This is a genomic window from Arenimonas soli (genome assembly GCF_014643775.1).
Lineage (GTDB): Bacteria > Pseudomonadota > Gammaproteobacteria > Xanthomonadales > Xanthomonadaceae > Arenimonas > Arenimonas soli.
The window spans coordinates 1,395,912-1,511,254 of record NZ_BMKC01000001.1 but is presented as its reverse complement, the minus strand read 5'-3'; the positions used below and the strand labels follow the sequence as shown (position 1 = coordinate 1,511,254).

The window sequence follows — 115,343 nt, the reverse complement described above, 5'->3', positions numbered from 1 at the left end:
AGGTGGACACGCTGCTCGACGGACTGGAGTGATCTGAGGACATGGCACACCATTCCCACTATTCCGAAGGCTACGGCCCGGTCGGCCCGGCCCCGCAGGAGCACAACGTCGTCTACACGACGCTGCACTTCGACAAGCCCTGGTCCTACGAGAACTACCTCAAGACCGGCGGTTATTCCGCCTGGCGCAAGATCCTGGCTGAAAAGATGGATCCTGCCGCCGTCATCGAGATGGTCAAGCAGTCGGGCCTTCGCGGCCGCGGCGGCGCGGGTTTCCCGACCGGCCTGAAGTGGAGCTTCATGCCGCGCCAGGCGCCCGGCCAGAAGTACATCCTGTGCAATTCCGACGAGTCCGAGCCGGGCACCTGCAAGGACCGCGACATCCTGCGCTACAACCCGCATTCGGTGATCGAGGGCATGGCCATCGCCTGCTACGCCACCGGCTGCACCGTGGGCTACAACTACCTGCGCGGCGAGTTCCACCACGAGCCCTTCGAACACTTCGAATCGGCCCTGAAGGAAGCCTATGCCAACGGCTGGCTGGGCAAGGACATCCAGGGTTCGGGCGTGGACGTGGACATCCACGGCGCGCTCGGCGCCGGTGCCTACATCTGCGGCGAAGAGACCGCGATGATGGAGTCGCTGGAAGGCAAGAAGGGCCAGCCGCGCTACAAGCCGCCGTTCCCGGCCAACTTCGGCCTGTTCGGCAAGCCCACCACCATCAACAACACCGAAACCTACGCGTCCGTGCCGGCGATCATTCGCAACGGCGCCGAATGGTTCCTCAACCTCGGCAAGCCCAACAACGGCGGCCCGAAGGTGTTTTCGGTGTCGGGCCACGTCAACAACCCGGGCAACTTCGAAATCCGCCTGGGCACGCCCTTCAGCGAACTGCTGGAGATGGCCGGTGGCGTGAAGGGCGGCCGCAAGCTCAAGGCCGTCATCCCCGGCGGCAGCTCGATGCCGGTGCTGCCGGCGGAAATCATGATGGGCTGCACGATGGACTACGACTCGATCCAGAAGGCCGGTTCGGGCCTGGGCTCGGGCGCGGTCATCGTGATGGACGAAACCACCTGCATGGTCCGCGCCTGCCAGCGCATCGCGCGGTTCTACTACGCCGAATCCTGCGGCCAGTGCACCCCCTGCCGCGAAGGCACCGGCTGGATGTACCGCATGCTGACCCGCATCGCCGAAGGCAAGGCGGTGCTTGAAGACCTGGACATGCTCAAGGCCGCCGCCGGCCAGATCGAAGGCCACACCATCTGCGCCTTCGGCGAAGCCGCCGCCTGGCCGGTGCAGGGTTTCCTGCGCCACTACTGGCACGAGTTCGAATACGCCATCGTCAACAAGCGTTTCTACGTCGACGACCTGGCCAAGGGCCAGCTCGCCACCACGGAGCAGGCCGCATGAGCGCCCAGCCGACCAACACCACCGCGCCGGACCTGGTGAACATCGAGATCGACGGCAAGCCGATGCAGGCGCCGAAGGGCTCGATGATCATCCACGCCGCCGACAAGGCCGGCGTCGCGATCCCGCGCTTTTGCTACCACGAGAAGCTGCCGATCGCCGCCAACTGCCGCATGTGCCTGGTGGACGTGGAAAAGATGCCCAAGCCCGCGCCGGCCTGCGCCACGCCGGTGATGGAAGGCATGAAGGTCACCACCCAGACCAAGCGCGCGCTCGACGCGCAGCGCAACGTCATGGAGTTCCTGCTCATCAACCACCCGCTGGACTGCCCGATCTGCGACCAGGGCGGCGAGTGCGAACTGCAGGACCTGGCCATGGGCTACGGCCGCTCGGTGTCGCGTTTCGTCGAGCGCAAGCGCGTTGTCCCGGACGAAGACCTGGGCTCGCTGGTCGCCACCGACATGACCCGCTGCATCCAGTGCACCCGCTGCATCCGCTTCACCGCGGACGTCGCCGGCACCTTCGAACTGGGCGGCATGTACCGCGGCGAACGCCTGCAGATCGGCACCTACGACGGCAAGCCGCTGATGACCGAACTCTCGGGCAACGTCATCGACGTCTGCCCGGTCGGCGCGCTCACCAACAAGGTGTTCCGCTTCCGCGCCCGTGCCTGGGAGCTGATCGCCCGTGAATCGGTGGGTTACCACGACGCGCTGGGTTCGAACCTGTTCTTGCACACCCGCCGCGGCGAAGTGCTGCGCACCGTGCCGCGCGACAACGAGGCGGTGAACGAGTGCTGGCTGTCCGACCGCGACCGCTATTCGCACGAAGGCCTGTATTCCGCCGACCGCGCCACCCGCCCGATGCTGCGCGAAGGCGATGCCTGGCGCGAAGCGTCCTGGGAGGAAGCCCTGGCCCTGGCGGCCAAGCTGCTCAAGGAAGCCGGTCAGTCGCTGGGCGTGCTGGCGCACCCGGCCACCACCAACGAAGAGGGCGCCCAGCTGGCGGCCCTGGCCCAGGGCCTGGGCACCGCCCACGCCGACCATCGTCTGAAGGCGCTGGACTTCGCCGACGCCGCCTTCGCCGAACCCTTCCAGCTGCCGGCCGCCGAACTCGAGCTGGCCGATACCGTGCTGCTGGTCGGCTGCAACCTGCGCCACGAACTGCCGCTGCTGCACCAGCGCCTGCACAAGGCCGGCAAGCGCGGCGCCAAGGTGTTTTGCATCAACCCGGTGGACTTCGAGTCCACCTTCCCGGTGGCGGGCAAGCGCATCGTGGCGCCGTCCGCGCTGCCCGGCGCACTGGCCGCGGTCGCCAAGGCCGCCGGCGCCGCGCTGCCGGCCGGCATCCAGGGCGACGACCATGAAGGCGCCAAGGCCATCGCCGAAGCGCTGGCCAAGGGGAACAAGGCCGTCATCGTGCTCGGCGAGATGGCCGAAAACCACGCCCAGGCCTCCTGGCTGCGCGCCGCCGCGCGCGCCCTGGCAGCGGCCTCGGGCGCCAGCCTCAACCGCATCCCGCAGGGCGCCAACGCCATCGGCCTGGCCCGCCACGGCCTGCGTCCGGGGCAGGGTGGCCTCGATGCCGGTGCCATGCTGGCCAAGCCGCTGCCGGCCTACCTGCTGTACGGCGTCGAGCCGCAGTACGACTTCGCCCACGGCGCCCGGGCGCTCAAGGCGCTGGCCGGCGCCAAGGTCGTGGCCTTCTCGGCCTATGCCAGCGAAGACCTGAAGAAGCTGGCCCAGGTGATCCTGCCGATCGGCCTGCTGCCGGAAATCGACGGCAGCCTGAGCAACCTCGATGGCACCGACCAGCGGACCCTGGCCGGCGGCAAGCTTCCGGGCGAAGCGCGTCCGGGCTGGCGTGCGCTGCGCGCCCTGGGCGGCCAGCTGGGCCTGCCCGGCTTCGACTACACCGACCTGCACGGCCTGCGCGCCGGCCTGTCGCCGCAGGCGCCGGCCGCCGGCGAGGGCCTGGCCGAGGCCGCCAAGCCGGACGAAACGGGCCTCGAACGCATCACCAGCACGCCGATCTACCGCGGCGACGCGGTGCTTCGCCGCGCGGTCGCGCTCAACGCGCACCCGCTGACGGTGGGCGCGCGCGTCGTGCTCAACCCCGAGGACGCGCTGGCGCGCGGCCTGTCCGACGGCGCCATGGCCAAGCTGGGCGACGGCAACGGCAACGCCGTGCTGCCGGTTCAGGTCAGCAAGCGCGTCGCCCGGGGTGCCGCCTGGATCGAATCCGACTACGAGGCCACGGCGCCGATCGCGCCGGCGGCGCGGCTCGCCGTGGCGGGGGCCTGAGCATGTTCGATCCGATGCGCGAGTTCTTCCTTTCCTTCGGCGACCTGGGCCTGGTGGTCTGGACCCTGGTGAAGATCCTGGCGATCACGCTGCCGGTGGTCGTGGGCGTGGCCTTCTACACCCTGGCCGAACGCAAGGTCATCGGCTGGATGCACGTGCGCCACGGGCCGCAGTTCATCGGCGGCTTCATGGGCATCGGCTTCATCCAGGCCTTCGCCGACGTGTTCAAGATGCTGTTCAAGGAGCTGGTGGTCCCGACCAACGCCAGCGGCTTCCTGTACCGGCTGGCGCCGCTGCTGGCGCTGGCGCCGGCGCTGGCGGCCTGGGCGGTCATCCCCTTCGACGACGGCGTGGTGCTGGCCAACGTCAACGCCGGCCTGCTGGTGCTGCTGGCGCTCACCTCGATGGGCGTGTACGGCATCATCATCGGCGGCTGGGCCTCGAACTCGAAGTACGCCGTGCTGGGCGCGCTGCGCTCGGCGGCGCAGGTCATCAGCTACGAAATCGCCATGGGCTTCGCCCTGGTCGGCGTGCTGGTGGCCGCGGGCACGATGAACCTCAGCGAGATCGTCATGGCCCAGGCGGGCAATGCCGGCCTGTTCGAGTGGTTCTGGTTCCCGCTGTTCCCGCTGTTCGTCATCTACTTCATCTCCGGCGTGGCCGAAACCAACCGCGCGCCCTTCGACGTCGCCGAGGGCGAGTCGGAAATCGTCGCCGGCTTCCACGTCGAATACTCCGGGTCGGCCTTCGCCATCTTCTTCCTGGCCGAATACGCCAACATGATGCTGGTGGCCTTCCTGACCGCCGTGCTGTTCCTGGGTGGCTGGCTGTCGCCGTTCCCGGCGTCCTGGGGTTTGCTGGGCGAGCCGGGCTGGTGGTGGCTGGTCCTGAAGTTCCTGTTCTTCGCCTTCTGCTTCCTGTGGTTCCGCGCCACCTTCCCGCGCTATCGCTATGACCAGATCATGCGCCTGGGCTGGAAGGTGTTCATCCCGATCACCATCGTGTGGATCTTCGTGACGGCCATCATGGCCTACAATGAATGGTTCACCCTGGGCGCCTGAGGAAGCCATGAACCGCATCGCAAACTACCTCAAGAGCCTCATGCTGCTGGAGCTGCTTTCCGGCATGAAGCTGACGCTGGGCTACATGTTCAAGCCCAAGTACACGCTCAACTACCCGTTCGAGAAGACGCCGCAGTCGGTTCGCTTCCGCGGCCTGCATGCGCTGCGCCGCTACCCGAACGGCGAAGAGCGCTGCATCGCCTGCAAGCTGTGCGAGGCGGTGTGCCCGGCGCTGGCGATCACCATCGACTCCGAGCAGCGTGCCGACGGCTCGCGCCGGACCACCCGCTACGACATCGACCTGTTCAAGTGCATCTACTGCGGTTTCTGCGAAGAAAGCTGCCCGGTGGACTCGATCGTCGAAACCCACGTGCACGAGTACCACTTCGAGAAGCGCGGCGAGAACATCGTCAACAAGGTCCAGCTGCTGGCCCTGGGCGACCGCCTCGAGGACGAGATCGCCGAACGTCGCGCCGCCGACGCGGCCTTCCGGTGAGGGCAGGGGACAAAGGACAGACATGACTTACGAACTCGCCGCCTTCTACGTCTTCGCCGCGGTCGCCGTACTGGCGGCCCTGGGCGTCATCCTGGCCCGCAACCCGGTGCACGCGGTGCTGAGCCTGGTGCTGACCTTCTTCTCGGTCGCCTGCCTGTGGCTGCTGCTGCAGGCCGAATTCCTGGGCGTCGTGCTGGTGCTGGTCTACATCGGCGCGGTGATGGTGCTGTTCCTGTTCGTGGTGATGATGCTCGACATCAACACCACGCCGCTGCGTGAAGGTTACGTGCGCTACCTGCCGCTGACCGGCGCCGTGGTGGTGGTGATGGCCGCCGAGATGGTGATGCTGATCGGCCTGCAGCGCTTCGACGTGGGCCTGTCGGCCACCGATCCGGCGGCCGCGGCCGGCAAGACCAACCTGCAGTGGATCGGCGAAACCCTGTTCAGCAAGTACATTCTGCCGTTCGAGACCGCCGCGGTGATCCTCACCGTGGCCTTGATCGTCGCGGTGATGCTGACCCTGCGCCGCCGCCCGGGGACCAAGCACCAGGATCCTGCCCGCCAGGTCGCCGTGCGCCGCGAGGACCGCGTGCGCCTGGTCAAGGTGGCGTCCGAACCCCGCCAGGAGGGCAACCCGTGATCAGCCTCGGCCACTACCTCGCGCTTGCCGCGGTGCTGTTCTGCATCTCGGTCGCCGGCATCTTCATCAACCGCAAGAACGTCATCGTGCTGCTGATGTGCATCGAACTGATGCTGCTGGCGGTGAACATCAACTTCGTGGCCTTCTCGCGCTTCCTGGGCGACGTCGACGGCCAGATCTTCGTGTTCTTCATTCTTACCGTGGCGGCTTCCGAGGCCGCCATCGGCCTGGCCATCCTGGTGACGCTGTTCCGCAACCGGCGGACCATCAATGTCGCCGAACTCGATTCGCTGAAGGGTTGATCGCGCGATGATTTCAATGAACATCCTGCTGGTCATCGCCCTCGCGCCCCTGCTGGGCTCGGTCATCGCCGGCCTGTTCGGCAAGCAGGTGGGCCGCGCCGGCGCGCACTGGGTCACCATCCTGGGCGTGGCGGTCAGCTGCGCGCTGTCGCTGCACGTGCTCTGGCAGTTCCTGGGCATGGACGCGGCGCCGTTCAACCAGAACGTCTACACCTTCTTCGAGGTGGGCGGGTATTCGGCCCACGTCGGCTTCATGGTCGACACGCTCACCGCCATGATGATGGTGGTGGTCACCTTCGTGTCGCTGCTGGTGCACATCTACACCATCGGCTACATGGAGGAAGACCCGGGCTACCAGCGCTTCTTCAGCTACATCTCGCTGTTCACCTTCAGCATGCTGATGCTGGTGATGAGCAACAACTTCCTGCAGCTGTTCTTCGGCTGGGAAGCAGTGGGCCTGGTGTCCTACCTGCTGATCGGCTTCTGGTACAAGCGCCCGACCGCCATCTTCGCCAACCTCAAGGCCTTCCTGGTCAACAGGGTCGGCGACTTCGGCTTCCTGCTCGGCATCGCCGGCGTCCTGGCCTGGGTCGGCACGCTCGACTACGCGACCGTCTTCGCGCACGCCTACAACAGCGAACTGCAGGGGACCTTCACCCTGTGGTCGGGCAAGATCGGCATGGGTGGCTGGAGCTACGACGTGCTTTCGGGCCCCGTCCAGGTCGAGATCATCACCTTCATCTGCATCTGCCTGTTCATCGGCGCCATGGGCAAGTCGGCGCAGGTGCCGCTGCACGTGTGGCTGCCGGACTCGATGGAAGGCCCGACCCCGATCTCGGCGCTCATCCACGCCGCGACCATGGTCACCGCCGGCATCTTCATGGTGGCGCGCATGTCGCCGCTGTTCGAGCAGAGCGAAACCGCGCTGGCCTTCGTGCTGTTCATCGGCGCCACCACGGCCTTCTTCACCGGCCTGATCGGCATCGTGCAGAACGACATCAAGCGCGTGGTCGCGTACTCCACGCTGTCGCAGCTTGGTTACATGACCGTGGCGCTCGGCGTTTCGGCCTATTCGGCCGCGGTGTTCCACCTGATGACCCACGCCTTCTTCAAGGCGCTGCTGTTCCTGGCGGCGGGCTCGGTGATCATCGGCATGCACCACGAGCAGGACATGCGCAAGATGGGCGGCCTGAAGAAGTACATGCCCATCACCTACTGGACCAGCCTGATCGGCACGCTGGCGCTGGTCGGCACGCCCTTCCTGTCGGGCTATTTCTCCAAGGACACCATCATCGTCGCCGCGCAGCAGGCGGCGGCGCAGGGTGGCTGGGTGCAGCAGTACGGCTATTACGCGGTGCTGCTGGGCGTGTTCGTCACGGCCTTCTACAGCTTCCGCCTGCTGTACATGACCTTCCACGGCAAGGAACGCTTCCGCGAGGTCGCCCACCACGAGCCGGACGCGGAAGTGCACGCCGATGCGCACCACGACGAAGACGCCGATGCCCACCATGGCCACCATGGCCCGGTCGAGCCGCACGAGTCGCCGTGGGTGGTCACCGTGCCGCTGGTCCTGCTGGCGATCCCGTCCATCTTCATCGGCTTCTTCACGGTCGGCCCGATGCTGTTCGGCGACTTCTTCCGCGGCGCGATCGAGGTCATGCCGGCGCACGACACGGTCGCGCGGGCGGGCGAGGTGCTGTGGCACGGCGACAAGGGCTGGTTCTGGGCAGCGGTCGGCTTCGGCACCCACTTCTACGCCAGCATCGTGTTCTGGCTGGCCTTCGCGGGTTTCGCCCTGGCCACCTACATCTACCTGTTCAATACGGCCCTGGCCGACCGCTTCGCGAAGCTGTTCGCGCCGGTCGTGCGCCTGCTCGAGAACAAGTACGGCTTCGACGACCTTTGGATCAAGGGCTTTGCCGGCGGCGGCATCAAGCTGGGCAAGTTCTCCTGGAAGCGCGGCGACGCCGGCCTCATCGACGGCCTGCTGGTGAACGGGACGGCCACCCTGGTCGACCGCGTCGGCGGACTGCTGCGCCACCTGCAGACCGGTCGCCTCTACAACTATGCCTTCGCCATGATCATTGGCCTCATCGTCCTGCTGGCGGTGCTGGTCAAGATGACCGGCGCCTGAGACTGACAAGGAAGACCCGATGCAATCCTCCTGGCCCCTGCTGAGCGTCCTGGTCTGGCTGCCGATCCTCGGCGGCATCCTGACGCTGGCCTTCGGCGACGCCCGCCAGACCCAGGGCAAATGGTTCGCGCTGCTGGTCGCGGTCGCCACCCTGGTCCTGAGCGTGTTCCTTTTCGCCGGCCACGACGGCAGTTCGGCCGCGATGCGTTTCGTCGAGGACCGCAGCTGGATCCCCAACTTCGACATCCGCTACCACCTGGGCGTGGACGGCCTGTCGATTGCGCTGATCGCGCTGACCACCCTGACCACGGCCCTGGTGCTGGTGGGTGCCTGGGGTTCGGTGGAGCGCCGGGCGCACCAATATTTCGCCGCCTTCCTGATCCTCGAGGGCATGATGATCGGCGTCTTCTGCGCGCTCGACGCCATCCTGTTCTACGTGTTCTTCGAGGCCATGCTGATCCCGATGTTCATCATCATCGGTGTCTGGGGTGGCCCGCGGCGCGTGTACGCCTCGATCAAGTTCTTCCTGTACACCTTCCTGGGCTCGGTGTTCATGCTGGTCGGCCTGGTGTACCTGTACATCGTCTCGGGCGAACGCCTCGAGGGTGGCGCCAGTTTCCAGCTGGCCGACCTGTACCAGCTCAAGCTGACCGCCCAGGAACAGATGTGGCTGTTCTTCGCCTTCCTGGCCGCTTTCGCGGTGAAGGTGCCGATGTTCCCGGTGCATACCTGGTTGCCCGACGCCCACGTCGAGGCGCCCACCGGAGGTTCGGTCATCCTGGCGGCGATCATGCTCAAGATCGGCGGCTACGGCTTCCTGCGCTTCACCCTGCCGATCGTGCCTGACGCGGGGCAGGAGTGGGCCTGGCTGGTCATCGCGCTTTCGCTCGCGGCGGTGATCTACATCGGCCTGGTGGCGCTGGTGCAGGAGGACATGAAGAAGCTGATCGCCTACTCGTCGATCGCGCACATGGGCTTCGTCACCCTGGGCACCTTCATCGCCTTCGCGCTGGTGCGCGAGCTGGGCAATACCGATGCCGCCCAGCTGGGCGTGCAGGGCGCGATGGTGCAGATGATCTCGCACGGCTTCATATCCGGCGCCATGTTCTCGTGCGTGGGCGTGGTCTACGACCGCATGCACAGCCGCATGATCCGCGACTACGGCGGCGTGGTGAACACCATGCCCTGGTTCGCGGCCTTCTTCGTGTTCTTCGCGATGGCCAATGCCGGCCTGCCGGGCACCTCGGGCTTCGTCGGCGAATTCATGGTCATCCTGGCCGCGTTCCAGTACAACGCCTGGGTCGCCTTCGGCGCCGGCTTCACGCTGATCCTCGGCGCGGCCTACACCCTGTGGATGGTCAAGCGCGTGGTCTTCGGCGACGTCGCCAACCACCATGTCGCCGAACTGACCGACATCAATGGCCGCGAAGTCCTGGTGCTGGGCGTGTTCGCCCTGGGCACCCTGGCGCTGGGCGTGTACCCCAAGCCGCTGACCGACCTCATGGAAGCACCGATCGCGCAGCTGCTGACCCAGCTCGCCGCCACCAAGCTGTAAGGAAGCCCCGATGGCCCTGCCGATGCCCACACTTGCCGACCTCCAGCCCCTGGGGCCGGAGATCTTCGTCTGCGGCGCAGCCTTCGCCCTGCTGATGATCGACCTGTTCCTCTCGGATGCACGCCGAGGCCTCACGCATTTCCTGGCCCTTTTCATCCTGGCCGCCGCCGCGGTGCTGACCGCGCGCGAACTGGGCGCCGAAACCACCTGGGGCTTCGCCAACCTGTTCGTGCGCGACACCATCGGCGACGTGCTCAAGATCACCATCTACCTGGTGGCGGCCGCGTCCTTCGTCTACGCCAAGCCCTACCTGCAGGACCGGGGCCTGTTCAAGGGCGAGTTCTACGTGCTGGGCCTGTTCTCGGTGCTGGGCATGATGCTGATGGTGTCGGCCGGCAGCATGCTGGTGCTGTACCTGGGCCTGGAACTGCTGGCGCTGAGCTCCTACGGCCTGGTCGCGATGGACCGCGACAACCCGCGCTGCTCGGAAGCGGCGATGAAGTATTTCGTGCTTGGCTCGCTGGCCTCGGGCCTGCTGCTGTACGGCATGTCCATGGTCTATGGCGCCACCGGCAGCCTGCAGCTGGGTGAAATCCACGCCGCGGCGGCGTCCACCGGCGACCGCACGCTGCTGCTGTTCGGCGTGGTGTTCATGCTGGTCGGCATCGCCTTCAAGTTCGGTGCCGCGCCCTTCCACATGTGGCTGCCCGACACCTACCACGGCGCCCCGACCGCGATCACGCTGTTCATCGGTTCGGCGCCCAAGCTGGCGGCCTTCGGCATGGCCTACCGCCTGCTCGAGGACGGCGTCGGCCCGCTCGACGCGCAGTGGCAGGACATGGTCGCCTGGCTGGCGGCGCTGTCGCTGGTGGTGGGCAACCTGGTGGCGCTGGTGCAGACCAACCTCAAGCGCATGCTGGCGTATTCGACCATTTCGCACGTGGGCTTCCTGTTCATGGGCCTGGCCCACGGCGGGCCGCTGGGCCATGGCGCGGCGATGTTCTACGCCATTTCCTATGCGCTGATGTCGGCGGCCGCCTTCGGCGCCATCATCCTGCTGTCGCGCAAGGGCCACGAAGCCGAGGAGATCGCCGACTTCCGCGGCCTGTGGTCGCGCAATCCGTTCCAGGCGCTGCTGGTGATGTTCGTCATGGCCTCGCTGGCCGGCGTGCCGCCTTTCCTTGGCTTCTGGGCCAAGCTGGAAGTGCTGATGGCGGCACTGGACGCGGGCCTGCTGTGGCTGGCCATCGTCGGCATCGTGTGCGCGGTGATCGGCGCCTTCTACTACCTGCGGGTGATGAAGGCGATGTTCTTCGACGAGCCCGAAGGCGAGGGCCCCAGGCTGCATGCCGACAGCCACCTGCGGGTGCTGTTCGCGGTCAATGCGATCGCCCTGCTGGCGCTGGGCCTTTTCGCCGACACCATCCTGCATTGGGTGGGTCGGGCGTTCCCGGTCTGAGGCCTGGCTGAGCGGCAGACAAACGCCGGGCTTGCGCCGCGAAAGCCTAGCCCCCTATAATGCGCGCTCACTGCTGCGGGGTGGAGCAGTCTGGCAGCTCGTCGGGCTCATAACCCGAAGGTCGCAGGTTCAAATCCTGCCCCCGCTACCAGTTTCTGGCGATGGTTTCCGAAAGGGCTTCATCGATCAGGCTTTTTCCCCGGGTTGGCTGCCAGGCCGATCCCGGGGATACCGGAACCTGGATGTACCGGAAAAGGGCCTCACGGCCCTTTTTTGTTTTTGAAATTTGATGAACGCGAACGAGGCGCGGGACCGACGAATGACCGGAAAGGCGACCGAAATCAGCAATCTGCTTGCACCCACCGTCGAAGGACTGGGTCTTGAGCTGCTGGGCGTTGAATTCGCGCCGACCGGCAACAGCGCGCTGCTGCGCCTGTACATCGACGCGCCCGGCCGCCACGTCGCCATCGAGGACTGCGAGGCCGTAAGCCGGGAGATCTCGGCCGTGCTCGACCTCGAGGACCCGATCACCTCGCAGTACACGCTCGAAGTGTCTTCGCCCGGCATCGACCGCCCGCTGTTCACGCCGGCGCAGTTCGCCCGCTTCATCGGCGAGCAGGCCAAGCTGAACCTGCGGCTGCCCGTCGACGGCCGGCGGCGCTTCCAGGCCCGCATCGAGCGCGTGGACGGCAACAGCATCGTGCTGGTTTTCGACGGCCGCGAAATGGTCGTTGCCCACGAAAACATCGAAAAAGCGCGCCTGGTCCCCGACCTGGTCGCCCTGGGCCTGGCGGCCCAGCCCAAACCCACCGGTCCGCGCGGCAAGCGCAAGGCCGGCAATGAATCCGATAACCCCTGAGGCGTCCGACGCCTTTCACGGAGCTGGAAGAGATGAGCAAGGAACTGTTGCTGGTGATGGAAGCGGTAGCCAATGAAAAGGGCGTGCCGCGTGGCGTGATCGTCGAGGCCATGGAGGCCGCGCTGGCTTCCGCCGCGAAGAAGCGCTACCACGAGCAGGACGTCGCCATGCGTGTCGCCATCAACCCGACCGACGGCAGCTACGAAACCTTCCGCCGCTGGGAAGTGGTGGCCGACGACGTGGTCATGGAGTCGCCCGACCGCCAGATCCGCCTGATGGACGCCATCGACGAGAAGGAAGGCGCCGAGGTCGGCGACTTCGTCGAAGAGCAGGTCGAAAACGCCGAATTCGGTCGCATCGCCGCCCAGGCCGCCAAGCAGGTCATCGTGCAGCGCGTGCGCGAAGCCGAGCGTGCGCAGGTGGTCGACGCCTGGAAGGACCGCGTCGGCGAACTGATCAATGGCATCGTCAAGCGCGTCGAGCGTGGCAACGTCTACGTGGACCTGGGCGGCAATGCCGAAGCCCTGATCCCGAAGGACAAGGCCATCCCGCGCGACGTGCTGCGGCCGGGCGACCGCGTGCGCGGCTACCTGCTGGACGTGCGCTCCGAGGCCCGTGGCCCGCAGCTGTTCATCAGCCGCACCGCGCCGGAATTCATGATCGAGCTGTTCAAGCTCGAGGTGCCGGAAGTCGGCCAGGGCCTGGTCGAGATCAAGGCCGCGGCCCGTGACCCGGGCGACCGCGCCAAGATCGCCGTGCTGGCCCACGACCACCGCACCGATCCGATCGGCGCCTGCATCGGCATGCGCGGTTCGCGCGTGCAGGCGGTCAGCAACGAGCTCAACGGCGAGCGCATCGACATCGTGCTGTGGTCGGACAACCCGGCGCAGTTCGTCATCAACGCCATGGCCCCGGCCGAAGTGCAGTCGATCATCGTCGACGAAGAAAAGCGCTCGATGGATCTGGCCGTGGCCGAGGACAAGCTTGCCCAGGCGATCGGCAAGGGCGGCCAGAACGTGCGCCTGGCCAGCCGCCTCAGCGGCTGGCAGCTCAACGTCATGACCCAGGACCAGGTGACCGCCAAGTCCGAGTCCGAACAGGCGGCCGCGCGCCAGCTGTTCATGGACAAGCTCGAAGTCGACGAGGAAATCGCCGGCATCCTGGTCACCGAGGGCTTCAGCACGGTCGAGGAAATCGCCTACGTGCCGGCCGGCGAACTGCTGGCGGTGGAAGGCTTCGACGAGGACATCGTCGAGGAGCTGCGCGCCCGTGCCCGCGACGCCCTGCTCACCGAGGCCCTGCTGGTCGAAGAGGACATCGAAGACCACAAGCCGGCCGATGACCTGCTTTCGCTCGACGGCATGGACGAGGCCACCGCCTACGCCCTGGCCGCGCGCGGCGTGGTCACCCGCGACGACCTGGCCGAGCTGGCCACGGACGAGATCACCGACATCGAGGACATGGACGAGGAACGTGCCGGCAAGCTGATCATGGCTGCCCGTGCGCACTGGTTCGAATAAGACCGCTGCACTCCGTTAGCCCCGAGAGTCACCATTGCGCGCCTTGCGCGCAGGAAACGAAGGAATCGCCACCAAATGTCTGAAGTCACCGTTGGTTCACTGGCCAAAGTGCTGGGAATGCCCGTCGAGAAGCTGCTCGAGCAGCTCGCCGGCGCAGGCATGTCCTTCAGCGGGCCGGATCAGGTGGTCAGCAGCACCGAGAAGATGAAGCTGCTTGGCTTCCTGCGCCGCACGCACGGTAAGGAAGACAAGCCGGCCGAAGGCGCCGCGCCGCGCAAGATCACCCTGCAGCGGCGAAAGCAGGAAGAGCTGACCGTCAGCGCCGGCAAGTCCAAGTCCACCGTCACCGTCGAGGTCCGCCAGAAGCGCACCTACGTCAAGCGCGACGAAGTGGACGCGGTGCCGGTCACCGACGAGCGCGCCGAAGCCCTGCGCAAGCTCGAGGAGTCCAAGGCCCGCAACGACGCCGAGATCGCCGCGATCGCCGAGGCCGACCGCAAGCGCCTGGCCGAACGCGAGGCCGACGAGGCCGCGCGCCGCAGCGAGGAGGCCGCCAAGGTCGCCGCCGCGGAAGAGGCCAAAGCCCCGCCGGCCAGCGAAGAACCGGCCGCGCCGGTCGCGCCCGAAGTCGCGCCGCTGGCGCCTGGCGCCATCGTCATCCACGAGCGCAAGCCGCGCCCGAAGCCGGCCGCGCCACCGCCGCCGAGCCCGAAGCCGGCCGCGCCCGCGGGCAAGGCCGCCGGCAAGAACAAGGCCGTGCGCGGTTCGCACGCCATGGTCGACAACGAGGGCGATGGTGGCCAGGCCACGCGCTTCGCCGCCGGCCAGCTGCATCTTTCCGAATCCGAGCGTGCCCGCCGCGGCGCCGCCGGCAACCGCAAGAAGTCCCGTGCCCGCGGCCCCGAGCCGTCGCGCAGCGGCGGCGGCCAGCACGGCTTCTCCCGCCCGACCGCGCCGATCGTGCGCGAGGTCTTCATCGGTGATTCCATCGCCGTGACCGACCTGGCCCAGAAGCTGGCCATGAAGGGCGGCGAAGTGGTGCGGGCGCTGTTCAAGATGGGCGTGATGGCCACCATCAACCAGGTGCTCGACCACGACACCGCGGTGCTGGTGGTCGAAGAGCTTGGCCACCGCGCCAGCAAGTCCGAGGAAGACAACGCCGAGACCACGCTGGTCGCGGCGCTGCAGGAGGAAGTGCAGGGCGAGAAGCAGACGCGCCCGCCGGTGGTCACGATCATGGGCCACGTCGACCACGGCAAGACCTCGCTGCTCGACTACATCCGCCGCACCAAGGTGGCCACCGGCGAAGCCGGCGGCATCACCCAGCACATCGGCGCCTACCACGTGGAAACCGAAAAGGGCGTCATCAGCTTCCTCGACACCCCGGGCCACTCGGCCTTCACGTCCATGCGCGCCCGCGGCGCCAAGCTCACCGACATCGTGGTGCTGGTGGTCGCGGCCGACGACGGCGTGATGCCGCAGACCGTCGAGGCCGTGCAGCATGCCCGCGCCGCCAACGTGCCGCTGCTGATCGCGGTCAACAAGATCGACAAGCCCGAAGCCAACCCGGACAACGTCAAGCAGGGCCTGGTCAAGCTGGAAGTCGTGCCCGAGGAATGGGGCGGCGACGTGCAGTTCGTCAACGTCTCGGCCAAGACCGGCGAAGGCGTGGACGCGCTGCTCGAGGCGATTTCGCTGCAGGCCGAGGTCATGGAACTGACGGCGGTATACGACGCCCGCGCCACCGGCGTGGTCATCGAGTCGGCGCTCGACAAGGGCCGCGGCCCGGTCGCGACGGTGCTGGTGCAGCAGGGCACCCTGAAGAAGGGCGACTACCTGGTCTGCGGCACCCATTACGGCCGCGTGCGCGCGCTGTTCGACGAAGCCGGCAAGCAGGTCGATTCGGCGCAGCCGTCGATCCCGGTGCAGGTGCTGGGCCTGTCGGGCGTGCCCGACGCCGGCGACGACTTCGTGGTCGTGGCCGACGAGCGCCTGGCCAAGGAAGTGGCCCAGGAGCGTGACGCCAAGCGCCGCGAATCGCGCCTGGTCGCCGCCGCCGGCAGCCGCATGGAAGACATCATGGCCCAGATGGGCCAGGACAAGGACCAGGCCACCCTGAACCTGCTGGTGAAGGCCGACGTGCAGGGTTCCGTGGAAGCGCTGCGCCAGGCCCTGGTGGCGCTGTCGAACGAGATGATCAAGATCAACGTGATCAGCTCGGGCGTCGGCGGCATCACCGAGTCCGACGCCACGCTGGCCGCGACCTCCAAGGCCGTGATCATCGGCTTCAACGTGCGCGCCGACGCCAGCGCCCGCAAGGTCATCGAGACCAGCGGCCTGGACCTGCGCTACTTCTCGATCATCTACGACGTCATCGACCAGGTGAAGCAGGTGGCTTCCGGCCTGCTGGGCATGGAGATCCGCGAAGAAATCATCGGCATCGCCGAGGTCCGGGACGTGTTCCGCAGCTCCAAGTTCGGCGCGGTCGCCGGTTCCCTGGTGGTCGAAGGCGTGGTCAAGAAGAGCAAGCCCATCCGCGTGCTGCGCAACAGCGTGGTGGTCTTCGAGGGCGAACTCGAGTCGCTGCGCCGCTTCAAGGACAACGTCGAAGAGGTCAAGTCGGGCGTGGAGTGCGGCATCGCGGTCAAGGCCTACAACGATGTCCAGCCGGGTGACCAGATCGAGTGCTTCGAACGCATCGAGGTGCAGCGCACCCTGTAAGGGAGGCACCAGCCATGGCGACCAAGAGCTTCCATCGTACCGACCGGGTTTCGGCGCAGCTGCGCCGCGACCTGGGCCAGATCGTGCACCAGGCGGTCCGTGAATTCGGGCTGCCGTCGGTGTCGGTTTCCGACGTCGAGGTGACCCGCGACCTGGCCCACGCCAAGGTCTTCGTCACCGCGCTGCTGGCCGACCAGGGCCCGGCGGCCGTGTCGGCGCTCAAGGAACTGGCGCCCGAGCTGCGCCATCGCCTGGCCCAGGCCGTGCGCATGCGCCACGTGCCCGAGCTGCACTTCCACTACGACGATTCGGTGGACAAGGGCGAGCGCATCGAACAGCTGCTGCGCGAGAATCCCGTCCCGCCCGCCGAAGACTGAAGGCCCGTCGGATGGGCCGCACCGTGTTCCGGCCGCTCGACGGCCTGCTTTTGCTCGACAAGCCCGCCGGCCTGAGCTCGAACCAGGCCCTTCAGCGTGCCCGGCTGCTGTTCCGCGCCGAGAAGGGCGGCCACACCGGTGCGCTCGACCCCCTGGCCACCGGCCTGCTGCCCCTGTGTTTCGGCGAGGCGACCAAGATCGCCGGCCTGCTGCTCGGCGGCCGCAAGGCCTACGAAGCCGGGGTGGCGCTGGGCCGCACCACCGACACCGACGACGCCGATGGCGAAGTCCTGCGCGAACGCCCGGTGCCGGCGCTCGACCGCGCCCGCGTGGAAGCGGCCCTGGCCCCGCTGACCGGGCGGATCCGCCAGCGCCCGCCGATCTATTCCGCGCTCAAGCAGGGCGGTGAACCCCTTTACCTGAAGGCCCGGCGCGGCGAAGCCATCGAGGTGCCCGAACGCGAGGTCGACGTGGAGGCCATCGAGTTGCTGGAACTCGATGGCGCCAGGCTTCGCCTGGCCGTGACCTGCGGCTCCGGCACCTACATCCGCAGCCTGGCCCGCGACCTGGGCGAAGCCCTGGGCTGCGGCGCCCATGTCACCGCGCTGCGGCGCACCTGGGTCGAACCCTTCCTGCAGCCCCGCATGTTCACCCTCGAGGCGCTTGAGGCGGTGGCCGCCGGGGGCGGCGAAGCGGCGCTCGACGCCCTGCTGCTGCCGGTGGAGGCGGGGCTGGTCCACTTCGAGGCCGTGCACGTGGACGCCGACCAGGCCCGGCGGCTGGGCCACGGCCAGCCGGTGCCCGTCGCAGGCGAGGTTGCGACACACCTGAACCTGCTGGGCCCGGACGGCCGGTCACTTGGCCTGGGCCGGCGCGACGAGGCGGGCCAGGTCTGGCCCAGGCGCCTGTTTCGCTGGGCCAGCGCCTGCTGAACCCGCGGCCCCGGCCCCCGGCCCGGGACCCCCTTCACAAATTCCGCCTTGTCCGGCCAGCCCTTGTCCGTTAAACTTTTGCGGCTTCACCGATGCCATTTTCAGGCAAATCCCCAACCGGCGGGCCATCGCGGTGCGTCGCCAAGAGCGACGTTCCTGCAGGCTGCGCATCACAAAGAGAAAACACAATGTCCATTGATTCCGCCAAGGTCATCGAAGAGTTCAAGCGCACCCCGAACGACACCGGTTCGCCGGAAGTCCAGGTCGCGCTGCTCTCCGCCCGCATCGACATGCTGTCCGACCACTTCAAGGCCCACAAGCAGGACCACCACTCCCGCCGCGGCCTGCTCAAGATGGTCAACCAGCGCCGCAGCCTGCTCGGCTACCTCAAGAAGAAGGACGTCGCGCGCTACCAGACGCTGATCGAGCGCTTGGGCCTGCGCCGCTAAAACCAGTTTCAAACCACACGGCGCAGAAATGCGCCGTGTGCATTTTCGGGGAACGGAAAGATCCGGGGTCGGAAATGCAACAACCGCGGGGCAGGGTGCCTCGTGGGGATGAATCCAGAGACAAAGGAAGCGATAAACGTGGCGAAAGTAACCAAGACGTTCCAGTACGGTCAGCACGAAGTCACCCTCGAGACGGGCGAAGTCGCCCGCCAGGCGGGTGGTTCGGTCATCGTCAAGTTCGGCGACACGGTCGTGCTGGTGACGGCGGTTGGCAACAAGAATGCGCGCGAAGGCATGGACTTCTTCCCGCTCACCGTCGACTACATCGAGAAGTTCTACGCCGGTGGCCGCATCCCGGGTGGTTTCTTCAAGCGCGAAGGCCGCCAGACCGAGCGCGAGACCCTGGTCTCCCGCCTGATCGACCGTCCCATCCGCCCGCTGTTCCCGGAACACTTCCGCAACGAAGTGCAGGTCATCGCCACCGTGATGTCGATGAACCCGGAAGTGCACGGCGACATCCCGGCCCTGATCGGCGCCTCCGCCGCGCTGGCGCTGTCGGGCATCCCGTTCGCGGGCCCGATCGGCGCCGCCAAGGTCGGTTACGCCGACGGCAAGTACCTGCTGAACCCGACCATCACCGAGCTCAAGACCTCGGACCTGGAACTGGTGGTCGCCGGTACCGCCAACGCCGTGCTGATGGTCGAGTCCGAAGCCAAGGAACTGAGCGAAGACGTGATGCTGGGCGCCGTGATGTTCGGCCACCAGCAGATGCAGGTCGCCATCAACGCCATCAACGAGCTGGTCGCCGAAGTCGGCGTCAAGCATTGGGACTGGAAGGCGCCGGAAAAGGCGCAGGCCCCGATCGACGCCGTCAAGGCCGCCATCGGCAACCGCCTCGAGGCCGCTTTCCAGGTGCGCGACAAGCTCGAGCGCAAGGAAGCCATCTCGGCCGTCAAGAAGGACGTGCTCGAATCGCTCAAGCCGCAGGCCGAGGCCAACGGCTGGAACCTGGCCGACCTGGCCAAGGAGTTCGGCGAATTCGAATACAGCACCATGCGTGAGTCGGTGCTCAAGACCAAGGTCCGCATCGACGGTCGTGCGCTCGACACCGTGCGCCCGATCTCGGTGCGCACCGGCGTGCTGCCGCGCACCCATGGTTCGGCGCTGTTCACCCGCGGCGAAACCCAGGCCATCGTGGTCGCCACCCTGGGCACCGCCCGCGACGGCCAGATCATCGACGCGGTCGAAGGCGAGTCCAAGGACCACTTCCTGTTCCACTACAACTTCCCGCCGTACTCGGTGGGTGAAGCCGGCCGCATGATGGGCCCGAAGCGTCGCGAGATCGGCCACGGCCGCCTTGCCCGCCGCGGCGTCCAGGCCGTGATGCCGTCCATGGAATCGTTCCCGTACACCATCCGCGTGGTGTCCGAGATCACCGAATCCAACGGTTCCTCGTCGATGGCCTCGGTCTGCGGTTCCTCGCTGGCCCTGATGGACGCCGGCGTGCCGATCAAGGCGCCGGTGGCCGGTATCGCCATGGGCCTGGTCAAGGAAGGCGCCGACTACGTCGTGCTGTCCGACATCCTGGGTGACGAAGACCACCTGGGCGACATGGACTTCAAGGTGGCCGGTACCGAAGGCGGTATCTCGGCGCTGCAGATGGACATCAAGATCGACGGCATCACCGAAGAGATCATGAAGGTCGCGCTGGGCCAGGCCAAGGCCGGTCGCCTGCACATCCTGGGCGAAATGAACAAGGCCATCACCGCGCCGCGTTCGGAGCTGTCCGAGTACGCGCCGCGCCTGCTGACCATCAAGATCCACCCGGACAAGATCCGCGAAGTGATCGGCAAGGGCGGTGCCACCATCCAGGGCATCACCAAGGAAACCGGCACCCAGATCGACATCCAGGACGACGGCACGATCGTCATCGCCTCGGTGAATGCTGCAGCCGCCCAGGCCGCGAAGGCGCGCATCGAGCAGATCACCTCGGACGTCGAGCCGGGCCGCATCTACGAAGGCAAGGTCGCCAAGATCATGGACTTCGGTGCGTTCGTCACCATCGCCCCGGGCAAGGACGGCCTGGTGCACGTGTCGCAGATCTCCAACGAGCGCGTCGAGAAGGTTTCCGACAAGCTCAAGGAAGGCGACCTGGTCAAGGTGAAGGTGCTGGAAGTGGACAAGCAGGGCCGCATCCGCCTGTCCATCAAGGCCATCGAGGAAGGCGAGGGCTAAGCCCCGCCAGCCATCGGAAGCTGAACGGAAAAGCGGGCTTCGGCCCGCTTTTTCATTGTGGGGGCAGACGGCTTTGACATGCGGGCCGCGGTTGCTAGATTGCTTCATCCCCCGGCACGGAATGACCATGGCCAATACAGGTTCACAAGAGCTGGCGCAGTTCGTGCGCGATGCCCTGGCCAGCGGCCAGGACCGCGAGTCGATCGCCAGTGCGCTGGCCGCGGCAGGCTGGCCGGATGCCCTGGTGGCGGATGCACTGGCGGCCTATGCCGACGTGCCGTTCCCGGTCCCCGTACCCCGGCCGCGACCCTACCTGTCGGCGCGCGAGGCGTTCCTTTACCTGACGCTGTTCGCCACGCTCTACATTTCCGCCTTCCAGCTCGGCAGCCTGCTGTTCGACCTGATCAACCGTGCCTGGCCGGATCCGGCCGACCCGGCCTGGCAGGTCGCGCGCCAGGCAACATCGATGCGGTGGGCGATGGCATCGATCGTGGTGGCGTTCCCGGTTTACCTGTTCCTGGCCCACCACCTGTCGCAGGCGATGGCGCGCAGCCCCGGAAAACGCCTGTCGGCGGTGCGGCGCTGGCTGACCTACCTGACGCTTTTCATCGCCGCCTGCGTGCTGGTGGGCGACCTGATCACCCTGGTGCACGCCCTGCTGTCGGGAGAACTCACGCTGCGCTTCGCGCTCAAGGTGGGCGTGGTGGCGATGATCACCGGCGGCATCTTCGGCTGGTACCTGTGGGACCTGCGCAACGAGGAGAGGGAATCGTGAGCGCCGGCAGGGGGCTGGCACTGGCCGCCATCGTGGTGGTGGTCGCGGCGCTGGCCCTGGGGCTGTGGGCCTCGGGTTCGCCGGGCACGCAGCGCGAGTTTCGCCTGGACGAACGACGCGTGACCGACCTGCAGGGCATCGTGGCCGCCATTGGTCGTCACTACGAGGTCCATCGCGCTCTTCCGCCCAACCTGGGCGCCCTGGCGGAGGCTCCCGGAAGCCGCCTGTCCACCAGCGATCCGGTTACTGGCACAGCCTACGATTATGAAATCGTGGACGCGCGGCGCTACCGCGTCTGCGCCAGCTTCGCCCACGACACCGCCGAGGAAACCATCCGGATGGCCGCGCCCTGGTGGCACGGCGCGGGACGGCATTGTTTCGAACAGCGCGTGGGCGAGGACCCGGAAGAATGAAAAGACATTTCTCGATGATCCGCGACTTCCATCTGGCCGACTGGTTCACCCTGGCCAACGCCTTCTGCGGCACGGGCGCGATCTTCGCGGCCATGCGTTTCCTGCAGGACGGCCGCGTCGGCGACCTGCTGTGGGGCATGGCGCTGGTGCCGCTGGCCTTCGTGTTCGACGCGCTCGACGGCTGGGTGGCGCGCCAGCGCCACGGCGCGTCGCTGCTGGGCCGCGAACTCGATTCGCTGTCGGACGTGATTTCCTTCGGCGTGGCGCCGGCGGCGCTGGCCTATGCCTGCGGCATGCAGGGTGGCTGGGATTGGCTGGTGCTGTCGTATTTCGTCGGCTGCGGGGTTAGCCGGCTGGCGCGTTTCAACGTCACCGCCGAAGCACTGTCGGAAGGCGCCGCCAAGGTGCGCTTCTTCGAGGGCACGCCCATCCCCACCAGCGTGGTGCTGGTCGGACTGATGGCCGTCGCCGCCTGGCAGGGCGAAATCGGCGACAACCTGTGGTTCGGCCGCCTCGACCTGGGCTGGCAGCTGCATCCGCTGGTGCTGCTATTCGCGGTGTCGGGTTCGCTGATGATCAGCAAGACGGTGCGCATCCCGAAGCCGTGAACCGGGGGGCTTCAGCCGAGCAGCTGGATCGCGATCAGCGGCGTCAGGTTGAAAACGATGATCAGCAGCTTGTACACCGCCATCGCGCCATAGTGGATGGCATCGAAGAGTTCGTCGGAAAGTCGGAACCAGCGTCGGTGCAGGCGGCGGATAGGTTCGCGGAACCAGGCCATCGCGCCCAGCCAGACCAGCAGGATCGCGTAGTTGATCGCAAGCGACCAGAGCAGCAGCTCGGTGATCGAATCGGAGGTCATGGGCCTTCTCCGGTGGGATGTGGCCGGTCCAGAATAGACCAGGCATCCGGCTTAGGTGGGATTAATGCGGGGCGGTGGACACTCGGTACCCCATCGAGGAGTACTGCCATGTCACGCGCCCCTTCGCTCTTGCACTGGACGGCAGCCGCCCTGCTCGTGACGACCACCGCGGCGGCGCATACGCCGCCGGTGCCGCAGGACGACACTCAGGACCCGCCGGGGGAGACCGCCTCGGCGTCGATGGACGAACCCGCTATCCCGACCGATGCGCTGCTTGCCTCGCCCGATGGGCGCAATGACCTGCGTGTACAGGTCTTGCTGGACCGGGCGCGGTTTTCGCCCGGTGAAATCGACGGCGTCGCCGGCTCCAACCAGGCCGGGGCGCTGCGTGCGTTCCAGCGCCAGCAGGGCCTGGATCCCACCGGCGAGGCCGACGAAGACACCTGGCTGGCGCTCGAGGCCAATGCTTCGCCCACCCTGGTGGACGTGGTGTTGAGCGAAGAAGACGTCGCCGGCCCTTTCGTGGAAATCCCCTCGGACATGATGGCCAAGGCGGCGCTTGCTTCCATGGGTTTCACCGGTGCCGTCGAAAAGCTGGGCGAACGGTTCCACGCCAGCCCGGCGCTGCTGCGCGAACTCAATCCGCAGGCCCGGTTCGAAGCCGGTGAATCCATCCAGGTGCCCAACGTCGAGCACGACCTGGAGCTTCCGGCGGCGTCCACCGTCGTGGTCGACGAATCCGACGGGGCCCTGTGGCTGCTCGACGCCCAGGACGCGGTGATCGCCTGGTTCCCGGCGACGTCGGGCAGCGAAAACGACCCGCTGCCGATCGGCGACTGGACGATCAACGGCGTGGCCCATGACCCGGTGTTCAACTACGATCCGAGCCTGTTCCATGCCGCGGATCCGGCGCACGAAAAGGCGACGCTCCAGCCCGGTCCGAACAATCCGGTGGGCGTGGCCTGGATCGACTTGAGCAAGCCGCATTACGGCATCCATGGCACCCCGGAGCCCGCGAACATCAGCAAGACGCAATCCAATGGCTGCATCCGTCTGACCAACTGGGACGTCGTGCGCGTGGCCGGGGCAGTTTCGCCCGGCACGGCCGTGCGGCTGCAGGAGTAGCGCACGATGCGGGCAGGCCTGGTGTTCCTGGCGGGACTGTTGGTGGGAGGCCTGGCGGTGGCCTGGCTGGTGGCCGAGGTGCCGCCGGAAGCACCACCGTCCGGCGGCGTCGCCGAGGCGCCTGCCGCCCCGGCCGCACCCACGGCGTCGGCACCCGGCGTGCTGCCGCCACCGACGGCCGGGCCGGCGCGCGAGCCCGACCCTCGCCGCCTCCGCGAGGAGAACATCGAAGGCACGCTGGAAGTGGCGATCGACGAAGCCGTCGAAGAGGCCATCGAAAAAAGCCCGTCCCCTACCGTGGGCAACGACGCGACCACCAGCGCCGCGGCCCCGGCGCGGGAAACGCCCTTGCTGCCGCCCCTGCGCATCCCGGTCGAAGGCATCGCGGCAGCGGACCTGTTCGACAGTTTCGCCGATGCGCGTGGCCAGGATCGGGTGCACGACGCCCTGGACATCATGGCGCCGGAAGGCACGCCGGTGCTTGCCGCCGCCGACGGGCCGGTCGTCAAACTGTTCGACTCCGTGCCGGGCGGCCTGACCCTCTACCAGTTCGACGAGGCCGGCCAGGTGGCGTTTTACTACGCGCACCTGCAGCGCTACGCCGAGGGCGTGCAAGAGGGCAAACAGCTGCATCAGGGCGACGTCCTGGGCTACGTGGGCCATACCGGAAACGCCAACCCGGCCGCCCCCCACCTGCATTTCGCCATCTTCGTGCTCGGGCCGGAAAAGCGCTGGTGGCAGGGCGAGGCGATCAATCCCTATCCGCTGCTTGTGAAAGCCCCGCAATAGCCCGGCGCAGCGGACCCGACCCGAAACCGGTTTGACGCTGGTTTTACCGGCCCGGTGCATCGTTCCCTCCGACCGCCATCAGGGCGGGGAAAATCGGAGCACGAACATGTGGAAGAGCATTCGTTGGACGGCCGGGACGGTGGCGGGACTGTTGTTGGTGGTGACGCTGGCGGGCTGGGCCTACGTCGAAAGCCTTGACCTGGCGTCCGAGCCGCGGGGCAATCGGGTCGCCACGGCAAGCGACCTGGCCTTCGTCCGCGACGGCGTCCGTCATCGGCGAGGGCGCGTGCTGGCCGTGCTGAGCAGCACGGCCAGCTTTGACCAGGAGCGGCGCAAAGGCGGCTACGAGCTCACCGAGATCTCGCGAGCCTACTGGGTGTTCACGGCCAACGGCTATGAGGTGGACCTGGCCAGCCCCCAGGGGGGGACGCCACCGCAAACGCTGGATGATGGCCTGGTCGATGCGGACTACGCCTTTCTCAACGATCCGGCCGCCCAGGCCAAACTGGCCGATACGATACCGCTGGCCGATGTGGATCCTTCGCGGTACGACGCGGTCTATTTCGTCGGGGGCAAGGGAGCGATGTTCGATTTTCCCGGCGATCCCGACATTGCGCGGATCGTTCGCGACATCGAACCACGCGGCGTGATCGGCGCCGTCTGTCACGGGCCCGCGGCGTTGCTGGACATTGAACTGGCTGATGGCCGCACGCTGCTGCGGGGGCGGCGAGTGACGGGATTCACCAATGCGGAAGAACTGTTCCTCATCGAGCAGGCCCGGGATGTCTTTCCGTTCCTGTTGCAGGATGCGCTGGCACGACAATCCACGGGATTCGTGGAAGGTCCCATTTACCTGGACAACACCGTGGTGGATGGCCGCCTCGTCACCGGGCAGAACCCTTGGTCGACGTGGACGGTCGCCGAAGCGATGGTGCGTGCCCTGGGACATGATCCGGTGGCCCGCGATCCCACCAGCGAAGAAGTCAGCGTCGGTTTGCTGGCGACCTACTACGCACAGGGCCTGGACCGGGCGTTGGCGAGCAAGCAGGCCGGCCCAAGGGCAAGCAAGCACCTGCTTCTGATGCATGCCCTCGTTGCCGCCATGCAGTGGCGCCTGCGCGACGCCTGGCAGCTCCAGCAGCTTGCCCGGAATTAGGCGATCATCGGTACCCACAGTGGAGGGACGCCAGGTGACGGCGGGGTCGATCCGTGTATTGCTCGTCGAAGATGATCTGGATGTGGCCGCCGGCATCGGCGACTACCTGGAGGCCAACGGGCTGCGCGTTGACTACGCCGCGAATGCCTTCGAAGCCCGGGCGCAGGTCGCCAGGGCGTGTTTCGACGTGCTGGTACTGGACGTCAACCTGCCGGGTCAGGATGGCATCGGCCTGTGCCGCGACCTCAAGCAGGCGCAAGGGCTGGGCACGCCTGCCATCTTCCTCACCGCCCGCGGGGCGCTGCAGGACAAGCTTGAGGGTTTCGCGGCCGGTGCGATCGACTACATGGTCAAGCCCTTCGCGCCGGTGGAGCTGCTGGTGCGGATTCGCGCCATCTGCGCGCGCGTGGCGAGCCAGTCCCCCGTTTGTGTGGACGTAGCGGGATATACCCTCGACCTGCACAGCGGCCTGCTGAGCCATGCTGGCCGGAGCCTGCAGCTGCACTCCGCGGGCCTGGCCATCCTGGGAAGGCTGATGCAGGCCCATCCGCGCAGCGTCAGCAAGCAGGCGCTGCGCGAGGACCTGTGGGGCGATCAGTCGCCCCAGAGCGATCCCCTGCGTGCCCACGTCTACCAGTTGCGCCAGGCGATGCTCGAGCGTTTCGGCGAGGCTCCGATCAGCACGGTGCGTGGCATCGGCTACCGCTTCGGTGCAGAACCATGAGCGGTAAACGGAACCTGAGCCAGGTGCTGGCCCGGCAGTGGATCGCTTTCGCCCTGGTGCTGGCGGCAGGCTTTTCGGCAATGACGCTGCTACTGCTGTTCGTGCTCGAGGACGGGTTCATCGATGACCGGCTTGGCAACGTCGCCGGCGGTATCGTCGATCTGGAATCGGCGCGATTGCCCGACCGCTTCGAACTGCATGCACGGGAGCATGCGCCAGCCGAGCTCCGGCAAGCCATGCACGGTCGCCGACCGGGGGGCATCAGGGAATTCCGGCTGGCCGATGATCGCTACGTGCACGTGCTGGCCGGTCGTAGCCCGGCCGGCGAGGACTACCTGCTGGTGTACGACGTCAGCAACCAGCTGCGGGTAAACCAGGCCCTGGCGCGCGCCTGGCCCTGGCTGGTGGTGATGGCGGTGGCGCTGGCACTGGTCGCCTGGCTGCTTTCGCGCTGGCTCGTATCGCGCATTTCCCGGCGGGCGCGTGGGTTGATCGAGCATATCGGCGGCAGCCCGGACCCCGGGACGCTGAAGTCGCTCGCGGCGACGGAAGAGATCGCCGAGTTCAGCCAGCTGGCGCACCTGGCGGCCGAATCCTGGGGTGCGCGCCTGCAGGCATTGGCGCTGGAGCGCGAAACGCTGGCGTTCCTCGGCCATGAACTGCGCACGCCGCTGCAGTCCGCGCGCACCAGCCTGGCCCTGCTCAAGGACGATCCCCACGACCAGCGGGCGTGGAACCGGCTGCAGCGTGCGCATGACCGGTTGCTGCGGGCGAGCCACAGCGTCCTGTGGCTGGCGAGCGACATCGAACCTCCCGTGGACGCTCGCTGCGCCGTCGGCCCCCTGTTGGCCGGCCTGGCCGAAGAATTCGGCCCGCTTGCCGACACCCGCCGGCAAACCCTGGCCGTGCAGGCTACGCCCGGGCTGGAGTGGGCGCTGCCGGAGGACATCGCCGAGACGGTGGTGGCCAACGGATTGCTCAATGCCATCCAGCACGGGGGCGCCGGGACCATCTCGATCGACGCGACGCCGGACGGGCTGCAGATGCACAACCCGCTGCCGGTCGATGCGGGACCCGCGGGTTTCGGGCTGGGCCTGCCGCTGGCGGAGCGGCTGCTGGCCCGGTTCGGATGGACACTCTCGCGCACGGAGGCCGAAGGTCAGGTCGAGCTCCGCCTTGCGCCTAGACCCAGCCGGTCGCGTAGAACACGCCGATGATGAAGAACACCGCCAGCGTCTTGATGATCGTGATCGCGAAGATGTCCTTGTAGGCCTGGCGGTGGGTCAGGCCGGTGACCGCCAGCAGGGTGATCACCGCGCCGTTGTGGGGCAGGGTGTCCATGCCGCCGCTGGCCATCGAGGCCACGCGGTGCAGCACCTCCATCGGGATGCCGGCGGCGTTGGCGTTGGCGATGAAGGTGTCCGACATGGCCGCAAGCGCGATGGACATGCCGCCCGAGGCCGAGCCGGTGATGCCGGCCAGCGCGGTGACGGTGATCGCTTCGTTGATCAGCGGGTCGGGGATCGTTCCTAGCGCGCCGGCCACCACCAGGAAGCCGGGCAGGGCCGCGATGACGGCGCCGAAGCCGTATTCCGACGCCGTGTTCATGGACGCAAGCAAGGCGCCGCCGATGGCCGGCTGGGTGCTCTCGGCGAAGTGCGTGCTCACCGCCTTCCAGGCCAGCACCACCACCGCCAGGATGCCGGTCAGCAGGGCGGCCTCGACCGCCCAGATGGCCGCCACCCGCGACACTTCCTGCACCACCGGCGCGGCATTGCCGATCACCGACGGTTCGAAACTGTGGCTTTCCCCGTAGTACCGCGGAATCAGCATCGTGTAGACCTTGTTGCTCACGCCCACCAGCACCAGTGGCAGCAGCGCGATCCAGGGGTTGGCGAGTTTGTCGCCGGCGTAAGGCGCCGGTTCGTTCTTAAGTTCGGTGCCATAACCTTCGCCGGCGCGCTGGGCCACGCGCCGGCGCCATTCCAGGTAGCTCATGCCCAGCGCCAGGATGAACAGGCCGCCCAGCGTGCCCAGCACCGGCGCCGCCCAGGTGTCGGTGCCGAAAAAGCCGGTGGGGATGATGTTCTGGATCTGCGGCGTGCCTGGCAGGGCGTCCATGGTGAAGGTGAAGGCGCCCAGGGCGATCGTTCCCGGGATCAGGCGCTTGGGGATGTCGGCCTGGCGGAACAGTTCGGCGGCGAAGGGATACACCGCGAACACCACCACGAACAGCGACACGCCGCCGTAGGTGAGGATGGCGCAGACCGCGACGATCGAGAGGATGGCGCGCTCGGGCCCGAACAGGCGGATCGTGGCCGCCACGATGGACTTGGAAAAGCCCGAGACCTCGATCAGCTTGCCGAAGATGGCGCCCAGCAGGAACACCGGGAAATAGAGCTTGAGGAAGCCGACCATCTTGTCCATGAACAGCCCGGTGAACATCGGCGCCACCAGGGATGGGTCGGTCAGCAGCACCGCGCCCAGGGCCGCGACCGGTGCGAACAGGATGACGCTGTAGCCGCGGTAGGCCACGAACATCAGGAAACACAGCGCCGCCAGCACGATAAGGAAGGACATGGCCAGGAACCCCGGAAAACACAGGGCTCGAGTGTCCGCAGGCGCGGCGCCGGCGACCACTTGTACCAAGGTACAGGTGCCGCTGCGGTGGCCCGGTCGTAGTCTGCCGTGCAACCGGCCAACCGGCCGCCCGCCACGTTAGTTCGAGGGGAACCCATGAAGCGCAAGCAACTGAGCCTGGCCATCGGCCTCACCCTGTCCCTGGTTGCCCTGCAGGCGACGGCGCAGGACGCGCCGGCCGCCGACGCGGCCCAGGACGAAGCCCTGGCGACCCTCGACGTGCTGGAAGTGACCGCGCGCCGCCGCACCGAGTCCATCCAGGACGTACCGGTGGCCGTGAGCGCCTTCAGCGAAGACGCCATGCGCAACCTGCAGGCGACCAGCATCGACGGCCTGCAGGGCGCCGTGCCGAACATGAACATCGTGCAGGGCCGCGGTTCCTCCAACTCGGTGAACGTCTTCATCCGCGGCATCGGCCAGCCCGACGCGCTGCAGACCTTCGACCCGGGCGTGGGCATGTACGTGGACGACGTCTACTACTCACGCATCAACGGGGCGCTGTTCTCGCTGTTCGACGTCAGCCAGGTCGAGGTGCTGCGCGGCCCGCAGGGCACGCTTTACGGCAAGAACAGCACCGGCGGCGCGGTGAAGATCACCACCCGCAATCCCTTCGACGACCAGGGCGGTTCGGTCGAGCTGACCGCGGGCGACTACGGTCGCGCCGAAGGTCGCGTGTACGCCGCCGGCCAGCTCAGCGACACCCTGGCCGTGAGCCTGGCGGCCGCGAAGATCACCCGCGACGGTTACGTCACCGACCCGTCCACGGGCCAGGAATACAACGACGAGGACACCACCGCCGCCCGCGTGAAGTTCGCCTTCCGCCCCAGCGACACCTTCAGCGGCACGCTGTCGGTGGACTACACCCGCCAGGACAACGCCCTGACCCTGGGCCAGCCGGTGGCGCCGCTCTACGGCGTGGACCTTGCGCTTGGCATCGTGCTCTACCGCCTGCCGACCCCGGGCGAATACAACTTCCAGACCCGCACCTCGTTCGCGCCCGACCGGGGCCAGAAGATGACCCACCGCGGCGCTTCGCTGGGCCTGGAATGGGTGCTGGGCGACCGCTGGACCGCCAAGTCGATCACCTCCTTCCGCAAGCTCGACACCGCCTCCTTCATCGACATCGACGCCTCCGAGTTCGAGCTCGGCGACGTGTTCGTGGGCGTGGACCAGCGCCAGGCCAGCCAGGAACTGCAGCTGCAGTACGACAACGGCGACGACCTGCAGGCGATCTTCGGCCTTTATTACATGGACGAACAGGTGCCGTCGCACCAGGAAGCCTACGCCCACGACTTCCTGCTGTTCGCCGGTACGCCGATCAGCTTCCTGCGCACCATCGACGACGACCTGTCGAACAAGTCGGTGGCCGGCTTCGCGCACTTCAACTGGGAGTTCACGCCCAGCTGGACCCTGGCCGCGGGCCTGCGCTACACCAAGGACAGCAAGAAGTATTTCCGCACCACGTCCACCTTCTCGAACATCCTGGGCAACGCCGATCCGGCGCTGGCCTTCAACATCTCCGGCAACTGGACCGCGTTCACCCCGAGCGTGAGCCTGCAGAAGGAATTCAGCGAGCAGGTGATGGGCTACGTGTCGGCCAACCGCGGCTACAAGGCCGGTGGTTTCAACGGCCGCGCCAACGCCGCCACCGAGATCAGCGCCTTCGAGCCCGAATACGTCTGGACCTACGAGGCCGGCGTCAAGATGCAGTCGGACGACCGCCGCCTTACGGGCCGCATCGCCGCCTTCCACAGTCAGTACAAGGATTTCCAGGCCCGCGTTTCCGAGATCATCAACCCCAGCGACCCGGTGCCCAACTTCGCCTTCCCGGTGCTCAACGCGGCCGAGCTGGCCATCAACGGCATCGAGTTCGAAGGCATGGCGCGCCTGGGCGACAACACCCTGCTGTCCACCCAGCTTGGCTGGATGGACGCGAGCTACGAGGAGTTCAACGACCCGCGCGTGGCGGTGAACCCGGCGCTTGCCGGCCTGCACGAGCACGTGCCGTTCTCCCCGGAGTTCACCGGCCGGGTCGCCCTGCAGCACAGCTTCGAGCTGGCCAACGGCAGCCTGCTGACCTTCGGCGGCGACGTGTCCTACCGCTCGGAAACCTGGCTGAGCGTGGACAACGCCCCGGGCCTGAGCCAGGGCGCGTACACGCTGGCCGGCCTGTTCGGCGTCTGGGATTCGGCCGACGCCCGCTGGCAGCTGCGCGCCGGCGTGCGCAACCTCACCGACGAGGTCTACAAGGTCGACGGCCAGGAATTCTCGTCCATCGGCGGCATCCAGACGGCCTACTTCGGCGCGCCGCGCAACTACTACGCGTCGCTTCGCTACAACTTCTGAGTGATGGCAGTGTTTCCCCGGGAATTTTCCCAACGGGTCGCGCAAGCGGCCCGTGTTTTTGTGCCCCTGGCGCTGCTGGCCGGCTGCAGCGCCCAACCCCCGCCGCCGCTGCCCGCGATCACGGTCGATCCCGACCGGGTCGCGGTCGCCGGCTTGTCGTCCGGCGCGATCATGGCGAGCCAGGCGCATTTCGCCTGGTCGGATCGACTGCGTGGCGCGGCGCTGGTCGCCGGCCCGCCCTATGGCTGCGCCGGGGGATCGCTGGAAACGGCGCTTGGGCCCTGCATCGAAGCCAGCCCCTACCTGCCTGATGCGTCGCGCCTGGCCGGGCGCGTGCGCGAACGCGCCGCCGCCGGCCAACTGGCGCCGCTGGCCGGCCTGGCCGGCGACGTGGTCTACGTGCTGCACGGGCGCGATGACGCCATCGTGGCGCCGGCGCTGGCCGATTCGGTGGCTGGTGTTTACCAAGCCCTGTCCGACGAAGCGGGCGGCCTGCGCGTGGAGAAGGACACCGACCGCGCCTTCCCGCACCTGCTGCCGACCCTCGACAGCGGCGTCGACTGCAGCCTGGGCGGCGAACCCTGGCTCGGCCGCTGCGATTTCGACGCTGCCGGCGCGATGATGGCCCGGCTGTTCGGCGAGCCCGGCAAGGCCGCACCTGCCGAAGCCGCGGGTGAGCTGCACCGCTTCGACCAGGCCCCGTTCGCGCCGGCCGGCCTTGACCCGAGCATGGCCGAGGCGGGCTACCTCTACCTGCCACCGGACTGCGCGGCGGGCGCCGCCTGCGGCGTGCTGGTGGCCTTCCATGGCTGCCAGCAGAACGCCGACAAGGTCGGCGAAAGTTTCGTGCGCGACGCCGGCTTCAACCGCTGGGCCGACGTGCACCGCGTGGCCGTGCTGTATCCTCAGGTGCGATCGAGCTACCTGCCGCTGAATCCGAAGGCATGCTGGGACTGGTGGGGTTACACGGGCGAGGCCTACGACACCCGCGACGGCGCGCAGCTGCGCTGGCTGGCCGCGGCATTGGCCGCCCTGGGCGCCCCGATGCCGTGAGGCAGGCGCGGTCGTGCTGACCGACTCGCTGGTCATCGGTGCCGGCCTGCTGTGGCTGGGCCTGTTGTTCGGCACCGCGCTGCTGGCCGAGCGCCGACCGGGACTGCTGGCGAAACAATGGCCAGCGGTCTACAGCCTGTCGCTGGCGGTGTACTGCACGTCCTGGACCTTCTACGGCACGGTCACCCAGGCCCAGCGTTCGGGCTGGGCGATCCCGCCGACCTTCCTGGGCACGATCCTGCTGTACCTGCTGGGCTTTGGCTTCCTGCTCAAGCTGCTGCGCCTCGCGCGCGAACACAACTCGACCTCGCTGGCCGACCTTATCGCCACCCGCCTGGGCCGGAGCTCCTGGCTGGCGGCGGCGGTCACCTTCGTGGCGGTGATGGGCATCGTTCCTTACATCGCGCTGCAGCTCAAGGCGGTGGCGATGAGCTACGGCCTGCTCACGCGTGCGTCCGAACTGGCGCCGCCGCCCTGGCAGGACAGCGCGCTTTACGTGGCGCTGGCGATGGGCCTGTTCGCGATGCTGTTCGGTACTCGCCGGGTGTCCGCCGCGGAACACAACCGCGGCCTGGTGCTGGCGATGGCAGTGGAGTCGTTGCTGAAGCTTGGCGCGATGCTGGCGCTGGGCGCCTTCGTGGTGTTCGGCCTGGACCTGCCCGACGTGGACGTGCCGCCGCCGCCGGCCGACGGCGCCAGCGGTTTCCCGGCGCTGGTGCTGCTGGGGGCGTTGGCGATGTTCACACTGCCGCACCAGTTCCACGTCGGCATCGTCGAGTGCCGGCAGGAGCGCGAACTGCGCACGGCACGCTGGCTGTTCCCGCTGTACATGCTGCTGATCGCGCTGCCGATCCTGCCGCTGGCACGCGCGGGCGATGCGCTGCTGGCGCCGATCGGCGTGCCTTCGGACCTGTACGTGCTGGCGCTGCCGCTGGCCGAGGGCCATGAGGCCCTGGCCCTGCTGGCCTTCCTGGGCGGGCTCAGCGCGGCCACCGGCATGGTGATCCTGGCCACGCTGGCGCTGAGCGTGATGATCGGCAACCACTGGCTGGCGCCGCTGCTGGTGCGCGGCCGGTGGTCGGGCGGCGCCGGCGAAGGCGCCGACCTGCGCGGCGCCGTGCTAACCCAGCGGCGTATCGGCATCCTGGCCGTGGTGCTGCTGGCCTGGGGCTACAGCCGGCTGATCGCCGGGTCGGACGCACTGGCCGACATCGGCGCCTTGTCGTTTTCGGCGCTGGCGACGCTGGCACCGGCCGTGGCCTTCGCCGTCTGGCGGCCGCAGACGCCGGCACGCGCCGTGCTGGCCGGCCTGGGCGTGGCGGTGGCGCTGTGGTGCTGGGTGCTGCTGGTGCCGGCACTGGCGGACGCCGGTGGCCCGTCGCCGGCCTGGCTGCAGGGCGGCCCCTTCAGCTGGACCTGGCTGGCGCCGGAACAGATGTTCGGCCTGGGCGACTGGAGCCGCATCGGTCGCGCGACGCTGCTCAGCCTGGCCGCGGGCGCGCTGGTGCCGTGGATGCTGGCATCGCGCCTGGACGTGGCCTCGCCCGATCGCGGCGGCGCGCTGTCGCGCGAGGCACTGCGCGAGGTCGCGGTGCGCTTCCTGCCGGTGGCGCGCGTGGACGCGGTGCTGGCCGGCGCGGCGGCCGGGCAGGCGGTGCCGGGGGAACTGCAGCAGCGCATCGAACGCGAACTGGCGGCGGTGCTGGGCGCCGCCTCGGCGCGGCTGCTGCTCGATGCGGCCAGGCGCGCCCAGGGCACCGACCTGGACACCGTGGCCACCATCGTCGGCGAAGCCTCGCAGGCGCTGCGCTTCAACCAGCGCGTGCTGGAAGCGGCGCTGGAGAACATGAGCCAGGGTATTTCGGTGGTCGATTCCGAGCTGCGCCTGGTCGCCTGGAACCGGCGCTATGCCGAGCTGTTCGACTACCCGGGGCCGCTGCTGCAGGTGGGCGTGCCGGTCGCCGAACTGGTGGCGCACAACGTGGGCCGCGGCCTGGCTGGCGGCGGTCCGCCCGAACGCGAGGTCGCCAAGCGCCTGCGGCACATGCGCGCGGGCACGCCCTACGTCGCCGAGCGCCGTTTCGGCGACGTGGTCGTCGAGATCCGCGGCAACCCGATGCCCGGCGGTGGGTTCGTGGCGACCTTCACCGACGTCACCGATTTCCGGCGCAGCGAGGCCGAACTCAAGTCGGTCGCCGAGACCCTGGAACAGCGCGTGGTCGAACGCACCGCGCAGCTGGCCGGTGCCAAGGCCGAGGCCGAACGGGCGAACCGCGGCAAGTCGCGCTTCCTGGCCGCGGTCAGCCACGACCTGGCGCAGCCCTTGAACGCGGCGCACCTGTTCGTGCACGCGCTGGCGCCGCGGCTCGAACATGGCCCGCACCGCGAAGCGCTGGCGAACATCGACGGCGCCCTGGTTTCCGCCGAAGGCCTGCTGGCCGGCCTGCTCGACATCTCGCGGCTCGATGCCGGCGGCATGGAGCCCAAGCCGCAGGCCTTCGCCATCGACGACCTGCTGGGCCACCTGGCCGCCGAATTCGGTGTATTGGCCGAACAGAAGGGCCTGGTGCTGGACCGGGTACCGACCGGCGCCTGGGTCTTCACCGACCCGCAGCTGCTTCGCCGCGTGCTGCAGAACTTCCTGGGCAATGCCGTGCGCTACACCGCGCGCGGCCGCATCCTGATCGGCTGCCGGCGTCGCGGCGACGCCCTGGCCATCGAGGTCTGGGACACCGGCCCGGGCATCGCGGAAGGCGACCAGAAGCTGATCTTCGAAGAGTTCCGCCGCCTCGACAAAGGCGGGCAGGGCCTGGGCATCGGCCTGGCCATCGCCGAACGGGTGGCGCGCCTGCTCGGGCTGCCGCTGAGGCTGCGTTCCTGGCCGGGGCGGGGCACGGTGTTTTCCATCGAGGTGCCGCGCGCGACGCCGGCGCCGGCCGATGCGGTTGCGACCCCGGAAGCCACGCCGGAACCGCCGCGCAGCCGCGTACTGGTGGTCGACAACGACCCGGACGTGCTGCGCGGCATGCAGGCCCTGCTGGGCGGATGGGGCTGCGACGTGCTGGCGGCGCGCGACGGCGACGAAGCGGCGGCGCGCGTGGCCGAAGCCGGCGTGCCCGACCTGCTGCTGCTCGATTTCCACCTCGACGGCGGCCAGACCGGCCTGATGCTGCGCGAACACCTGGCCTCCCTGATGCCGGAGCGTCCCTGCGTGGTGATCACCGCCGACCACGGACCCGAGGTACGCGACGCCATTGCCGCCGCCGGCTGCCAGCTGCTGCACAAGCCGCTCAAGCCGCTGGCCTTGAAGTCGATGATGTCGCGCCTGCTGGGCCCGACCAACCTGTAGGAGCGCCTTGTGGGAGGGACTTCAGTCCCGAAAGCATCGGGACTGAAGTCCCTCCCACAGGAGTGATCAGGGCATATGGCCCAGGTTTTCCGGAGTCAACGGCGCCAGCTTGCCGTCGCTGAAGCTGCGCGGTGTCGTGCGGATATTGGCATCGCCCGGCAGCGCCTTGCCCGCGGCCAGGTGCATCCAGGCGGCGTCCAGCGCACGGTAGCCGTAGGGCATCATCGGCACATAGCGGCTGCCCAGCACCGGCAGCCCGAGGAAGGCGTCGAAATGCTGGGCGTTTTCTATGCGCCAGTAGCGCAGGTCGGCGCCCTGTGCCTTGGCCCAGCGCGCGTAGGCGCCACCGCTGAAGGGCTCGGGCACGAGACCGTCGTCGGCGCCGTGCAGCACGATCATCGGCAGCTGCTTGCGCGGCGGCGCGGCGCGGGTCTGTTCGATGCCGGCGCGCACCTCGCTCCCTGCTTCGGTCCACAGTGCGCGCAGGCACAGGTTGCCACCGAGGGTGGGGTCGGCAGTGGTGGTCAGTTCGCCCACCAGGTTCACGCCCGCGCCCGGCGGGATGCCGCTGGCGTCAGGCCACCAGGCGGCACGTTCGGCCGGCGTCGGTGCGCGCGGCTGGCCATCGGGGCCCAGGGCGGCGAAAGAAAAGCCGCAGGGCATGTCGGCCGGGCCGGTGCGCGCATAAGCCGAGGCGTAGGTGGCATTCACCGCGCGCCAAAGGTCGAAATTGCTGCTGATCACGCCGGCGGCGATGCCGGCATCGGTCCAGCCGCCGTCGAGCAGGTGCTGGCGCGCCTGTTCGGCCTGGACCAGCGGGTCCTTGGCCTCCAGCAGGCCGCGGGCCTTGAGCATGCCGCAGCGCGCCATGCCGGCGACTGACTTTTCACCCTTGGCGCGTGCCAGCACGACGTTGTCGAAGGCCGCGGCATTGAGTGCGCAGGGCATCCACAGCGCGGCGTCGGTCGAATAGTCGTAAAGCGCACGGCCGCCGTCCCCGGGCAGCACGTTGGGCGATATCGCCACGACCGCATCGATGCCGGTGTCCGGCAACTCCGCGGCGCGCAGCACGGCGCCGCCGCCGTTGGAAACACCCACGGCGATCATGCGTGTGTTCGCGAAGGTCCAGGGGCCGTCGTCGGGATGCGCCAGCGACAGCACCTGCAGCGAGAAGCGCGCGGCCTGGGCCACGTGCCGGCCCCAGTCGGCCTCGGGGTTGTCGCCCGAATGCGCGTGTTTGACCGCGATCGGCGCAACGCCATCGCCGGCCGCGCGTGCCGGCACCTTGAACTCCACGGCTTGGCCCGCCTGTGCGAGCTGGCCGTCGAGCGCAAAACCGCGGCCGTCGGCCGTGTCCACGTAGCCGGTGCCGGCGCCCTTGTCGGTGTAGGCCACTGCACAGCCGCGCGGCAGGCCCCAGGCGCCGGCCAGGGCGATGGCGCCGTAGATGCCGCGCGAACCGGAAGAGGCGGTCACCACGATGCAGCGAGCGTCGGAATCGAAGTCGTCGGGCAGTTGCACCATCACCCGGTGCGGCTGCTTTCGGCCGGGCAGCGTCACCAGCGCTTGGTACTCACGGCCCGTCACCGGCGCCAGCGAGCCATAAAACTCGCCGTAACCGCCGCCGGGGGCCAGGTCGGCGATGCCGCGCCAGTTGGTCCAGACCGCGCGCCGGCGAAGTTCGGTCGGCGTCGGCGCGGCCGGGTCCGCGAAAGCCGGCGGCGTCGGGTTGCGCAGCCCGGCGGCGCCCAGGCCGGCCGTCAGCAGATCGTCGCCGTCGCGGTAGGTCCGCAGGTCGATGCCCGCATCGAGGTCCATCGGCGAGGGGCCACCACCGGTGCTGGTGCAGGCGGACAGGGCCAGCGCGAGACCGGCCAGTGGAAGCGAGCGGAGCAGGCGGAGGTTTTTCATGGCCAGACCTTAACAAGGGGGTCCCGGGCCGGCATCGTACCTTGGTACGACGCGCCGCCGCGGGCGCGCTGCTAGGGTGGCCAAAGGCTTTACTGGCAAGGGATTTCCATGGGCGAACGTTTCCTTCAGGGCCGCACGGCCCTGGTCACCGGCTCCACCTCGGGCATCGGCCTGGCGATCGCGCAGGCGCTGGGCGGGGCGGGTGCGCGCGTGGCGCTCAATGGCCTGGGCAGTCACGAGCAGATCGAAGCCGCGGTGGCCTCGGTCTGCCAGGCCGGCGCGCCCGACGCGAGCTTCCTGGACGCCGACCTCGCCGACGCCCACGCCGTCGAGACGATGATGCAAGCGCTGTCGGACTGGGGCCCCGCCGACATCGTGGTCAACTGCGCCGGCGTGCAGCACACGGCGCCGATCGGTGAGATGCCCGCGGCGACCTGGGACAAGCTGATCGCGATCAACCTCAGTGCCGCCTTCCACACCATGCGCCTGGCCCTGCCGGGCATGGTCGGGCGTGGCTTCGGCCGCGTGCTCAACATCGCCTCGGTGCATGGCCTGGTGGCGTCGGTGAACAAATCGCCGTACGTCGCCAGCAAGTTCGGCCTGGTCGGCCTGAGCAAGGTCGCCGCGCTGGAAGTCGCCGGCGCCGGCAGCCGCGACAGCGGCGGCGTCACCGTCAACTGCGTCTGCCCGGGCTGGGTGGAAACGCCGCTGATCGAACCGCAGATCGCCTCGCGCGCCGAAGCCAGCGGCGGCGACCGCGACGCCGGCATCCGTGCGCTGCTGGCCGAAAAGCAGCCCAGCGGCCGCATGTCCCTGCCTGCCGACATCGCCGCAACGGTGCTGTTCCTGTGCCGGCGCGAAGCGCACAACATCACCGGCGCCGCGATCCCCGTCGACGGCGGCTGGACCTCGCAATAGTCCCGCCCACGCCGGGCACCGGGGATAGAATCGACGCGTGACCCGCCTGCTGATCGCCGACGACCATCCGCTCTACCGACTGGCCCTGACCCAGGCGGTGCGCGGCGTGCTGCCGGATGCGCAAATCCACGAAGCCGAGGATCTGCCGGGCGTGCAGGCCGCGCTCGCCGCGTTCCCCGACATCGACCTGGTGCTGCTGGACCTGCACATGCCCGGCAGCCACGGGCTGGTCGGCCTGGCCTCGCTGCGCGCCGAACACCCCGGCGTGGCCGTAGCGATGATCTCGGCGCATGAAGACCCGGCGACCATCCGTCGGGCGCTGGCCTACGGCGCCGCTGGTTACCTGACCAAACGTGCCGACCTGGCCGAGCTGCAGGCGGGCCTGCGCGCGGTGCTCGACTGCGAACAGTGGCTGCCGCCGGCACTGCGCGAGGCGGTGGCCAACGCGCCACCGGAACCGGGCGACCGCGAAACCGCCGCCAAACTCGCGACGCTCAGCCCTCAGCAGTTCAAGGTGCTCACGCGCGTCGCCGAAGGCCGCCTCAACAAGCAGATCGCCGACGAGCTGGGTATCCAGGAACGCACGGTGAAAGCGCACATGAGCGCCATCTTCGAAAAACTCGGCGTGCGCAACCGCACCCAGGCCGGCGTGCTGCTGGGCAGCCTGTCGCTGGCCGATCCCGCCCGCGAAGCCTGATCAGTACCAGTAGGGGATACGCCAGATCGGCGGCGAGTCGTCGTTGCCCGGCTTGGACTCGGGCTGCGGCTGCAGCGCCACCACCAGCTCGTGCCGGCCACGCGACTGGCCGGCCAGCGGGATCATGTAGACCAGCCCGCGCAGGTCGCGCGTGGCGTCGCTGTAGAGCTCGGGCGCCTGCGCCAGCGGCTGGCCGTCAAGCGTCACCGCGAAACCTTCGGCGATGCAGGCCAGCGTGGCCTGGCTGCGCTGCTGCCGGCCGGCGAAGCCAGGCGGCAGGTCCATGGGCTCCGGACAGGCGTCGAGCATTTGCTGGTGCAGTTGGGGAACGAAGGGCACCACCAGCGGCAGGTAGCCCCCCTGCGCCTGCAGGTCCGGGATGTACGGCAGGCGTGGGGACTGCGCGGGCTCGTGCTGGTTGGCGTAGTGCACGTGGCGAACGCTGTTGGCCTGGTTGGCTTCGAGCAGGGGGAAGCGGCCGTACTGCCCCCAGCCCAGGTCGTCCTTCAGGACCGCCACGGCCGTGATGCTGGCAAGGGTCGCGGCGGCTATCAGGCCGCCGACGATCCAGTTGCCGCGACGGTCGCCAACGCTGGTGGTGTAGAGCGTCACCAGCGTGGACGACTCCCGGCCGACCCCGGCCCACGAATAGACCGCCAGGACCGCCTCCATGCCCCGGCGCAGCCAGTGGCCCCGTGGCAGGCGGTCGCCGAAGCGCCGGTCGACCCCCATGACCAGCAGCCAGGGCACCAGCAGCAGGAGCAAGGTGCCCGAGACCCACCTGCCGGCGTGTTCGGCGGTGCCGGTGATGGCGGCCACGACCAGCACCCCCAGCATCAGCAGCGAGCCCAGCACCGTGATCGTCACCATCATCCGGGCCAGGCCGATGCCCAGGCCGAACACGATGGTGGCCTGGTTGTCGGCCTGCTCGATCTGGACCGGCATGGGCTTCCAGCGGGCCATGGTCCAGTCGCGGATGACGGGGCCGTCGCGCATCTTTTCCGTTTTCAGCCCGCCCGGGAACACCGAATCCATGCCGACCAGCGCAACCCAGTAGGCACGCAGCAGCAGGTGCAGCACGAAGGCGACCGTAAGCACGACGACGCCGCACATCAGGTACACCAGCGACACGTCGGCGACTTGCCGCCAGAAGTCGGACAGGCGCGGCGAGACATGGCTGGCCCAGCCCGGCAGCCAGGTCGCCAGCTGCACCAGCGCGAACACCGTGGCGCCCGACAGCAGCAGCTCGACTTCCCAGGTCGGCGTGGTGCGGCGGGGCAGGGTGAGCCGGGTGCCGGGATCGGATTCGGGTGTGGACATGGCCAGGGCAGTAAAAAGGAGCGCTTAGCCTGTCAGACGCCCTGCGGGCCGACAAGGTGACAGTGCTAGCATCCCGCCGCCGGGCGCGTGGCCCGCGAGGGAGTGCGAGGCATGTGGTTTTCACGGCTGGGACGCAGCCTGGCCTGGCTGCTTGGCGCGGCCTGGGCCAGCCCGATGAGCCTGGCGGCGATGGTCGCCGGCCTGCTGGCGTTGCCGTTCGGCGCGAAGCCGCGGGTTTCCGACGGTGCGCTGGTGTTCGAACGGTTTCCCTGGGGCCCGGGCGGGGCCCTGGCCCTGGGCAACGTGGTGCTGCATACGGGCCCGAGCCTGGAAACGACGGTTCGCACCTACGCGGCGGTGGCGACCGGCCAGGCCGGGCCGCGGGTGCGCCTGGGCGACCATGAACGCGCCCACGTCTACCAGGCGATGGTGCTGGGGCCGCTGTTCCTGCCGATTTACCTGGCCTGCGGCGGCATCAGCCACAAAAACCGCTTCGAACAGGCCGCCGACCGGTATGCCCTGACCGGCCGCGGCTGGTGGCCCTGGCCCCGGCCGGCGGCCGTTTGACCGGGCGCAAACCCCTCCGGGCGGGCGCTGTTAAACTGGCTTCACGTCCACATCACCCGGTGCCGCCATGCAGGCCCTCGACTTTCCCGGCTGCGACCAACTGCTCGCGATGATCGACCGCGCGGTGTCCAGCGACTGCCAGCACCAGACCACCGACTGCATCCGCAATGGCCTGGCCGAGCTGATCCGCACCCGCGCGGTGACGCTGCCGGCCTGCGTGCACGAGCCGGTGACCGACCACTACGCCCGCCGCGAGCTCTACCGCTGCGAAAAGTCCGGCTACAGCGTCGTCGCCATGACCTGGGGCCCGGGCCAGGGCACGCCCGTGCACGACCACTCCGGCGTCTGGTGCGTCGAAGGCGTCTGGCAGGGCCAGCTGGAGATCACCCAGTACGCCCTGCGCGAACAGGACGGCGACCGCGTGCTTTTCGAAGCCGTGGGGACCCAGATCGCCGGCGTCGGTTCGGCCGGCAGCCTGATCCCGCCGCACGAGTACCACGCCATCCGCAATCCCAGCGCCGACGCGGTGGCGATTTCGCTGCACATCTACAAGCAGGCCCTGACCTGCTGTTCGATGTTCCAGCCCGAAGCCGATGGCTGGTACCGCAAGGCGCCGCGCCAGCTGGGCCTGGACGAAGCGGCCTAGGCCGGCGTCGCTGGGCTATAATCGCGCCGCCCACGTGCCGGTGTGGCGGAATGGTAGACGCGGGGGACTCAAAATCCCTTGCCAGCGATGGCGTGTAGGTTCGAGTCCTATCACCGGTACCAAGAGCGGGCGCAGGCGCAGCAAGGTCCGGCGCCGATCAGACCGAAGGCGTGGAGCCATCCACGCCTTTTTTCTTTTCTAGAGCTTACCGAGGAACCCGCCGATCGCGGGCCCGAAGCGCTCGATGTCGACCAGGAAGGCGTCGTGGCCCTGCGGGGATTCCAGGGCCATGAATTCGGAATCAGCGCCGCCGGCGCGCAGGCCGTCGGCGACCTGCTCCTGCTGCTGCAGCGGGAACAGGATGTCGGTGTGCACGCCGATCGCCAGCGCACGTTCCAGGCGGATACCCGCCAGCGCCTTCATGACGTCGCCGCCGCCGTATTCGGCCGCGTCGAACCAGTCCATCGAGCGGCTCAGGTACAGGTAGCAGTTCGGGTCGAAGGTGCGCACGAAGCGGCGCGCGTGGCCCTCGAGGTAACGTTCGACCTCGAATTCCAGGCCGAAGGGGTCGTCTTCCCGGCATTCGCTGTCCAGGCGCACGCGGCCGAAGCGGCCGTCCCATTCCATCGCCGACCGGTAGGTCACCACGCCCAGCTTGCGGGCGATGCGCATGCCGTTTTCGGGGTAGGCGTGGTCGTCGTAGTGGCCCTGGTTCCAGTTCGGGTCCAGGCGGATGGCTTCGCGCTGCAACGAACGGATGGCGATCGAGAAGGGCAGGGCGCGGGCGCTGCCGGACACATTGACGTGTGAACGCGCGATGCCGGGGAATTGCAGCAGCAGCGCCAGCGCGCTCATGCCGCCCATGGAGTTGCCGATGACGCTGGCCAGGCAGTCGATGCCCAGCGCCTGCAGCAGGTGGCGGGCGGCGCGCGCGCCGTCCTCGATCGACAGGTCCGGGAAATCCAACCGGTAGGGCTGGCCGGTGCCGGGGTTGACCGAGGCCGCGCCGGTGCTGCCCTTGCAGCTGCCCAGCGGGTTGACGCAAACGACGAACCAGCGGTCCGTGTCGATCGGCTTGCCCGGGCCCAGCATGGCTTCCCACCAGCCCGGCTCCGGGTTGCCCGCGTTCGCCGCGGCGTGGGCGTTGGGCGACAGCCCCGGCAGGATCAGGATGGCGTTGTCGCGGGCGGGGGAGAGTTCGCCCCAGGTTTCGTAGGCCAGCATCGCGCCTTCAAGCGCGCCGCCGCGCTTGAAGGGGAAGGGGCCGGGTAGTTCGACGAAACGGGTGGACGGCGGGATCGATTCGCTCATTGCACCACTTTAGCAATCACCAGCGTCGCATTGGCTCCGTCGGCCACGTCCAGTTCCAGGGCTTCGGCTTCCAGGTCGCCGGGGCTGGCGCCAGCGTCGCCGGAGCGCGAGACCCGCGCCATCAGCAACACGCGGTCCTGGCCGGAGAGTTTTTGCGCCGGCATCAGGCCGTCGGCATCCGACAGCGACACCGTGACCGGAAAACCCTCGGCCGGCAGGCGCTTGACCGCCACCGGCAGGCCGCCTTCGAGCGTGCGCGCGAACACGTACAGGGTGGCGTTCGGCGGCAGTTGCCCGGCCAGGGCCGGATCAAGCGCCACCGTGACCGCCAGGCCGGGCCCGGCCGCGGCTTCCGGCGCCGGTTCCAGCGGCGGCAGGCCGGCCTGTTCGCGCGCCGTGTCCAGCTGCGGGCGCAGGGCCTTTGCGGTGTTGGCGTCGACCAGCGGCAGCAGGCTGCCCCAGGTGGCGGCGGCGTCGGCGGGGCGGCCGGCCTGCAGCTGCTGGGCGCCCAGGTAGAACAGCGCGCGCTGGTGGTCCGGGCGCAGCTGCACGGCGCGTTCAAGCAAGGCCACGGCGTCGGCCGGGAAGCGGCCGTCGGGCGCGGCGCGCATGCGGGCATCGGCCAGTTCGACCATCAGGTCGGGTTCTTCGGGCAGCAGGGCCTGGGCCTTGCCGAAGGCGTCGGCCGCACCGGGCCAGTTGCCCCGGGCGGCATGGCTGCGGCCCAGCAGCACCCAGCCTTCGACGCTGCCCGGTTCGTCGGCCAGGCGGCGTTCGAGCTGCACGATGGCTTCTTCGAGCGTCTCCGGGGCCTTGACCTGGGCCGGGTCGAGCGCATCGGGCGAGCCCAGCAGGGCGTAGAGCCCGGCGGTGCCCACGCCCAGGGCCAGGGCCAGGGCCAGCGCGCTGCGGCGGGCACCGGTCCAGAGCGGACGCAGCGCGAAGGCCACCAGCACCAGCACGACGGCCAGGGAGGCCAGCACGAAAACCGTCATCGTCACCACTCCTGCCCGTCGTCGGGGCTCGTTTCCGCGGGGGCCTGGCGCGAGCGGCGCTTCACCACCACGACCACCACGACGGCGCCGCCCAGCAGCAGCGCGGCGGGGCCGAACCACAGCAGCCAGGTGGCCGGGCGCACCGGGGGATCGTAGAGCACGAATTCGCTGTACCGCGCGACAAGATAATCCTTGATCTCGTCGTCGGACTTGCCTTCGCGCATCAGTTCCAGCACCTGCAGGCGCAGGTCCTGGGCGATCTGGGCATTGGAGTCGGCCAGCGACTGGTTCTGGCACATCACGCAGCGCAGCTCGGCCGACAGGTCGCGGAAGCGGGCCTCTTCGGCGGCGTCGCGGAACTCGATGGGCTCGAAGGCGGCGGCGCCCAGCGAAAGCACCAGCAGCAGGCCGAGCAGCCAGGCCCTCATTCCAGCGACTCCAGCACGGGCAGCAGCTGTGCCTGCACCACCTCGGGCGTCAGCGGTCCGACGAACTTCCAGCGGATGAAGCCTTCGGCATCGACCAGGAAGGATTCGGGCGCGCCGTAGATGCCCCAGTCGAGGGCGGCGCGGCCTTCGACGTCGGCGATCACCAGGGCGTAGGGATTGCCGAACTGCTGCAGCCAGCGGCGCGCGTCGTCGGATTCGTCCTTGTAGTCGTAGCCGATCACGCGCAGGCGGCCGGATTCGGCCAGGTCGGTGATCACCGGGTGTTCGTCGCGGCAGGCCGGGCACCAGCTGCCCCAGACGTTTAGCAGGTAGGGTTCGCCCAGCAGGTCGTCGCGGGTGATGATCCGTTCGGGTTCGTCGAGCACCGGCAGCGCGAAATCGGGCGCCATCTTGCCGATCAGCGGCGAGGGGATCGCGCTGGTGTCCTTGCCCGAGTTCATCATCACGCCCACGCCCAGCAGCAGGGCCAGCGCGGCGAAGGCCAGCAGCGGCAGCAGTCGGTTCATCATGCGGGCGCTCCTGGCGTGGCGGGGCGGCGGAAGCGGCGGTCCAGGACCACCACGAAACCACCGGCGGCCATGAACAGCGAACCCAGCCAGATCAGCCGGATCCAGGGTTTGACGTAAAGGCGCAGTGCCCAGCCGCCGCTCTGGTCCAACGGTTCGCCCAGCGCGACGTACAGGTCGCGGTGCAGGCCGCCGTGCAGCGCGGCTTCGGTCATCACCTGGCCGCCGGCGGCGTAGGCGCGCTTTTCCGGGTGCATGACCGCGATCTCGCGGCCATCGCGCGACACCACCACGGTGCCGCGGTCGGCGAGGTAGTTCGGGCCCTGGTGCTTTTCCACGCCTTCGAAAGCAAAGTCGTAGCCGCGCAGTTCGAACACCTGGCCCGGTCGCGCGGCGACGTCACGTTCGATGCTGGTCGATTCGGTGATGAAGACGCCGGCCACGAAGATGCCGATGCCGGCGTGCGCCAGCAGCATGCCGGTCATTTCGGCGGTGAAGCGTGCGCCCTTGCTGGTCGAACGCAGGCGTTGCCAGACGAAGCGCGCCGTGCCGGCAAGGATCCAGACCGCGCCGAGCAGGCCGACGGCGGTTTTGGTGGTGCCGTAGGGCCAGGTGAAAAACACGACGACGCCAACCACCACCGCCAGCACCGCCCACGGCGCCAGCCAGCGCACCGGCTGCGAAAGGTCTTCGCGCTGCCAGCGCATCAGCGGGCCGAAGGGCACCAGCGCCACGAGCGGCGCCATCAGCAGGATGAACAGCAGGCCGAAGTAGGGCGGACCCACCGAAATCTTGCCCAGGTCCAGCGCCTCGGCCAGCAGCGGATACAGCGTGCCGAGCAGGATCATCGCCGCGGCCGCGGTCAGCAGCAGGTTGTTGGCCAGCAGGAAGGTTTCGCGCGAGGACGCGGCGAAGGGTTTGCCGGTCTCGAGTTTCGGCGCACGCAGCGCATAAAGCAGCAGCGAACCGCCGATCACGATGACCAGGAAGGCCAGGATGAACATGCCGCGCTCCGGGTCCGAGGCGAAGGCATGCACGCTGGTCAGCACGCCCGAGCGCACCAGGAAGGTGCCCAGCAGCGACAGCGAAAACGCCGCGATCGCCAGCAGCAGGGTCCAGCCGCGGAAGCTGCCGCGTTTTTCGGTGACCGCCTGCGAGTGCAGCAGCGCGGCGCCAACCAGCCAGGGCATGAAGCTGGCGTTTTCGACCGGGTCCCAGAACCACCAGCCACCCCAGCCCAGTTCGTAATAGGCCCAGAAGCTGCCCAGCGCGATGCCCAGGGTCAGGAAGGCCCAGGCGACGTTGGTCCAGGGCCGGCTCCAGCGCACCCACTGCGCATCCACCTTGCCGTCGATCAGCGCGGCCACCGCGAAGGCGAACGCCACCGCGAAGCCGACGTAGCCCATGTACAGCAGGGGCGGGTGGAAGATCATGCCCGGGTCCTGCAGCAGCGGGTTCATGTCGCGGCCTTCCACGGCGCCCGGCAGCAGGCGTTCGAACGGATTGGACGTGAACAGGGTGAAGGCAAGGAAACCCAGCGCCACCATGCCCATCACCGCCAGCACGCGCGCCACCACCGGGGCCGGCAGGCGGCGCGAAAAACGCGCGACCAGGGCGGTCCAGAACACCAGGAACAGCAGCCACAGCAGCAGCGAGCCTTCGTGTGCGCTCCACACCGCCGTGTATTGGTAGATGCGCGGAAGCAGCGAGTTCGAGTTCTGGGCCACGTAGGCCACCGAGAAGTCGTGCACCAGGAAGGCCCAGGTCAGCAGGGCGTAGGAAACGGCCACCGCCGCCAGCAGCGCGTAGGCCAGCGGACGCGCCGTGGCCATCCAGGCCGCATGGCCGCGGTGGGCACCCAGCAGCGGCACCACCGACAGCGCCAGCGACAGCATCAGCGCCAGCGCCAGGCTGACCAGGCCAAGTTCGGGCAGCACCTAGTAGCCTCCCGGCGCGGCGTCGTCGGCCTTCTTGTCGTCGACCTTGTGCTTTTCGTGGGCCTTGCCCATGGCTTCGGCGACTTCGCGCGGCATGTACTGTTCGTCGTGCTTGGCCAGCACCTGGGTGGCATGGAATTCGTCGCCGACCCGGCGACCAGTGGCGATGACCGCCTGGTTTTCGCGGAACAGGTCGGGAAGGATGCCCTCGAAGCGCGCGGTCATCACCGCGTCGCCGTCGGTGACGCCGAAGCTGACCCTGAGCGTGCCTTCCTCGCGCCGGAGACTGTCCTTGGCGACCATGCCGCCCAACCGGAACACGGCCTGGTCGGCGGCTTCGCCGGCATACACCTGGCTGGGCGTGTACAGGTAGGTGATGTTCTCGCGCAGGGCCAGGGTGACCAGGCCGGCGGCGACCGCCGAGGCGGCGACCAGGCCCAGGACCAGCCAGAGGCGGCGCTTGCGGGTGGGATGCATCATGGGGTGTTGTTTCCTTGGCGGGCCGATTCGCGGCGGGCGCGCATGGCGATGGCGCGGCGGGTACGCTGGATGCGCCAGCGCGGCACCACGAAATCCCAGGCCAGGTAGAGGGCGAAGACGGCGTAGGCGCCGACCACGTATTCGAGGTAGCTCACGGCGACTTCTCCACGCTGGCGCGTGCCCAGTCCTTGCCGGCCTCGCGCTCGAGGTTGTCGGCGCGCGCACGCTGCAGCAGCGACCCGACGAACCAGAACTTGGTGGCGAACACCATCACCCACAGCGGCCAGGCCATCGAGGCATCCATGGTCGATTCACCAAACAGCTTGATGGTGGCGCCCTGGTGCAGCGAGTTCCACCACTCCACCGAATAACGGATGACCGGCAGCAGGGCCACGCCGACGATGGCCAGGAAACTGGCGGCGCGCGCGGCCGCGCGGCGGTCTTCGATGGCCGAATACAGGCCGATCACGCCCAGGTACATGAAAAGCAGCACCAGTTCGGAGGTCAGGCGCGGGTCCCAGTCCCACCAGGTGCCCCACATCGGCTTGCCCCAGATCGAACCGGTGGCCAGGGTAACGGCGGTGAACAGCGCGCCCACCGGCGCGCAGGCCATGGCCAGGATCTCGGCCAGCTTGATGCGCCAGATCAGCGCGATCGCGGCGTAGAAAGCCATCAGCCCATAAACGAACAGACTCATCCAGGCCGCCGGCACGTGGATGTAGAGGATGCGGAAACTGTCGCCTTGCTGGTAATCGGCCGGCACCACCAGCAGCGCGCCGTAGAGGCCGATGGCCATGCCGACCAGTCCCAGGCCGAACCCCCAGGGCGTCCAGCGCGCGGCGAAGCGGTCGAAGGTCGGGGGCGAACCGAGTTGGTGGAACCAGAGCAGGACGGGATTCACGGCGGCGTTTTCAGGTCAGGGCGATACGGATCGCCGCAGCGGCGACGAGCGGGGCAAGCACGATGGCAAGGACCAGGCCGGCGGCCATCAGCAGCAGGGCGCCGACCCAGGGCAGGCCCTGCGCGGCGGCCATCACGCTGCCTGCCCCGAACACCAGCACGGGCAGGAAAAGAGGCAGCGCCAGCAGGGCCAGAAGCATACCAGAGCGCCTAATCCCGACCGTCAACGCCGCCACCACCGCGCCCAGCAGGCTCAGCAGCGGCGTGCCCAGCAACAGCGAGACCAGCAGCACCGGCAGGAGTTCCTCGGGCAGGTACAGCAGTTGCGCCAGCACCGGCGTCAGCAGCACCAGGGGCAGGGCGGTGGTGACCCAGTGCACGGCCACGCGCACGGCGATCAGCCAGGCCAGCGGCACCGGCGCCAGCAGCATCTGTTCAAGGCTGCCGTCCTCGAGGTCGCCACGGTAAAGCGAATCGAGCGCCAGCAGACCCGCCAGCAGCACCGCCACCCACAGCACGCCCGGTGCGATGCGCGCCAGCTGCTGCGGATCGGCGCCCAGCGCCAGCGGGAACAGCGCCACCACCATCACAGCGAACAGCATCGGCTGCGCCGCATCGCCGCGCCGGCGCCAGACCAGGCGCAGGTCGCGCCGGGCCTGGGCGCGGGCCACCGCCAGCAGGGACGGCACCGGGCTCACGCCGGTCTCCGCGACGGGGCGAGTTCAAGCGTGCGCACCGGCACCGGCGGCGCGGCATAGGCGCCGTGGGTGGTGAGCAGCACCGCGCCGCCTGTACCCAGGTGCGCCTGGATCAGGCGGTTCACCAGGGCGATGCCGTCGAGGTCGAGGTTGGCATAGGGCTCGTCGAGCAGCCACAGCGGCGCCGACTGCAGGCGCAGCCGTGCCAGGCCCAGGCGCTTGTTCTGGCCGGCCGAAAGCCGGCGCGCCGGGCTGTCCTCGTAACCCGCCAGGCCTACGTCGGCCAGGGCCTGTTCCAGGTCCAGGCCGGTCGGTGCGCCGGCGAGCGCACGGGCGAACTCCAGGTTCTCCAGCGTCGCCAGTTCGGCCTTGTGGCCCGGCAGGTGGCCCAGGTAGGCGCTGCCGCGGGCGAGGTGGTCGCGGTCGACGATGTTGCCGGCCAGGCGCACTTCGCCGGCGTCGGCGGGCAGCAGGCCGGCCAGCACCCGCAGCAGGGTGGTCTTGCCGGCGCCGTTGCCGCCGAGCACCAGCAGGGCCTCGCCGGCCGGCAGCACGAAGTCGAGCGGACCGAACACGGGTTCGTCGTTGCGCGCGAAACACAGCCCGCGGGCTTGCAGCAGCGGGACGTCGGCGGCCGGGGAAGGAGTCATCGCGGCGGCATGCTACCGGCTCGTCCGGGGCCGCGCCATGACGGGGATCAAGCCCCTCCGGCCCGGGCATGCCTGCCCCGGCGCAAAGGCCGGTTCAGGCAGGTGAAAAACACTGTCCGTGTCTCCTTTTGATATTGGGGCGCTCGTGCGGGACAATCGGACGTTCGTTCACTTGCAGGATGTTTCCATGCGCGCCAGCCCCCTCATGCTTGCCATCGCCCTGGGCCTCGGCCTTCCCCTGGCCACCCAGGACGCCGGTGCGCGTTCGACCGCACCCGCGAAGGCCCAGGCTGGCGTCCAGGACACCTGGATCGTGGTGTTCGAGGAAGCCCCCGCGGCCAGCTTCCGCGGCTTCAAGCCCGGCGACAACCAGCGGCCGAAGCTTGCCGCCACCAGCCCTGCGGCCACGGGCGCGACCAAGTACGACTCGCGCAGCGCCGCCGCCCGCGACTACGTGGACTACCTGGGCGACCTGCGCGACCTGCGCCTGTCCGATTTTTCGGCGCGCCTGGGCCGCCAGCTGGCGCCTGTCTACACCTATTCGCACGCCACCAACGGCGTCGCCCTGAAGCTGACGGACGCGGAGGCGCATATGCTGCGCGGCCAGCCCGGCGTGGCCAGCGTCACCCGTGACTACATCATTCCGCTCAACACCTCCAACGGGCCGGAGTGGATCAATGCCGACGAGATCTGGAGCGGCGCCGTCACCGGCACCGCGCGCCGCGGCGAAGGCGTGGTGGTGGGCGTCATCGACTCGGGCATCAACCGCAACCACGTCGCCTTCAGCGGCGCCGGCCACACCAATCCCCTGGGTGGCTTCCGCGGCTACTGCGTCAGCAACCCGTCGGCCTGCAACAACAAGCTGATCGGCCTCTACGACTTCACGGTCAGCAACGATGGCAACGCCGACCCCGTCGACACCGGCGGCCACGGCACCCACGTCGCGGCCACCGCGGTGGGCAACCCGTTCGGCGCCGCCGACTTCACCGGTGTCGCCCCGCGCGCCAACCTGATCGTCTACCGCGCCTGCGAGGACGGCTGCCCCACCAGCGCCACCATCCGGGCCATCGACCAGGCGGTTGCCGACGGCGTGGACGTCATCAACTATTCGCTCGGCAGCGACCCCCTCGATCCCTACTACTTCTTCGAAGTTCCCTACTACCATGCCGCCGAGGCCTTCCTCGCCGTGCGCGAGGCCGGCATCATCGGCGCCGTGGCCGCGGGCAACGACGGCCCGGAAGCCGGCACCGTCGGCAGCCCCAGCGCTTCGCCGTGGACCTTCGGCGTGGCCGCCGCCACGCACGACCGCAACGGTGCCGACAACGCCGACCTGCTGGCCTCGTTCAGCGGCCGCGGCCCGGTGGTGCCCTTGAGCGTGGTCAAGCCCGACATCACCGCGCCCGGCGTTTCCATTATTTCGGCGGGCCATACAGGTACGACCTCGATCGCCCAGATGAGCGGCACCTCGATGGCGACGCCGCACGTCGCCGGCGCCGCCGCGCTGGTCAAGTCCACCAACCTCGCGCTCAATGCCGACCAGGTGATGTCGGCCCTGCACCTCACCGCGCGCCCGTCGGTGCGACGTGCGAAACCGTTGCCGCCGGCCACGCCGCATGAACAGGGTTCGGGCATGGTCGACGTGGCCAAGGCGGCGCGGGCCGGCCTGTACCTCGAGGTGCCCGCCGGCGCCTTCCGCGCCGCACGTTCAAACGTGTTCACCGGCGGCGCCGAGAACCTGAACCTGCCGACCATGGCGCACGCCGCCTGCTTCCAGACCTGCACCCTGACGCGCAGTTTCAAGGCGATGCCGGGCGCCGCCGGCACCACCTACAGCGTGCAGGCCAGCCTGGCGAGCGGCGCCACCATCACGCCCAGCGTGACCAGCTTCTCCGCCAGCACGGGCGGCACCTCGGTGGACTTCACCATCACGGCCCAGGATGCCTCGCTGGTCGACCAGTGGCTCTATGGCGAGGTCGTGCTGGTCAATACCAGCGGCAATGGCCGCCCCGACCTGCGGCTGCCGCTGGCCGTGTATTTCACGCCGCTGTCGGACGAATCGGGCGTGCCGGCCGAGATCCGCATCGAGACCGACCACGAGCGTGGCTTCGTGGACGTCGACATGCATTCGCTGCTGGCGCTTCCGGACGCGCGTTTTGTCGCCACCGAGCTGGGCGAAGCCAGCGTGCAGGTGCGCGACATTCCCGTCGACCCGACCCGGGACGAAGCGTTCGACGACGTCTCGCAGAACTACAGCGAGACCTTCCAGGTGCCGGCCGGTTCCGGCGAATCCTTCCGCATCCGCGTCTCGACCGAGGCGGCGGATCCGGACATCGACCTGTTCGTGGGCCGCGACGCCAACGCCAACGGCCTGCCGGACGAAAGCGAGGTGCTTTGCAGCTCGACGACCTCGACGTCCAATGAACTGTGCAGCTTCGACGTCAACGGCGTGGGCAACCCGCAGACCTTCTGGTTCATGGTCCAGAACTGGGACGGCCCCGGGCAGGACGTGAGCATCAGCCGGGCCGTCGTGCCCACCTCGCCCGGTTCGGGTGAGCAGCTGGTGGCGACCGGTCCGGGCAATACCGACGTCAACCAGCCGTTCACGGTGCGCGTGGGCTACGACGACCCGGGCATGGGCCAGGGCCAGGAGCGCGTCGGCCTGATCGCCATCCAGAACGAACCGGGTGCGACGATCCTGGAAGTCCCGGTGCGCATCAAGCGTACAGGCAACACGCCGTCGCCCTTCGCCCTGTCCTCCGGGCAGGCGCGCGAGGTGCTGCTGGCCGCGGGCGCCGCGCATGAAACCCTGGTCTTCGACGTGCCGGCCAATGCCACGTCGGTGAGCTTCCAGACCCAGGGCAGCGGTTCGGTGTCGCTGTACGCCGCCCACGTGCAGAATCCGACCGGTCCGGTCATCGCGCCGGCACCGGCGCGCGGCGCCGCCGGGGTGCTGTCCGCCACCGGCGCCGGCGCCAACCAGACCATCACGGTCACCGGCGCCACCCTGCAGCCGGGTCGCTGGTACGTGACCCCGGTCAACACCGGCGGCAGCGCCACGTCGGTGGACGTCAGCGCCACCATCAACACCAGCACCGGCACGCTCAAGGTCAAGGGCGGCTCGTATTACGCGCCGTCCCGCGGTGGCCACGGCATCTTCATGTACCCGGCCGGCGCCGAGCAGGCGGTGCTCTGGTACACCTACTTCCAGGACGGCACGCCGACCTGGTACTACATGCAGGCGCCGCAGCCGGGTGCCAACGGCAGCTGGACCACGCCGATCTACCGCGCGTCCTGGAACGGTTCGGCCAACCACCTGGTGGAAGTGGGCGAAGCGGTCATGACGGCCACGACCGACAGCCAGTTCAGCTTCGCCTACAACCTCGACGGTTTCACCGGCGTCGAATCGATGGACGCCTTCCTCACGGGCTGTCCGGCGATCAGCGGGCAGCCGGTGGACGCCAGCGGCAACTGGTTCGACCCGGCGCGCGCGGGCAGCGGCTACAGCGTGCAGCTGGCGACCAACTACGAGTTCTTCGCCGCGTTCATCTACGACGACATCGGCGTGCCGCGCTTCCTGGCGGCCGAACGTGGCGGCGCCTTCAACGCCGGCGCCGGCGCGATCCAGCTCGACCAGCTGCAGGGCTTCGCGCCGCTGGGTGCCCATTCGGCGCCGGTGCGTTCGCCGGTCGGCACGCTCAGCCGGCAGTTCACCGGCAATGCCCTGACCGGCATCAACGTGGCCGCCACCTTCGGCAACGGCGTGTCGGGCGGCTGGAACGTCAATGATGCGGTGGTGACGCTGGGTGATACCCAGGGCTGCGCGCCCTGATCCACGGCCGCCAGGCCGGAACCCCGGGAAGCGGCCTTCGGGCCGCTTCTTTCGTATGATCGTCCCGTCCCCCGAACTGGAAGCAAAAATGCGACTGGAAACCAAGCTGCCCAAGGTCGGCACCACCATCTTCACGGTCATGTCCCAGCTGGCGCTGGAGCACAAGGCGGTGAACCTGGGGCAGGGCTTTCCGGACTTCGCCGTGCCGCAGCGTCTGGTGGACGCGCTGTCGCGTGCCATGGCCGAAGGTCGCAACCAGTACGCGCCGATGCACGGCGTGCCGGCCCTGCGCCAGGCCATCGCCGCCAAGACGGCGCGCTGTTATGGCCGCGAGGTCGACCCCGACGCCGAAATCACCGTCACCAGCGGCGCCAGCGAGGCGATCTTCGACGCGGTACTGGCGGTGGTTCGGCCGGGCGAGGAAGTGGTGGTGCTGGACCCGTGTTACGACTGCTACGAGCCGGCGATCGACCTGGCCGGCGGCGTCGCGGTGCACGTGCCGCTGGACCCGCAGGACTTCACCGTGGACTGGCAGCGGGTGCGCGAAGCGATCTCCCCGCGCACGCGCATGCTGATGATCAACAGCCCGCACAACCCCTCGGGCGCGATGCTGACCGAAGGCGACATGCGCGAGCTGGCCAGCCTGCTGCGCGACACGTCCATCGTGCTGCTGTCGGACGAAGTGTACGAACACATCGTCTTCGACGGCGCCCGCCACGAAAGCGTGCTGCGCCATCCCGAACTGGCCGAACGCGCCTTCGTGGTGTCGAGCTTCGGCAAGACCTACCACTGCACCGGCTGGAAGGTGGGTTACGCGGTGGCGCCGCCGGCGCTGACCGCCGAGTTCCGCAAGGTGCACCAGTACAACACCTTCTGCACCTTCGCCCCGGCGCAGTTCGCCTTCGCCGAGATGATCGAGCACGAGCCCTCGCACCACGAACAGCTGGGTGAGTTCTACGAAAGCAAGCGCGACCGCTTCCGCGAACAGCTGCAGGGCACGAAGCTGCGGCCGCTGCCGGTGCCGGGCGGCTATTTCCAGCTGGTGGACTATTCGGCGGTGAGCGACCTGTCCGATGCCGAGTTCTGCCGCTGGCTGACCGTCGAGAAGGGCGTGGCGGCGATCCCGCTGTCGCCGTTCTACGCCCGGCCGCCCGAGGGCCAGCGCCTGGCGCGCCTGTGTTTCGCCAAGGAAGCGGCCACGCTCGATGCCGCCATCGAACGGCTCAAGGCGCTCTGAACATGGACGACCTTCGTGTCTCGCTGGTCCAGGGCGACACCCTCTGGCACGACCCGGCCGGCAACCGGCGCCTGTATGCCGACATGATGGCGCCGCTGGCGGGCCAGACCGACCTGGTGCTGCTGCCGGAAACCTTCACCTCGGGTTTCAGCAATCAAGCGCTGGCGGACGCCGAAACCATGGACGGGCCAACGGTCGCCTGGCTGCGCGACCAGGCGCGGGCGCTGGATGCGGTGGTCACCGGCAGCGTGCAGATCCGCGACGGCGAGGGCGTCTACAACCGCATGCTCTGGGCCACGCCCGAGGGTGGGTTGCAGCATTACGACAAGCGCCACCTGTTCCGCATGGCCCGCGAACACGAGCGTTACGCCGCCGGCCGCCGGCCGATGACGGTGGAACTCAAGGGCTGGCGGGTGCGCCCGCTGGTCTGCTACGACCTGCGCTTCCCGGTGTTCATCCGCAACCGCTTCGACGCGGAGGCGCCGGGGCGCTTCGACTACGACCTGCTGCTGTTCGTGGCCAACTGGCCGGCGCCGCGCCGGCACGCCTGGCGCACCCTGCTGATGGCAAGGGCGATCGAGAACCTGGCCTGCGTGGCGGCGGTGAACCGCGTCGGCAGCGACGGCAACGGCATCGCCTATGCCGGCGACAGCGCCGTGCACGACTTCCTGGGCATGCCGCAGGTGGAACTGGGCGACCAGCCGCAGGTGGCGACCGCCGTGCTGTCGGCGGCGCGACTGGCCGAACACCGCGAACGTTTCCCGGCCCAGCTCGACGCCGACCGCTTCAGCCTGCTCGACTGATTCAGCGGCGGGCGGCGACCATCACGCGCTTGCCGTAGCGCAGCTGTTCGTAGCCGTCCGCCGGCACCGGCAGCACGCGCACGTCGCGAAAGCCCACCTTGCGCAGCACCCAAAGCAGGGCTTCGAGGCTGGGCACCAGGCAGATGCCGGTGGTGGAGGTCTCGGGGCCGTGGGTTTCTTCGGTTTCATCGACGATGGCGAAGTTGCCCATCATCGGTTTGACGAAGGTGTGGTGGCCATAATCGAGCGGCCCCGACAGGTTGGGCGCGACCTGGGTTTCGACCAGGCACAGGCCGCCCTCGGCGGTCAGCGCATGGGCGGTGCGCAGGGCGCCGACCGGGTTTTCCAAGTGGTAGATCAGGCCCAGGCACAGCACCAGGTCGGCGCGGCCGGTGGCGGCGGCGTCGAGTGCATGCACGTCGGCCTGTTCGAAGGGCAGGTCGCGGCCGCAGCCGGCGGCCGCCAGGCGCGCGTGTTCGACATGGTCGGCGCGGGCGTCGAAACCGCGCACGCGACCGAAGCCCAGGTCCTGCAGTTGGTGGGCGAACCAGCCTTCGTGGCAGGCCAGGTCGATGGCGGCCAGCGTTTCACGCGGCAGGTCGCCGAAGTGCGACTGCACGGCCTCGCTCAACATCGCCAGGCGCGTGGTGTGCACCGGCGCCACTTCGGGCGGCGGGTAGGTGGGCACCACCTGGCCGGAAGCGAGGCGGAACGGGTAGAACCACTGCCGGGCCAGGCAGCGTGCCTCGACGTCGGTCATCGGTCAGTCGTCCGAGGGCAGGCCTTCGGGGCGCTTGGGCTTGAAGCCACGCGGGCCGCCGCCGGCTTTCTGTCCGCCGCCGCCACCGCCGCCGGGGCGACGCGGGCCGCCGGGTTTCTTGGGCCCAGCGTAAGGGCTGGCGCCGGCATTGCCACCGGGCCGGCCGCCGCCGCCCGGCCGGCCACCGCCGGGCCGGCCACCGGCGGGTTTGCCCGCGGCAGGGCGGGCGCCGTAGGGACTGGCCGGCTTGCCGGGGCGTGCGCTGCGCGGCGGCGCGACCTTGGAGCCGGTTTCCACGCCTTCGGGCACGTACCAGCTGCGGAAGGCCGCCGGATTGGCGTCGTGGCCACCGTGGTGGGTCGGCTGCGCGTCGCCGCGCGGGCCGCGCGGCTTGCCGCGCTTGGCGCCGGCCGGGCCCTGGCCGGGGCCGCCGATGCGGTTGCCGAAGTTGTCGTCGCGGGCACCGCCGCGGCCGGGGCCACGCTTGCCCTTGCCGGGACCCGCACCCGCGCCGCCGCCCGGGCGGCCGCGGCCGCGGCCACGCGGCTCTTCGCGCACATTGTCGAAGCGGCGCAGCTCGCGCGACTCTTCGTCGATCGAGCCGTTGACGTAAGAAGTCTGCTTGCGGTCCTTGCCGACGCGGATTTCGGTCGGGCGCGACTTGCGCTGGCCGATGACCGGCTGCAGCGTCAGCACCGCGGGCTTGTCCTCGAGCTTGAACTGGGCGCGCAGCTTGTCCACCTGCGCCTGCGGCAGTTCTTCGCTGTGGCCGCGCTTGAGCGGCCGCGGCAGCGGGGTCGAGCCATAACGAACGCGCTTGAGGCGGCTGACCTGGAAACCCTGCGATTCCCACAGCCGGCGCACTTCGCGGTTGCGGCCTTCGCTGAGCACCACGTTGAACCAGGCGTGCGAATCGGAGCTGCCGATGCGTTCGATCGAATCGAACTTGGCCAGCCCGTCCTCGAGTTCGACGCCCTTGGCCAGGCGCTGCACAACGTCCTCGGCGACCTCGCCGTGGATGCGGCAGACGTATTCGCGCTGGATGTTGGACGACGGATGCATCAGCGCATTGGCCAGCTCGCCGTCGGTGGTGAGCAGCAGCAGGCCGGTGGTGTTGATGTCCAGGCGGCCGACCGCGATCCAGCGCGAGCCCTTCAGGCGCGGCAGGGCTTCGAACACGGTCGGGCGGCCCTCGGGGTCGTCGCGCGTGGTCACTTCGCCTTCGGGCTTGTTGTACAGCAGCACGCGCGCCGGTTCGGTCAGGGCGCTGGCCACGAAAACCTTGCCGTCGAGTTCGACGCGGTCGCCGCTGCAGACCGACTGGCCGGTGCGGGCGACCTCGCCGTTGACCTTGACCAGGCCCTGGGCGATGCGGTCTTCGAGCGCGCGGCGGGAACCGAGCCCGGCCTGGGCCAGCACCTTGTGCAGGCGCTCTTCGGCCTTGGCGGCGGCGGGCTGGCTGCCCTTTTCCTTGAGTGAAAGGACTTTCTTGGGGGTGTTGCTCATGACGATTGCTCCGGCGCGGCGTCTTCGCCGGCCTCTTCAGAAGGGGAGGGGGTGGCCGCGATGTCCTGGGCCACGGCCGCGGCGGCGACGCCGGCGGGCATGTCGAAAGGCAGCTGGGGCTCGAGTTCGGAGATGTCCTTGAGCTCCGCCAGCGGCGGCAGCTCGTCGAGGCTCTTGAGCCCGAAGTAGTCCAGGAAGGCCTTGGTGGTGCCGAACAGCGCCGGCTTGCCCGGCACGTCGCGGTGGCCAACGACGCGAACCCATTCGCGTTCCTCGAGCAGCTTGACGGTGTTGGTGCTGACCGCCACGCCGCGGATCTGTTCGATCTCGCCGCGGGTGATCGGCTGGCGGTAGGCGATCAGCGCCAGGGTTTCGAGCGTGGCGCGGGTGTATTTGGCCTGGCGTTCGGTCCACAGCCGCGCCACCCACGGGTGAACATCGGCCTTGACCTGGAAGCGGAAGCCGGAGGCCACCTCGACCAGTTCGACGCCGCGGTCGGCGCAGGCCTCGCGCAGTTCGTCCAGGGCCTGCTGCAGGCTGCCGTTGGGCGCGGGCTCGTCCTCGGGGAACAGGCCGGCCAGCTGGGCCAGGGTAAGCGGTTGCGGGGCCGCCAGCAGGGCGGCCTCGACGATGTGTCGGATCAGGGTCTGGTCCATGGGGCTCGCGGGTCCGGGGTCAGTCGTTCGGCGCGTCGGCGCCGGTGTGATCGGAAGTCGGGTCGGGCAGGGCGGCTTCGACGTCGGTGTCGTCGTCGCTGGCGGCCAGTGACTTGACGTAGATGGGCGCCAGCGGCGCTTCCTGCACGATCTCGAGCAGCTGTTCCTTGGCCAGCTCGAGGATGGAAAGGAAGGTCACCACCACGCCCAGGCGGCCTTCCTCGACGGTGAACAGGGTCTGGAAGCCGTGGAACTGGCGGTCCGAGAGCCGGCTGAGCACCTCGCCCATGCGCTGGCGCACGCTTAGCGCCTCGCGGCGGATCGCGTGGTGGGTGTACAGGTCGGCGCGCTTGAGGACGTCGCGCAGGGCCAGCAGCATCTCGGTCAGGTCCACCGGCGGCGGCGCCTTGACGGCGCTGCGGTCGGGCACGTGCACCGAGGCCAGGGCGGTGTCGCGGTCGAGCCGATCGAGCTGGTCGATGTCTTCGGCGGCTTTCTTGTAGCGTTCGTATTCCTGCAGGCGGCGCACCAGCTCGGCGCGCGGGTCGGCTTCGTGGCCTTCCTCCGCCGGTGGGCGCGGCAGCAGCATGCGCGACTTGATCTCGGCCAGGATCGCGGCCATCACCAGGTACTCGGCGGCCAGTTCGAAGCGCATGTCCTGCATCACCCCGATGTAGTCCACGTACTGCCGGGTGATCTCGGCGACGGGGATGTCCAGGATGTCCAGGTTCTGGCGGCGGATCAGGTAAAGCAGCAGGTCCAGCGGCCCTTCGAAGGCCTCGAGGAACACCTCGAGCGCATCCGGCGGGATGTACAGGTCCTGCGGCATCTGCAGCACCGGCTGGCCCTTCACCAAGGCCAGCGGCATTTCCTGCTGCTGGGGGTGCGGGGCGCGCGCGGCGTCCTGCGCGATCGGTTCGCTCATCGGCGGCTCATGCAATGTTCGTGGGCTCTCATCGAGCGGGGGCCCCTCCGGCCCGGGTGTTCGGGTGCTACAGCGCCACGGGATGGAAACCCTGGCGGATGACTTCGGGCTCATCGCCCGTGCAGTCGACGATGCTGGTGGGCCCGGGCTCGCAGTCCTCGGCATCCAGCATCACGTCGACCCAACGCAACCAACGTTCAGCGACCTGCTCGGCCTCGTGGCTGTTCGGATGTTCTTCGTCCGGCAGCACCAGGCTGGTGGACAACAGGGGTTCACCTACGGACTCCAGCACCATCCGGATCACGCCATGGTCGGGCAGGCGGATGCCGATGTCGCGGCGCTTGCTGCGGCCGGCGTTCTTGATGCGCTTGGGCAGGTCCGGGGAGGCTGGCAGGATGAACGTGCATGGCCCCGGGGTCAGCGATCTGAGCAGCCTGAAGGCTGGATCGTCGAGCCGGGCCAGGCGGCCAGCCTCACTCAATTGCCGACAGAGTAAGGTGAAAGGGTGCCGGCTGTCCAGTTCGCGCAGCCGCTGGACCCTTTCCTCGGCATCCCGGGCCTCCAGGCCCCAGGCCAGGGAATAGCCGGCATCGGTCGGCACCAGGGCCAGCCCGCCGCCGCGGATCACGGCCACCGCCTTGTCCACGAGGCGCTGCTGCGGGTTGACCGGGTGCACCATCAATCGTTCTGCCATGCCCGATTGTGCCCGGGAACCGGGCGATTGCGCGAATGTTTCTCGCCCCACGCGCTGCCCGGGCCGGGTTACAGTCCGCGCAATTCCCCCGGGGTCTGCGTCGATGTTCCGATTCCTGCTGCTGTTCGCCTGCCTGTCCCCGCTGCTGTGTGCGAGCCCGTCGGCCGCCGCGGTGCCCGGTCCCGCCTCCGGCATCCCGGTCGAACACTTCCTCGACCTCGAAGCCTTCGGCAACCTGAAGATCTCGCCGGACGGCAAGCACCTGGCAGCCACCGTGCCCCATGGCGACCGCGTGGTGCTGGTGGTTCTGCGCCGTCAGGACATGAAACAGACGGCGGCGGTGAACCTCGAGAAGAACGGCATCGTCAGCGGTTTCTGGTGGGCCAACAACCACCAGCTTCTCTACAAGGTGGCCACCCGCCACGGCCCGCTCGACCACCCGGTTTCCAATCCCTTCCTGTACATGGTCGACGTCGACGGCGATCCGCGTCCCGTCAACAAGAACGAGCCGATGTGGCTCATCGACCGGCTCAAGGACGACGAACACCACATCCTGGTGTCGCTCGGCTCGTCGCGACGCCACGGCATCGGTCGGGTCGACCTGCGCACGGGGAAGATCAAGGCCCAGAAGGTCAGCTGGCCGGCGCACGCCAATTCGACCTACTACCTCGACAACGCCGCGCAGGTCCGCGGCGTGCGCGGTTACATGAACAACGAGATGTATCCCCGCCTGTGGGTGCTCGATGGCGCCGGCGAGTGGCAGGAGACCAACAACGAAAACGCCGGGGACGATGCCCAGTACATCGTCGGCTTCTCCGCCGACAATTCCCGTGCCTACCTGATGGCCGAACGCAGCACCGGCACCGATGAGTTCCTGGAAATGGACCTGGCGACGCTCAAGACGCGGCCGCTGCTGCGCAACCCGCGGGTCGACGCCTTCAATACGCTGGTCTCGCCGGTGCACGGCGGCGTCATCGCCGTGGTGTACCTGGATGGAAAACCAAAGCTGGAGTTCGTGGCGCCCGACGATCGCCATGCCGTTGAACTGAAGAAGCTGGCAAAGGCCTTCCCGAACGCCTACGTCTACCCCACGTCCTACGCCCTCGACGGCGAGCTGGGTGTCTACCAGGTGTCCTCGGACCTCGATCCGGGTGAGTACTACCTGGTCGACCACGCCAACGGCAAGGCGCACTTCCTGGCCGCGCGCAGCGAGCGCCTGGACCCCCGCCAGATGTCGCCGACACAAGTCGTGCGCTTCAAGGCGCGGGACGGCATGGAGATCGAAGGTTTCCTCACCGTGCCCAGGGACCGGCCGGCCGGCACGCCCGGCGCTCTGGTGGTGATGCCCCATGGCGGCCCGATCGGCGTATTCGACCGCTGGGGCTTCGATTCTGAGGTGCAGCTGCTGGCCAGTCGCGGTTACGCCGTGCTCAAGGTCAACTTCCGGGGGTCGGGCAACTACGGGAAGGCATTCCGCGAGGCGGGCCACCGCCAGTGGGGCGGCAGGATGCAGGACGACCTAACCGATGCCACGCGCTGGACGATCGCCGAAGGAATCGCTGCCCCGGGCCGGATCTGCCTGTATGGCTCCAGCTATGGCGCCTACGCGTCGATGATGGGTCTAATCCGCGAACCTGATCTTTACGCTTGCGGCATCGGCAACGTCGGGGTCTATGACATTCCCCAGCTCTACCGGGAAGAATCCGTCGGCAGCCGTTTCTCACGCAGCTACATGGATGAGGTCCTGGGCAGCAGCGACCTCGCCAGCATCTCGCCGCCCAGCCTGGCGCGCGCGATTCGCGTGCCGGTGCTGCTCGGCGCCGGCGGCGACGACCGCACCGCGCCGCCGCACCACACCCGCAGCATGCGGCGGGCCCTGCACAGTGCCGGCGTGCCGGTCGAGATGAAGATTTATGGCGAAGAAGGCCATGGCTACTTCGACAAGGCCAACCAGCTCGACTGGGCCAACCGGGTGCTGAACATGCTGGACCGGACCATCGGCCGGGGCCAGGGGAAGGGGCAGTCCGGGCCGGGCTAACATTTCCGGAATGCCCCCGAGCCATCATCCGACCATGCAGTTCATCTTCGACACCCCGCGGCTGATGGCGCTGGCGGAAACGGAAAGCCAGGCTTACCGGTCGGCGCAGCCGTTCCCGCACCGGGTGGTCGAAAACTTCCTGCGGGCCGATGCTGCCCGCGCACTGGCCGACGCCATCCCGGCCGCCGACAGCGGACTTCCCTGGGACCGCTACGCCGCCGAGGGCTTCGAGATGAAGCTGGCGAGTTCGCGCGAGGACGTGTTGCCCGAAACCGTCTGCCGCGCCCTGCATGAACTCAACGCCGGTCCGATGCTGCGTTTCCTCGAGGCGCTGACCGGCATCGACCACCTGCTGCCCGATCCCCAGCTGCTCGGCGGCGGCGTGCACCTGGTCGGCCGCGGCGGCCACCTGGGCGTGCACGCCGACTTCAACTGGCACCCGGGCCTGCAGGCGCACCGGCGCATCAACCTGCTGCTGTACCTGAACGACTCCTGGGACCCCGCCTGGGGCGGCGACCTCGAGCTGTGGTCCACCGACGCCGCGCGCCGGGAGAAATCGATCGCGCCGCTGTTCAACCGCGCGGTCATCTTCAACACCCGCAGCGACACCTTCCATGGCCACCCAGCGCCGCTAGCCACGCCCGAAGGCGTCTGGCGGCGTTCGATCGCGATGTACTACTACACGACCACGCGCCCGGAAGACGAACTGCGCGAGCCGCACAACACCCGCTACAAGGGCATGCACCTGCCATGAGCGGCCGCGACTGGCGGGTGCCCGTGCTGACCTACCACGCCAGCACCGTGGGCGGGCCCGGTTACGCCGGCAACGACCACGTCGCCTTCGCCAGCGACCTGGCCACCGCCACGCGCCTGGGCTGGCGCATCGTGCCGCTGCAGTGGGTGGTCGAGCAGCGCCTGGGCCTGGCCGAGCGCGACCTGGCGCGCTGCCTGGCGCTGAGCTGCGACGACGGCACGGTGCTGGACGTTCGCGATGTCGAGTACCCGGGGCAGGGTCTCCAGCCGTCCCTGCTGACCCTGCTCGAGGCGCAGCCCGGGCAGCCGGACCGGCACCTCACCTGTTTCGTGATCGCCTGCGCCCAGGCGCGGGCACGCATGGACCGCGATTGCCTGCACGGACTGGACTGGATGGGCGAAGACTGGTGGGCGCCGGAGCTGGCCGGTGGCCGCGTGGGCATCGGCAACCACAGCTGGGACCACAACCATCCGGTGATGCACGAACCCGGTCCGGGCGGCATGCCGCGCGGCGACTTCCATGTCGTTGACGACGAGCCGCGCGCCGACTTCGAGATCCGCCAGGCCGCCGATTACCTGGCGGCGCGCCTGGGTCCCGGTGCCTGCCCCCTGTTCGCCTATCCCTACGGCCACGCGCCGGACTTCCTGGTGCGCGACTGGTTCCCGCGCCACGGGGCCTCGCTGGGCCTGCAGGCGGCCTTCGGAACGCAGGGCGGGGCGGTAGGGGCGGGCAGCGACCCCTGGCATCTGCCGCGTTATGTCTGCGGCCTGCACTGGTCGTCGCCGGAGCAGTTCGAGGATTTGCTGGCCGGGCTGGCCTGAGTTTTCAGAAGGTCCCGAAGCCAAGCACGCGCTGCACCAGCTCATGCTTGCGGGTTTCCGGCAGCGGCCGGTGCCAGTGCACGATGCGGTTGGGAAACGCGGTGGGCTCGAAACCGGCGCGCGCCAGCACCGCCCAGGACCGGTTGTCGCCGCAGTGGCCGAAGAAGCCGTCGCAGCGGTCGCCGTAGCGGGCGATCGCGAAACGCGTGACCTGCAGCATCGCGCCGCCGGCGGCGCGCAGGCGTTCGCGCTGGTCGGCGGGCATCGCGGCGATCGCCGGGCCGTCGGTGCAGGCGCCGCCCAGCAGGCAGGTGTCCTCGCGCAGCCAAAGGTGCAGGTAGGAAATCGGGTGCCGGCTGCCGTCGACGCGCCGGTGCCAGGCCACGGCGTGGAATTCGAAGTCCGGCGGCTCCGCGCCCCAGGTGCGGCGGTAGAGTGGGGCGACCGGCGTGGGGTCGCGGATCTCGTCCAGTTGCAGGAAGTCGTCAAGCACGATGGGCCGCGTCCGGTCGGAAGGCTGGGGCCATTGTCGCTGCTAAGGCGGCGGTTCGCGCCGCGCAACGCAATTCGGCCATAATGCCGGCCAACAGGGTCGGAACCGGGGGGTCCGATGTGGTACGCCATCAAAGGCACTGACCGGGCCAACGCCCTGGCCGCGCGGCAGCAGGCGCGGCCTGCCCACCTGGCCAGGCTGCAGGCCCTGGCCGCCGAGGGCCGGCTCAAGCTGGCCGGCCCGCTGCCAGCCATCGACGCCGAAGACCCGGGGCCCGCCGGCTTCACCGGCAGCCTGGTGGTGGCCGAGTTCGCCGACCTCGCCGCCGCCCGCGCCTGGGCCGACGCCGACCCCTACCTGGAGGCGGGCGTCTACAGCCAGGTCGACGTCTGGCCGTTCCGGCTGGTGCTGCCATGACCCTGCCGAGGGAAGAACGCCCGGCCGCCATCCGCGCCATGCTCGAATCGGCGCTGGCCCCGGACTCGCTGGAGGTGGTCGACGACAGCCACCGCCACGCCGGCCACGCCGGTGCCCGGGACGGCCGTGGCCACTTCAAGGTCAGCATCGTCAGCCGCGCCTTCGCCGGCCTGGCCCCGCTGGCCCGGCACCGCAAGGTCTACGCCGCCCTGGGGCCGCTGATGCAAAGCGACATCCACGCCCTGTCCATCCAGGCCCGCACGCCCGACGAAGTCTGAGTCGCGGCAATCGCCGGGCCCTGCCGGGCCGCTGTTATACTGCCCGTCGGCCGCGCACCGGGGACCGCGCTCTGCCAATGAAATCAACATCTTGGCGTGGGCGGCGGACCGGTTCGTGGACTTCCCCTGGACCCTGCGGCGGGGCGGCTTGCCTGCCCCGCGGCCGGCCGGTTCGCCCGGTCGACTGAGAACCCCGATCAATGCGCCTTTCCACGATAAAGCTGTCCGGCTTCAAGTCTTTCGTCGATCCCACGGTGATGCACCTGCCGACCAACATGACCGGCGTGGTCGGTCCCAATGGTTGCGGCAAGTCCAACATCATCGACGCGGTGCGCTGGGTCATGGGCGAAAGCTCGGCCAGCCGTCTGCGCGGTGATTCGCTCACCGACGTCATCTTCTCGGGCTCGTCCTCGCGCAAGCCGGTCAGCCAGGCGCAGGTGGAGCTGATCTTCGACAACACCGAAGGCACCATCGGCGGCGAGTTCGCGCGTTATGCCGAAATCTCGGTCAAGCGCCTGGTCAGCCGCGACGGCCAGTCCAACTACTACCTCAACGGCGCGCGCTGCCGCCGCCGCGACATCACCGACCTGTTCCTGGGCACCGGCCTGGGCCCGCGCAGCTACTCGATCATCGAACAGGGCATGATCAGCCAGATCATCGAGGCCAAGCCCGAAGACCTGCGCGTGTACCTGGAAGAAGCCGCCGGCATCTCCAAGTACAAGGAGCGCCGCAAGGAAACCGAATCGCGCATCAAGGGCACCCGGGAAAACCTCGACCGCCTCAGCGACCTGCGCGAGGAAGTCGACAAGCAGCTCGAACACCTCAAGCGCCAGGCCCGCGCCGCCGAGCAGTACCAGGCCCTGCAGGCCGAACGCCTGAACAAGGACGCCCAGCTCAAGGCGCTGGAATTCCGCCGCTTCGACGGCGACCTCAAGGCGCTCAACGAAGCCCTGACCCAGGACGAGATCAAGCTGCAGGCGCTGCTGGCCGACCAGCGCCAGGCCGAAGCCCAGATCGAGGCCTGCCGCAGCCAGCAGGGCGAGGCCAGCGACGCCCTGGGCAAGGCCCAGGCCGAGGTCTACCGGATCGGCGGCGAGCTGGCCCGCATCGAGCAGCAGATCCAGCACCAGAAGGAACTGCGCCAGCGCCTGGAAACCGCCCGCACCGAAGCCGACGCTGCCTTTGCCCAGGTCGGCGAACACATCAGCGGCGACGAACGCCAGCTGGCCGAACTGCACAACGCTATCGCCGCCGCCGAGCCGAAGCTCGAAGCCCTGCGCAGCGACGACAGCGCGCGCCAGGAAGCGCTCAAGGCCGCCGAAGCGGCCCTGCACGACTGGCAGCAGCGCTGGGACACCTACGCCAAGGCGCAGTCCGAGGCCGCGCGCTGGGCCGAGGTCGAACGCACCAAGATCGAATACCTGGAAAAGCAGGCCCTGGACGCCGGCCGCCGCCGCGAAACCCTGTCCGGCGAACGCAGTGGCCTGGACACCAGCGCCATTTCCACCAGCCTGGCCCAGCTCACCGCCGACCACGACCAGCAAAAGGCCGGGCTCGATGGACTGGGCGAACAGCTCGAACAGCGCAAGACGGCCCTGGCCGGGCTGCAGGACCAGCAGCGCCAGCAGCAGTCCGAACTGGCCGACGTGCGCAAGCAGGCGCAGGCCGCGCGCGGCCGCCTGTCTTCGCTCGAGGCGCTGCAGCACGCGGCCCTGGGCCAGGAAAAGAACGTCGCGCTCGACTGGCTCAAGGCCCAGGGCCTGGACGGCCAGGCGCGCCTGGGCGAAGCCCTGCAGGTCGAACCGGGCTGGGAAACCGCCGTCGAAACCGTGCTTGGCAGCCTGCTCGAAGCCGTCACCGTGGACGCGCCGCGCGAGTTTCTCGACGCCATCACCGGGCTGTCCCAGGGCCGCGTGGCCCTGGTGTCCGGCGGCAGCGGCGATTTCCAGGCACCGGCCGGCTCGCTGGCCGCGAAAGTGCAGGGCCCCGACGCCGTGCGCCGCCTGCTGGCGGACGTGCTGGCCATCGACAGCGCCGGCGACGCGGCCGGCATTGATTTCGGCGGCGCCTCGTCGGCGATCACCCGCGGCGGCGAATGGCTGGGCCAGGGCTGGCTGCGCGTGCTGCGCAGCGGCGAGGCCCAGCAGGGCGCACTGGCGCGCGAACGCGAGATCCAGACCCTGCGCGCCGACATCGACGCGCTGGCGAAAAAGGAACAGGCGCTCAACGACGGCCTGACCGCCATGCGCGACAAGCTGCTCGAAGCCGAACAGCACCGCGAGGACGCCCAGCGCGCGCTGTACATGGCGCACCGCGGCGTCTCCGAACTCGCCGGCCAGCTGCAGGGCCAGCAGGGCCGCCTGGAATCGGCCCAGGCCCGGGTCGCCCGCATCGACGCCGAGCTGGCCAGCCTGGCGACCACGCTGGAGGAATCCCAGGCCAACGCCCGCGAAGCGCGTGCGCGCCTGGAACAGGCGGTGGCGAAGATGGGCGACCTGGAAACCGAACGCCAGGCCCTCGACAGCCAGCGCCGCAGCCTGGGCGAACAGCGCGACAGCGCCCGCAACAGTGCCCGCGAAGCCCGCGAGGCCGCGCACCAGCTGGCGCTCACGCTTGAATCCCAGCGCGCCCGCGTGGTCGCGCTCAGCCAGTCGCTGGCGCGCATGGGCAGCCAGAAGGCCCAGCTCGAAGTGCGCCTGAACGAACTGCAGGCCCAGCTCGCCGAAGGCGACGCCCCGGTCGTCGCGCTCGAAGGCCAGCGCCAGGCCGCCCTGGACCAGCGCGTGGTCGCCGACAAGGCCCTGGGCGCCGCGCGCTCGGCCCTGGACGGCATCGAAGCCGAGATGCGCAAGTACGAACAGGTGCGCCAGCAGCGCGACCAGCAGTCGCTGGCCCAGCGCGAGGCGATTTCGCAGAAGAAGCTCGAACACCAGGCCCTGCAGCTGCGCGCCAGCCAGCTTTCCGAAGCCGTGGCCGAAGCCGGCCTGTCGCTGGACGAAGTGGTGGCCGCGCTTCCCGAACAGGCCGACGTCGAGGTCTGGCGCAAGTCGCTGGCCGACATCGACGCCAAGATGCGCCGGCTCGAGCCGGTCAACCTGGCCGCCATCCAGGAATACGGCGAACAGAGCGAGCGCAAGACCTACCTCGACGCCCAGGACGCCGACCTCACGTCGGCGCTGGAAACCCTGGAGGACGCCATCCGCAAGATCGACCGCGAGACCCGCGGCCGCTTCAAGGAAACCTTCGACCGGGTCAATACCGGCGTGCAGGAACTCTATCCGCGCCTGTTCGGCGGCGGCCACGCCTACCTCGAACTCACCGGCGAAGACCTGCTCGACACCGGCGTTTCGATCATGGCGCGCCCGCCGGGCAAGCGCGTATCGAACATCTCGCTGCTTTCGGGCGGCGAGAAGGCGCTCACCGCGGTGGCGCTGGTGTTCGCGATCTTCCGGCTCAACCCGGCGCCGTTCTGCCTGCTCGACGAGGTGGACGCGCCGCTGGACGAGGCCAACGTCGGCCGCTTCTCGTCCATGGTCACCGAGATGAGCGAAAAGGTGCAGTTCCTGTTCGTCACCCACAACAAGGCGACGATGGAGGCCGCGAAGCAGCTTTCGGGCGTCACCATGCGCGAGCCGGGCGTCAGCCGGCTGGTGTCGGTGGACCTGGCCGAAGCCGCGCGCCTGGTCGGCGCGGCCTGACCGCCGCCGATAATTGGTGCATCATTCCGCAGGGCGGCGCTTGCCGCCCACGGACAAGGACACAGGGAGGGACCATGTTCGAAGGACTCAGCGACACCGCGCTGCTGCGCATCGCCATCGCCGTCGCGGCCCTGGTCTTGTTCGCGGTGATCATCGTCAGCAGCCGGCGCAGGCCGGGGCAGGGCCGCCGCGCGACGGCGCCAGCGCGTGAGCCGGGCAGCGCCGGCCGCCAGGAACCGACGCTGCGCGAAATCATGGAAGCCGACGCCCAGACCGGCGGCGACGCCGCGGGAGTGGAGCAGTCCGAACTCGACCTGCTGGAAAAAACCCTGGCCGGCGAAGCCGTGCCCGACCGCAAGCCCGCCGGCCCGCCGGCGCCGGGCGCCCGCCCGGACGAGAACTTCGACAAGGTCGTCAGCCTGTACCTGGCGGCGCGCGCCGGCCAGACCTTCCACGGCCCGGACCTGGTGGTGGCCGCGGAAAAGGCCGGCCTGGTGTATGGCCACATGAACATCTTCCACCGGCTGGTGGACAACCACCCCGAGCAAGGGCCGGTGTTTTCAGTGGCCAACCTGGTCAAACCCGGCTCCTTCGAAATGGCCGGCATCCAGGACCTGCGCACGCCGGGTATCAGCTTTTTCATGGCCCTGCCGGGCCCGCTGCCGGCGCTCGACGCCTGGGACGCGATGCTGCCCACGGCCCAGCGTTTGGCCGAACTGCTCGACGGCGTGCTTCTCGACGAAGAGCGCAACACCCTGGGCCGCCAGCGCATCGCGCACATCCGCGAGGACCTGCGCAACTACGACCGCAAGCAGACCAAGTGGGACCTGCGCACCACTCGCTGAGACCGGCACCATGACCGACCCGGCCAAGCGCATCGCCGCCCTGCGCCTCGCGCTGGACGACGCCAACCACCGCTACCACGTGCTCGACGACCCGGCGATCCCGGACGCCGAGTACGACGCCATGCTGCGCGAGCTGCAGGCACTGGAAGAAGCGAATCCCGGACTGCGCACGCCCGATTCGCCGACCCAGCGCGTCGGTGCCGGCGTGTTGCCTGGCTTCGAGACCGTGGTGCACGACGTACCCATGCTCTCGCTCAACAACGCCTTCAGCGAAGAAGAGGTGCGCGAGTTCGTGGCGCGCATCAGCAAGGAGCTGGGCGAAGCCGAGCCTTCGTTTTCGGTCGAACCCAAGCTCGACGGCCTGGCCATCAGCCTGCGCTATGAAGACGGCCACTTCGTCCGCGGCGCCACCCGCGGCGATGGCGCCACCGGCGAGGACGTCACCCAGAACCTGCGCACCATCCGCGCCATCCCGCTGAAACTGCGCGGCGCCGACCTGCCCGCCGTGCTGGAAGTGCGCGGCGAGGTCTACATGCCGCGCGCCGGCTTCGAGGCCTACAACGCCCGCATGCGCGAAACCGGCGGCAAGGTGCTGGCCAACCCGCGCAACGGCGCCGCCGGTTCGCTGCGCCAGCTCGACCCGAAGCTGGCGGCGGCGCGGCCGCTGTCCTTCTACGCCTATGGCCTGGGCGCCACGGGTGACTGGCCGTTGCCGCCGCGCCACTCCGACCTGCTGCGGGCACTCAAGGCGCTGGGGTTCCCGGTTTCGCCTGAAGTGTCGGTCGCGCGCGGCGCCGACGGCCTGTTGGCTTACTACGAAGGCATCGGCGCCCTGCGCGACCGCCTGCCTTACGACATCGACGGTGTCGTCTACAAACTCGACCGGCAGGACCAGCAGAAGGCGATGGGTTTCGTTTCGCGGGCACCGCGCTGGGCCATCGCGCACAAGTTTCCCGCCCAGGAGCAAACCACCACGGTCGAGGCGATCGAGGTGCAGGTCGGCCGCACCGGTGCGCTGACCCCGGTGGCGCGGCTGGCGCCGGTGCAGGTCGCCGGCGTCGTGGTCACCAATGCCACGTTGCACAACGCCGACCAGATCGCCCGCCTCGACGTGCGCGAAGGCGACACCGTCATCGTGCGTCGCGCCGGCGACGTCATCCCGGAAGTGGTGCGCGTGGTCGAAGACCGGCGCCCGCTGGACGGGCAGGGCAGGCCGCTGCACGCGCCCTGGTCCTTCCCTTCCGCATGCCCGGCCTGCGGCTCGCACGTCGAAGCGGTGCGCAAGGTGCTGCGCCAGACCAAGGCCGGCGTCGAATATGCCGAGGGCGCCACGCTCATCTGCACCGGCGGCCTGGTCTGCCCGGCGCAGCGCAAGCAGGCGCTGGTGCACTTCGCCTCGCGCAAGGCCATGGACATCGACGGCCTGGGCGAACGATTCATCGAGGCGCTGGTGGATTTCGGCTACGTGCGCACGGTCGCCGACCTGTACGCACTGGGCCTGGACGAGTTCCTGGAAATGAAGCGCCGCGCCGACGAACGCGACGGCACCGTTCCCGAAACCGTCAAGGCCGGCAAGGTGGCCACGCGCTGGGCACAGAACCTGGTCGCGGCGATCACCGCCAGCAAGGCCACCACGCTCGAGCGCCTGCTGTTCGCGCTGGGCATCCGCGACGTCGGCGAGTCCACCGCCCGCACGCTGGCGCGCTGGTTCGGCGCGCTCGATCCGGTGATGTCCGCCAGCCTCGAAACCCTGTTGGAGGTTCCGGACATCGGGCCGGTGGTGGCCGAACGCATCCTTGGCTTCTTCGCCGAGCCGCACAATCGCGAAGTCATCGCCGCCCTGCGCGCCGCCGGCGTCAACTGGCCGGAAACCGGGCCCCAGCGCGCCGCCGAAGGGCCGCTGGCCGGCCGGACGGTGGTGCTGACCGGTTCGCTGGACGCGATGAGCCGTGACGAGGCCGGCAACCGCCTGCAGGCCCTGGGTGCAAAGGTCGCTTCAAGTGTTTCGAAGAAGACCAGCTTCCTGGTCGCCGGCGAAGCGGCCGGCTCCAAGCTCGAGAAGGCCACCGCGCTGGGCGTGGAGGTATGGGACGAAGCCCGGCTGCTGGCCTTCCTGAACGAGCACGAAGCGCGGTGACCGGCATCACGTCCCCTCTCCCGGCCGCGGCGTAAAGTAAGCGGCATGAAAAACAGCAAGCCCACCGCCCACGCCCGGGCCCTGCGCCTGCGGGCCGACCTGTATGCCCTGATCCGGCGTTTTTTCGCCGAACGCGAGGTGCTCGAGGTCGAGACCCCGATGCTGTCCATGGCCGGCAACACCGACCCGAACATCGAAAGTTTCCGACTCGAATTCACCGGCCCGCGTTCGGCGGGCGCCAGCAGCCGCTGGCTGCGCACTTCGCCCGAATTCCCGCTCAAGCGCCTGCTGGCCGCCGGCATCGGCGATTGCTACGAACTGGGCCGCGTGTTCCGCAACGGCGAAGCCGGCACGCGCCACAATCCCGAGTTCACCATGCTCGAGTGGTACCGGGTCGGCTGGGACCACCACCGGCTGATGGACGAAACCGCCGAATTGCTCAAGGCCGCGCTGGCCCTGGCCGGCCGCCGGGCGACGGTGCGCGACACCAGCTTCCGCCAGCTGTACCTGGACAAGTTCGGCTTCGATCCCATGTCCGCGCCCGAGGAAGAGCTGCGTTCGCCGCTGGGCGTCTACGACATCGATCCGGACGGACTGACCCGCGACGACTGGCTGGACCTGCTGATGACCCATCTCATCCAGCCCTCGATCCCGGCCAGCCGCATCCTGCTGGTCTACGACTATCCGGTCAGCCAGTGCGCGCTGGCGCGCATACGCCCCGGCACGCCGGCGGTCGCCGAACGCTTCGAGGCCTACCTGGGGCCGCTCGAGCTGGCCAACGGCTACCACGAACTGACCGATCCGGACGAACAGCGCGCCCGTTTCGAGCTCGACCTCGCGCGCCGGCGTGCCCGCAACGCCGCCGAACCCGCCATCGACGAGCGCCTGCTCGCCGCGCTGCCCAGGCTGCCTGGCTGCGCCGGCGTGGCGCTGGGCGTTGATCGCCTGCTGATGGCCCTGCTGGGCACCGACAAGATCGCCGACGTGCTGGCGTTCCCGTTCGAGCGCGCATGAACGTTTTCTGAGCGCGGCTCGGTGAATCACCCCGGATTGACCCGGTATTCAGTCCTGCGAACCTAGATTGGGCCACGTCGGCGCCCGGTCCGGCGTGACGGAGGAAGCCCATGACCCGACTTCTGATTTCCCTGCTGCTGGCGGCGGTGGCGCTGCCAGGCGCCGCCCAGGCGCGCGACCGCTACGACGACTACCGCCATGGTCCGCAGGTGCTGCGCTGTGAATCGATAAAGCAGCGTGACCGCTACTGCCCGGTGGACACCCGCGGCGGCGTTCGCATCGTGCGCCAGGAATCACGCGCCGACTGCGTGCTGGGCCGCACCTGGGGTTATGACCGCGGCGGCGTCTGGGTGACCCGCGGTTGCCGTGCGCGCTTCGAGGTCGGCGGCCGCGCCTATGCGCAGCGTCCGTACAACGGCCGCTACGACCCGCGCTACCGGGGTCGCGACGACCGCGGCTACGGCTATGGCCAGGCCCCGGCCCGCCTGCTGCGCTGCGAGTCTCACGACAACCGCCCGAACTTCTGCCGCGTGCCCGGGGGCCTGCGCGAGGCCAATATCGAGCGTCGCCTGAGCAAGGCGGGCTGTGACTACGGCTATTCCTGGGGCTTCCGTCGCGACGGCGTCTGGGTTGACCGCGGCTGCCGCGCCGACTTCGTCGTCTTCTGAGGTTTTGCCGGCGTTTTCGAAGGCGCCCGCTTCTTGGCGGGCGCCTTCTTGCTGGCCGGCTTCCGGGTCCCGGCGCTGACGGCCGTGCGCGGCAGGGCCAGGCCGGTGAGCTGCCGGCCCAGGGTGGTCGCCAGCTTCAAGGGCGGCATGGCCAGCGACAGCGCTTCGGCGCTCCAGGACTTCAGCGTGGAAGGCGCCATGTTCAGGGCGCTGGCCAGGGGTTTGGGCAGCCAGTCGGCGCCGGCCTTGCGCAGGCGACAGACGCTGTCGGCATAGCGCCCGGCCGCCCAGGTTTCGGCGACCGCGTGCACGGTGGCGGTGACCAGCGGCTCTAGCGGCGTGTAGCGCATCAGCGGCGCACTCAGCGCGTCGGGCAGCCAGCCGCGCAGCAGGCCGCGCAGGCTTTCGCGCGTGGCCAGCGGGCTGAGCACGGCTTGCGTCTGCGCCACGGCCAGCACGCCTTCGACTTCCCAGGCGGCGGGCTTGAGCCGGTAGCGGCGATAGATTTCCTCGACCACCGCGCGCTGGGTCGCCTGCGCCGATTCGCGGCTGCCGACGAAACGAAGGCCCGAGGGCAGCAGCGGCCGCAGCAGCGGCAGGCGGTCGAGCACCACCTGCATGGCGGCCCCGGCGCCGGCGCGCACGCAGGCGCCATGGAGCAGGGTCTCGATGCCCGAATCGGGGAGCGGGGTGCCGGCGGTCCGGCGGCTGGGACGGCTTGCCATGGCCGCAGGATAACGCGCCGGCCGGCCGGCGGGGCTTGGTAAACTGCGCGTTCACACCCGCACCGGCTGCCGCCATGGATTTCGACCGCTACGACCGCATCCGCCCGATCCGCTGGATGGGTGACCACCTGGCGTTGCTCGACCAGCGCAAGCTGCCGTTCGTGGTCGAAGACGTGGCCTGCGGCGACAGCGACGCGGTGGCTGCCGCCATCCGCGACCTGGTGGTGCGAGGCGCGCCCGCGATCGGGATTTCCGCAGCCTGGGGCGCGGTGCTGGCCGGCCGCGGCATCGAGGCCGGCGACGGCGCCGACGCGCTGTCGAAGCTGGCCCCGGCGCTGGACCGGCTGCAGGCCGCCCGGCCCACGGCGGTGAATCTGATGTGGGCGCTGGCGCGCGTGCGCCGGGCGCTGCGGGTGGCCGGCGAAAACTGGCGCGAGGTGCTCGAATGCGAAGCCCGCGCCATCGAGGCCGAGGACCTGGCCGCGAACCGGCACATGGGCGCCCTGGGCGCGGCGCTGATCGAACCGGGCAGCGGCGTGCTGACCCACTGCAATACCGGCTCCCTGGCGACGGCGGGCTTCGGCACCGCGCTGGGCGTCATCCGGGCCGGCGTGGCCGAGGGCCGCATCGCCCGGGTCTTCGCCAGCGAAACCCGGCCCTGGCTGCAGGGCGCGCGCCTGACCGTCTGGGAACTGCTGCAGGACGGCATCCCCGCCACCCTGGTCGGCGACGGCGCCGTGGCGCACCTGATCAAGGGCGGACAGGTGCAGTGGGTCATCGTCGGCGCCGACCGCATCTGCGCCAATGGCGACGTGGCCAACAAGATCGGCACCTACTCGCACGCGATCGTCGCCCGCCACCACGGCGCCCGCCTGATGGTGGTGGCGCCGTCGTCCACCGTGGACATGGCCACCGCCTCGGGCGACGACATCGAAATCGAGATGCGCGACCCCGCCGAACTGCTGTCGGTGGGCGGCGTGCGCATGGTCGCCGAGGGGGTGCAGGCCTGGAACCCGGTCTTCGACGTCACCCCTGCCGGACTGGTGGACGCCATCGTCACCGAGCGTGGCGTGGTGCACCAGCCGGACGCGAATCGCATGGCGGCCCTCTTCGGCGCCCAAGCCGGCGTCTAAGTGCTTGTTTTTGCCCGTCTAAACCGCCCCGCCACGGGGTGGTTTCTGGTATGATTCCGGGCTACTGAAACGCCTGCCCACAGGCTCTGGAACGGAATCACGAATGGCAGACCTCGCGAAGGAAATCATCCCGGTAAACCTCGAAGACGAGATGCGCAGGAGTTACCTCGATTACGCGATGAGCGTGATCGTCGGTCGCGCCCTCCCGGATGTCCGCGACGGCCTCAAGCCGGTGCACCGCCGCGTCCTGTTCGCCATGAACGAACTCGGCGCGCACAGCAACAAGCCCTACTACAAGTCGGCGCGAATCGTCGGCGACGTCATCGGTAAATACCACCCGCACGGCGACCAGTCGGTGTACGACACCCTGGTGCGCATGGCGCAGCCGTTCTCGCTGCGCTACCTGCTGGTGGACGGGCAGGGCAACTTCGGTTCCGTCGACGGCGACTCGGCCGCCGCCATGCGTTACACCGAAGCGCGCATGTCCCGGCTCACCCACGAGCTGATGGCCGACATCGACAAGGAAACCGTCGATTTCCAGCCCAACTACGACGAAAAGGAACAAGAGCCGACGGTCATGCCGGCGCGGTTCCCGAACCTGCTGGTCAACGGCTCGGCCGGCATCGCCGTCGGCATGGCCACCAACATCCCGCCGCACAACCTGGGCGAAGTGATCGACGCCGTCATCGCGCTCATCGAGGACCCGGAAGCCAGCATCTCCGACCTGATGCAGTACGTGCCGGGCCCCGACTTCCCGACCGCCGGCATCATCAACGGCGCGGCCGGCATCCACGCGGCCTACCACACCGGCCGTGGCCGCGTGCGCATCCGCTCCAAGGCCGAAGTCGAGGTCAACGAGGACAACGGCCGCGAAGCCATCGTGGTCACCGAAATCCCCTACCAGGTCAACAAGGCCCGCCTGATCGAGAAGATCGCCGAGCTGGTGAAGGAAAAGAAGATCGAAGGCATCTCGGAGCTGCGCGACGAGTCCGACAAGGACGGCATGCGCATCTACATCGAGGTCAAGCGCGGCGAGTCGGCCGAGGTCGTGCTCAACAACCTGTACCTGCAGACGCCGATGGAATCGGTGTTCGGCATCAACATGGTGGCGCTGGTCGACGGCCGCCCGCAGATCCTCAACCTCAAGCAGATGCTCGAGGCCTTCGTGCGCCACCGCCGCGAAGTGGTCACCCGCCGCACCATCTTCGAGCTGCGCAAGGCGCGCGCCCGCGCCCACATCCTCGAGGGCCTGACGGTCGCGCTGGCCAACATCGACGAGATGATCGAACTGATCAAGACCTCGGAGAACCCGGCCGTCGCCAAGGAACGCATGCTGGCGCGCACCTGGCCGCCGGGCCTGGTCGGCGCACTGCTGGGCGCGGCCGGCGCCGACGCCTCGCGCCCCGAAGACCTGCCCGAAGGCGTCGGCATGCAGCCGTCTGGTTACCAGCTCACCGAAACCCAGGCCCAGCAAATCCTCGAGATGCGCCTGCACCGCCTCACCGGCCTGGAGCAGGAAAAGCTCACCGAGGAATACAAGCAGCTGCTCGAGGCCATCCGCGCGCTGATCGAGATCCTCGAGAATCCGGAACGGCTGCTGCAGGTGATCCGCGAAGAACTGCAGTCGCTGCGCGCCGAGTACGCCGACGCGCGCCGCACCGAGATCCGCCCGAGCGAAGAAGACCTCGACGTGCTCGACCTGATCGCGTCCGAGGACGTGGTGGTCACGCTTTCGCACGCCGGGTACGCCAAGCGCCAGCCGCTCACCACCTACCGCGCCCAGAAGCGCGGCGGCAAGGGCCGTTCGGCCACGGCGATGAAGGAAGAAGATTTCATCGACCGCCTGTGGGTGGTCAACACCCACGACACCCTGCTTACCTTCACCAGCACCGGCCGGGTGTTCTGGCTCAAGGTCTACCAGCTTCCCGACGCCGGCCCGAATGCGCGTGGTCGTCCGATCATCAACTGGATCCCGCTGCAGGAAGGCGAAAAGGTGCAGGCGGTTCTGCCGGTGCGCGAGTTCGACGAACAGCGTTACGTGTTCTTCGCCACCCGCGACGGCACGGTCAAGAAGACCCCACTTTCCGATTACTCGCGCCCGCGTTCGACCGGTATCTGGGCCATCAACCTCGACGAGGGCGACGGCCTGGTGGACGTGCAGCTCACCGACGGTGAATGCAACGTCATGCTGTTCGCCAGCAACGGCAAGGTGGTGCGCTTCGACGAAGGCGAGGTCCGGCCGATGGGCCGCACCGCCACCGGCGTGCGTGGCATGCGCCTGAAGGACGATGGCGAGGGCCAGGCCGCCAAGGTGGTCAGCATGATCGTCGTCGACGGCGATGGCGACATCCTCACCGCCAGCGCCAATGGCTTCGGCAAGCGTACGCCGGTGTCGGAGTTCCCGCGCAAGGGTCGCGGCACCCAGGGCGTGATCGCCATGCAGGTGTCCGACCGCAACGGAACCCTGGTGGGCGCGATCCAGCTGACCGAAAAACACGAGATCCTGCTCATCTCCGACCAGGGCACCCTGGTGCGCACCCGCGCCGCCGAAGTCAGCCAGGTCGGCCGCAACACCCAGGGCGTCACCCTGATGCGCGTGGGCAAGGACGAGAAGCTGATCGCGGTCGAGCGCGTGGACGTGCTTGAGGTCGACGCCGAGGCCGATGCCGACGAAGGCGGCGGGCTTGAAGCCGGCCCGGCCGGCGAAGCCGCCGCCGGGGGCGACCAGCCCGGCGCCTGAGCCGGGCAGGGGCCCGTGAAGGACGAGGTCGCGCGGAACTCTCCGCGCGACCTGTACCCTAAGCCCGGAACCCCATGGAGCGTCCGATGATCCTGATTCGTCCCGCCGCGGCCGTGCTGGCCGCCTGCCTGGCCATTGCCCCGAACGGGGTTGCGGCCGATCCCGTTCCGTCCCCGTCGGTCATCGCGCCGGACGGCCGCACCATCGCCGCGGCCCGCGACAAGGTGCTGCCCGTGGTGGTGAGCATCCTGACGGTGCGCGAGGACTTCAAGCAGGGCGAACCGGTGCTGACCGTTTCTTCCGGCAGCGGCACGGTGGTCACGCCCGAGGGCCACGTCGCCACCAATGCCCATGTCACCCAGAAGGGCCGCAGCTTCCGGGTCGTCTTCGCCGACGGCCGGGAACTGCCCGCGCGCCTGGTGGGCACCGACACGCTGTCGGACCTGGCCGTGCTGCAGGTGCAGCCGCCGGCGCCGGAAACCTTCGCCTACGCCCGGTTCGCCGACACCCTGGACCTGGCGCCCGGCGACACGGTGCTGGCCATGGGCGCGCCCTGGGGGCTTTCGAATTCGATGAGCGCCGGCGTGGTGAACAACCCGCGCCGCCTGCTGGTGTCGCTGTTCGACGACGAGGCCGACTACGAAGACCGCCTCGGCGCCGATGAGCCCACCGGCCGCTACTACGCCTGGATCCAGCACGATGCCGCCATCGCCCCGGGCAACTCCGGCGGTCCGCTGGTGGACCTTTCGGGACGCATCGTCGGCGTCAATACGCGCGGCATGATCTTCGGCGGCGACCTCGCGTTCGCGATCCCCGGCCCGGACGCCGGCGACATCGTGCGTGCCCTGGTCGAGCGCGGCGAGATCAAGCGCTCGCACCTGGGCTTCCGCCTGCGCTCGCTCAAGGGCACCGGCGAAGAAGAGGGCGTGCTGGTCAATTCGGTCGAGCGGGGTTCGGCGGCGGAAAAGGCCGGGCTGCGCGCGGGGGACCGCATCGTGTCGGTGGACGGGGTGGCCGTGAACGCGCTGCAGCCGGTGGACGTGCCGGCCCTGCAGCGTCGCATCGCCGAACTGCCCATCGGTGCCGATGTCCGGCTGGGCATCGCCCAGAAGGGCACGCGCCGCGAACTCAGGCTCACCACCCGGGCCCAGCCCGAGGATCGCGGTGAAGAGCGCGCCTTCGCGCCGTTCGGGGCGTCGCTGGCCGAACTGACCGCGGCCATGGGCCGTCGCCGCAACCTCGAGGGCGAACGTGGCCTGCTGGTCACCGGCCTGCGTCCCGGTGGCCCGGCGGCGATCGCGCGGCCGGCGCTGGAAGCCGGCGACCTGCTGGTCAAGGTCGACGGCAAGCCGGTGCCCGACCTGGCGGCGCTGGAGGCCGTGGCCGGCGAGCCGCCGCCGGAAGGCCGGCCGCTGGTGCTTGAATACCGCCGGGGTCCGGAGCGCCGCATCGCGCTGCTGGTGCCCAAGCATGGCGACCAGGTGCGGGTGCCGCTGCCGGAGCTGGACAAGGCCTGGTCGGGCGTCGAAGTGCAGCCGATCACCAGTTCGCTGGCGCGCGAACTCGGCCTGCCCGGCCCGGGTTTCCGCATCACCCGAGTTTACCCGGGCAGCCCGCTGGGCGAAGCGGGCGCGAAGATCGGCGACCTGCTCACGGCCATCGACGGCGTGTCGCTGCGCGCCGCCAACGAGACCTCGGACCTGCCTTTCCACCAGCGCGTGCGCGACCTGGCGGTGGGCCAGGAAGTCACCGTGCAGGCCACCCGCGGTGGCCAGGCGCTGGCGCTGAAGGTTTCGCTGCGCGCGGCGCCGGCCAATACCGCTTCGCTGCGTACGCTGGCCCTGACCCGCCTGCGCGCGCAGACCCGCGAGCTGGGCTTCTTCGACCGCGCCGCCCGCGACCTGCCGGCCAGCCAGCAGGGCGTGATGGTCGACGGCGTGGAAGCCGGCGGCCCGGCCGGGCTGGCCCACCTGCAGCGCGGCGACATCATCGTGCGACTGGGCGAGCAGCCGGTGCAGGACCTGGGCAGCCTGCGCACGGCGCTGGACGCCGCGCTCGAAAGCGGCAACGGACGGGTCATCCCGGTGCAGGTGCTGCGTGGCGCCGAAACCCGCATCCTCTACCTTGAACGCTACTGGCTCACGGAGACCCCATGACCCTTGTCCGCCTGCTTGTCCTGGCCCTGCTGCTGGGCCCGATGCCGCTCCTGGCCGCAACCGCGGACGGGGAATTCGATGACTACCGCAAGATTTTCACCCTGCTCGGCGAACGCCATGCCGATGCGGTGGTGACGGTGAAGTTCGTGATGTCGGTGACCAACTCCGGCAACGAACAGCGCGTCGAGGACCGCACCCAGGCCGTGCTGGTCAGCGCCGACGGCCTGCTGCTGGTGCCAGAGCGCACGATCAGCCTGGATTTCTCCAGCTTCCAGGAAGACTCGCAGGGCGCGCCCGTGGCCAAGTCCAGCGACTTCCGCGTGCGCCTGGCCGGCAGCGACGAATGGCGCCCGGCCGACCTGGTGACGCGTGACAGTGCCCTGGGCCTGGCCTGGCTGCGCCTGCGCGACCCGCAGGGCAAGCTACCCTTCGTCGACCTCTCGCGCGGCGCCCCGGCCGAGCCGGGCATGGCCTTCTTTTCCGTGCTGCGCACCTCGGACGAATACGGCGGCGTCGCCGTGTTCCGCCCCGGCCTGGTGCTGGGCGAAACCCATACGCCGACCTTTCGCCTGCTGGTGGACGGCGTGCCGGGCCTGGCCTTTTCGCACGAAGGCGTGCCCATGGGCTACGTGGACGTGGATCTCGCCCAGCTGATGCGCTCGCGCAACACCGGCATCGGCATGGACATGGCCGACATGGTGTTGCGCATGATCCCGGTGGAGAAGGTCGCCGCCGCGACCGCCCAGGCCGCGACCCTGCCGATCGCCGGCGAATAGACCCGGGCGGGCGTGCCCGCCCGCGTGCCGGCCTATACTGCCCGGGTCCCCCGGGGAGCCAGGCCATGCCCGTTCAATCCGTGCTTCGCCGCGCCGCGGCGATCGTCCTCGTCGCCACCGCCGTGCTGCTGGCCTCCGCCTGCCAGCGCGATGCCGGCCAGGTGCCTGAACTCCAGGGCGTCGCCCCGGTGGATACGCGCACCGCACCGGATGAATTCGCGCTCGAGGGCGCCGGCCACGGACGCCATGACGGCGCCACCGCCATCGAGCTGCGCTTCACCCGGCCCCTTGCCGCCGGCCAGGCCTTCGATGAACGCATCGCGGTCACCGGTCCCGACGGCGAAGTGGTGAAGGGCAGCTGGGTGCTGGACGACAGCGCGAAGGTGCTGCGCTTCCCCTACGTCGAGGCCAGCCGCAAGTACCGCGTGCGCCTGCGCGGCGCGCTGGCCGCCGCCGACGGCACCACCCTGGGCAGCGACGTCGAGCGCGAGCTCGACACCGCGCCGGTGGAGCCGGCGGTGGGCTTTGCCTCGCAGGGCAACGTCCTGCCGGCGCGCGATACCCGCGGCCTGCCGGTGGTGTCGGTGAACGTGCCCGAGGTCGACGTCGAATTCCTGCGCGTGCGCGAGTCCGAACTCGCCAACTTCTTCGTCAGCTACCAGCGCGGTGGCCGGCGCGGCGGCTGGGACCTGTCCGACAGCCCCTGGCAGGACCGCGTGGCGATCACGCGGGTGGCGGCGCCGGTCTACCTGAATCGTTTCGTGCTGGGCGGCGCGCAGAACGAACGGCGGGTCGCCTACCTGCCGGTGCAGAACATCCCCGAACTGCAGGAACCCGGCGTGTATTTCGCGCTTATGCGCCGCGTCGGTGCCTATGACGAGGACTACGAAACCGCGATCTTCTTCGTCAGCGACCTTGGCCTGCACCTGCGCGCCTATGGCGAGGAAGTGTTCGTGCACGCGGCCTCGCTCAAGTCCGGCGATCCAGCCGGTGACGTGCACCTGGAAGTGCTGGGCCGCGACGGCAGCGTCGTGGTCGCCGCCCGGACCAATGCCGCCGGCAATGCCCGCGTGGCCTATGCCCTCGATGCCAGCCACGTCCTGGTGGCCCGCAGCGGCAGCGACGTGTCGGTGCTGCCCTTCAACCAGCCGGCGCTGGATCTTTCCGAATTCGCGGTGGCCGGGCGCGCCCAGGCCTGGTTCGACGTGTTCGCCTGGTCGGGGCGCGACCTGTACCGCCCGGGCGAAACCGTGCGCGTTTCCGCGTTGATGCGCGACCACGACGGCAAGGCGGTCAAGCCGCAGCCCTTGTTCCTTTCGCTGCGCCAGCCCGATGGCAAGCTGTACCTGGAAACCCGGCTGGTGCCGGGCGAGGGCGGCTATTACGAGTGGCAGCAGGCACTGCCGCCGGAGGTGCCGACCGGCCGCTGGCGCGTCGAGTTCCGCACCGCGCCGGGTGCGAAGGACGTCGTGCAGGGCATGAACCTGCGCATCGAAGAATTCCTGCCCGAGCGCATGCGCCTCGACCTGGATGCACCGGAAACGCTTGCGCCCGGAGAGCCCCTGGCCCTGGCCGTCGACGCGGCCTATCTCTACGGCGCGCCCGCGGCCGGCAACCGGTTCACGGCGCGGCTGTCGCTGTCGCCTGCGCTGCACCCGGTCGATTCCTTGCCCGACCATCACTTCGGCGATCCCGGCCTGGCGATGCCGCGCGAACCGCGCGACGTCATCGACGCTAAGCTCGATGCCGGTGGCAAGCTGGCCCAGGACATCGCCCTGCCCGAGGAAGTCGCCCAGCCCGGTGCCCCGGTGTCGGTGCTGGTGGCCGGCAGCGTGTACGAAAGCGGCGGCCGGCCCGTGACCCGCACCCTGATCCGCGACCTGTGGCCGGCACCCGTGCTGGTGGGCGTGCGGCCGCTGTTCGACCTCAAGGACGGCGCGCCGGCGAACGGCAATGCCGGTTTCGACCTGCTGCGCAGCAATGCCGCCGGCGAACTGGCCGAAGGCGCGCTGGAAGTAAGCCTGGTGCGCGAGCACCGCGACTACCACTGGCGTCGCGACGACAGCGGCTGGGCCTTCGATTTCACCGCCCGGCACGAAGTCGTGGAAACCCGCGACGTGGCCGCCCGCGGCGACGGCGGCACCCGCATCGATTTCCCGGTGGAGTGGGGCGAGTACCGCCTCGAGGTCCGCGACCCGGCCACCGGCCTGGTGACGCGCCTGCCCTTCGTGGCCGGCTGGAGCTGGGACAACCAGAACCGCGGCCTCGATGCCCGCCCGGACAAGGTCAAGCTGGCGCTGGACAAGACCCACTACCGCGCCGGTGACCGGCTGGTGGTCACGGTGACGCCGCCGCAGCCGGGCCTGGGCCTGCTGCTGGTCGAATCCGACCAACTGCTGCACGTGCAGCCGCTGGAGGCCAAGCCCGGCGCAAGCTATGAACTCGAAGTCACCGAGGCCTGGGAGCGCCACGACGTCTACATCACCGCGCTGGTGCTGCGCGGCGGCTCGGCGCTGGAAAAGGTGACGCCGGCGCGGGCCGTCGGCGTGGTGCACGTGCCCATGGACCGTGGCGAGCGGACCATCGACGTCAGCATCGAGGCGCCGGCATTGGCCGAACCCGAAGCCGACCTGCCGGTGACGGTGGCGGCCCCGGCGCTGGCCGGTCAGACCGCCTGGGCGACGATTTCGGCGGTGGACCTGGGCATCATCAACATCACCCGCTTCCCGGTGCCCGATGCCGCCGCGCACTTCTTCGCGCAGCGCCGGCTGGGCGTCGAGGCCCACGATCTTTACGGCCGCGTGATCGAAAGTTTCGACGGAGAATCGGCCCGCCTGCGTTTCGGCGGCGACATGGCGCTGGCGGCGCTGCCGCAGGCGCGGCGTCCGACCGCGCGGGTCAAGACCGTGGACCTGTTCGCCGGCCCGGTGAAGCTCGATGCCCAGGGCCGGGCGACGGTGGCCCTGCCGGTCCCGGACTTCAACGGCACGCTGCGAGTCTCGGCCCTGGTCTTCGGCGCCGAGCGCTATGGCCAGGCAAGCACGGAAAGCGTGCTGCGGGCACCGGTGCTGGCCGAGCTCAGCGCGCCGCGCGTGCTGGCGCCGGGCGACCGAAGCACGGTCACGGTGGACCTGCAGAACTTCACCGGCAAGGCCGGTGAGTTCAGCCTGCGCCTGGGCACCGACGGGCCCCTGGCGGTCACCGGTGGCGTCCGCAAGGTGACGCTGGCGCCGGGGGCCCGCGAAACCCTGACGTTCCCGCTGACGGCCACCGAAGGCGTTGGCCTGGGGCTGCTGAAACTGCAGGTCGAAGGCGGCGGCCATTCGGTCAACCGCGAGTTCGACCTGCCGGTGCGGCCCGCCTGGGGTTCGGTGGCGCGTTCGAGCGCGCAGTCGGTGGCGCCGGGGGCCACGCTGGCCCTGGATGCCAGCCTGGCGGAGGGCCTGATGCCGGCCACGGTGTCGGCGCGGCTCACCCTGGCCGCGCAGCCGCCGGTGCCGTTCGCGCAGGCCCTTCGCGACCTGCTCGACTACCCCTACGGCTGCGCCGAGCAGACGCTCAGCCGTGGCCACGCCGCGCTGCTGCTCGACCAGGAAACGGCCGCCAGCCTCGACCTGGCCGGCCTGGGCCAGGACGAACGCCGGCGCCGGCTCGAGACCAGCATCAGCCGCCTGGCTGCGCTGCAGGCCGACAGCGGCCACTTTTCGATGTGGGGTGGCAGCGACACGTCGCCGATCCTGACGCCGGCGATCGCCGAGTTCCTGCTGGCCGCGCGCGACGCCGGCTTCGCGGTGCCCGAGGCGATGCTGCAAAAGACCCTGGAGCGGCTCAACGAAGACCTGCTGTCGGGTGGCCTGCCGTTCTACGCCTACGACCAGTCCGACCACCTGCGCTTTGCCTACCAGGCCCAGGCCGGCCTGGTGCTGGCCAGCCTCAACCGCGCTCCGTTGGGCACGCTGCGCGCGCTGCACGACAACCAGCGGGAAAAATCGCTGACCGGCCTGCCGCTGGTGCAGCTGGGCCTGGCGCTGTCGCTGCAGGGCGACACCGCCCGCGGCGACGCGGCCATCCGCGAAGGCCTGGCCAAGGCCTCCAAACGTCCGCGCTGGCTGGGTGACTACGGCAGCGACATCAGCGACCAGGCCCTGGTGCTTGCGCTGCTGCGCGAACACGGGCGTGACGCGGCCGGCCAGGATGAACGCCTGCTGGGCCTGTCGCGCGACCTGCAGGCGCGCGGCAGCGGCAGCCCGGCCTGGTACAGCACCCGCGAGCAGATCGCCCTGGCGCGCCTGGGGCGGCAGCTGGCGCTGGACGGCGGGCGCACCTTCGCCGGCACCCTGGTGGCCGGCGGCGAAAGCTCCGGACTCACGCCCGACCGGGTGCACGTGCGCAGCTTCGGCCACGGCGAACTCGCCGCGGGCGTGCGCTTCACCGCGGACTCGGAGGCGCCGGTGTTCAGCATCCTCGACGTCGCCGGCATCCCGCGGCGTGCGCCGGCCTTCGACGACAGCGCGATCAGCGTCGTGCGCAGCTGGCACAACCCCGACGGCAGCCCCTGGAAGCCGGGGCCGCTCCGCGAAGGCCAGGTGCTGGTGGCCGCGCTGCGCATCGAGGCGCGCGAGGCCATGCCCGACGCGCTGGTGGTCGACCGCCTGGCCGCCGGCCTCGAGATCGAAAACCTCAACCTCAGCGATCCCGAGCAGTGGAGCGGGGTGACCATCAACGGCATCACGCTGTCCGAGCGCAGCTTCGCCGCCGACCTGGCGCACGAGGAATACCGCGACGACCGCTACGTGGCGGCGCTCAAGCTCTACCCCGGCCAGGCCGCGCACCTGTTCTACCTGGTGCGGGCGGTGACGCCGGGTACCTACGCCGTGCCGCCGCCGCAGGCGGAAGACATGTACCGCCCGGAACTGCGCGGCACCGGTCGTGCCAGCCCGGCCACGGTGACCGTCGGACCGCCCTGAGTGGGCGGTCCCGGCAGCCGGCGGGCCGGCGCGGCGCGGGCACCGGGCCGCTGGCTGCTGCTGGCCCTGGGTCTGTGGCTGGGTGGCTGGTGGCTGGCCGACCGCCTGCTGCCGCCGCCGCTGCCCGGCGCCGGCGGCGCCACCGTGGTGCTGGCGGCCGACGGCAAGCCGCTGCGCGCCTTTCCCGACCGCGACGGCACCTGGCGCTATCCGGTGGCGCCGGACGAGGTGTCGCCGTATTACCTGCAGGCGCTGCTTGCCTACGAAGATCGCTGGTTCCACCACCACGGCGGCGTCAATCCGCTGGCCCTGGGTCGCGCCGCCTGGCAGCGGCTCCGGCATGGCCGCGTGGTGTCCGGCGGGTCGACCCTGAGCATGCAGGTCGCGCGCATCCTCGAACCGCATCCGCGCTCCTTCGGCGGCAAGCTGCGGCAGGCGCTGCGCGCGCTGCAGCTGGAGTGGCGCCTGGACAAGACCCAGATCCTGGCGCTGTACCTCAACCACGCGCCCTTCGGCGGCACCGTGGAGGGCGTGGAGGCCGCCAGCTGGGCCTACCTGGGCAAGTCCTCCCGGGAGCTTTCGCGCGCCGAGGCGGCGCTGCTGGCGGTGCTGCCGCAGGCGCCCAGCCGGCTGCGCCCCGACCGGCACCCGGAGCCGGCGCGGCTGGCGCGCGACAAGGTGCTCGCCCGCCTGGCCCGGCAGGGAGACTGGACGCAGGCCGAGGTCGACGCCGCGCGCATCGAACCGGTCGTCTCCCGTCGCCTGCGGCCGCCGATGCACGCGGCGCTGCTGGCCCGGCGCCTGCACGCCGCCTTCCCCGGCGAAGGCCGGATCCACAGCACGCTCGATGCCGACCTGCAGCGCAGCCTGGAGGCACGGCTGGCCGCGTATTTCGCGCCACTGCCCGAACGTAGTTCGGCCGCGCTGCTGGTGGTGGACAACGCGACGCTGGAAGCCCGCGCCTATGTCGGTTCGCTCGATTTCGCCGACGACGAGCGCCTGGGCCACGTCGACATGGTGCGGGCCGTGCGCTCGCCGGGCTCGACGCTCAAGCCCTTCCTGTACGGCCTGGCCATGGACGACGGCCTGGTGCATTCGGAAAGCCTGCTGCTGGATGCACCGCAGTCCTTCGGCAATTACCGCCCCTCCAACTTCGACCCGACCTTCAACGGCCCGGTGTCGGTGGCCGAGGCGCTGCGGCTTTCCCTGAACGTGCCGGCCGTGGACCTGCTCGACCGGGTCGGACCGGAGCGCTTCACCGCAAGGCTGGCGCACGGCGGCGTCGGGTTGCGCCTGCCGCGCGGCGCCAAACCCAACCTGTCGATCATCCTGGGCGGCACCGGCACGCGTTTGGAGGAACTGGTGGGTGCCTACGCGGCCTTCAACCGCGGGGGGCTGGCCGGCGCGGTGCGATACACCCCAGGCACGCCGCTGCGCGAGCGCCGGCTGCTTTCCGAAGGCTCGGCCTGGATCGTCCGCGAAATCCTGGAGCAGCACGGCCGCCCGGGCCTTCGCGACGGCGTCGTGGACGCTTCGCGGCGCCAGCGCGTGGCCTGGAAAACCGGGACCAGCTATGGCTTCCGCGACGCCTGGGCGATCGGCAGCACCGCGCGCTACACGGTCGGGGTCTGGGTTGGCCGGCCCGACGGCACCCCGCTGCCGGGCCAGTACGGCGCGATCACCGCGCTGCCCCTGTTGTTCGAAGTCATCGACGGCCTGCCGCGCGACCCGCGCGACGGCCAGCGCCCGCCGATGCCGGCGAGCGTGGAGAAGCGCGAGATCTGCTGGCCGCTGGGCCTGCCGCCGGACCCGCAGGCGCCCGGCCTCTGCCACCGCCGGCGCGAGGCCTGGACCCTGGCCGGCCAGCTGCCGCCGACCCTGCCCGAGCGCGAGGCGCGCACCTGGGGTGCAGGCCGCCTGGCGATAGAGGTGGACGCACGCAGCGGCCAGCGGCTGTCGGCCAATTGCCGGGGCCAGGTGACCCGCAGCCGGCGCGAGATCGCGCGCTGGCCCAGCCTGGCGGCGCCCTGGCTGCCGGCGGCCGAACGCAGGGCTTCGGCGATCCCGCCGCTTTCAGCCGACTGCGCCGCGGATTCGCTTTCGGGCCTGGAAAACCTGCGTATCGAGGGACCGGCCGACGGCAGCCTGCTGGCCGCGCCGCCCGGCAGCAGCCGGCCACCCACGCTGCGGCTGCGCGCGCTGGGTACGGCGTCACGGGTGCAGTGGCTGGTGAACGGGCGCCTGGCCGGGGAAACCCGCGGCCAGGGCAGTTGGACGATACGTTTCGACCAGGCCGGACCCCAGCGCGTCACGGCGCTGGCGGACACCGGTGCCTGGGCCGAACTGCGATTGCGCGTGCTCGACTAGGCGGCGGGCAGCTGCGCCAGTACGTGGTCGGCCGCCGAGACCTTGAATTCGCCGGGCGCTTCGACGTGCAGCTGCTTCACCACGCCGTCCTCGGCGTACAGGGCGAAACGTTTGGCGCGCAGGCCCATGCCGAAGGCGGTGGCGTCGAGTTCCAGGCCCAGGGCCTGGGTGAAGGCGCCGTTGCCATCGGCCAGCATGTGCAGGTCCGCCGGCACGTCCTGGTCCTTGGCCCAGGCACCCATCACGAAGGCGTCGTTGACCGACAGGCAGGCCACTTCGACGCCGCGCTCGCGGAAGGCGGGCATGTTCTCGACGTAGCCGGGCATGTGCTTGGCCGAGCAGGTGGGTGTGAAGGCCCCCGGCACGGCGAACAGCACGACCTTCTTGCCGCCGAACAATTCGTGGGTGTCCACGGCCTGGACCCCGTCGCGAAGCACGTTGAGGGTGGCCTTGGGAATCTTGTCGCCGACCTGGATGGTCATGGGGGGCTCCGGAGCGGGGTGGGCGGAATGTCGCCGGGCCCTTGGTTATATCGGAAGGCCCGTGGAAAGAAAATGAGGGATTAACCCGCTGTCGGCCCGGGGGCTTGAAGCCGGTGCAGGCGTCCCTATTTCCGGGGCATGGCGGCCGGGTGCCGCCGCAACCACGGAGACGAACCATGAGCCTGATCCGCTATTCCGCCAACCAGCCGCGGGCCCTGCAGGACGAAATCAAGCAGGTGTTCGACAAGTTCTTCAACGGCGAGGCCGACGATGCCTCCAGCGTGGTGACCAGCCAGTGGATGCCGCGCGTGGACATCAAGGAGGAAGCCGATCGCTTCCTGATCCTGGCCGACCTGCCGGGCGTGGACCCGGGTGAGATCGAGGTGCAGATGGACAAGGGCATCCTGTCGATCAAGGGCGAGCGCAAGACCGAAGCGGTCACCGAGTCCGAGCGCTACTCGCGCGTCGAACGCGCCCACGGCGTGTTCTACCGGCGTTTTGCGCTGCCCGACAGCGCCAACCCCGAAGGCGTGACCGCCACCGGCAAGCACGGCGTGCTCGAGATCGCCATTCCCAAGCGACCCGAGACCACCCCGCGCCGCATCCAGGTGTCGTGATGCTTGCCCGCGGGGCGGGCTTCAGCCCCGATGCCCCAGCCTGAGTAAACTGGACCCGCGGCCCCCGCGGGTCCTCTCTTTCCAAGGCCAGACCATGCAGTTCAAGGACTACTACGACACCCTCGGCGTCGAGCCGACGGCCGGCGAGGCGGAAATCAAGACCGCCTACCGCCGGCTGGCGCGCAAGTACCACCCGGATGTCAGCAAGGAAGCCGGTGCCGAGGAGCGTTTCAAGGCCATCAACGAGGCCTACGAAGTGCTGCGCGACAAGGAAAAGCGCGCGGCCTACGACCAGCTCAAGTCGCAGGGCTATCGCCCGGGCGAGGAATTCCGGCCGCCGCCGGATTTTGGTGCCGGCGGCTTCGGCGGCCAGGGCTTCCGCTTCGAACAGGACTTCGGCGGCGGCGGTTTCAGCGACTTCTTCGAGTCCCTGTTCGGCGGCGGTGCGCGTCCGCGCGGCCGGCCCGAGCCGCCCGGCGATACCCGGGCCAAGCTGGCGATCCCGCTGGAGCTGGCCTACAGCGGCGGCAAGCAGCGCATCGAAGTGGACGGCCGCAAGCTCGAGGTCGGCATCCCCGCGGGCATCAGGCCGGGCCAGGTGATCCGGCTGGCCGGGCAGGGCCGCCGCGGCGCCGACCTCAAGCTGGAAGTGGATTACCGCCCGCACGCCGAGTTCGAAGTGGACGGCCAGAACGTGCTCTATACCCTGCCGCTGGCGCCCTGGCAGGCGGCCCTGGGCACGACCGCCAGCGTGCCCACCCTGGGCGGCAGGGTCGAACTGCGCGTGCCGGCGGATTCCGACACCGGCCGCAAGCTGCGCCTGCGCGGCCGCGGCCTGCCCGGCAAGCCGGCGGCCGGCGACCAGATCGTCGAACTCGAGGTGCGCGCGCCCAAGGCCAGCACCGACGCCCAGAAGGCCCTGTACGAACAGATGGCCGAGGCCTTCGACTTCGACCCACGCCGGGCCTGAAAAAAGAAAGGGCCCCGCGGGGCCCTTTTTGTTGCCGTTCGGGGAAATCAGCCGGCGGAGAGCAGGCTGTTGATGACCTCGATCAGCTGGGCTTCGTTGAACGGCTTGGTGATGTAGGCCTTCGCGCCCTGGCGCATGCCCCAGACCTTGTCGGTCTCCTGGTCCTTGGTGGTGACCAGCACGATCGGGATGTGGGCGGTGGTCGATTCCTTGGAAATGGCGCGGGTCGCCTGGAAGCCATTGAGGTTGGGCATCACCACGTCCATCAGGATCAGGTCGGGGACGTTGGCCTTGGCGGCCTCGACGCCGGCGGCGCCGTCTTCGGCGGTCAGGGCTTCGTGGCCCAGCTTTTCAACAATGCGCTTCATGCCCATCAGCTGGGACGGGGAATCATCGACGATCAGGATGCGTGCCATGAATGGGCCTCCAACAAGTAGGGGGATTGTATGCCGGGGGGGCGGTCAAGGTGCAACCCGGGTCAGATACGGACGACCGTTCGTCCGAAGGATGCACCGGCCAGCATGGTCGGGAATACCTCGGGAAGCGCGTCCAGCGTGGCTTCCCGCGTGCAGATGGCGTCCAGGTGCGCGGGTTTCCACGGGCCGGCAAGCCGCTGCCAGACCTGCTCGCGCTGCGGTCGCGGGGTGCCGGCCGAGGCGATGCCCAGGATGGAGACGCCGCGGATGATGAACGGCATGACGGTGGTGTTGAGCGCATGGCCGCCGGCCAGGCCGCAGGCGGCGATATTGCCGTAGGGCTGGATGGCGCGGCTGAGGCCGGCCAGGGTGTCGCCACCGACGCTGTCGATGGCGCCGGCCCAGATCGCGGTTTCCAGCGGCCGCTGCCCCCACTGCATGTCCTTGCGGTCCAGCACCTGCCTGGCGCCCAGGCGGGTGAGGAAATCGAGCTGGTCGAACTTGCCGGTGATGGCATGCGCCTCATAGCCGGCGCGGGTGAGGATGTCGATGGCCAGCATGCTGACGCCACCGGTGGCGCCGGTGACGACCACCGGGCCCATGGCCGGGGTCTGGCCGTTGGCTTCCATGCGCAGTAGCGACAGGCCGGCGGTGAAACCCGCCGTGCCCAGGATCATCGCCTCGCGTAGGCCCAGGCCGGCGGGCAGCGGGATGGTCCATTCGGCCGGCAGACGCACGAATTCGGAATAACCGCCGTCGCGGGTTTCCGACAGGCCCGAACCGGTGCACAGCACCGGGTCGCCCTCGCGGAAACGCGGGTCCGTGGATGCCACCACGTGGCCGGCGACGTCGATGCCACCGACCAGCGGGAAGCGCCGCAGGATCTTGCCTTCGCCGGTGCCGGCCAGGGCGTCCTTGTAGTTGACGCTGGACCATTCGGCCCGAACCACCACTTCGCCCGGCGACAGGTCGTCGAGGCCGACCTGTTCGATGCCGGCGCGATGGCCGCCTTCGCCGTGGATGCGGAACGCACGGAAGCTGGCGGGCACGGCCACGGCTCAGTTGGCCTTGTGGATGGCGCGCTTGTCGACCGCCATGGCGGCGTCGTGGATGGCTTCCGAAAGCGTCGGATGGGCGTGGCAGATGCGCGCCAGGTCCTCGGCCGACCCGTGGAATTCCATGGCCAGCACGCCTTCGTGCACCAGCTCGGACACGTTCACGCCGACCAGGTGCATGCCCAGGATGCGGTCGGTTTCTTCGTGTGCGATCACCTTCACGAAGCCCGCCGGTTCGCCCATGGCCACTGCGCGGCCGACGGCCGCGAACGGGAAGCTGCCGGTCTTGAACGGGACGCCTTCGTCCTTGAGCTGCTTTTCGGTCTTGCCGACCCAGGCGATTTCCGGCTCGGTGTAGATGACCCAGGGAACGGTGTCGAGGTTGACGTGGCCGGGCAGGCCGGCGATGAGCTCGGCGACGGCGATGCCTTCCTCGAAGCCCTTGTGCGCCAGCATCGGGCCGCGCACGCAGTCGCCCACGGCCCAGACGCCGTCAACGCTGGTCTTGCAGTGTTCGTCCACTTCGACCTGGCCGCGTTCGTTGAGCTTGACGCCGCTGTCGTCGGCCAGCAGGCCCTTGGTGGCGGCCTTGCGGCCCACGGCGACCAGCAGCTTGTCCACGACCAGGGACTGGTCGGACTTGCCGTCGTTGTAGGTCAGGTGCACTTCGTTCTTCTTGACCTCGGCCTTGCTGACCTTGGCGCCGAGCTTGATGTCCAGGCCCTGCTTCTTGAATTCCTTGAGCGCGACCTTCGCGGCTTCGGCGTCGGCCGCGGCCAGGAAGTCGGGCATGGCTTCGAGGATGGTGACCTCGGCGCCCAGGCGCTTCCAGACGCTGCCCAGTTCCAGGCCGATGACGCCGGCGCCGATCACGCCAAGGCGCTTGGGCACGGCTTCGAAATCCAGCGCGCCGACGTTGTCGACGACGTGCTTGCCGTCGAACTTCGCGAACGGCAGCTCGATCGAATCCGAGCCCGCGGCGATGACGACGTGTTTGCCGACCAGTTCGACGTCCATGCCGTCGTGCTGCTTGACCACGACCTTCTTGCCGGCGTGCAGGGTGCCGAAGCCGTAGTAGGCGGTGATCTTGTTGGCCTTGAACAGCTGGGCGATGCCGCCGGTGAACTGCTTGACGATCTTGTCCTTGCGGCCAACCATCGTCTTGACATCGATCTTCGGGTCCTTGGCGCTGATGCCGTGCTCGCCGAACAGGTGCTGCAGGTTGTGGAACTGCCGCGAGCTGTCGAGCAGGGCCTTCGAGGGGATGCAGCCCACGCGCAGGCAGGTGCCGCCCAGGGCCGGCTTGCCGTCCTTGCCCAGGGCCGCGTCGATGCAGGCGACCTTCATGCCCAGCTGGGCGGCGCGGATGGCGGCGTGGTAGCCGGCGGGGCCGGCACCGATGACGACGACGTCGTATTGCTCAGACATATCCGGTTCCTTCCTTGTCGGCCTTACAGGCCCAGCAGCATGCGGTGGGGATTCTCGAGCTGGTTCTTGATGTCGACCAGGAACAGCACCGCGTCCTTGCCGTCGATGATGCGGTGGTCGTAGCTGAGCGCGATGTACATCATCGGCGCCACCACGACCTGGCCGTTCTCGGCGATCGGGCGCTCCTTGATCGCGTGCATGCCCAGGATCGCAGACTGCGGCGGGTTGACGATCGGCGTGGACATCAGCGAACCGAAGGTGCCGCCGTTGGTGATGGTGAAGGTGCCGCCCTGCAGGTCCTCGAGCTTCAGGCCGCCCTCGCGGGCCGCCTTGGCGTAACCGGCGATGGACGATTCGACGTCGGCGAAGCTCATGTTCTCGACGTTGCGCAGCACCGGCGTCACCAGGCCCTTTTCGGTGGCCACGGCGATCGAGATGTCGGCGTAGCCGTGGTAGATGATCTCGGTGCCGTCCACCGAGGCATTGACCGCCGGGTGCTTCTGCAGCGCATTGGCCGCGGCCTTGGCGAAGAAACTCATGAAGCCGAGCTTGATGCCATGGGTCTTCTCGAACGGCTCGCCCAGCTCCTTGCGCATGGCCATCACCTTGCCCAGGTTCACCTCGTTGAAGGAGGTGAGCATGGCGATGGAGTTCTTGGACTCCATCATGCGTTCGGCGATGCGCTGGCGGATGCGGGTCATCGGCACGCGCTGCTCGGGGCGGGCGCCGCCGCCGACCTTGATGTGGTTGACCACGTCTTCCTTGGTCACGCGGCCACCGCGGCCGGTGCCGGCGATATCGGCCGGGTTGACGTCGTTGCGGGCGGCGTGGGCCGCGGCGCCCGGGGGCAGCTCGGCCTTGCCGCCGGACTTGGCCGGGGCCTTGGCCGCTTCGGCCTTGGCGGCCGGCTTGTCGTCGGCCTTGGGGGCGTCGGCCTTCTTTTCTTCCTTCGGTGCCTCGGCGACGGCGCCTTCCTCGATGATCGCCACGACCTGCTGGCTGTTCACCGTGTCGCCTTCCTTGAACTTGAGTTCCTTGAGCACGCCGTCGACCGGCGAGGGCACTTCGAGCACGACCTTGTCAGTCTCGAGGTCGAGCAGGTTCTCGTCGCGACGGACGGAGTCACCGGCCTTCTTGTGCCAGGTGGCGATGGTGGCGTCGGACACGGATTCCGGAAGGACCGGGACTTTGACTTCGATGCTCATGGAAAAGGTCCTGCTGGCGTGGAGTGGGGGCTTATTCGGCGGTATGGGTGTTGGGCGCGCTGACCAATGCGTCTTCGATCAGCTGCGCCTGTTCGGCGTTGTGCGTGTTCAGGTGGCCGGCGGCCGGCGAGGCCGAGCGCGAACGCCCGGCGTAGCTGAGCGACTGGCCCTTGGCGAGGCAGAAATCCAGATGGTGGCGGATCTGGTACCAGGCGCCCTGGTTGAGGGGCTCTTCCTGGCACCACACCACTTGCTTCGCGGCGCCAAAGCGCTTGAGCTCGGCGGCCAGCAGCGCCCGCGGGAACGGGTAGAGCTGCTCGACGCGAACGATGGCGACGTCCGAGACCTTCTTCGCGGCCGCGGCTTCGACCAGGTCGTAATAGACCTTGCCGCCGCAGACCACGACCCGGCGCGCCTTCTTCGGATCCTTGCAGGTGCTGTCGGGGATGAGGTTCTGGAAGCCGCCCTTGGCCAGGTCGTCCAGGCCCGACACCGACAGCTTGTGGCGCAGCATGGACTTCGGGGTCATCACCACCAGCGGCTTGCGGGTGGCGCGCAGCATTTGCCGGCGCAGCATGTGGAACATCTGCGCGGGCGTGGTCGGCGTGCAGACCTGGATGTTGTCCAGGGCGCACAGCTGCAGGAAACGCTCCAGCCGGGCCGAGCTGTGCTCGGGGCCCTGGCCTTCGTACCCGTGCGGCAGGAACAGCACCAGGCCGCACAGGCGGTCCCACTTGGACTCACCCGAGGTGATGAACTGGTCGATCACCACCTGGGCGCCGTTGGCGAAGTCGCCGAACTGGCCTTCCCAGATGTTGAGCGTGCCCGGCTCGGCGGTGGAGTAGCCGTATTCGAAGGCCATCACCGCTTCCTCGCTGAGCAGCGAGTCGATGATCATGGCGTGTTCGGGGTTGTCCACCAGCTCGCGCAGCGGCATCACCGCTTCGCCGGTGGCCTGGTCGTGCAGCACGGCGTGGCGATGGAAGAAGGTGCCGCGGCCGGAGTCCTGGCCAACGATGCGCAGCTTGTAGCCTTCCGACAGCAGGGTCGCGTAGGCCAGGTTTTCGGCGAAACCCCAGTCCATGGGCAGCTCGCCGGCGGCCATCTTGCGGCGGTCTTCGTAGATCTTGGCGACGCGGGCGTGCAGCTTGAGGTCTTCGCGCGGCGCGTTGATCTGCGTGGCCAGCTTGTCGAGTTCGCTGCGCTTGACGGCGGTCTTGACCTCGTCGGCCAGGGTGCCGTCGAGCCAGGGCGACCAGTCCACGGCGAAGGGATCGGCTTCGACCTTCACCAGTTCGGTGGTGACCTCGCCCTTGTCGAGCTTCTCGCGGTAGCCGTCGACAAGCGCCTTGGCGCCGGCGGCGTCGATCACGCCCTCGGCGGCCAGCTTGTCGGCGTAAAGCTCGCGCGTGGACTTGCGGGCGCGGATGTTCTTGTACATCAGCGGCTGGGTGGCCGCCGGTTCGTCGGCTTCGTTGTGGCCGTGCTTGCGGTAGCAGACCAGGTCGATGACGACGTCGCGGCCGAATTCACGACGGAAGTCGAAGGCCATGCGGGCGCAGAAGGCCACGGCCTCCGGGTCGTCGCCGTTCACGTGCAGCACGGGCGCGCCGATGATCTTGGCCGGGTCGGTGCTGTAGAGCGTGGAGCGCGAATCGTCCGGGCGGCTGATGGTGAAGCCGACCTGGTTGTTGATGACCACGTGGATGGTGCCGCCGACCGCGAAACCGCGGGCCTGCGACATCTGGAACAGTTCCATCACCACGCCCTGGCCGGCGAAGGCGGCGTCGCCGTGGATCAGGATCGGCAGCACCTGTTCGCGCTTGGTGTCGCCGCGGCGCATCTGGCGCGCACGCACCGAGCCGGCGACGACCGGGTCGACGATTTCAAGATGCGAGGGGTTGAAGGCCAGGGCCAGGTGCACCGGGCCGCCGGGGGTGGCGACGTCGGACGAATAGCCCATGTGGTACTTCACGTCGCCCGAATAGGCCGGGTCGTCGTTGTGTTCGAACTGGCCGCGGAATTCGTCGAACAGCTTGTGCGGCGGCTTGCCCATCGTATTGATGAGCGTGTTCAGGCGGCCGCGATGGGCCATGCCGATGACCACGTCCTTGATGCCGGCGCCGCCGCCGTGGCGCACCAGCGTGTCCATCAGCGGAATCAGCGAATCGCCGCCCTCGAGCGAAAAACGCTTCTGGCCGACGAAGGCGGTGTGCAGGTAACGCTCGAGGCCTTCGGCCGCGGTGAGGCGTTCGAGCAGGCGCAGGCGGGCGTCCTTGTCCAGGCCGTAGCCGGCGGTGGCGCCTTCCAGGCGCTGCTGCATCCAGCGACGCTGCTGCACGTCGGAGATGTGCATGAACTCGGCGCCGATGCTGCCCGAATACGAGGCGCGCAGCTTGGCCAGCAGGTCGCGCAGCTTGTACCGGGGCGCGCCGAACCAGGTGTCGACGGTGAATTCGCGGTCGAGGTCGGACTCGGCCAGGCCGTGGTGGGCCAGGCCCAGGTCCGGGGCTTCGGGGCGGGTCATCATGCCCAGCGGGTCGAGCTGGGCGCCCAGGTGGCCGCGCGAGCGGTAGGCGGTGACCAGCTTGCCGACGGCGGCCTGCTTGCGGGCGGTTTCGTCGTCGACGCCGCCCGACTGCGGCGCGCGCGCGGCCGCCTGTACCTGGGCCATGACGACCGAGTGCGGCACGTCGCCCGCTTCGCGGCCCTTGAAGCCGTCGAAGTAGGTTTTCCAGGCGGCGGGGACCGCATCGGGATCGACCAGGTACTGTTCGTACAGGTCTTCGATATAGGCGGCATTGCCGCCGGCGAGCTGAGAGGTCTGCTTAAACTTCTTGATCAGACTGTCCACGACCCTGGCCTGGCCCGTCTCGACGACGGGTAAGTGATTGATGGAATGGGATGTCGGGCGTCGCGCGATGGCGACGGCAAGGCCCGGGATTATAGCCCGCGCGGCCAGGCATTAGAACCCGACACCGGGCCCGGAAGGCGCTGCGGGGCCGCTCGCCGGCGGCCCGGGGCGGACCTGGTCAGATGCCCAGGGCCCGGAGTTCGGTGCAGGCGCGTGAACGTTCCCAGACCCGCCCGAAGTGGTCGGCCAGCTGCCGGGTGCGCGCGGGGTGGGCCGGGCTCCAGTCGCCGTCCCAGCGGCTGCCAAGCTGCCGGAACAGGTAACCATCGCGGTCGTTGGCCAGGAAGGCCGAGGGGTATTGCAGGTCCACGTCCTCGACCGGCGTGCGGAACTGGAAGACCGACGTCAGCCGCTGCGCCAGCCCCAGCAGCGGATGCCCCTGGCCCTGAACGGCGGCCGGGTCGAGCACGATCAGCTGGACCACGCCGCCGCGGCCGGCGGTGGCGAAGCGCCGGAAGGCGTCGATGACGGCGGGCTGTGAATACAGCGCCGGGTCGAGGTCGCGGCTGAACACGACCAGTTCGCGCCGCGCATCGTCCACCAGCCGGATCGTCGCTTCGGTGGCCGCGGACAGGCCGTCGAACTCCTCGGCCGCCACCGACGGGCCTCGCGGCCGCGCCGGCGGGCGCTCCGGACCGGCCAGCGGTTCGATCGCGCGGCGCATGGCCTGGTGTTCGATGCCGGCTTCCATGAAACGCTCGCCGTAGGGTTCGAAGCCGTGGCGCGCGTAGAACGCCAGCGCCGACACCTGGGCGTTGAGTTTGACTTCGGTCCAGCCCAGGGCCCGGGCGCGGTCCATCAGCGCCACCAGCAGGCCGTCGCCGACGCCGCGGCCGCGCCACTCGCGCAGCACGGCCATGCGGCCGATCTTGTGTTCGGGGGTCAGGCGGCCGGTGCCGATCGGTTGGCCATTGGCGTCGCGGGCCAGCACGTGGTGGCTTCGCGGGTCCAGGTCGTCCCATTCTTCTTCTTCGGGCACTTTCTGCTCGAGGATGAACACCGTTTCCCGGACCTTGCGCAGGTCGGGCAGGTCGGTGGTGTAGTCGGCGGGTTCGATGCGGAAGTCGGTCGGGATCATGGCGTCACCGTCGGCGTCGTGGCTTGACCAGTTGGTAGTGGCCGGCGGCCACCAGGGTATGCAGTGCTTCACGGCCCCGGGCGCCGAGCGCGGCCAGTCCGGCGGCGTCCAGGCGTTCGGCGGCGGCCAGGCGCCGCGCGTCGGCGACGCCCAGCGACAGGACCAGGCCGTTGGCGAACAGCCGGGCACCGCGGCCTTGCCGCGCCCAGGCAACCCGCGAATGCGGATGCCGCAGCAGGATGCCGCCCTGGTCCAGGCCTTTGGCCACTGCATTGGCATCCGGGGCGCGGGCCGGCGCCTCGATCTCGCCGCCGGCGCGGTACTGGGTGATGAAACGGCCGAACCAGGCGCGCAGGCGGTCCTCGTCCGGCGACTGCAGGTCGGCGAGCGCGGCGCGCAGGCGCCCGAAGGCGGCGTCGTCGATTTCCCAGGCGTCGCGCGCCGGCGCCAGGTCGGGGTCGGCGTAGCGGGATTCCTCGGGCAGGGCCGCGGCCAGTTCTTCGGCCAGGTCCACCATCAGTTCGGCGCGCGAGGGTGCGCGCATGCCGACCGAGAAGGTGAGGCAGGCGTCTTCGGCGACGCCGTGGTGGGGCACGCCGGGCGGCAGGTAGAGCATGTCGCCGGGGGCCAGGACCCAGTCGTGGTCGGGATCGAAATACGACAGCAGCTTCAGCTCGACGTCGTCGCGAAAGTCCAGCGGCGCGCCGGTGCGGCTGTCGATCTGCCAGCGCCGGTGGCCCTGGGCCTGCAGCAGGAACACGTCGTACTGGTCGACGTGTGCGCCGACCGAACCACCGGGCGCGGCGAAGCTGACCATGATGTCGTCGAGCCGCCAGGCCGGCAGGAAGTGGAAGGCGTCAAGCAGGGCGCGGATGTCCATGTCCCACTTGTCCACGTCCTGGACCAGCAGGGTCCAGTCCTGGCGCGGCAGGTCCGGGAACATGGCTTCGTCGAAGGGACCGGTGCGCAGCTCCCAGCGGTCGCGCGCGCGGTCGTGCATGACGATGCGCGACAGCGCCGCTTCTTCGCAGGCCAGCCCGGCCAGGTCCTCGGGCGAAATCGGCGACTGGAAATCCGGAAACGCCTGCCGGACCAGCAGCGGCCGCTTCTGCCAGTAGTCCCGCAGGAACGCCGCCGCCGGCATGCCCAGCGGCTGCTTGGTCGATCCGGCGACTTCAATCGGGTGTCGGGGCATTTAGCTTCCGTGGCAGAAAATCAAACCCCACGCGCCAGCGACGCGGCGTGGCCGGTGTAGCTGGCGGGGGTGAGGGCGAGCAGGCGGGCCTTGGCGTCGGCGGGCAGGTCCAGGCCGTTGATGAAGTCGCGCATCGAGGCTTCGGTGATGCCCTGGCCGCGGGTCAGCGCCTTGAGCTGTTCGTAGGGGTTGGCCAGGCCGTGGCGGCGCATCACCGTCTGCACGGGTTCGGCCAGCACTTCCCAGGCGGCGTCGAGGTCGGCGGCCAAACGCTCGGGATTGACGCTGAGCTTGCCCAGGCCGCGCTGCAGGGCGTCGAGCGCGATCAGCGAATGGCCGAAGGCGGTGCCCAGCGCGCGCAGCACGGTGGAGTCGGTCAGGTCGCGCTGCCAGCGGCTGATCGGCAGCTTTTCGGAAAAGTGGGCCAGCAGGGCGTTGGCGACGCCGAAGTTGCCCTCGGCGTTTTCGAAATCGATCGGATTGACCTTGTGCGGCATGGTCGAACTGCCCACTTCGCCGGCCTTCACCGCCTGCTTGAAATAACCCAGCGAGATATAGCCCCAGACGTCGCGGCACAGGTCCACCAGCACGGTGTTGATGCGGCGCTGGGCGTCGCACAGTTCGGCGATGCCGTCGTGCGGTTCGATCTGGGTGGTGTAGGGGTTGAAGTCCAGGCCCAGCGACTCGACGAAGCGCTGCGCCAGCGCCGGCCAGTCGACGTCGGGGTAGGCGACCACGTGGGCGTTGTAGTTGCCGACGGCGCCGTTGATCTTGCCCGGGAACTCGACGCCGTGCATCACCGCCACCTGGCGCTGCAGGCGCGCGACCACGTTGGCGATTTCCTTGCCGACGGTGGTGGGCGAGGCGGTCTGGCCGTGGGTCCGCGACAGCATCGGCAGGTCCGCGTGTTCATGCGCCATCGAACGCAGGGTGTCCATCACTTCGGCGGTTTTCGGGGCGATGACCCGGGTGTAGGCCGCCTGCAGCATCAGGGCGTAGCTGAGGTTGTTGATGTCTTCGCTGGTGCAGGCGAAGTGCACGAACTCCAGGGCCGGCCCGAGTTCGGCGTCGTCCCTGAGGCGTTCCTTGATGAAATATTCAACCGCCTTGACGTCGTGGTTGGTGGTGCGCTCGATCTCCTTCACCCGGGCCGCGTCGGCGACGCTGAAGCCGTCGGCCAGGGCACGCAGGCGCGTCGCGGCGGCGTCGGAGAAGGGCGCCAGCTCGGTGATGCCGGCTTCCGCGGCCAGGGCCAGCAGCCATTCCACTTCCACCCGCACGCGGGCGCGGACCAGCCCGTATTCGGAAAAGATCGGCCGCAGCGCCTCGGCCTTGCCGGCATAGCGGCCGTCGATGGGGGACAGGGCGGTGAGGGCGGCGTCGGACATCGGTCGGGCTCGGGCAAGGCGGGGAGGGTCCGCATTCTACCCGCTCGCCGCCGGACCCCGCTCCTGCAGGGGGCGCTATGCTGCGGGCACGATCCACCGGAGTCCGACCATGGCCAGCAAGACCCGCATCGAATCCGACAGCCTGGGCGAGCTGCAGGTCCCCGCCCAAGCGCTTTACGGCGCCCAGACCCAGCGCGCCGTGCAGAACTTCCCGATTTCCGGCCTGCGCATGCCGCGCGACTTCATCCGGGCCCTGGGCCTGGTCAAGGCCGCGGCGGCGGGGGCCAATGCCTCGCTGGGCCACCTGCCCGAGGATCTGGCCGAAGTCATCCGCGCCGCCGCCCTGCAGGTGGCGGAGGGCGACCTGGATGGCCAGTTCCCGGTGGACGTGTTCCAGACCGGCTCGGGCACGTCCAGCAACATGAACGCCAACGAGGTGATCGCCCGGCTGGCCTCAAGGGGCCGCAAGGCGCCGGTGCACGCCAACGACCACGTCAACATGGGCCAGAGCTCGAACGATGTCGTGCCCACGGCCATCCAGGTCGCCGCGGTGCTGGCCTGCCGGGAGCGCCTGCTGCCGGCCATCAAGCACCTGCGCCTGGCCATCGACCGAAAGGCGCGACGGGTCGGCAAGGCCGTCAAGACCGGCCGCACCCACCTGATGGACGCGATGCCGCTGACCCTGGGCCAGGAAATGGGCGCCTGGTCGGCGCAGCTGGCCTCGGCGGCCGAACGCATCGACGACAGCCTGGGGCGCCTGGTCCGACTGCCCATCGGCGGCACGGCGGTGGGCACCGGCATCAATGCCGACCCCCGCTTCGGCCGGCGCGTGGCCAAGGACCTGGCCAGACTTTCGGGCCAGCGCTTCGCCCAGGCCGGCAACCTGTTCGAGGGCATTGCCGCGCAGGACGGCGCGGTCGAACTCTCCGGCCAGCTCAATACGCTGGCGACCGCGCTGATGAAGATCGGCAACGACCTGCGCTGGATGAATTCCGGGCCGCTGGCCGGGCTGGGCGAGATCGAACTGCCGGCGCTGCAGCCGGGCAGTTCGATCATGCCGGGCAAGGTCAACCCGGTGCTGCCCGAAGCCCTGTGCATGGTCTGTGCCCAGGTCATGGGCAACCACGTCACGGTCACCGTCGCCGGCGCCAGCGGCAACTTCCAGCTCAACGTGATGCTGCCGGTCATCGCCCACAACCTGCTGCAGTCGATCGACTTGCTGGCGAACGCGATGCGGGTCCTGGCCGACGGCGCCATCGCGGGCTTCAGCGTGCGCCACGACCGGCTCGAACAGGCGCTGGCCCGCAACCCGATCCTGGTGACGGCGCTCAACCCGGTGATCGGCTACGAAAACGCCGCGGCCATCGCGAAACAGGCCTACCGCGAGGGCAGGCCCGTGTTGGCGGTGGCGATGGAGCGCACCGGGCTGGAGGAAAAGGTCTTGCGCAAGCTCTTGGACCCGGCCGCGCTGGCCGAAGGCGGCATCCACGGCGCGCCGGGCGGGGGCGGCGGCTGACAGACCCGCGGCGGAAAGCACGGGATCCGGGAAGTGTCAGGGGGAATGCGGCCAGGGCTGGCCCAGGTGCTCGACGATCTGTCGGGCCAGGCCCGAGGCAATGAGTTTGTCGGAATTGCTCAGCAGGACGACGCCATCGCCGGTGTCCCGGTAGAAATGGACGTATGAGCGGAAGTCGCCATTGTTGCCCGAGTGGTAGTACATCAGGCGGCCTCCGGTGTCCTTTACGGCGAAGCCCAGGGTCCGGTGGGGTTCGCCGGCCTTGGTCGGAAGCGTTGTCTGCAGCGCAAGGAGCTCGTCGGCGATTTCCTGCTTGTCGGGGCTCTCGGGCCGCAGCAAGGCGGCGACGAACCTGGCGTAGTCGCCGGCCGTGGTGTTGAGGCTGTAGGACGCCCCGAAGTTGTGGTCGTGGCGGTGGTTGTCGGTGGGCTTGCCGTCGCGATGGCCGTAGGCCTTCCGCGTCGGAATGGCGTCATCCCAGGTGTACATCATGAACCCGGCGCCCACGGCCCGTGTCACCTGCTCGTCCAGCAGCGCCTGCAATGCGTCGTCGTCGAGCCCCAGCTGCTTCTGGATCACGCCGCGCAGGTACTCATAGCCTTCTCCCGAATACTGGAAGGCCGTCCCCGGTGCGAACGACAGCGCGAGCCTGCCACCGCTTTCCGAGCGCCAGTTGGGCAGGCCGGAGGTATGAGTCAGCAGCATGCGGGCGGTGATCCGTTCGTGCCCGGGGTCGTCCGCGAGCTCCGGGTGGTCCCAGTAGGCATGCACTGGCTGGTCGAGATCGACGACACCCTGCCGGGCCAGTGACAGCGCGAAGTAGGCGAACACGGGTTTGGACAGGGAAGCGGCCTCGAACAGGGTCCGCGCATCCACCTTGCCGCCCGTCCGGGCATTGGTGACACCAAAACCTTCATCCAGGACGATCTTGCCGTCCCGGATCACCGCGACGGCCAGCCCCTCGACACCGGCCTGCTGCATGCTCTTGCCGATGAAATCCGACGTCGTCGGGCGCTTCGGATAGTCAGAGTTGTAGCCGCTGTCCAGAGTCACCCTGAGCCACGCGACCTCGCCTGCCCGGTTCCTGAGGAACTCATACGTGGTGTTGCGCGCCGGGTCGATGAAGGTCTGTTCCCCGACGGCCACCAGCGGCGCCCTCTCTTCGTCTGCCTTGCTGGCCAGATAAAGGCGCTCGCCTTCAGCCAAGAAGACGAACCGTTCGTTTTCCCCTGGCCCGCCGCCGAACTCCCCGCCGAAGTCCGGCAACGCCTTCGGGTCCAGCTCGTGGCGGACCAGGACCTTGGGCTCGATGGGCTTCCAGCCGTACTGGCGGGCAACGGTCCGGGCGATCGCGGCCATCAGATCGAAGCCCTTGTCGCTGTTGGTCATGACGACCAGGACCTGTCGCTTTTCCAGGGAACCGACCAGGTAGCTGGTGAAGCCCACGTTGCTTCCCCAGTGGTCGAAGACGATGTCGTCCGAGCCCTCCACGAAATGCTTGGTGAACCCGAGCTTGATCTTGTCGCGCGCGAAGACCTGCCTGGTCGTTTCACGCGACAGCAGGACGCCGCCGCCATGGTGGTCGTCGATCAACGTCATGGCGAACCGGGCCAGGTCGGTCGGGGTGCTCCAGACGCCTCCGGCCGCCTTGAACGGAAACAGCTGGTAGGGATACGGGTCCAGGTCCTCGCTGTAGCCGGTTGCCCTGCGGACCCCCAGGCGGTCGGGCATGGGCTGAAGGAAGGAGCTGTCATCCATCGCGACCGGCTCGAATATCGCCGAACGGGCCGCAACCTCGAAGCTCGTTCCGGCCACGTCCTCGATCAGCTGCTGCACGACCAGATAGCCGGGGTTGGAATACCTGTACTCCTGTCCCGGCACTGCGAACGACGCCGTCTTCGGATCCTTGGAGGGCGGGCTGCCCTCAAGCAGTTCAGTCACGGTGGGTACGTCCTGGCCAAGGTCGTACGATCCGGACACGTAATTCGCGATGCCCGCGCGATGGCCGATCAGCTGCCGCAGCGTCACCGGCCGGGTGGCGACGAATGCGCTGTCCGGGACCTTCCAGGACACCAGGTGGCGATTGACGTCGTCATCCAGGCCAATCTTTCCCTTCTCGACCAGCTGCAGGGCCGTGACCGCAGCCAGCGGCTTGCTCAGCGAAGCGCCCGTGAAGACCGTCTCCGGGGTGACGGGGGACAGGGAGGCGAGGTCGGCGTAACCGTAGCTTCTTTGCCAGGCAATCTCGCCCTTGTCGATGAAGACCATGCTCAGGCCCGGGATGTTGTCCTCGAGCATGGCTTCGGCGATCGAGCGTGTTTGCAGCTGCCCTTCCAGGTACTGCCCGGGCAGGAGCCCGCGCTCGATGGTTTCGATGGCCGCGGGCGCGACGGCAGGAGCGTTGCTGGCCAGGGCCAGGGCCAGGGCCAGGGCCAGGGCCGTGGCCGTGGCCAGGAACGAACGCATCCTCATGCCTGCCTCAGTCCTTCGGGACGCTGACCTTGCCGCGGACGCGGCCATGGTCGACGTCGCCGCTGCCCAGCCGGCCGACCACCAGGTCGCCGGCGACGTCGTCGACGTCGAGGTCGCCCGAGCCGATGCGACCGACGCGCACGCTGCCGCCAACGCCGTCGAGCGTGATGTCGCCAGAGCCCAGGGAACCGACGTCCACGTCGCCGCGGATGCGGCTGGCGTCGAGGTCGCCGGAGCCGACCGCGCGCAGGTCCAGGCTGCCGATGTCGTCGAGTTCGATGTCGCCCGACCCGACCCGGGCCGTGACCGCACCGGCGATCGAACGGGCGTCCAGGTCGCCCGATCCGACGTCGGCGGACAGGGTGGCGACGCCGTTGATCTCCACGTCGCCCGAACCCAGGTCGATGTCGTAGGCCAGGTCCGCCGGCAGGCGCGCCTGAACGTCGAGGTTGGCATAAGTGGGGCTGAAGAAGATGCCGGAGGTGCGGCCCTTGCGTTCGATGCGGACCACCAGCGTGTCGCCGCGGCGGCTCGATTCGACCACCAGCTGCGGCAGGTAGTCGGGGTCGGACGCGCAGGCGCGGATGCGCAGCGGTTCGGCCTTCTCGGCGGCGACGCCGTCCACGCGCAGGTCGTGCGCGGTGACTTCAAAACGTACCTGGCTGATGCCGTCCAGGTCGAGCGCCAGCTGGCGGTTTTCTTCATGCTTGCAGTCGCTGGCCGCGGCGAGGCCGGGCAGGAGCAGCAGGGGCAGGGCGAGGAGCTTCATGGTCGGGCCTCCGGGCTCAGTTGACGTTGACGTGGCAGTCATCGATGTCCGACTCGTCCATGTCGGCATAGGGCGCGTACTCCGGAACCGCTGCGGCCAGGGCTTGCTGGCTCTGGTAGAGGGCCGGCAGGCGGTCGCACAGGGCCTTGGCGGTGGCTTCGATTTCCTTGGCCTTTTCCCTGGTCTTTTCTTCCACCGAAGCGGTGCCTTCGCCGCTGGCGAGACCCTGGAATGCAAGCACGATGCTGTCCTTGGCCAGTTCGGCGCTTTGCAGCCCGATGCCGGCGCCCGCTTCGGCGATGGCCGCGATGTTGCCGCGGTAGGCCAGCGCCAGCTCACGCTGGGCGGGGTCGAGGCCGACCGGCTTGCCGTCGATGAGCAGCTCGCCCTCTGGCGTCAGCTCGGCATGGGGCAGGTCCTTGCCGCCGCCGACGTCCAGGTTTTCCCTGGCCATTTCCTCGCGGACTTCGCGGGTCACTTTCTCGGAGAGGGACAGTTCGCGCCCGGCGTCGTCTTTGCCGCCACAACCGGCCAGGGCCAGGGTCGGTACGAGCAGGAGAAACAGGAGTCGGGACATGGGAAGCCTCTGCAATGGGATGGGTGGGACAAAACAGCGGGGCGGCCAACCAGGCCCGCCCCGCCGGGGGAATCAACCTTCGTCGCTGTTGCCGCGCAGGCGGATCGCCGCGTAGATCATCAGCGCGCCCAGGGCGATGCCGATCCACATCTGCGGAATCGCGAAGACGGTGTAGTTGGCGCCGACGGAGATGTACTGGGCGATCTCCCGCGGCCCGTCACCCTGGATCTGCACGGGGTCGTGGGCCAGGCGGTAGACGATGTCCATGCCGGGCAGGGTGCCGCTGAGCACGCGGCCCACCACCTGGCCCCAGAACCAGTCGGCGCCCTTGCCGAACAGCTCCATCAGGCCAACCATCCAGACCAGCACGCCGCTCAGGATCGGGATCAGCACCGCCCAGATGAAGGGCACCCGACGGAACCAGGCCGAGCACAGCATCAGCCAGCCGATGGTCGGCAGTGCCCAGAGCGCGTAGATCGGCAGGGAGGCAACCATGTTGAAGATGGCCCGGCTGATGGCGCCGACGTCCCACAGGTAGATGGGGTTGGCCCCGTGCATCAGGATGAACAGGGACAGCACCACCATGATCAGCAGGGCCGTGACCGTGGCGCCCACCACGCCGATCGCAGGCACGATCAGGGCGGCGGTGAAGACCTTGGAACCGACGGTTTCACGGTCGGAGATCGGCAGCGACTTCCAGAACAGGATGCTGCGGTCCTTGCGCTCGTCGTACAGCGAGCCCAGGCAGTAGAAGAAGCCGACGAAGGCCATCACGCCCATGATCGGGTTGCCCAGCATGTAGAAGATCAGCTCGAGTCCGGCGGTGACGTCCGCGCGGTTGGCCGGGTCGGCCAGCTGCGCGATGCCTTCCGAGAGGTTGAGCCCGATCTCGACCTCGTCGGCCTGGTTGATGCCGAAGGCGGCGAGGGTGAGCGCGACGATGGTGAAGAACACGAAGATCGCCGAGGTGATGACCGGCGCCCAGAACAGGCCGCCGCGGTGCTCCCAGTATTCGCGCTTGAGCAGCCATTTGAAGGTGTTCATGCGTAGGTTCCTTTCATGGTGGCGACGAACAGGTCGGCGATGCCGGGGTTGCGGACCTCGCCGAAGCTGGCGACCTGGTCGCGGGGCACGCCGTCGAACAGCATCACGGCCTTGCCGAACACGGTGCGTTCGTCGATGGGCTTGAGGGCACGCGCGGCTTCGGCCTTGTCGGCCGGCACCATGACCTCGGTGAAGCGTTCGCCCACTTCGTCCATCGTCGCGGAAAGCACGATCTTGCCTTCGCGGATGAACATCAGGTCGGTGAGGATGTGTTCGATCTCCTCGACCTGGTGGGTGGTGACGACGATGGTCTTGTTCTCGTCGAAGTAGTCCTCGAGCAGGTTCTGGTAGAACTGCTTGCGGTAGAGGATGTCCAGGCCCAGCGTCGGTTCGTCGAGCACCAGCAGCTTGGCGTCGATGGCCATCACGAGCGCCAGGTGCAGCTGCACGATCATGCCCTTGGACATCTGCTTGACCCTCATTTCCGGGTGCAGCTTGGTGTGCGCCAGGTAGGCCTCGGCCTTCTTGCGGTCGAAGCGCGGGTGCACGCCGGCCACGAAGTCCACGGCGTCCTTCACCTTCAGCCAGCGCGGCAGCACGGCCACGTCGGCGATGAAGCACACGTCCTGCATCACGTCGTCGCGCTCGGTGCGCGGGTTCTTGCCCAGCACCTTGAGTTCGCCCTCGAAGGGCACCAGACCCAGCGCGGCCTTGAGCGTGGTGGTCTTGCCCGACCCGTTCGGGCCGATCAGGCCGACGATGCGGCCGGCGGGGATCTCGAAGCTGATCGAATCAACGGCGGGCTTGCCCTTGCCGTAGCGCTTGGAGAGGTTGCGTGCGGAAATGACGGCGCTCATCAGTTGCTCTCCTTCGCCTGGGCCATGAGTTTCCCGATGTCCAGGCCGAGGCGCTGGATGCGCTCGACCACCAGCGGCCACTCTTCCTTCAGGAAGCGGTCCCGCTCGGATGCCAGCAGGTTTTCGCGCGCCCCTTCGGTCACGTACATGCCAAGTCCCCTTCTTTTTTCCACGAGTCCTTCGTCCGCCAGCTCCTGGTAGGCGCGGGAGACGGTGATTGGGTTGAGCTGGTATTCGGCGGCGATCTGCCGGACCGAGGGCAGGGCCTCGCCGGGCAGCAGGATGCCGTCGAGCATCATCGCCACCACCTTGTCCTTGAGCTGCCGGTAGATCGGCGCGCTGTCATTCCATGCGATGGTCATTTCAGGACTCCCGGCGGGGCATGAGGGCGGCCATGGACACGTAGGGCATGGCGATCTGGCGCTTGAGGGCGCCGCGGCTGATCTGGTGTGCCCGCAGCAGGGCTTCGGCGTCCGGGGCGGCTTGCTCGTCGGTTTCGACCGCGACGAGGTTCGTCGCAGGCGCCAGCGAGACAGGCTGGCTCGGCGCCTCGCCGAGGCCGTAGCCGGCCACCAGGACGCTGAGCGAAACAGCCAGGGCCATCAGGTTGGTCTTGATCTTGGGGGTCATGTGCGGCCTCCCGCGTTGGTGAGGTATTGGTCAGGTGTTGTAGCGAACTATAACACCATGAAACCGGCTGTCAACACCTTTTGCACGCCCGGGGGGCCAAACTGATGGCATAGGCGCGGATGGTCCGCGCCGGAGGGTGGACGATGGGCAGGAAATGGCTTGTATTGCTGGCCGGCGTGATGGCCGTGGCACCGGCGTTTGCCGGGGAAACGCTGCTGGACCGGGATTTCCGGAAACTGGCCGGCAAGGAGACGGTGAACCTGGAGCAGGCCTATGGCGGCCAGGTGCTGCTGGTGGTGAACACCGCCAGCAAGTGCGGCTTCACCCCGCAGTACGAAGGCCTGGAAGCCATGTACGCCAAATACAAGGACCAGGGTTTCGCGGTGCTGGGCTTCCCGTCCAATGATTTCATGGGCCAGGAGCCGGGCAGCGAAGAAGACATCGCGGAGTTCTGCACGCTTACCTATGGCGTGAAGTTCCCGATGTTCGAGAAGGTGCAGGTGCGCGGCAGCGGTGCGACGCCGCTGTACAAGGACCTGGCCGCGGCCACGGGCGAAGCGCCGGGCTGGAACTTCCACAAGTACCTGATCGACCGCGAGGGCAAGGTGGTGGCCAGTTTCGGCAGCCGCACGACCCCGGACGACCCCAAGCTGGTGGCCGAGATCGAAAAGCAGCTGGCCCGGCCGGCGCCCGCGGCCAGGGCCGCCAAGCCAGGCTGATCGGGCCTGCGCCTGAACCGCCGCCGCGGATGTGATTGCCGTGGCGGCGGTGCATCGGGACAATAGCGGGCGACGTGCCGTTCCGGCCCGCCCCCTCAGGAGTTTTGTCCCAATGAATCCCGCCCTGCGTTTCGCCGCGCCGCTGGTGCTCGCCAGCCTGGTGCTCAGCCTCAGTGCCTGCAAGTCCGAAACCCCGGAAGGTGAAGCCGACGCTTCTGCCGAGACCACCGAACCCGCCGCCGCCGAAGCCGGCGCGCCGATCATCGAAGGCATCGAAGGCCTGGAAACCGAACGTGCCCAGGTGAGCTACATGATCGGCCTGGACATCGGCCGCTCGATGTCGGTGGTCAAGCAGGACCTGGACCTGGACGTCGTGCGCCAGGCCATGGAGGACGCGTTCGAAGAGCGCGAACCGAAGATCACCGACGAACAGATGAAGCAGATCCAGGACGCCTTCACCGTGCGCCTGCAGGCGCGCAAGCAGGCCGAAATGGAAGCCGCCGCCATCGCCGCCAAGGCCGAAGGCGCTGCGTTCCTGGACGCCAACAAGGACAAGCCCGGCGTCGTGGTCACGGAAAGTGGCCTGCAGTACCGCGTCGAGCGCGCCGGCAACGGCGCGGTCCCGAAGGCCGACGCCGTGGTGCGCGTGCACTACAAGGGCACGCTGCCCAACGGCGACGTCTTCGACAGCTCCTACGACCGCGGCCAGCCGGCCGAGTTCGGCCTGGGCCAGGTCATCCCTGGCTGGTCCGAAGGCGTGCAGCTGATGAAGGTCGGCAGCAAGTACACCTTCTGGATCCCGTCCGAGCTTGCGTACGGCGAAACCGGCGGCGGTGGCGTGATTCCCCCGCACACCATGCTGACCTTCGAAGTCGAACTGCTCGAAATCGTCGAATAAGCCATGCGCGCAACGGTCTTCGGCACCGGATACGTCGGCCTCGTCACGGGCACCTGCCTGGCCGAGGTCGGCCACCAAGTGACCTGCGTGGACGTGGACGAGGCCAAGGTGGCCGGGCTTCGGAACGGCATCGTGCCGATCTTCGAACCCGGCCTGGCGCCGATGGTGCTGGCCAACCATGGTGCCGGCCGGCTGGATTTCACCACCGACGCGGCGGCCGCCATCAAGGGTGCCGAGGTGATCTTCATCGCCGTCGGCACGCCGCCCGACGAGGACGGCAGCGCCGACCTGCAGTACGTACTGGCGGTGGCCGCCACCGTCGGCCGGCACCTGTCGGATCCCGTGGTGGTGGTGAACAAATCCACCGTGCCGGTGGGCACCGCCGACAAGGTGCGCGCGGCGATCTCGGCGGAGCTGGCCGCGCGCGGGGCTGATGTGCGCTTCGAGGTGGTGTCCAACCCTGAATTCCTCAAGGAAGGCGCCGCGGTCAACGACTGCATGCGCCCCGACCGCATCGTGCTGGGCGCGCGCAGCGCCACGGCGGTGGAGACCATGAAGCGGCTGTACGCCCCGTTCACCCGCAGCCACGAGCGTTTCGTGGTCATGGACGAACGTTCGGCCGAGCTGACCAAGTACGCCGCCAACGCCATGCTGGCGACCAAGATCAGCTTCATGAACGAAATGGCCAACATCGCCGAACGCGTCGGCGCGGACATCGAACAGGTCCGGCAGGGCATCGGCTCGGACCCGCGCATCGGCTACCACTTCATCTACCCGGGCGCCGGCTACGGTGGTTCGTGCTTCCCCAAGGACGTGCAGGCGCTGGAACGCACCGCGCGCCGGCACGGCTACCAGGCCGGCCTGCTGCAGGCGGTCGAGGCGGTGAACGACCGCCAGAAGCACAAACTGGCCGAACTGGCCCTGCGCCACTTCGGTGGTGACATCGCCGGCAAGACGTTTGCCGTCTGGGGCCTGGCCTTCAAGCCCAATACCGACGACATGCGCGAAGCCGCCAGCCGAAGCCTGCTGGCCGATCTCTGGCAAGCCGGGGCCAAGGTGCGTGCCTACGACCCGGAGGCGATGGCCGAGACGCGCCGCCTCTTCGGCGGGCGCGCCGACCTGGTGCTGTGCGAAGACCCGTCCGATACGCTGGAAGGCGCCGACGCCCTGGTGCTGGTGACCGAATGGAAGGCGTTCTGGAGCCCGGATTTCCCGGCCCTGGCCCGCACCTTGCGCGAACGCGTGGTGTTCGATGGCCGCAACGTCTGGGATCCGGTGCAGGTGGAAGCCGCCGGGCTGGCGTATTACGGCATCGGCCGCGGGCGCAGCCTGCAGGCCGGCCCCGGAGCCCAGGATGCACACTGACATCGAACAGCGCCTGGCCGAGCTCGAAACCCGGCTCGCCTTCCAGGAACACACCCTCACCGAGCTCAGCGACGCCCTGGCCGAAACCCGCCTTGAGTCGGCCCGCAATGCACAGACGCTGGTGCGGGTCATGGACGAACTCAAGCAGCTGCGTACCCTTCTGTACGCCGACCCCGGCAGCGAACCCCCGCCGCCGCATTACTGACCCCATTCCCGATGAGCAATTCGCTGCGAGAAAAACTACTGGGCCTGGGCTTCAAGGCCCCGGACCCGGAACCCCGGCGCGAGCGCCCCGAACGCGGCGGCAAGCCCGCCGGCAAGGGCGGGGAGCGTGCCTCCGGAAAGCCCGGCAAACCCGGCGAACGCTCGCCCGGCAAGCGCGGTGAACGCGCACCAGGCAAGGGCGGCGAACGCCCGGCCGGCCGGGGCAAGCCGCGCCCCGGCGGCCGTGCGCCGCGCAGCCGGGAGGAGATCGACCTGGCCAAGGCGTATGCGATCCGCGCGCAGAAGGAAAAGCACGAACGCATCGAAGCCGAACGCCTGAAGCAGGAAGAGGCGGCCCGTCGCCGCGCCGCCAAGGCGCAGGTGGCCGAACTGATCAAGGACAAGGCGCTCAACGTCGCCGACGCCGAGCTCGTGCGCCACTTCGAATACGGCGGCAAGATCAAGCGCATCTACGTCACGCCGGAACAGCTGAAGTCACTCAACGCCGGCGACCTGGCGGTGGTGCAGCTCGACGGCCGCTACCAGCTGGTCACCGCCGCGCTGGCCGACGAAGTGGCGGCCCTGCTGCCCAGCCTGCTGGCGCTGAAGGTGGATCCGAATGCCCCGGCGCAAGACGACCCCTACGCCGACCCGCGCTACCAGGTGCCCGACGACCTGGTCTGGTGACCCGCCCCAAGCCGGTCTTATTCCGGGTCGTAGTCGAGATTGCTGGCCAGCCAGCGTTCCGCCTGCTGCAGCGACACCCCCTTGCGGCGGGCGTAGTCGGCCACCTGTTCGCGCGAGAGCCGGCCGACCACGAAGTACTGGCTGCCCGGGTGCGAAAAATACAGGCCGCTGACGGCGGCCGCCGGCGTCATCGCGAAACTTTCGGTCAGCGCCATGCCGGCGTGCTTTTCCGCTTCCAGCAGCGCGAAGAGGGTGGCCTTCTCGCTGTGTTCCGGGCAGGCCGGGTAACCCGGGGCCGGGCGGATGCCCCGGTACTGTTCGCGCACCAGGGCCTCGTTGTCGAGCGATTCGTCCGGCGCGTAGCCCCACAGCTGCGTGCGCACGCGCCGGTGCAGGGCCTCCGCCAGGGCTTCGGCCAGGCGGTCGGCCAGTGACTTGAGCAAGATCGCGTTGTAGTCGTCGTGCACGGCCTCGAAGCGCGCCAGGTGCGGTTCGATGCCCAGGCCGGCGGTGACCGCGAACGCGCCCACCCAGTCCTGGCGGCCGCTGTCGCGTGGCGCCACGAAATCGGCCAGGCACAGGTTGGGCCGGTCATCGGGTTTTTCCGCCTGCTGGCGCAGGCAGTGCAGGCTGGCGCGCAGGTGGCCGCCGTCGTCGAGCACCTGGATGTCGTCGCCGACCGAACGCGCCGGCCACAGCCCGGCCACGGCCTTCGCCCGCAGCCATTTTTCGCCGATGATCCGGTCAAGCATGGCCCGGGCGTCGGCGAACAGTTCGGTGGCCTGCGCGCCCACCACCGGGTCCTTCAGGATCGCCGGGTAGCGGCCGGACAGTTCCCAGGTCTGGAAGAAGGGCGTCCAGTCGATGTAGTCGCGCAGGTCCTCGAGCGGGAAGTCGTCGAACACCGTCAGGCCCGGCTGCCGCGGCGCCGGCGGCACGTAATCGGCCCAGCCGCCGTCGAAGCGGTTGGCGCGGGCGCGGGCAAGCGAGGCCAGCGGCTTGGCGTCGCCGCGGTTGGCGTGGCGCTTGCGCACTTCGGCATAGTCGGCGGCATTGGCGGCCACGAAGGGGTCGCGCAGTTCGGCGCTTAGCAGGGACTGGGTCACGCCGACCGCGCGCGAGGCGTCCTTCACCCAGACCACCGGCGAATCGTAGTGCGGGTCGATCTTGAGCGCGGTGTGCGCGCGCGAGGTGGTGGCGCCGCCGATCAGCAGCGGCACCGAGAATCCCTGGCGCTTCATTTCCCGGGCGACGTGGCTCATTTCCTCCAGCGAGGGCGTGATCAGCCCCGACAGGCCGATCGCGTCGACCTTTTCCTCGCGGGCGCGGTCCAGGATGACCTGGGCCGGCACCATCACGCCCAGGTCGACGACCTCGAAGTTGTTGCAGGCCAGCACCACGCCGACGATGTTCTTGCCGATGTCGTGCACGTCGCCCTTCACCGTGGCCATCAGCACCTTGCCGCGCGGCTTGCCGGCGTCGCCGCTGCGGGCCTTTTCGGCCTCGATGTAGGGGATGAGGTGGGCGACGGCGCGCTTCATCACGCGGGCCGACTTCACCACCTGCGGCAGGAACATCTTGCCTGCGCCGAACAGGTCGCCGACCACGTTCATGCCCGCCATCAGCGGGCCCTCGATGACGTCCAGCGGGCGCGTGGATTGCTGCCGGGCCAGTTCGGCGTCGGCTTCGATGAACTTGTCGATGCCATGCACCAGGGCGTGGCTGATGCGCCGGTCCACCGGCCATTCGCGCCAGGCCAGGTCTTCGCTGCGGACCTCGCCCTTCTTGGACTTGTGCTTTTCGGCTTCGGCCAGCAGGCGTTCGGTGCCGTCGGCGCGGCGGTTGAGCACCACGTCTTCGACGGCTTCGCGCAGGGCCGGGTCCAGGTCGTCGTACAGGGCCAGGGCGCCGGCGTTGACGATGCCCATGTCCATGCCCGCGCCGATGGCGTGGTACAGGAACACCGCGTGGATGGCATCGCGCACGGCGTTGTTGCCGCGGAAGGAAAACGACACGTTGGAAACGCCGCCGGACACGTGGCAGTCCGGGAAACGCTGCTTGAGTTCGCGTGCCGCTTCAATGAAGGCAACGGCGTACCCATCGTGTTCCTCGATGCCGGTGGCGATGGCGAAGATGTTGGGGTCGAAGATGATGTCCTCGGGCGCCAGGCCCGCTTCGCCGATCAGCAGCGCGTGGGCGCGGCTGCAGATGGCGACCTTGCGTTCGAAGGTGTCGGCCTGTCCCTGTTCGTCGAAGGCCATCACCACCACCGCCGCGCCATGGCGCCGGGCTTCGCGCGCCTGGGCCAGGAAGGCGGCTTCGCCTTCCTTCATCGAGATCGAGTTGACGATGGCCTTGCCCTGCACGCATTTCAGGCCGGCCTCGATCACGCTCCACTTCGAGCTGTCGATCATCACCGGCACCCGGGCGATGTCGGGTTCGGCGGCGACCAGGTTGAGGAAGCGTGCCATCGCCGCCTCGGCGTCGAGCATGCCCTCGTCCATGTTGACGTCGATGACCTGGGCGCCGTTTTCCACCTGCTGGCGGGCCACGGCCAGGGCGTCGTCGTAGCGGTTTTCCAGGATCAGCTTCTTGAACTGGATCGAGCCGGTGACATTGGTGCGTTCGCCGACGTTGACGAAGTTGGTGTCGGGCGTGACGACGAAGGGCTCCAGGCCGGCCAGGCGGGTGTGGGCGGGCAGGGTGGGCAGCGCACGCGGGGGCAGGCCGCGCACTGCTTCGGCGATCGCGCCG

96 protein-coding genes, 2 tRNA genes and 1 pseudogene (2 of these 99 cut by a window edge) are annotated in these 115,343 nt (G+C 69.0%); 61 read left to right on the top strand and 38 right to left on the bottom strand.

Annotated elements, in window-relative coordinates:
- The 21 genes from nuoE to IEX13_RS07120 form a co-directional block, all read left to right on the top strand.
- Positions 1 to 32, top strand: the 3' end of a protein-coding gene (nuoE, locus tag IEX13_RS07220; protein ID WP_188662595.1) for an NADH-quinone oxidoreductase subunit NuoE. 496 nt of this gene lie to the left of the window's left edge; only the last 32 of its 528 coding nucleotides appear in the window; its start codon lies off the left edge, out of view; its stop codon occupies positions 30 to 32.
- A gap of 9 nt (positions 33 to 41) precedes the next feature.
- Positions 42 to 1,409 carry an NADH-quinone oxidoreductase subunit NuoF gene (gene nuoF, locus IEX13_RS07215; RefSeq protein ID WP_188662593.1) on the top strand — a complete coding sequence of 456 codons (1,368 nt, stop codon included), beginning with the start codon at positions 42 to 44 and terminating at the stop codon, positions 1,407 to 1,409.
- Positions 1,406 to 3,709, top strand: a complete 2,304-nt coding sequence (nuoG, locus tag IEX13_RS07210) for an NADH-quinone oxidoreductase subunit NuoG (RefSeq protein WP_188662591.1) — start codon at positions 1,406 to 1,408, stop codon at positions 3,707 to 3,709. Before nuoF ends, nuoG begins: the two co-directional genes overlap by 4 nt.
- 2 nt (positions 3,710 to 3,711) lie before the next feature.
- Positions 3,712 to 4,770, top strand: a complete 1,059-nt coding sequence (gene nuoH / locus IEX13_RS07205) for an NADH-quinone oxidoreductase subunit NuoH (RefSeq protein ID WP_229668475.1) — start codon at positions 3,712 to 3,714, stop codon at positions 4,768 to 4,770.
- Positions 4,771 to 4,777: 7 nt separating this feature from the next.
- Positions 4,778 to 5,266 carry an NADH-quinone oxidoreductase subunit NuoI gene (nuoI, locus tag IEX13_RS07200; RefSeq protein ID WP_188662589.1) on the top strand — a complete coding sequence of 163 codons (489 nt, stop codon included), beginning with the start codon at positions 4,778 to 4,780 and terminating at the stop codon, positions 5,264 to 5,266.
- Between the two features lie 22 nt (positions 5,267 to 5,288).
- Entirely contained in the window at positions 5,289 to 5,906 is a 618-nt protein-coding gene (locus IEX13_RS07195) for an NADH-quinone oxidoreductase subunit J (RefSeq protein ID WP_188662586.1), read from the top strand.
- On the top strand, positions 5,903 to 6,208 hold the full coding sequence (gene nuoK / locus IEX13_RS07190; RefSeq protein ID WP_188662585.1) for an NADH-quinone oxidoreductase subunit NuoK: 306 nt from the start codon (positions 5,903 to 5,905) through the stop codon (positions 6,206 to 6,208). The genes IEX13_RS07195 and nuoK overlap by 4 nt, the downstream gene beginning before the upstream one ends.
- A gap of 7 nt (positions 6,209 to 6,215) precedes the next feature.
- Entirely contained in the window at positions 6,216 to 8,342 is a 2,127-nt protein-coding gene (gene nuoL, locus IEX13_RS07185; RefSeq protein ID WP_188662583.1) for an NADH-quinone oxidoreductase subunit L, read from the top strand.
- Positions 8,343 to 8,361: 19 nt separating this feature from the next.
- The gene (locus IEX13_RS07180) at positions 8,362 to 9,897 is read left to right on the top strand and encodes an NADH-quinone oxidoreductase subunit M (protein WP_188662581.1); all 1,536 of its coding nucleotides are present in this window, start codon (positions 8,362 to 8,364) and stop codon (positions 9,895 to 9,897) included.
- Between the two features lie 10 nt (positions 9,898 to 9,907).
- On the top strand, positions 9,908 to 11,356 hold the full coding sequence (gene nuoN, locus IEX13_RS07175) for an NADH-quinone oxidoreductase subunit NuoN (protein ID WP_188662579.1): 1,449 nt from the start codon (positions 9,908 to 9,910) through the stop codon (positions 11,354 to 11,356).
- Between the two features lie 74 nt (positions 11,357 to 11,430).
- Positions 11,431 to 11,507 (top strand) — tRNA-Met (locus tag IEX13_RS07170).
- Between the two features lie 168 nt (positions 11,508 to 11,675).
- A complete protein-coding gene (gene rimP, locus IEX13_RS07165) occupies positions 11,676 to 12,215 on the top strand; it encodes a ribosome maturation factor RimP (RefSeq protein WP_188662577.1) in 540 nt (179 codons plus the stop codon).
- A gap of 32 nt (positions 12,216 to 12,247) precedes the next feature.
- Positions 12,248 to 13,735 (top strand): transcription termination factor NusA, encoded by a 1,488-nt coding sequence (gene nusA / locus IEX13_RS07160; RefSeq protein ID WP_188662575.1) that lies wholly within the window; start codon positions 12,248 to 12,250, stop codon positions 13,733 to 13,735.
- 75 nt (positions 13,736 to 13,810) lie between these two features.
- A complete protein-coding gene (infB, locus tag IEX13_RS07155) occupies positions 13,811 to 16,456 on the top strand; it encodes a translation initiation factor IF-2 (protein ID WP_188662573.1) in 2,646 nt (881 codons plus the stop codon).
- A 14-nt stretch (positions 16,457 to 16,470) separates the two neighbouring features.
- The gene (gene rbfA / locus IEX13_RS07150; RefSeq protein ID WP_188662571.1) at positions 16,471 to 16,833 is read left to right on the top strand and encodes a 30S ribosome-binding factor RbfA; all 363 of its coding nucleotides are present in this window, start codon (positions 16,471 to 16,473) and stop codon (positions 16,831 to 16,833) included.
- Positions 16,834 to 16,844: 11 nt separating this feature from the next.
- The gene (truB, locus tag IEX13_RS07145) at positions 16,845 to 17,765 is read left to right on the top strand and encodes a tRNA pseudouridine(55) synthase TruB (RefSeq protein WP_188662569.1); all 921 of its coding nucleotides are present in this window, start codon (positions 16,845 to 16,847) and stop codon (positions 17,763 to 17,765) included.
- A gap of 188 nt (positions 17,766 to 17,953) precedes the next feature.
- Complete coding sequence (rpsO, locus tag IEX13_RS07140; RefSeq protein WP_188662567.1) at positions 17,954 to 18,214, top strand: 30S ribosomal protein S15; 261 nt, start codon at positions 17,954 to 17,956, stop codon at positions 18,212 to 18,214.
- Between the two features lie 138 nt (positions 18,215 to 18,352).
- The gene (gene pnp / locus IEX13_RS07135; RefSeq protein WP_188662565.1) at positions 18,353 to 20,449 is read left to right on the top strand and encodes a polyribonucleotide nucleotidyltransferase; all 2,097 of its coding nucleotides are present in this window, start codon (positions 18,353 to 18,355) and stop codon (positions 20,447 to 20,449) included.
- 127 nt (positions 20,450 to 20,576) lie between these two features.
- Entirely contained in the window at positions 20,577 to 21,224 is a 648-nt protein-coding gene (locus IEX13_RS07130; protein ID WP_188662563.1) for a DUF5671 domain-containing protein, read from the top strand.
- Complete coding sequence (locus IEX13_RS07125; protein ID WP_188662561.1) at positions 21,221 to 21,637, top strand: hypothetical protein; 417 nt, start codon at positions 21,221 to 21,223, stop codon at positions 21,635 to 21,637. The genes IEX13_RS07130 and IEX13_RS07125 overlap by 4 nt, the downstream gene beginning before the upstream one ends.
- Complete coding sequence (locus IEX13_RS07120; RefSeq protein ID WP_188662559.1) at positions 21,634 to 22,245, top strand: CDP-alcohol phosphatidyltransferase family protein; 612 nt, start codon at positions 21,634 to 21,636, stop codon at positions 22,243 to 22,245. The genes IEX13_RS07125 and IEX13_RS07120 overlap by 4 nt, the downstream gene beginning before the upstream one ends.
- A gap of 11 nt (positions 22,246 to 22,256) precedes the next feature.
- Here the strand turns inward: IEX13_RS07120 and IEX13_RS07115 are convergent, their stop codons facing one another.
- Positions 22,257 to 22,499, bottom strand: coding sequence for a DUF6868 family protein (locus IEX13_RS07115; protein ID WP_188662557.1), 243 nt, complete (start codon positions 22,497 to 22,499; stop codon positions 22,257 to 22,259).
- Positions 22,500 to 22,739: 240 nt separating this feature from the next.
- Between IEX13_RS07115 and IEX13_RS07110 the strand changes: the two genes are divergently transcribed.
- The 5 genes from IEX13_RS07110 to IEX13_RS07090 all read left to right on the top strand — a co-directional run bounded on the left by IEX13_RS07110 (position 22,740) and on the right by IEX13_RS07090 (position 27,510).
- Positions 22,740 to 23,624, top strand: a complete 885-nt coding sequence (locus IEX13_RS07110) for a L,D-transpeptidase family protein (RefSeq protein ID WP_425489080.1) — start codon at positions 22,740 to 22,742, stop codon at positions 23,622 to 23,624.
- Between the two features lie 6 nt (positions 23,625 to 23,630).
- A complete protein-coding gene (locus IEX13_RS07105) occupies positions 23,631 to 24,413 on the top strand; it encodes a M23 family metallopeptidase (protein WP_188662554.1) in 783 nt (260 codons plus the stop codon).
- Between the two features lie 106 nt (positions 24,414 to 24,519).
- A complete protein-coding gene (locus tag IEX13_RS07100; protein WP_188662552.1) occupies positions 24,520 to 25,569 on the top strand; it encodes a type 1 glutamine amidotransferase domain-containing protein in 1,050 nt (349 codons plus the stop codon).
- Complete coding sequence (locus IEX13_RS07095; RefSeq protein WP_268235875.1) at positions 25,499 to 26,293, top strand: response regulator transcription factor; 795 nt, start codon at positions 25,499 to 25,501, stop codon at positions 26,291 to 26,293. The genes IEX13_RS07100 and IEX13_RS07095 overlap by 71 nt, the downstream gene beginning before the upstream one ends.
- A complete protein-coding gene (locus tag IEX13_RS07090; protein WP_188662548.1) occupies positions 26,290 to 27,510 on the top strand; it encodes a sensor histidine kinase in 1,221 nt (406 codons plus the stop codon). The genes IEX13_RS07095 and IEX13_RS07090 overlap by 4 nt, the downstream gene beginning before the upstream one ends.
- On the opposite strand, the gene IEX13_RS07085 is transcribed toward IEX13_RS07090, so the two are convergent.
- A complete protein-coding gene (locus IEX13_RS07085; RefSeq protein WP_188662546.1) occupies positions 27,476 to 28,873 on the bottom strand; it encodes a GntP family permease in 1,398 nt (465 codons plus the stop codon). The two genes, IEX13_RS07090 and IEX13_RS07085, sit on opposite strands and share 35 nt — an antisense overlap.
- Before the next feature lie 156 nt (positions 28,874 to 29,029).
- Here IEX13_RS07085 and IEX13_RS07080 point away from each other — a divergent pair, with 156 nt between their 5' ends.
- The 3 genes from IEX13_RS07080 to IEX13_RS07070 are packed head-to-tail and all read left to right on the top strand — an operon-like array spanning position 29,030 to position 35,681.
- A complete protein-coding gene (locus IEX13_RS07080; protein WP_188662544.1) occupies positions 29,030 to 31,279 on the top strand; it encodes a TonB-dependent receptor in 2,250 nt (749 codons plus the stop codon).
- Between the two features lie 60 nt (positions 31,280 to 31,339).
- The gene (locus IEX13_RS07075; RefSeq protein ID WP_229668474.1) at positions 31,340 to 32,332 is read left to right on the top strand and encodes an extracellular catalytic domain type 2 short-chain-length polyhydroxyalkanoate depolymerase; all 993 of its coding nucleotides are present in this window, start codon (positions 31,340 to 31,342) and stop codon (positions 32,330 to 32,332) included.
- A 13-nt stretch (positions 32,333 to 32,345) separates the two neighbouring features.
- A complete protein-coding gene (locus tag IEX13_RS07070; RefSeq protein ID WP_188662540.1) occupies positions 32,346 to 35,681 on the top strand; it encodes a hybrid sensor histidine kinase/response regulator in 3,336 nt (1,111 codons plus the stop codon).
- Between the two features lie 66 nt (positions 35,682 to 35,747).
- On the opposite strand, the gene IEX13_RS07065 is transcribed toward IEX13_RS07070, so the two are convergent.
- Positions 35,748 to 37,592, bottom strand: a complete 1,845-nt coding sequence (locus IEX13_RS07065) for a 3-hydroxybutyrate oligomer hydrolase family protein (protein WP_188662538.1) — start codon at positions 37,590 to 37,592, stop codon at positions 35,748 to 35,750.
- A 108-nt stretch (positions 37,593 to 37,700) separates the two neighbouring features.
- Between IEX13_RS07065 and IEX13_RS07060 the strand changes: the two genes are divergently transcribed.
- Together IEX13_RS07060 and IEX13_RS07055 are read left to right on the top strand one after the other, a co-directional pair.
- A complete protein-coding gene (locus tag IEX13_RS07060; protein WP_188662536.1) occupies positions 37,701 to 38,510 on the top strand; it encodes a 3-hydroxybutyrate dehydrogenase in 810 nt (269 codons plus the stop codon).
- A 37-nt stretch (positions 38,511 to 38,547) separates the two neighbouring features.
- Positions 38,548 to 39,207, top strand: a complete 660-nt coding sequence (locus tag IEX13_RS07055) for a response regulator (RefSeq protein WP_188662534.1) — start codon at positions 38,548 to 38,550, stop codon at positions 39,205 to 39,207.
- Here IEX13_RS07055 and IEX13_RS07050 read toward each other — a convergent pair whose 3' ends face one another.
- Positions 39,208 to 40,527: a hypothetical protein gene (locus IEX13_RS07050; protein ID WP_188662532.1), complete on the bottom strand. Its 1,320-nt coding sequence runs from the start codon at positions 40,525 to 40,527 to the stop codon at positions 39,208 to 39,210.
- A gap of 111 nt (positions 40,528 to 40,638) precedes the next feature.
- On the opposite strand from IEX13_RS07050, the gene IEX13_RS07045 reads away from it, so the two are divergent.
- The 3 genes from IEX13_RS07045 (at position 40,639) to IEX13_RS07035 (ending at position 41,862) form a co-directional block, all read left to right on the top strand.
- Positions 40,639 to 41,094 carry a hypothetical protein gene (locus tag IEX13_RS07045; RefSeq protein WP_188662530.1) on the top strand — a complete coding sequence of 152 codons (456 nt, stop codon included), beginning with the start codon at positions 40,639 to 40,641 and terminating at the stop codon, positions 41,092 to 41,094.
- 67 nt (positions 41,095 to 41,161) lie between these two features.
- Positions 41,162 to 41,740 carry a cysteine dioxygenase family protein gene (locus tag IEX13_RS07040; RefSeq protein ID WP_188662528.1) on the top strand — a complete coding sequence of 193 codons (579 nt, stop codon included), beginning with the start codon at positions 41,162 to 41,164 and terminating at the stop codon, positions 41,738 to 41,740.
- A 36-nt stretch (positions 41,741 to 41,776) separates the two neighbouring features.
- Positions 41,777 to 41,862, top strand: a tRNA-Leu gene (locus IEX13_RS07035).
- Between the two features lie 76 nt (positions 41,863 to 41,938).
- Here the strand turns inward: IEX13_RS07035 and metX are convergent.
- From metX to ccmA, 10 genes are read right to left on the bottom strand one after another with little or no spacing between them, the layout of a single operon-like run.
- Positions 41,939 to 43,051, bottom strand: a complete 1,113-nt coding sequence (metX, locus tag IEX13_RS07030) for a homoserine O-acetyltransferase MetX (RefSeq protein ID WP_188662526.1) — start codon at positions 43,049 to 43,051, stop codon at positions 41,939 to 41,941.
- On the bottom strand, positions 43,048 to 44,046 hold the full coding sequence (locus IEX13_RS07025; RefSeq protein ID WP_188662523.1) for a tetratricopeptide repeat protein: 999 nt from the start codon (positions 44,044 to 44,046) through the stop codon (positions 43,048 to 43,050). Before IEX13_RS07025 ends, metX begins: the two co-directional genes overlap by 4 nt.
- Positions 44,047 to 44,048: 2 nt before the next feature.
- On the bottom strand, positions 44,049 to 44,474 hold the full coding sequence (locus IEX13_RS07020; RefSeq protein ID WP_188662522.1) for a cytochrome c-type biogenesis protein: 426 nt from the start codon (positions 44,472 to 44,474) through the stop codon (positions 44,049 to 44,051).
- Entirely contained in the window at positions 44,471 to 45,001 is a 531-nt protein-coding gene (locus tag IEX13_RS07015; RefSeq protein ID WP_188663062.1) for a DsbE family thiol:disulfide interchange protein, read from the bottom strand. Before IEX13_RS07015 ends, IEX13_RS07020 begins: the two co-directional genes overlap by 4 nt.
- On the bottom strand, positions 45,001 to 46,938 hold the full coding sequence (locus tag IEX13_RS07010) for a heme lyase CcmF/NrfE family subunit (protein WP_188662520.1): 1,938 nt from the start codon (positions 46,936 to 46,938) through the stop codon (positions 45,001 to 45,003). Before IEX13_RS07010 ends, IEX13_RS07015 begins: the two co-directional genes overlap by 1 nt.
- Positions 46,939 to 47,415, bottom strand: coding sequence for a cytochrome c maturation protein CcmE (gene ccmE, locus IEX13_RS07005; protein ID WP_188663060.1), 477 nt, complete (start codon positions 47,413 to 47,415; stop codon positions 46,939 to 46,941).
- Entirely contained in the window at positions 47,415 to 47,573 is a 159-nt protein-coding gene (gene ccmD, locus IEX13_RS07000; RefSeq protein ID WP_188662518.1) for a heme exporter protein CcmD, read from the bottom strand. The genes ccmE and ccmD overlap by 1 nt, the downstream gene beginning before the upstream one ends.
- Positions 47,570 to 48,319, bottom strand: coding sequence for a heme ABC transporter permease CcmC (ccmC, locus tag IEX13_RS06995; protein ID WP_188662516.1), 750 nt, complete (start codon positions 48,317 to 48,319; stop codon positions 47,570 to 47,572). Before ccmC ends, ccmD begins: the two co-directional genes overlap by 4 nt.
- A gap of 10 nt (positions 48,320 to 48,329) precedes the next feature.
- Positions 48,330 to 49,016, bottom strand: a complete 687-nt coding sequence (ccmB, locus tag IEX13_RS06990; protein ID WP_188662514.1) for a heme exporter protein CcmB — start codon at positions 49,014 to 49,016, stop codon at positions 48,330 to 48,332.
- Positions 49,013 to 49,666, bottom strand: a complete 654-nt coding sequence (gene ccmA / locus IEX13_RS06985; RefSeq protein WP_188662512.1) for a heme ABC exporter ATP-binding protein CcmA — start codon at positions 49,664 to 49,666, stop codon at positions 49,013 to 49,015. Before ccmA ends, ccmB begins: the two co-directional genes overlap by 4 nt.
- Positions 49,667 to 49,853: 187 nt before the next feature.
- Here ccmA and IEX13_RS06980 point away from each other — a divergent pair, with 187 nt between their 5' ends.
- The 3 genes from IEX13_RS06980 (at position 49,854) to IEX13_RS06970 (ending at position 55,535) form a co-directional block, all read left to right on the top strand.
- Positions 49,854 to 53,495, top strand: coding sequence for a S8 family serine peptidase (locus IEX13_RS06980; protein WP_188662510.1), 3,642 nt, complete (start codon positions 49,854 to 49,856; stop codon positions 53,493 to 53,495).
- Between the two features lie 88 nt (positions 53,496 to 53,583).
- Complete coding sequence (locus IEX13_RS06975) at positions 53,584 to 54,732, top strand: pyridoxal phosphate-dependent aminotransferase (protein ID WP_188662508.1); 1,149 nt, start codon at positions 53,584 to 53,586, stop codon at positions 54,730 to 54,732.
- Positions 54,733 to 54,734: 2 nt separating this feature from the next.
- Positions 54,735 to 55,535, top strand: coding sequence for an amidohydrolase (locus IEX13_RS06970; protein WP_188662506.1), 801 nt, complete (start codon positions 54,735 to 54,737; stop codon positions 55,533 to 55,535).
- A gap of 1 nt (position 55,536) precedes the next feature.
- Here the strand turns inward: IEX13_RS06970 and IEX13_RS06965 are convergent, their stop codons facing one another.
- The 5 genes and pseudogenes from IEX13_RS06965 to IEX13_RS06945 form a co-directional block, all read right to left on the bottom strand.
- A complete protein-coding gene (locus tag IEX13_RS06965; RefSeq protein WP_188662504.1) occupies positions 55,537 to 56,295 on the bottom strand; it encodes a class I SAM-dependent methyltransferase in 759 nt (252 codons plus the stop codon).
- Between the two features lie 3 nt (positions 56,296 to 56,298).
- Complete coding sequence (gene rluB, locus IEX13_RS06960; protein WP_188662502.1) at positions 56,299 to 57,801, bottom strand: 23S rRNA pseudouridine(2605) synthase RluB; 1,503 nt, start codon at positions 57,799 to 57,801, stop codon at positions 56,299 to 56,301.
- Between the two features lie 100 nt (positions 57,802 to 57,901).
- Positions 57,902 to 58,457: pseudogene (scpB, locus tag IEX13_RS06955) on the bottom strand (SMC-Scp complex subunit ScpB); the annotation flags it as partial.
- Positions 58,458 to 58,476: 19 nt separating this feature from the next.
- On the bottom strand, positions 58,477 to 59,382 hold the full coding sequence (locus IEX13_RS06950; RefSeq protein WP_188662498.1) for a segregation and condensation protein A: 906 nt from the start codon (positions 59,380 to 59,382) through the stop codon (positions 58,477 to 58,479).
- Between the two features lie 67 nt (positions 59,383 to 59,449).
- Complete coding sequence (locus tag IEX13_RS06945) at positions 59,450 to 60,076, bottom strand: L-threonylcarbamoyladenylate synthase (protein ID WP_188662496.1); 627 nt, start codon at positions 60,074 to 60,076, stop codon at positions 59,450 to 59,452.
- Between the two features lie 103 nt (positions 60,077 to 60,179).
- On the opposite strand from IEX13_RS06945, the gene IEX13_RS06940 reads away from it, so the two are divergent.
- Genes IEX13_RS06940 through IEX13_RS06930 form a run of 3 tightly spaced genes read left to right on the top strand, consistent with a single transcriptional unit; the run spans position 60,180 to position 63,689 of the window.
- Positions 60,180 to 62,114 (top strand): S9 family peptidase, encoded by a 1,935-nt coding sequence (locus IEX13_RS06940; protein WP_188662494.1) that lies wholly within the window; start codon positions 60,180 to 60,182, stop codon positions 62,112 to 62,114.
- A 34-nt stretch (positions 62,115 to 62,148) separates the two neighbouring features.
- Positions 62,149 to 62,868, top strand: coding sequence for a 2OG-Fe(II) oxygenase (locus IEX13_RS06935; protein ID WP_188662491.1), 720 nt, complete (start codon positions 62,149 to 62,151; stop codon positions 62,866 to 62,868).
- Positions 62,865 to 63,689: a polysaccharide deacetylase family protein gene (locus IEX13_RS06930; protein ID WP_188662489.1), complete on the top strand. Its 825-nt coding sequence runs from the start codon at positions 62,865 to 62,867 to the stop codon at positions 63,687 to 63,689. The genes IEX13_RS06935 and IEX13_RS06930 overlap by 4 nt, the downstream gene beginning before the upstream one ends.
- A gap of 4 nt (positions 63,690 to 63,693) precedes the next feature.
- Here the strand turns inward: IEX13_RS06930 and IEX13_RS06925 are convergent, their stop codons facing one another.
- On the bottom strand, positions 63,694 to 64,182 hold the full coding sequence (locus IEX13_RS06925) for a hypothetical protein (protein WP_188662488.1): 489 nt from the start codon (positions 64,180 to 64,182) through the stop codon (positions 63,694 to 63,696).
- A gap of 117 nt (positions 64,183 to 64,299) precedes the next feature.
- Here IEX13_RS06925 and IEX13_RS06920 point away from each other — a divergent pair, with 117 nt between their 5' ends.
- The 7 genes from IEX13_RS06920 to IEX13_RS06890 all read left to right on the top strand — a co-directional run bounded on the left by IEX13_RS06920 (position 64,300) and on the right by IEX13_RS06890 (position 73,239).
- Positions 64,300 to 64,599, top strand: coding sequence for a YciI family protein (locus IEX13_RS06920; RefSeq protein WP_188662486.1), 300 nt, complete (start codon positions 64,300 to 64,302; stop codon positions 64,597 to 64,599).
- Positions 64,596 to 64,877: a BolA family protein gene (locus IEX13_RS06915; protein WP_188662483.1), complete on the top strand. Its 282-nt coding sequence runs from the start codon at positions 64,596 to 64,598 to the stop codon at positions 64,875 to 64,877. The genes IEX13_RS06920 and IEX13_RS06915 overlap by 4 nt, the downstream gene beginning before the upstream one ends.
- A gap of 200 nt (positions 64,878 to 65,077) precedes the next feature.
- Positions 65,078 to 68,575, top strand: coding sequence for a chromosome segregation protein SMC (gene smc / locus IEX13_RS06910; protein ID WP_188662481.1), 3,498 nt, complete (start codon positions 65,078 to 65,080; stop codon positions 68,573 to 68,575).
- Positions 68,576 to 68,649: 74 nt separating this feature from the next.
- Positions 68,650 to 69,420 (top strand): cell division protein ZipA, encoded by a 771-nt coding sequence (gene zipA / locus IEX13_RS06905; protein WP_188662479.1) that lies wholly within the window; start codon positions 68,650 to 68,652, stop codon positions 69,418 to 69,420.
- A gap of 10 nt (positions 69,421 to 69,430) precedes the next feature.
- On the top strand, positions 69,431 to 71,557 hold the full coding sequence (ligA, locus tag IEX13_RS06900; protein WP_188662477.1) for an NAD-dependent DNA ligase LigA: 2,127 nt from the start codon (positions 69,431 to 69,433) through the stop codon (positions 71,555 to 71,557).
- A gap of 45 nt (positions 71,558 to 71,602) precedes the next feature.
- Positions 71,603 to 72,571, top strand: coding sequence for an EF-P lysine aminoacylase EpmA (gene epmA, locus IEX13_RS06895; RefSeq protein ID WP_188662475.1), 969 nt, complete (start codon positions 71,603 to 71,605; stop codon positions 72,569 to 72,571).
- A gap of 110 nt (positions 72,572 to 72,681) precedes the next feature.
- Positions 72,682 to 73,239, top strand: a complete 558-nt coding sequence (locus IEX13_RS06890) for a DUF3011 domain-containing protein (RefSeq protein ID WP_188662473.1) — start codon at positions 72,682 to 72,684, stop codon at positions 73,237 to 73,239.
- Here the strand turns inward: IEX13_RS06890 and IEX13_RS06885 are convergent.
- Complete coding sequence (locus IEX13_RS06885; RefSeq protein WP_188662471.1) at positions 73,167 to 73,964, bottom strand: hypothetical protein; 798 nt, start codon at positions 73,962 to 73,964, stop codon at positions 73,167 to 73,169. The two genes, IEX13_RS06890 and IEX13_RS06885, sit on opposite strands and share 73 nt — an antisense overlap.
- A 74-nt stretch (positions 73,965 to 74,038) precedes the next feature.
- Between IEX13_RS06885 and mtnA the strand changes: the two genes are divergently transcribed.
- The 6 genes from mtnA to pbpC all read left to right on the top strand — a co-directional run bounded on the left by mtnA (position 74,039) and on the right by pbpC (position 88,103).
- Positions 74,039 to 75,097, top strand: coding sequence for an S-methyl-5-thioribose-1-phosphate isomerase (gene mtnA / locus IEX13_RS06880; RefSeq protein ID WP_188662469.1), 1,059 nt, complete (start codon positions 74,039 to 74,041; stop codon positions 75,095 to 75,097).
- A 103-nt stretch (positions 75,098 to 75,200) separates the two neighbouring features.
- Complete coding sequence (gene gyrA / locus IEX13_RS06875; protein WP_188662467.1) at positions 75,201 to 77,837, top strand: DNA gyrase subunit A; 2,637 nt, start codon at positions 75,201 to 75,203, stop codon at positions 77,835 to 77,837.
- Positions 77,838 to 77,923: 86 nt separating this feature from the next.
- Positions 77,924 to 79,993 carry a PDZ domain-containing protein gene (locus IEX13_RS06870; RefSeq protein WP_188662465.1) on the top strand — a complete coding sequence of 690 codons (2,070 nt, stop codon included), beginning with the start codon at positions 77,924 to 77,926 and terminating at the stop codon, positions 79,991 to 79,993.
- Entirely contained in the window at positions 79,990 to 80,769 is a 780-nt protein-coding gene (locus IEX13_RS06865; protein ID WP_188662463.1) for a hypothetical protein, read from the top strand. Before IEX13_RS06870 ends, IEX13_RS06865 begins: the two co-directional genes overlap by 4 nt.
- A gap of 65 nt (positions 80,770 to 80,834) precedes the next feature.
- On the top strand, positions 80,835 to 85,736 hold the full coding sequence (locus tag IEX13_RS06860; RefSeq protein ID WP_188662462.1) for an alpha-2-macroglobulin family protein: 4,902 nt from the start codon (positions 80,835 to 80,837) through the stop codon (positions 85,734 to 85,736).
- Positions 85,737 to 88,103, top strand: coding sequence for a penicillin-binding protein 1C (pbpC, locus tag IEX13_RS06855; protein ID WP_188662461.1), 2,367 nt, complete (start codon positions 85,737 to 85,739; stop codon positions 88,101 to 88,103). It begins immediately after the preceding gene.
- Here the strand turns inward: pbpC and IEX13_RS06850 are convergent.
- Positions 88,100 to 88,585, bottom strand: coding sequence for a peroxiredoxin (locus tag IEX13_RS06850; RefSeq protein WP_188662460.1), 486 nt, complete (start codon positions 88,583 to 88,585; stop codon positions 88,100 to 88,102). The genes pbpC and IEX13_RS06850 overlap by 4 nt on opposite strands.
- Before the next feature lie 176 nt (positions 88,586 to 88,761).
- On the opposite strand from IEX13_RS06850, the gene IEX13_RS06845 reads away from it, so the two are divergent.
- Entirely contained in the window at positions 88,762 to 89,202 is a 441-nt protein-coding gene (locus tag IEX13_RS06845; protein ID WP_188662459.1) for an Hsp20/alpha crystallin family protein, read from the top strand.
- Positions 89,203 to 89,296: 94 nt separating this feature from the next.
- On the top strand, positions 89,297 to 90,172 hold the full coding sequence (locus IEX13_RS06840) for a DnaJ C-terminal domain-containing protein (RefSeq protein WP_188662458.1): 876 nt from the start codon (positions 89,297 to 89,299) through the stop codon (positions 90,170 to 90,172).
- Positions 90,173 to 90,219: 47 nt separating this feature from the next.
- On the opposite strand, the gene pilH is transcribed toward IEX13_RS06840, so the two are convergent.
- The 8 genes from pilH to purB form a co-directional block, all read right to left on the bottom strand.
- On the bottom strand, positions 90,220 to 90,588 hold the full coding sequence (pilH, locus tag IEX13_RS06835; RefSeq protein WP_188662457.1) for a twitching motility response regulator PilH: 369 nt from the start codon (positions 90,586 to 90,588) through the stop codon (positions 90,220 to 90,222).
- Positions 90,589 to 90,650: 62 nt separating this feature from the next.
- Entirely contained in the window at positions 90,651 to 91,643 is a 993-nt protein-coding gene (locus IEX13_RS06830; RefSeq protein ID WP_188662454.1) for an oxidoreductase, read from the bottom strand.
- 3 nt (positions 91,644 to 91,646) lie between these two features.
- Positions 91,647 to 93,071 carry a dihydrolipoyl dehydrogenase gene (lpdA, locus tag IEX13_RS06825; RefSeq protein WP_188662452.1) on the bottom strand — a complete coding sequence of 475 codons (1,425 nt, stop codon included), beginning with the start codon at positions 93,069 to 93,071 and terminating at the stop codon, positions 91,647 to 91,649.
- A gap of 23 nt (positions 93,072 to 93,094) precedes the next feature.
- Positions 93,095 to 94,276, bottom strand: a complete 1,182-nt coding sequence (gene odhB / locus IEX13_RS06820) for a 2-oxoglutarate dehydrogenase complex dihydrolipoyllysine-residue succinyltransferase (protein WP_188662450.1) — start codon at positions 94,274 to 94,276, stop codon at positions 93,095 to 93,097.
- A gap of 31 nt (positions 94,277 to 94,307) precedes the next feature.
- Positions 94,308 to 97,130, bottom strand: coding sequence for a 2-oxoglutarate dehydrogenase E1 component (locus IEX13_RS06815; RefSeq protein ID WP_188662449.1), 2,823 nt, complete (start codon positions 97,128 to 97,130; stop codon positions 94,308 to 94,310).
- 178 nt (positions 97,131 to 97,308) lie between these two features.
- On the bottom strand, positions 97,309 to 98,268 hold the full coding sequence (locus IEX13_RS06810) for a GNAT family N-acetyltransferase (RefSeq protein ID WP_188662448.1): 960 nt from the start codon (positions 98,266 to 98,268) through the stop codon (positions 97,309 to 97,311).
- A gap of 4 nt (positions 98,269 to 98,272) precedes the next feature.
- Complete coding sequence (locus IEX13_RS06805) at positions 98,273 to 99,463, bottom strand: cupin domain-containing protein (RefSeq protein WP_188662447.1); 1,191 nt, start codon at positions 99,461 to 99,463, stop codon at positions 98,273 to 98,275.
- A gap of 20 nt (positions 99,464 to 99,483) precedes the next feature.
- Positions 99,484 to 100,851: an adenylosuccinate lyase gene (gene purB, locus IEX13_RS06800; RefSeq protein WP_188662446.1), complete on the bottom strand. Its 1,368-nt coding sequence runs from the start codon at positions 100,849 to 100,851 to the stop codon at positions 99,484 to 99,486.
- 109 nt (positions 100,852 to 100,960) lie between these two features.
- Here purB and IEX13_RS06795 point away from each other — a divergent pair, with 109 nt between their 5' ends.
- On the top strand, positions 100,961 to 102,367 hold the full coding sequence (locus tag IEX13_RS06795) for a class II fumarate hydratase (RefSeq protein ID WP_188662445.1): 1,407 nt from the start codon (positions 100,961 to 100,963) through the stop codon (positions 102,365 to 102,367).
- Positions 102,368 to 102,403: 36 nt separating this feature from the next.
- On the opposite strand, the gene IEX13_RS06790 is transcribed toward IEX13_RS06795, so the two are convergent.
- The 7 genes from IEX13_RS06790 to IEX13_RS06760 form a co-directional block, all read right to left on the bottom strand.
- Complete coding sequence (locus IEX13_RS06790) at positions 102,404 to 104,833, bottom strand: serine hydrolase domain-containing protein (protein WP_188662444.1); 2,430 nt, start codon at positions 104,831 to 104,833, stop codon at positions 102,404 to 102,406.
- Between the two features lie 13 nt (positions 104,834 to 104,846).
- Complete coding sequence (locus IEX13_RS06785) at positions 104,847 to 105,608, bottom strand: DUF4097 family beta strand repeat-containing protein (RefSeq protein ID WP_188662443.1); 762 nt, start codon at positions 105,606 to 105,608, stop codon at positions 104,847 to 104,849.
- A 16-nt stretch (positions 105,609 to 105,624) separates the two neighbouring features.
- Positions 105,625 to 106,185 (bottom strand): hypothetical protein, encoded by a 561-nt coding sequence (locus IEX13_RS06780; protein ID WP_188662442.1) that lies wholly within the window; start codon positions 106,183 to 106,185, stop codon positions 105,625 to 105,627.
- Positions 106,186 to 106,257: 72 nt separating this feature from the next.
- Positions 106,258 to 107,229 carry a hypothetical protein gene (locus IEX13_RS06775; RefSeq protein ID WP_188662441.1) on the bottom strand — a complete coding sequence of 324 codons (972 nt, stop codon included), beginning with the start codon at positions 107,227 to 107,229 and terminating at the stop codon, positions 106,258 to 106,260.
- Positions 107,226 to 108,086, bottom strand: a complete 861-nt coding sequence (locus tag IEX13_RS06770) for an ABC transporter ATP-binding protein (RefSeq protein ID WP_188662439.1) — start codon at positions 108,084 to 108,086, stop codon at positions 107,226 to 107,228. The genes IEX13_RS06775 and IEX13_RS06770 overlap by 4 nt, the downstream gene beginning before the upstream one ends.
- On the bottom strand, positions 108,086 to 108,448 hold the full coding sequence (locus IEX13_RS06765) for a GntR family transcriptional regulator (protein ID WP_188662437.1): 363 nt from the start codon (positions 108,446 to 108,448) through the stop codon (positions 108,086 to 108,088). The genes IEX13_RS06770 and IEX13_RS06765 overlap by 1 nt, the downstream gene beginning before the upstream one ends.
- A 1-nt stretch (position 108,449) precedes the next feature.
- A complete protein-coding gene (locus tag IEX13_RS06760) occupies positions 108,450 to 108,716 on the bottom strand; it encodes a hypothetical protein (protein WP_188662435.1) in 267 nt (88 codons plus the stop codon).
- A 143-nt stretch (positions 108,717 to 108,859) separates the two neighbouring features.
- Here IEX13_RS06760 and IEX13_RS06755 point away from each other — a divergent pair, with 143 nt between their 5' ends.
- The 5 genes from IEX13_RS06755 (at position 108,860) to IEX13_RS06735 (ending at position 112,589) form a co-directional block, all read left to right on the top strand.
- Entirely contained in the window at positions 108,860 to 109,435 is a 576-nt protein-coding gene (locus IEX13_RS06755) for a glutathione peroxidase (RefSeq protein ID WP_308423893.1), read from the top strand.
- Between the two features lie 112 nt (positions 109,436 to 109,547).
- Positions 109,548 to 110,333, top strand: a complete 786-nt coding sequence (locus tag IEX13_RS06750; RefSeq protein ID WP_188662433.1) for an FKBP-type peptidyl-prolyl cis-trans isomerase — start codon at positions 109,548 to 109,550, stop codon at positions 110,331 to 110,333.
- A 3-nt stretch (positions 110,334 to 110,336) separates the two neighbouring features.
- On the top strand, positions 110,337 to 111,698 hold the full coding sequence (locus IEX13_RS06745) for a UDP-glucose dehydrogenase family protein (protein WP_188662430.1): 1,362 nt from the start codon (positions 110,337 to 110,339) through the stop codon (positions 111,696 to 111,698).
- The gene (locus IEX13_RS06740; RefSeq protein WP_188662428.1) at positions 111,688 to 111,903 is read left to right on the top strand and encodes a SlyX family protein; all 216 of its coding nucleotides are present in this window, start codon (positions 111,688 to 111,690) and stop codon (positions 111,901 to 111,903) included. Before IEX13_RS06745 ends, IEX13_RS06740 begins: the two co-directional genes overlap by 11 nt.
- 11 nt (positions 111,904 to 111,914) lie before the next feature.
- Positions 111,915 to 112,589: a DUF2058 domain-containing protein gene (locus IEX13_RS06735; protein ID WP_188662426.1), complete on the top strand. Its 675-nt coding sequence runs from the start codon at positions 111,915 to 111,917 to the stop codon at positions 112,587 to 112,589.
- A gap of 17 nt (positions 112,590 to 112,606) precedes the next feature.
- Here the strand turns inward: IEX13_RS06735 and metH are convergent, their stop codons facing one another.
- Positions 112,607 to 115,343: the 3' portion of a methionine synthase gene (gene metH / locus IEX13_RS06730; RefSeq protein WP_188662424.1), read on the bottom strand. Its footprint extends 974 nt past the window's final position; the window shows 2,737 of its 3,711 coding nt (coding positions 975–3,711); its start codon lies beyond the right edge, outside the window; its stop codon occupies positions 112,607 to 112,609.

Coding starts and splice junctions, on each gene's coding strand:
- IEX13_RS06850 (WP_188662460.1), bottom strand. CDS start 88,585: ATGACCATCCAGGTCGGCGACAAGATTCCCAAGGCCACCCTCAACGTG.
- IEX13_RS06840 (WP_188662458.1), top strand. CDS start 89,297: ATGCAGTTCAAGGACTACTACGACACCCTCGGCGTCGAGCCGACGGCC.
- IEX13_RS06785 (WP_188662443.1), bottom strand. CDS start 105,608: ATGAAGCTCCTCGCCCTGCCCCTGCTGCTCCTGCCCGGCCTCGCCGCG.
- purB (WP_188662446.1), bottom strand. CDS start 100,851: ATGTCCGACGCCGCCCTCACCGCCCTGTCCCCCATCGACGGCCGCTAT.
- IEX13_RS07095 (WP_268235875.1), top strand. CDS start 25,499: ATGCCCTCGTTGCCGCCATGCAGTGGCGCCTGCGCGACGCCTGGCAGC.
- lpdA (WP_188662452.1), bottom strand. CDS start 93,071: ATGTCTGAGCAATACGACGTCGTCGTCATCGGTGCCGGCCCCGCCGGC.
- IEX13_RS06950 (WP_188662498.1), bottom strand. CDS start 59,382: ATGAGCGAACCGATCGCGCAGGACGCCGCGCGCGCCCCGCACCCCCAG.
- ccmE (WP_188663060.1), bottom strand. CDS start 47,415: ATGCATCCCACCCGCAAGCGCCGCCTCTGGCTGGTCCTGGGCCTGGTC.
- IEX13_RS06845 (WP_188662459.1), top strand. CDS start 88,762: ATGAGCCTGATCCGCTATTCCGCCAACCAGCCGCGGGCCCTGCAGGAC.
- IEX13_RS07065 (WP_188662538.1), bottom strand. CDS start 37,592: ATGAAAAACCTCCGCCTGCTCCGCTCGCTTCCACTGGCCGGTCTCGCG.
- IEX13_RS06915 (WP_188662483.1), top strand. CDS start 64,596: ATGACCCTGCCGAGGGAAGAACGCCCGGCCGCCATCCGCGCCATGCTC.
- IEX13_RS07085 (WP_188662546.1), bottom strand. CDS start 28,873: ATGTCCTTCCTTATCGTGCTGGCGGCGCTGTGTTTCCTGATGTTCGTG.
- IEX13_RS06750 (WP_188662433.1), top strand. CDS start 109,548: ATGAATCCCGCCCTGCGTTTCGCCGCGCCGCTGGTGCTCGCCAGCCTG.
- metX (WP_188662526.1), bottom strand. CDS start 43,051: ATGAGCGAATCGATCCCGCCGTCCACCCGTTTCGTCGAACTACCCGGC.
- gyrA (WP_188662467.1), top strand. CDS start 75,201: ATGGCAGACCTCGCGAAGGAAATCATCCCGGTAAACCTCGAAGACGAG.
- IEX13_RS06890 (WP_188662473.1), top strand. CDS start 72,682: ATGACCCGACTTCTGATTTCCCTGCTGCTGGCGGCGGTGGCGCTGCCA.
- IEX13_RS06765 (WP_188662437.1), bottom strand. CDS start 108,448: ATGACCATCGCATGGAATGACAGCGCGCCGATCTACCGGCAGCTCAAG.
- smc (WP_188662481.1), top strand. CDS start 65,078: ATGCGCCTTTCCACGATAAAGCTGTCCGGCTTCAAGTCTTTCGTCGAT.
- nuoG (WP_188662591.1), top strand. CDS start 1,406: ATGAGCGCCCAGCCGACCAACACCACCGCGCCGGACCTGGTGAACATC.
- IEX13_RS07015 (WP_188663062.1), bottom strand. CDS start 45,001: ATGAACCGACTGCTGCCGCTGCTGGCCTTCGCCGCGCTGGCCCTGCTG.
- IEX13_RS06870 (WP_188662465.1), top strand. CDS start 77,924: ATGATCCTGATTCGTCCCGCCGCGGCCGTGCTGGCCGCCTGCCTGGCC.
- nuoH (WP_229668475.1), top strand. CDS start 3,712: ATGTTCGATCCGATGCGCGAGTTCTTCCTTTCCTTCGGCGACCTGGGC.
- infB (WP_188662573.1), top strand. CDS start 13,811: ATGTCTGAAGTCACCGTTGGTTCACTGGCCAAAGTGCTGGGAATGCCC.
- IEX13_RS07100 (WP_188662552.1), top strand. CDS start 24,520: ATGTGGAAGAGCATTCGTTGGACGGCCGGGACGGTGGCGGGACTGTTG.
- nusA (WP_188662575.1), top strand. CDS start 12,248: ATGAGCAAGGAACTGTTGCTGGTGATGGAAGCGGTAGCCAATGAAAAG.
- IEX13_RS06795 (WP_188662445.1), top strand. CDS start 100,961: ATGGCCAGCAAGACCCGCATCGAATCCGACAGCCTGGGCGAGCTGCAG.
- IEX13_RS07040 (WP_188662528.1), top strand. CDS start 41,162: ATGCAGGCCCTCGACTTTCCCGGCTGCGACCAACTGCTCGCGATGATC.
- IEX13_RS07090 (WP_188662548.1), top strand. CDS start 26,290: ATGAGCGGTAAACGGAACCTGAGCCAGGTGCTGGCCCGGCAGTGGATC.
- nuoF (WP_188662593.1), top strand. CDS start 42: ATGGCACACCATTCCCACTATTCCGAAGGCTACGGCCCGGTCGGCCCG.
- IEX13_RS06735 (WP_188662426.1), top strand. CDS start 111,915: ATGAGCAATTCGCTGCGAGAAAAACTACTGGGCCTGGGCTTCAAGGCC.
- rluB (WP_188662502.1), bottom strand. CDS start 57,801: ATGAGCAACACCCCCAAGAAAGTCCTTTCACTCAAGGAAAAGGGCAGC.
- nuoI (WP_188662589.1), top strand. CDS start 4,778: ATGAACCGCATCGCAAACTACCTCAAGAGCCTCATGCTGCTGGAGCTG.
- IEX13_RS07120 (WP_188662559.1), top strand. CDS start 21,634: ATGAAAAGACATTTCTCGATGATCCGCGACTTCCATCTGGCCGACTGG.
- IEX13_RS06745 (WP_188662430.1), top strand. CDS start 110,337: ATGCGCGCAACGGTCTTCGGCACCGGATACGTCGGCCTCGTCACGGGC.
- IEX13_RS06865 (WP_188662463.1), top strand. CDS start 79,990: ATGACCCTTGTCCGCCTGCTTGTCCTGGCCCTGCTGCTGGGCCCGATG.
- IEX13_RS07115 (WP_188662557.1), bottom strand. CDS start 22,499: ATGACCTCCGATTCGATCACCGAGCTGCTGCTCTGGTCGCTTGCGATC.
- IEX13_RS07195 (WP_188662586.1), top strand. CDS start 5,289: ATGACTTACGAACTCGCCGCCTTCTACGTCTTCGCCGCGGTCGCCGTA.
- nuoL (WP_188662583.1), top strand. CDS start 6,216: ATGATTTCAATGAACATCCTGCTGGTCATCGCCCTCGCGCCCCTGCTG.
- pilH (WP_188662457.1), bottom strand. CDS start 90,588: ATGGCACGCATCCTGATCGTCGATGATTCCCCGTCCCAGCTGATGGGC.
- IEX13_RS06965 (WP_188662504.1), bottom strand. CDS start 56,295: ATGACCGACGTCGAGGCACGCTGCCTGGCCCGGCAGTGGTTCTACCCG.
- rimP (WP_188662577.1), top strand. CDS start 11,676: ATGACCGGAAAGGCGACCGAAATCAGCAATCTGCTTGCACCCACCGTC.
- IEX13_RS06920 (WP_188662486.1), top strand. CDS start 64,300: ATGTGGTACGCCATCAAAGGCACTGACCGGGCCAACGCCCTGGCCGCG.
- IEX13_RS06975 (WP_188662508.1), top strand. CDS start 53,584: ATGCGACTGGAAACCAAGCTGCCCAAGGTCGGCACCACCATCTTCACG.
- odhB (WP_188662450.1), bottom strand. CDS start 94,276: ATGAGCATCGAAGTCAAAGTCCCGGTCCTTCCGGAATCCGTGTCCGAC.
- IEX13_RS06740 (WP_188662428.1), top strand. CDS start 111,688: ATGCACACTGACATCGAACAGCGCCTGGCCGAGCTCGAAACCCGGCTC.
- IEX13_RS06805 (WP_188662447.1), bottom strand. CDS start 99,463: ATGCCCCGACACCCGATTGAAGTCGCCGGATCGACCAAGCAGCCGCTG.
- IEX13_RS06885 (WP_188662471.1), bottom strand. CDS start 73,964: ATGGCAAGCCGTCCCAGCCGCCGGACCGCCGGCACCCCGCTCCCCGAT.
- IEX13_RS06780 (WP_188662442.1), bottom strand. CDS start 106,185: ATGTCCCGACTCCTGTTTCTCCTGCTCGTACCGACCCTGGCCCTGGCC.
- rpsO (WP_188662567.1), top strand. CDS start 17,954: ATGTCCATTGATTCCGCCAAGGTCATCGAAGAGTTCAAGCGCACCCCG.
- IEX13_RS06810 (WP_188662448.1), bottom strand. CDS start 98,268: ATGATCCCGACCGACTTCCGCATCGAACCCGCCGACTACACCACCGAC.
- IEX13_RS07025 (WP_188662523.1), bottom strand. CDS start 44,046: ATGACGGTTTTCGTGCTGGCCTCCCTGGCCGTCGTGCTGGTGCTGGTG.
- ccmA (WP_188662512.1), bottom strand. CDS start 49,666: ATGACTCCTTCCCCGGCCGCCGACGTCCCGCTGCTGCAAGCCCGCGGG.
- IEX13_RS06770 (WP_188662439.1), bottom strand. CDS start 108,086: ATGAGCGCCGTCATTTCCGCACGCAACCTCTCCAAGCGCTACGGCAAG.
- ligA (WP_188662477.1), top strand. CDS start 69,431: ATGACCGACCCGGCCAAGCGCATCGCCGCCCTGCGCCTCGCGCTGGAC.
- IEX13_RS06935 (WP_188662491.1), top strand. CDS start 62,149: ATGCAGTTCATCTTCGACACCCCGCGGCTGATGGCGCTGGCGGAAACG.
- IEX13_RS07180 (WP_188662581.1), top strand. CDS start 8,362: ATGCAATCCTCCTGGCCCCTGCTGAGCGTCCTGGTCTGGCTGCCGATC.
- IEX13_RS07080 (WP_188662544.1), top strand. CDS start 29,030: ATGAAGCGCAAGCAACTGAGCCTGGCCATCGGCCTCACCCTGTCCCTG.
- IEX13_RS06940 (WP_188662494.1), top strand. CDS start 60,180: ATGTTCCGATTCCTGCTGCTGTTCGCCTGCCTGTCCCCGCTGCTGTGT.
- zipA (WP_188662479.1), top strand. CDS start 68,650: ATGTTCGAAGGACTCAGCGACACCGCGCTGCTGCGCATCGCCATCGCC.
- IEX13_RS06755 (WP_308423893.1), top strand. CDS start 108,860: ATGGGCAGGAAATGGCTTGTATTGCTGGCCGGCGTGATGGCCGTGGCA.
- IEX13_RS06945 (WP_188662496.1), bottom strand. CDS start 60,076: ATGGCAGAACGATTGATGGTGCACCCGGTCAACCCGCAGCAGCGCCTC.
- IEX13_RS06930 (WP_188662489.1), top strand. CDS start 62,865: ATGAGCGGCCGCGACTGGCGGGTGCCCGTGCTGACCTACCACGCCAGC.
- IEX13_RS06980 (WP_188662510.1), top strand. CDS start 49,854: ATGCGCGCCAGCCCCCTCATGCTTGCCATCGCCCTGGGCCTCGGCCTT.
- IEX13_RS07045 (WP_188662530.1), top strand. CDS start 40,639: ATGTGGTTTTCACGGCTGGGACGCAGCCTGGCCTGGCTGCTTGGCGCG.
- rbfA (WP_188662571.1), top strand. CDS start 16,471: ATGGCGACCAAGAGCTTCCATCGTACCGACCGGGTTTCGGCGCAGCTG.
- IEX13_RS07060 (WP_188662536.1), top strand. CDS start 37,701: ATGGGCGAACGTTTCCTTCAGGGCCGCACGGCCCTGGTCACCGGCTCC.
- IEX13_RS06860 (WP_188662462.1), top strand. CDS start 80,835: ATGCCCGTTCAATCCGTGCTTCGCCGCGCCGCGGCGATCGTCCTCGTC.
- IEX13_RS06970 (WP_188662506.1), top strand. CDS start 54,735: ATGGACGACCTTCGTGTCTCGCTGGTCCAGGGCGACACCCTCTGGCAC.
- IEX13_RS07050 (WP_188662532.1), bottom strand. CDS start 40,527: ATGTCCACACCCGAATCCGATCCCGGCACCCGGCTCACCCTGCCCCGC.
- IEX13_RS07020 (WP_188662522.1), bottom strand. CDS start 44,474: ATGAGGGCCTGGCTGCTCGGCCTGCTGCTGGTGCTTTCGCTGGGCGCC.
- IEX13_RS06760 (WP_188662435.1), bottom strand. CDS start 108,716: ATGACCCCCAAGATCAAGACCAACCTGATGGCCCTGGCTGTTTCGCTC.
- IEX13_RS06790 (WP_188662444.1), bottom strand. CDS start 104,833: ATGCGTTCGTTCCTGGCCACGGCCACGGCCCTGGCCCTGGCCCTGGCC.
- IEX13_RS07110 (WP_425489080.1), top strand. CDS start 22,740: ATGGACGAACCCGCTATCCCGACCGATGCGCTGCTTGCCTCGCCCGAT.
- truB (WP_188662569.1), top strand. CDS start 16,845: ATGGGCCGCACCGTGTTCCGGCCGCTCGACGGCCTGCTTTTGCTCGAC.
- mtnA (WP_188662469.1), top strand. CDS start 74,039: ATGGATTTCGACCGCTACGACCGCATCCGCCCGATCCGCTGGATGGGT.
- IEX13_RS06775 (WP_188662441.1), bottom strand. CDS start 107,229: ATGAACACCTTCAAATGGCTGCTCAAGCGCGAATACTGGGAGCACCGC.
- IEX13_RS07105 (WP_188662554.1), top strand. CDS start 23,631: ATGCGGGCAGGCCTGGTGTTCCTGGCGGGACTGTTGGTGGGAGGCCTG.
- IEX13_RS07130 (WP_188662563.1), top strand. CDS start 20,577: ATGGCCAATACAGGTTCACAAGAGCTGGCGCAGTTCGTGCGCGATGCC.
- epmA (WP_188662475.1), top strand. CDS start 71,603: ATGAAAAACAGCAAGCCCACCGCCCACGCCCGGGCCCTGCGCCTGCGG.
- nuoN (WP_188662579.1), top strand. CDS start 9,908: ATGGCCCTGCCGATGCCCACACTTGCCGACCTCCAGCCCCTGGGGCCG.